The 115,343-nt window shown below is 45.7% G+C and carries 92 protein-coding genes (2 of these 92 running past the window's edge); 52 read left to right on the top strand and 40 right to left on the bottom strand.

The window, feature by feature from the left end; translation table 11 throughout:
* From DVG78_RS16040 to DVG78_RS16030, 3 genes are all read left to right on the top strand, one after another.
* A protein-coding gene (locus DVG78_RS16040) for a NifU family protein (RefSeq protein WP_114462075.1) crosses the window boundary here: on the top strand, positions 1-277 show its 3' portion. 311 nt of this gene lie to the left of the window's left edge; 277 of the gene's 588 nt are visible here — the last part of the coding sequence; its start codon lies beyond the left edge, outside the window; it ends in the stop codon at positions 275-277.
* Between the two features lie 236 nt (positions 278-513).
* Positions 514-1,299, top strand: a complete 786-nt coding sequence (locus DVG78_RS16035) for an N-acetylmuramoyl-L-alanine amidase family protein (RefSeq protein WP_114462074.1) — start codon at positions 514-516, stop codon at positions 1,297-1,299.
* 91 nt (positions 1,300-1,390) lie between these two features.
* Positions 1,391-2,353 (top strand): MlaD family protein, encoded by a 963-nt coding sequence (locus tag DVG78_RS16030; protein ID WP_114462073.1) that lies wholly within the window; start codon positions 1,391-1,393, stop codon positions 2,351-2,353.
* A 101-nt stretch (positions 2,354-2,454) separates the two neighbouring features.
* Here DVG78_RS16030 and DVG78_RS16025 read toward each other — a convergent pair whose 3' ends face one another.
* The 4 genes from DVG78_RS16025 to DVG78_RS16010 form a co-directional block, all read right to left on the bottom strand.
* Positions 2,455-3,114, bottom strand: a complete 660-nt coding sequence (locus tag DVG78_RS16025) for a DedA family protein (protein ID WP_114462072.1) — start codon at positions 3,112-3,114, stop codon at positions 2,455-2,457.
* Between the two features lie 47 nt (positions 3,115-3,161).
* A complete protein-coding gene (locus DVG78_RS16020) occupies positions 3,162-3,521 on the bottom strand; it encodes a four helix bundle protein (protein ID WP_114462071.1) in 360 nt (119 codons plus the stop codon).
* A 78-nt stretch (positions 3,522-3,599) separates the two neighbouring features.
* A complete protein-coding gene (locus tag DVG78_RS16015) occupies positions 3,600-4,391 on the bottom strand; it encodes a phosphosulfolactate synthase (RefSeq protein ID WP_114462070.1) in 792 nt (263 codons plus the stop codon).
* A 281-nt stretch (positions 4,392-4,672) separates the two neighbouring features.
* The gene (locus DVG78_RS16010) at positions 4,673-7,081 is read right to left on the bottom strand and encodes a thiamine pyrophosphate-dependent enzyme (protein ID WP_114462069.1); all 2,409 of its coding nucleotides are present in this window, start codon (positions 7,079-7,081) and stop codon (positions 4,673-4,675) included.
* Positions 7,082-7,343: 262 nt separating this feature from the next.
* Between DVG78_RS16010 and DVG78_RS16000 the strand changes: the two genes are divergently transcribed.
* Both DVG78_RS16000 and DVG78_RS15995 read left to right on the top strand, forming a co-directional pair.
* On the top strand, positions 7,344-7,745 hold the full coding sequence (locus DVG78_RS16000) for a DUF1573 domain-containing protein (protein WP_114462067.1): 402 nt from the start codon (positions 7,344-7,346) through the stop codon (positions 7,743-7,745).
* Positions 7,746-7,947: 202 nt separating this feature from the next.
* Entirely contained in the window at positions 7,948-9,153 is a 1,206-nt protein-coding gene (locus DVG78_RS15995; RefSeq protein ID WP_114462066.1) for a serine hydrolase domain-containing protein, read from the top strand.
* 35 nt (positions 9,154-9,188) lie between these two features.
* On the opposite strand, the gene DVG78_RS15990 is transcribed toward DVG78_RS15995, so the two are convergent.
* The 8 genes from DVG78_RS15990 to DVG78_RS15955 form a co-directional block, all read right to left on the bottom strand.
* The gene (locus DVG78_RS15990; RefSeq protein ID WP_114462065.1) at positions 9,189-10,070 is read right to left on the bottom strand and encodes a serine hydrolase; all 882 of its coding nucleotides are present in this window, start codon (positions 10,068-10,070) and stop codon (positions 9,189-9,191) included.
* Between the two features lie 28 nt (positions 10,071-10,098).
* Positions 10,099-12,015 carry an OmpA family protein gene (locus tag DVG78_RS15985; protein ID WP_114462064.1) on the bottom strand — a complete coding sequence of 639 codons (1,917 nt, stop codon included), beginning with the start codon at positions 12,013-12,015 and terminating at the stop codon, positions 10,099-10,101.
* Between the two features lie 124 nt (positions 12,016-12,139).
* A complete protein-coding gene (locus DVG78_RS15980; protein WP_114462063.1) occupies positions 12,140-13,531 on the bottom strand; it encodes an efflux RND transporter periplasmic adaptor subunit in 1,392 nt (463 codons plus the stop codon).
* A 105-nt stretch (positions 13,532-13,636) separates the two neighbouring features.
* Positions 13,637-15,094 (bottom strand): TolC family protein, encoded by a 1,458-nt coding sequence (locus DVG78_RS15975; protein WP_114462062.1) that lies wholly within the window; start codon positions 15,092-15,094, stop codon positions 13,637-13,639.
* Between the two features lie 120 nt (positions 15,095-15,214).
* Positions 15,215-16,735: a serine hydrolase gene (locus DVG78_RS15970; protein ID WP_114462061.1), complete on the bottom strand. Its 1,521-nt coding sequence runs from the start codon at positions 16,733-16,735 to the stop codon at positions 15,215-15,217.
* A 110-nt stretch (positions 16,736-16,845) separates the two neighbouring features.
* On the bottom strand, positions 16,846-18,195 hold the full coding sequence (locus DVG78_RS15965; protein WP_114462060.1) for an MATE family efflux transporter: 1,350 nt from the start codon (positions 18,193-18,195) through the stop codon (positions 16,846-16,848).
* Positions 18,196-18,426: 231 nt separating this feature from the next.
* Positions 18,427-19,581 carry a molecular chaperone DnaJ gene (gene dnaJ / locus DVG78_RS15960; RefSeq protein WP_114462059.1) on the bottom strand — a complete coding sequence of 385 codons (1,155 nt, stop codon included), beginning with the start codon at positions 19,579-19,581 and terminating at the stop codon, positions 18,427-18,429.
* Positions 19,582-19,673: 92 nt separating this feature from the next.
* Positions 19,674-20,222: a nucleotide exchange factor GrpE gene (locus DVG78_RS15955; protein WP_114462058.1), complete on the bottom strand. Its 549-nt coding sequence runs from the start codon at positions 20,220-20,222 to the stop codon at positions 19,674-19,676.
* A 539-nt stretch (positions 20,223-20,761) separates the two neighbouring features.
* Between DVG78_RS15955 and DVG78_RS15950 the strand changes: the two genes are divergently transcribed.
* Both DVG78_RS15950 and DVG78_RS15945 read left to right on the top strand, forming a co-directional pair.
* Positions 20,762-21,931: a T9SS type A sorting domain-containing protein gene (locus DVG78_RS15950; RefSeq protein WP_114462057.1), complete on the top strand. Its 1,170-nt coding sequence runs from the start codon at positions 20,762-20,764 to the stop codon at positions 21,929-21,931.
* A gap of 31 nt (positions 21,932-21,962) precedes the next feature.
* Positions 21,963-23,936, top strand: a complete 1,974-nt coding sequence (locus DVG78_RS15945) for an asparagine synthase-related protein (protein ID WP_114462056.1) — start codon at positions 21,963-21,965, stop codon at positions 23,934-23,936.
* On the opposite strand, the gene DVG78_RS15940 is transcribed toward DVG78_RS15945, so the two are convergent.
* Positions 23,933-26,695: a putative LPS assembly protein LptD gene (locus DVG78_RS15940; RefSeq protein ID WP_229598243.1), complete on the bottom strand. Its 2,763-nt coding sequence runs from the start codon at positions 26,693-26,695 to the stop codon at positions 23,933-23,935. The two genes, DVG78_RS15945 and DVG78_RS15940, sit on opposite strands and share 4 nt — an antisense overlap.
* 203 nt (positions 26,696-26,898) lie before the next feature.
* Here DVG78_RS15940 and DVG78_RS15935 point away from each other — a divergent pair, with 203 nt between their 5' ends.
* The 10 genes from DVG78_RS15935 (at position 26,899) to dapA (ending at position 39,788) form a co-directional block, all read left to right on the top strand.
* A complete protein-coding gene (locus tag DVG78_RS15935; protein ID WP_114462054.1) occupies positions 26,899-28,548 on the top strand; it encodes a sulfatase-like hydrolase/transferase in 1,650 nt (549 codons plus the stop codon).
* Positions 28,549-28,621: 73 nt separating this feature from the next.
* Positions 28,622-29,767, top strand: a complete 1,146-nt coding sequence (locus DVG78_RS15930) for a Gfo/Idh/MocA family protein (RefSeq protein ID WP_114462053.1) — start codon at positions 28,622-28,624, stop codon at positions 29,765-29,767.
* 189 nt (positions 29,768-29,956) lie between these two features.
* Positions 29,957-30,790, top strand: a complete 834-nt coding sequence (locus DVG78_RS15925; RefSeq protein ID WP_114462089.1) for a type 1 glutamine amidotransferase — start codon at positions 29,957-29,959, stop codon at positions 30,788-30,790.
* Between the two features lie 61 nt (positions 30,791-30,851).
* Positions 30,852-31,061: a type II toxin-antitoxin system HicB family antitoxin gene (locus DVG78_RS15920; RefSeq protein WP_114462052.1), complete on the top strand. Its 210-nt coding sequence runs from the start codon at positions 30,852-30,854 to the stop codon at positions 31,059-31,061.
* A complete protein-coding gene (locus DVG78_RS15915; protein ID WP_114462051.1) occupies positions 31,062-31,304 on the top strand; it encodes a type II toxin-antitoxin system HicA family toxin in 243 nt (80 codons plus the stop codon).
* A 16-nt stretch (positions 31,305-31,320) separates the two neighbouring features.
* Positions 31,321-32,517: a hypothetical protein gene (locus tag DVG78_RS15910; RefSeq protein ID WP_114462050.1), complete on the top strand. Its 1,197-nt coding sequence runs from the start codon at positions 31,321-31,323 to the stop codon at positions 32,515-32,517.
* Between the two features lie 454 nt (positions 32,518-32,971).
* On the top strand, positions 32,972-36,067 hold the full coding sequence (locus tag DVG78_RS15905; protein WP_114462049.1) for a SusC/RagA family TonB-linked outer membrane protein: 3,096 nt from the start codon (positions 32,972-32,974) through the stop codon (positions 36,065-36,067).
* Between the two features lie 26 nt (positions 36,068-36,093).
* The gene (locus DVG78_RS15900; protein ID WP_114462048.1) at positions 36,094-37,464 is read left to right on the top strand and encodes a RagB/SusD family nutrient uptake outer membrane protein; all 1,371 of its coding nucleotides are present in this window, start codon (positions 36,094-36,096) and stop codon (positions 37,462-37,464) included.
* Between the two features lie 98 nt (positions 37,465-37,562).
* Entirely contained in the window at positions 37,563-38,816 is a 1,254-nt protein-coding gene (locus tag DVG78_RS15895) for an aspartate aminotransferase family protein (RefSeq protein WP_114462047.1), read from the top strand.
* 87 nt (positions 38,817-38,903) lie between these two features.
* The gene (gene dapA / locus DVG78_RS15890; protein ID WP_114462046.1) at positions 38,904-39,788 is read left to right on the top strand and encodes a 4-hydroxy-tetrahydrodipicolinate synthase; all 885 of its coding nucleotides are present in this window, start codon (positions 38,904-38,906) and stop codon (positions 39,786-39,788) included.
* Between the two features lie 143 nt (positions 39,789-39,931).
* On the opposite strand, the gene DVG78_RS15885 is transcribed toward dapA, so the two are convergent.
* Positions 39,932-42,466, bottom strand: a complete 2,535-nt coding sequence (locus tag DVG78_RS15885; RefSeq protein ID WP_114462088.1) for a M14 metallopeptidase family protein — start codon at positions 42,464-42,466, stop codon at positions 39,932-39,934.
* A gap of 149 nt (positions 42,467-42,615) precedes the next feature.
* On the opposite strand from DVG78_RS15885, the gene DVG78_RS15880 reads away from it, so the two are divergent.
* A complete protein-coding gene (locus DVG78_RS15880; RefSeq protein ID WP_114070234.1) occupies positions 42,616-43,731 on the top strand; it encodes a Gfo/Idh/MocA family protein in 1,116 nt (371 codons plus the stop codon).
* A 77-nt stretch (positions 43,732-43,808) separates the two neighbouring features.
* Here DVG78_RS15880 and DVG78_RS15875 read toward each other — a convergent pair whose 3' ends face one another.
* The gene (locus tag DVG78_RS15875) at positions 43,809-44,069 is read right to left on the bottom strand and encodes a hypothetical protein (protein WP_147277097.1); all 261 of its coding nucleotides are present in this window, start codon (positions 44,067-44,069) and stop codon (positions 43,809-43,811) included.
* A 234-nt stretch (positions 44,070-44,303) separates the two neighbouring features.
* Here DVG78_RS15875 and DVG78_RS15870 point away from each other — a divergent pair, with 234 nt between their 5' ends.
* The 6 genes from DVG78_RS15870 to DVG78_RS15845 all read left to right on the top strand — a co-directional run bounded on the left by DVG78_RS15870 (position 44,304) and on the right by DVG78_RS15845 (position 54,668).
* Positions 44,304-44,774: a hypothetical protein gene (locus DVG78_RS15870; RefSeq protein ID WP_114462044.1), complete on the top strand. Its 471-nt coding sequence runs from the start codon at positions 44,304-44,306 to the stop codon at positions 44,772-44,774.
* Positions 44,775-44,948: 174 nt separating this feature from the next.
* Positions 44,949-45,650, top strand: coding sequence for a ferritin-like domain-containing protein (locus tag DVG78_RS15865; protein WP_114462043.1), 702 nt, complete (start codon positions 44,949-44,951; stop codon positions 45,648-45,650).
* A gap of 13 nt (positions 45,651-45,663) precedes the next feature.
* Complete coding sequence (locus tag DVG78_RS15860) at positions 45,664-46,497, top strand: ferritin-like domain-containing protein (protein ID WP_114462042.1); 834 nt, start codon at positions 45,664-45,666, stop codon at positions 46,495-46,497.
* A 333-nt stretch (positions 46,498-46,830) separates the two neighbouring features.
* A complete protein-coding gene (locus DVG78_RS15855) occupies positions 46,831-50,058 on the top strand; it encodes a SusC/RagA family TonB-linked outer membrane protein (protein ID WP_114462087.1) in 3,228 nt (1,075 codons plus the stop codon).
* A gap of 51 nt (positions 50,059-50,109) precedes the next feature.
* Positions 50,110-51,573 carry a SusD/RagB family nutrient-binding outer membrane lipoprotein gene (locus DVG78_RS15850; RefSeq protein WP_114462041.1) on the top strand — a complete coding sequence of 488 codons (1,464 nt, stop codon included), beginning with the start codon at positions 50,110-50,112 and terminating at the stop codon, positions 51,571-51,573.
* Positions 51,574-51,686: 113 nt separating this feature from the next.
* On the top strand, positions 51,687-54,668 hold the full coding sequence (locus DVG78_RS15845; RefSeq protein ID WP_147277096.1) for an amidohydrolase family protein: 2,982 nt from the start codon (positions 51,687-51,689) through the stop codon (positions 54,666-54,668).
* Positions 54,669-54,737: 69 nt separating this feature from the next.
* On the opposite strand, the gene DVG78_RS15840 is transcribed toward DVG78_RS15845, so the two are convergent.
* From DVG78_RS15840 to DVG78_RS15830, 3 genes are read right to left on the bottom strand one after another with little or no spacing between them, the layout of a single operon-like run.
* On the bottom strand, positions 54,738-55,193 hold the full coding sequence (locus DVG78_RS15840; RefSeq protein WP_114462039.1) for a GNAT family N-acetyltransferase: 456 nt from the start codon (positions 55,191-55,193) through the stop codon (positions 54,738-54,740).
* Positions 55,194-55,204: 11 nt separating this feature from the next.
* On the bottom strand, positions 55,205-55,504 hold the full coding sequence (locus DVG78_RS15835) for a DUF202 domain-containing protein (RefSeq protein ID WP_114462038.1): 300 nt from the start codon (positions 55,502-55,504) through the stop codon (positions 55,205-55,207).
* Positions 55,505-55,522: 18 nt separating this feature from the next.
* Positions 55,523-57,940 carry an alpha-L-rhamnosidase-related protein gene (locus tag DVG78_RS15830; protein ID WP_114462037.1) on the bottom strand — a complete coding sequence of 806 codons (2,418 nt, stop codon included), beginning with the start codon at positions 57,938-57,940 and terminating at the stop codon, positions 55,523-55,525.
* 298 nt (positions 57,941-58,238) lie between these two features.
* Between DVG78_RS15830 and DVG78_RS15825 the strand changes: the two genes are divergently transcribed.
* Complete coding sequence (locus DVG78_RS15825) at positions 58,239-58,883, top strand: NAD(P)-dependent oxidoreductase (protein WP_114462036.1); 645 nt, start codon at positions 58,239-58,241, stop codon at positions 58,881-58,883.
* A gap of 46 nt (positions 58,884-58,929) precedes the next feature.
* Here DVG78_RS15825 and arr read toward each other — a convergent pair whose 3' ends face one another.
* The 8 genes from arr to DVG78_RS15785 form a co-directional block, all read right to left on the bottom strand.
* Positions 58,930-59,361, bottom strand: coding sequence for an NAD(+)--rifampin ADP-ribosyltransferase (gene arr, locus DVG78_RS15820; protein ID WP_114462035.1), 432 nt, complete (start codon positions 59,359-59,361; stop codon positions 58,930-58,932).
* A gap of 129 nt (positions 59,362-59,490) precedes the next feature.
* Positions 59,491-60,111, bottom strand: a complete 621-nt coding sequence (locus tag DVG78_RS15815) for an HD domain-containing protein (protein ID WP_114462034.1) — start codon at positions 60,109-60,111, stop codon at positions 59,491-59,493.
* A gap of 195 nt (positions 60,112-60,306) precedes the next feature.
* Positions 60,307-60,984 carry a hypothetical protein gene (locus DVG78_RS15810; RefSeq protein WP_114462033.1) on the bottom strand — a complete coding sequence of 226 codons (678 nt, stop codon included), beginning with the start codon at positions 60,982-60,984 and terminating at the stop codon, positions 60,307-60,309.
* A 2-nt stretch (positions 60,985-60,986) separates the two neighbouring features.
* Positions 60,987-61,871: a CorA family divalent cation transporter gene (locus tag DVG78_RS15805; RefSeq protein ID WP_114462032.1), complete on the bottom strand. Its 885-nt coding sequence runs from the start codon at positions 61,869-61,871 to the stop codon at positions 60,987-60,989.
* Positions 61,872-62,067: 196 nt separating this feature from the next.
* Positions 62,068-65,772 (bottom strand): DNA polymerase III subunit alpha, encoded by a 3,705-nt coding sequence (dnaE, locus tag DVG78_RS15800; protein ID WP_114462031.1) that lies wholly within the window; start codon positions 65,770-65,772, stop codon positions 62,068-62,070.
* 158 nt (positions 65,773-65,930) lie between these two features.
* Entirely contained in the window at positions 65,931-66,401 is a 471-nt protein-coding gene (locus DVG78_RS15795) for a hypothetical protein (protein ID WP_114462030.1), read from the bottom strand.
* Entirely contained in the window at positions 66,398-67,726 is a 1,329-nt protein-coding gene (locus DVG78_RS15790; RefSeq protein WP_114462029.1) for an AAA family ATPase, read from the bottom strand. Before DVG78_RS15790 ends, DVG78_RS15795 begins: the two co-directional genes overlap by 4 nt.
* A gap of 105 nt (positions 67,727-67,831) precedes the next feature.
* Positions 67,832-69,994 (bottom strand): sensor histidine kinase, encoded by a 2,163-nt coding sequence (locus DVG78_RS15785; protein ID WP_229598242.1) that lies wholly within the window; start codon positions 69,992-69,994, stop codon positions 67,832-67,834.
* A 324-nt stretch (positions 69,995-70,318) separates the two neighbouring features.
* Between DVG78_RS15785 and DVG78_RS15780 the strand changes: the two genes are divergently transcribed.
* Positions 70,319-72,973 carry a sodium-translocating pyrophosphatase gene (locus tag DVG78_RS15780; protein WP_114462028.1) on the top strand — a complete coding sequence of 885 codons (2,655 nt, stop codon included), beginning with the start codon at positions 70,319-70,321 and terminating at the stop codon, positions 72,971-72,973.
* Positions 72,974-73,154: 181 nt separating this feature from the next.
* Positions 73,155-73,511, top strand: coding sequence for a transmembrane 220 family protein (locus DVG78_RS15775; protein ID WP_114462027.1), 357 nt, complete (start codon positions 73,155-73,157; stop codon positions 73,509-73,511).
* Between the two features lie 10 nt (positions 73,512-73,521).
* Here the strand turns inward: DVG78_RS15775 and DVG78_RS15770 are convergent, their stop codons facing one another.
* A complete protein-coding gene (locus tag DVG78_RS15770) occupies positions 73,522-74,496 on the bottom strand; it encodes a polyprenyl synthetase family protein (protein WP_114462026.1) in 975 nt (324 codons plus the stop codon).
* A 323-nt stretch (positions 74,497-74,819) separates the two neighbouring features.
* Here DVG78_RS15770 and DVG78_RS15760 point away from each other — a divergent pair, with 323 nt between their 5' ends.
* A complete protein-coding gene (locus DVG78_RS15760) occupies positions 74,820-75,764 on the top strand; it encodes a patatin-like phospholipase family protein (RefSeq protein ID WP_114462024.1) in 945 nt (314 codons plus the stop codon).
* A 61-nt stretch (positions 75,765-75,825) separates the two neighbouring features.
* Positions 75,826-76,275 carry a GNAT family N-acetyltransferase gene (locus tag DVG78_RS15755; RefSeq protein WP_114462023.1) on the top strand — a complete coding sequence of 150 codons (450 nt, stop codon included), beginning with the start codon at positions 75,826-75,828 and terminating at the stop codon, positions 76,273-76,275.
* Between the two features lie 20 nt (positions 76,276-76,295).
* On the opposite strand, the gene DVG78_RS15750 is transcribed toward DVG78_RS15755, so the two are convergent.
* Positions 76,296-77,261, bottom strand: a complete 966-nt coding sequence (locus DVG78_RS15750; RefSeq protein WP_114462022.1) for an SGNH/GDSL hydrolase family protein — start codon at positions 77,259-77,261, stop codon at positions 76,296-76,298.
* Positions 77,262-77,691: 430 nt separating this feature from the next.
* On the opposite strand from DVG78_RS15750, the gene DVG78_RS15745 reads away from it, so the two are divergent.
* The 8 genes from DVG78_RS15745 to DVG78_RS15710 all read left to right on the top strand — a co-directional run bounded on the left by DVG78_RS15745 (position 77,692) and on the right by DVG78_RS15710 (position 84,491).
* Entirely contained in the window at positions 77,692-78,042 is a 351-nt protein-coding gene (locus DVG78_RS15745; protein ID WP_114462021.1) for an ANTAR domain-containing protein, read from the top strand.
* A gap of 183 nt (positions 78,043-78,225) precedes the next feature.
* Positions 78,226-79,398 (top strand): FG-GAP repeat domain-containing protein, encoded by a 1,173-nt coding sequence (locus DVG78_RS15740; RefSeq protein WP_114462020.1) that lies wholly within the window; start codon positions 78,226-78,228, stop codon positions 79,396-79,398.
* Positions 79,399-79,475: 77 nt separating this feature from the next.
* The gene (locus DVG78_RS15735) at positions 79,476-80,210 is read left to right on the top strand and encodes a (Fe-S)-binding protein (RefSeq protein WP_114462019.1); all 735 of its coding nucleotides are present in this window, start codon (positions 79,476-79,478) and stop codon (positions 80,208-80,210) included.
* Positions 80,211-80,331: 121 nt separating this feature from the next.
* Entirely contained in the window at positions 80,332-81,690 is a 1,359-nt protein-coding gene (locus tag DVG78_RS15730; RefSeq protein WP_114462018.1) for a lactate utilization protein B, read from the top strand.
* Between the two features lie 163 nt (positions 81,691-81,853).
* Positions 81,854-82,432, top strand: a complete 579-nt coding sequence (locus DVG78_RS15725) for a LutC/YkgG family protein (protein WP_114462017.1) — start codon at positions 81,854-81,856, stop codon at positions 82,430-82,432.
* Between the two features lie 123 nt (positions 82,433-82,555).
* Positions 82,556-83,914 carry a neutral/alkaline non-lysosomal ceramidase N-terminal domain-containing protein gene (locus DVG78_RS15720; RefSeq protein ID WP_114462016.1) on the top strand — a complete coding sequence of 453 codons (1,359 nt, stop codon included), beginning with the start codon at positions 82,556-82,558 and terminating at the stop codon, positions 83,912-83,914.
* Between the two features lie 53 nt (positions 83,915-83,967).
* Positions 83,968-84,186 carry a hypothetical protein gene (locus DVG78_RS15715; RefSeq protein WP_114462015.1) on the top strand — a complete coding sequence of 73 codons (219 nt, stop codon included), beginning with the start codon at positions 83,968-83,970 and terminating at the stop codon, positions 84,184-84,186.
* Complete coding sequence (locus DVG78_RS15710) at positions 84,168-84,491, top strand: type II toxin-antitoxin system VapC family toxin (protein WP_114462014.1); 324 nt, start codon at positions 84,168-84,170, stop codon at positions 84,489-84,491. The genes DVG78_RS15715 and DVG78_RS15710 overlap by 19 nt, the downstream gene beginning before the upstream one ends.
* Positions 84,492-84,543: 52 nt before the next feature.
* On the opposite strand, the gene DVG78_RS15705 is transcribed toward DVG78_RS15710, so the two are convergent.
* Together DVG78_RS15705 and DVG78_RS15700 are read right to left on the bottom strand one after the other, a co-directional pair.
* Positions 84,544-87,858, bottom strand: a complete 3,315-nt coding sequence (locus DVG78_RS15705; RefSeq protein WP_114462013.1) for a S41 family peptidase — start codon at positions 87,856-87,858, stop codon at positions 84,544-84,546.
* Between the two features lie 127 nt (positions 87,859-87,985).
* A complete protein-coding gene (locus DVG78_RS15700) occupies positions 87,986-88,960 on the bottom strand; it encodes an ABC transporter ATP-binding protein (protein ID WP_114462012.1) in 975 nt (324 codons plus the stop codon).
* Positions 88,961-89,162: 202 nt separating this feature from the next.
* On the opposite strand from DVG78_RS15700, the gene DVG78_RS15695 reads away from it, so the two are divergent.
* The 5 genes from DVG78_RS15695 (at position 89,163) to DVG78_RS15675 (ending at position 97,529) form a co-directional block, all read left to right on the top strand.
* A complete protein-coding gene (locus tag DVG78_RS15695) occupies positions 89,163-90,920 on the top strand; it encodes a M14 family metallopeptidase (RefSeq protein WP_114462011.1) in 1,758 nt (585 codons plus the stop codon).
* 45 nt (positions 90,921-90,965) lie between these two features.
* Positions 90,966-92,783, top strand: a complete 1,818-nt coding sequence (locus DVG78_RS15690) for a M14 family metallopeptidase (protein ID WP_114462010.1) — start codon at positions 90,966-90,968, stop codon at positions 92,781-92,783.
* A 217-nt stretch (positions 92,784-93,000) separates the two neighbouring features.
* On the top strand, positions 93,001-94,572 hold the full coding sequence (locus DVG78_RS15685) for an N-acyl-D-amino-acid deacylase family protein (RefSeq protein WP_114462009.1): 1,572 nt from the start codon (positions 93,001-93,003) through the stop codon (positions 94,570-94,572).
* A 227-nt stretch (positions 94,573-94,799) separates the two neighbouring features.
* Positions 94,800-96,665: an ATP-binding protein gene (locus DVG78_RS15680; RefSeq protein ID WP_114462008.1), complete on the top strand. Its 1,866-nt coding sequence runs from the start codon at positions 94,800-94,802 to the stop codon at positions 96,663-96,665.
* Positions 96,666-96,770: 105 nt separating this feature from the next.
* A complete protein-coding gene (locus DVG78_RS15675; RefSeq protein WP_229598241.1) occupies positions 96,771-97,529 on the top strand; it encodes a glycosyltransferase family 2 protein in 759 nt (252 codons plus the stop codon).
* 117 nt (positions 97,530-97,646) lie between these two features.
* Here the strand turns inward: DVG78_RS15675 and DVG78_RS30645 are convergent, their stop codons facing one another.
* The 4 genes from DVG78_RS30645 to DVG78_RS15655 all read right to left on the bottom strand — a co-directional run bounded on the left by DVG78_RS30645 (position 97,647) and on the right by DVG78_RS15655 (position 100,269).
* Entirely contained in the window at positions 97,647-97,946 is a 300-nt protein-coding gene (locus DVG78_RS30645; protein ID WP_114462006.1) for a type II toxin-antitoxin system VapC family toxin, read from the bottom strand.
* A gap of 100 nt (positions 97,947-98,046) precedes the next feature.
* Positions 98,047-98,280, bottom strand: coding sequence for a DUF2281 domain-containing protein (locus tag DVG78_RS15665; RefSeq protein ID WP_114462005.1), 234 nt, complete (start codon positions 98,278-98,280; stop codon positions 98,047-98,049).
* A gap of 140 nt (positions 98,281-98,420) precedes the next feature.
* Positions 98,421-99,488: a branched-chain amino acid aminotransferase gene (locus DVG78_RS15660; protein WP_114462004.1), complete on the bottom strand. Its 1,068-nt coding sequence runs from the start codon at positions 99,486-99,488 to the stop codon at positions 98,421-98,423.
* Positions 99,489-99,714: 226 nt separating this feature from the next.
* Entirely contained in the window at positions 99,715-100,269 is a 555-nt protein-coding gene (locus DVG78_RS15655) for a cob(I)yrinic acid a,c-diamide adenosyltransferase (RefSeq protein WP_114462085.1), read from the bottom strand.
* Positions 100,270-100,417: 148 nt separating this feature from the next.
* Between DVG78_RS15655 and DVG78_RS15650 the strand changes: the two genes are divergently transcribed.
* From DVG78_RS15650 to DVG78_RS15640, 3 genes are all read left to right on the top strand, one after another.
* Positions 100,418-100,843, top strand: a complete 426-nt coding sequence (locus tag DVG78_RS15650) for an ABA4-like family protein (protein WP_199563262.1) — start codon at positions 100,418-100,420, stop codon at positions 100,841-100,843.
* Positions 100,844-101,014: 171 nt separating this feature from the next.
* Complete coding sequence (locus DVG78_RS15645) at positions 101,015-102,730, top strand: IlvD/Edd family dehydratase (RefSeq protein ID WP_114462003.1); 1,716 nt, start codon at positions 101,015-101,017, stop codon at positions 102,728-102,730.
* A 432-nt stretch (positions 102,731-103,162) separates the two neighbouring features.
* The gene (locus DVG78_RS15640) at positions 103,163-104,311 is read left to right on the top strand and encodes an amidohydrolase family protein (protein WP_114462002.1); all 1,149 of its coding nucleotides are present in this window, start codon (positions 103,163-103,165) and stop codon (positions 104,309-104,311) included.
* A gap of 3 nt (positions 104,312-104,314) precedes the next feature.
* On the opposite strand, the gene DVG78_RS15635 is transcribed toward DVG78_RS15640, so the two are convergent.
* Positions 104,315-105,244, bottom strand: coding sequence for a Ppx/GppA phosphatase family protein (locus DVG78_RS15635; protein ID WP_114462001.1), 930 nt, complete (start codon positions 105,242-105,244; stop codon positions 104,315-104,317).
* Positions 105,245-105,372: 128 nt separating this feature from the next.
* On the opposite strand from DVG78_RS15635, the gene rpsU reads away from it, so the two are divergent.
* Positions 105,373-105,567 carry a 30S ribosomal protein S21 gene (gene rpsU, locus DVG78_RS15630; RefSeq protein ID WP_114066818.1) on the top strand — a complete coding sequence of 65 codons (195 nt, stop codon included), beginning with the start codon at positions 105,373-105,375 and terminating at the stop codon, positions 105,565-105,567.
* Positions 105,568-105,632: 65 nt separating this feature from the next.
* Here rpsU and DVG78_RS15625 read toward each other — a convergent pair whose 3' ends face one another.
* The 3 genes from DVG78_RS15625 to rsfS all read right to left on the bottom strand — a co-directional run bounded on the left by DVG78_RS15625 (position 105,633) and on the right by rsfS (position 108,627).
* Positions 105,633-105,920 carry a YciI family protein gene (locus tag DVG78_RS15625; RefSeq protein ID WP_114462000.1) on the bottom strand — a complete coding sequence of 96 codons (288 nt, stop codon included), beginning with the start codon at positions 105,918-105,920 and terminating at the stop codon, positions 105,633-105,635.
* 118 nt (positions 105,921-106,038) lie between these two features.
* On the bottom strand, positions 106,039-108,045 hold the full coding sequence (gene ftsH, locus DVG78_RS15620) for an ATP-dependent zinc metalloprotease FtsH (protein WP_114461999.1): 2,007 nt from the start codon (positions 108,043-108,045) through the stop codon (positions 106,039-106,041).
* Positions 108,046-108,243: 198 nt separating this feature from the next.
* Positions 108,244-108,627 carry a ribosome silencing factor gene (gene rsfS, locus DVG78_RS15615; RefSeq protein WP_114066815.1) on the bottom strand — a complete coding sequence of 128 codons (384 nt, stop codon included), beginning with the start codon at positions 108,625-108,627 and terminating at the stop codon, positions 108,244-108,246.
* A 46-nt stretch (positions 108,628-108,673) separates the two neighbouring features.
* Between rsfS and DVG78_RS15610 the strand changes: the two genes are divergently transcribed.
* Entirely contained in the window at positions 108,674-109,432 is a 759-nt protein-coding gene (locus DVG78_RS15610; RefSeq protein ID WP_114461998.1) for a biotin--[acetyl-CoA-carboxylase] ligase, read from the top strand.
* A gap of 76 nt (positions 109,433-109,508) precedes the next feature.
* The gene (gene gldD / locus DVG78_RS15605) at positions 109,509-110,111 is read left to right on the top strand and encodes a gliding motility lipoprotein GldD (protein ID WP_445508807.1); all 603 of its coding nucleotides are present in this window, start codon (positions 109,509-109,511) and stop codon (positions 110,109-110,111) included.
* Positions 110,112-110,195: 84 nt separating this feature from the next.
* On the opposite strand, the gene DVG78_RS15600 is transcribed toward gldD, so the two are convergent.
* Complete coding sequence (locus DVG78_RS15600; RefSeq protein WP_114461996.1) at positions 110,196-110,897, bottom strand: TapB family protein; 702 nt, start codon at positions 110,895-110,897, stop codon at positions 110,196-110,198.
* 36 nt (positions 110,898-110,933) lie between these two features.
* Complete coding sequence (locus tag DVG78_RS15595; protein ID WP_229598240.1) at positions 110,934-111,809, bottom strand: geranylgeranylglycerol-phosphate geranylgeranyltransferase; 876 nt, start codon at positions 111,807-111,809, stop codon at positions 110,934-110,936.
* A gap of 170 nt (positions 111,810-111,979) precedes the next feature.
* Between DVG78_RS15595 and bshA the strand changes: the two genes are divergently transcribed.
* The 4 genes from bshA to DVG78_RS15575 form a co-directional block, all read left to right on the top strand.
* Positions 111,980-113,140: an N-acetyl-alpha-D-glucosaminyl L-malate synthase BshA gene (gene bshA / locus DVG78_RS15590; protein ID WP_114461994.1), complete on the top strand. Its 1,161-nt coding sequence runs from the start codon at positions 111,980-111,982 to the stop codon at positions 113,138-113,140.
* 49 nt (positions 113,141-113,189) lie between these two features.
* A complete protein-coding gene (locus DVG78_RS15585) occupies positions 113,190-113,948 on the top strand; it encodes a 5'-nucleotidase C-terminal domain-containing protein (protein WP_114461993.1) in 759 nt (252 codons plus the stop codon).
* Between the two features lie 9 nt (positions 113,949-113,957).
* Positions 113,958-114,878, top strand: a complete 921-nt coding sequence (locus DVG78_RS15580; protein WP_114461992.1) for a bifunctional metallophosphatase/5'-nucleotidase — start codon at positions 113,958-113,960, stop codon at positions 114,876-114,878.
* A 214-nt stretch (positions 114,879-115,092) separates the two neighbouring features.
* Positions 115,093-115,343 carry the beginning of an arginine deiminase family protein gene (locus DVG78_RS15575; protein ID WP_114461991.1) on the top strand. 1,195 nt of this gene lie beyond the right edge of the window, so 251 of the gene's 1,446 nt are visible here — the first part of the coding sequence; it begins with the start codon at positions 115,093-115,095; the stop codon falls past the right edge of the window.

The raw sequence follows: 115,343 nt of genomic DNA, 5'->3' as shown, positions 1-115,343 counted from the left end.
GACGGTGGACAAGAACACGGCAATCTTAGATACCGACAGCCCGACCGTCCGTCAAATCAAAACCATTTTGGATGACTACGTTCGCCCAGCGGTAGAGTCTGACGGGGGAGCTATTTCGTTCCATTCGTTTGAAGAGATAACAGGTACCGTAAAAGTATTGTTGCAAGGCTCATGCAGCGGGTGTCCTTCGTCCACATTGACGCTCAAAGCAGGTATCCAAAACTTGCTTACCCAAATGGTGCCTGACGTCAAAGAGGTAGTTGCAGAAGGAGTGTAGGGCTTCTTTGGCGATTTTTACCATAATTTTGAGTTTCTTTGCGTAAAATTCAACAAAAACTTTCCCGTTTTACCATTGGATAAAATCACGGAAAGTTTTTTTGTATAGTTTAATGATTGAAATTCAAAAAGCCGTTATTTCGTATTTAGATAAAATATAGCTGCTAAATTACGCAGACGTTGTATCTAAATACGTTAATACATTAGTTGTATAACTAATCACGATTCATTACTTACATGTCGACGATTCTTAAAACCCTACTGATTTTTAGCTGGATTGCGCTCTGCAGCTTTACGTTAAAATCTGATGCCGAAGGAGGGATAAAGACGGTGGTGATTGATGCAGGGCACGGAGGAAAAGACCCCGGCGCGCGCGGGCGCATCTCGCGTGAGAAAGATATTGTACTGGATATTACCCTTCAATTGGCGCGTAAAATCAAGTCAGAAATGCCCGAAGTGAGGGTGGTTTTGACGCGTGCCAGCGATAAATTTGTGGACTTAGACGAGCGCTCCAACATTGCCAATCGTCGTAAAGCAGATTTATTCATTTCGATTCACTGCAATTCTCTTCCCAAAAATAAAGTAAGCCCCGCCGGAACCGAGACCTTCGTGATGGGATTGCACAAGTCGGACGAAAACCTAGAGGTGGCCAAAAGAGAAAATGCGGTTATTTTATTAGAAAAAGACTACGAAGACAAATACAAGGGTTTTAATCCTAACTCGCCGCTTGCGTATATCATGCTTGCCAACCGCCAAAATGCGTATATAGCGAGCAGTTTGAACTTTGCGGGAAAGATTGAGCGCCAATTTAAAAAACACGCCGACCGCAGCAGTCGCGGGGTAAAACAGGCGGGTTTTATGGTTTTGTGGCAAACTGCCATGCCGAGTGTATTGGTTGAAGCGGGTTTTTTAAGCCATGCCCAGGAAGAAAAATACCTTAATTCGGAAGAAGGTCAGGAGCAAATCGCTGAATCTATCTTCCGAGCTTTTAAGCAATATAAGGAAGAAGTAGAAGAAAACTGATAAATTTGCCATTTCAAACAGATAGTCAAGGGTTAAAAGATAGGCGTTATGAATGCACTTTTAACGCTTCATTTTTAACACATACTCATCCATGAAAATATCAAAAGAAGCAAAAGTTGGTATATTAGCAATTGTCACCATAACAATGCTGTATTTTGGCTTCAATTTCTTAAAAGGTTCGGATTTCTTTTCAACAACCCATAAATACTACGTACTCTACGACAATGTAGGCTCCCTCCAGCCTTCCAACCCTATCAAACTCAACGGGGTTGCTGTGGGGATTGTAAAAGCAACGGAGTTGCTACAAGAGCGGGGGAATGCCGTTTTAGTAACACTCGATATCAATCGGAACATCATTTTAACCAAAGGAACCAAAGCAATGCTTACCTCAGAATTGCTCGGGGGCAGTGCTTTGATGCTCCAGATTCCGTCGGGTGCGCCTCGCCTCAACGAAGGGGATACTTTGTTGGCCGAAACCGAAAAAGGAATTCAGTCGCTGTTGCAAGAAAAAGCGTTGCCTGTGGTCAAAAATGCCGATTCGCTGATTGTTAGCCTCAACAAAATCATTAATCAATTTGACCAGACGGGCTACGCCCTCAACAAACTGTTGACCACGACCGACCAAACGGCCATGGGAATCAACGCATTGGTAGATCAAAATCGTCAAACAATCGCTGCCACAATGGCCAATATCAATGCTTTGTCGGCTTCGTTGATTGAGACTGAAAAAGGAATGAAGCCCATTCTTAGTAATTTACTCACTACCACCGATTCGTTGAAAGCTCTACGATTAGGCCAGACATTGGCGCAGGCAAATGCTGCCGTGGCCACGCTCCAAAAGTCGCTTACAGCACTCGAACAAGGTCAAGGAACGGCGGGTAAATTATTGAAAGATCAAGCCTTGTACGATAACCTGAACCGTACTATTGTGAGTGTCAATAAGTTAATGACCAATTTTCGTCAATACCCCAAGCGATACGTAAACGTGTCGGTATTTAGCAAGAAGGATAAAGGCCCAGCCGATAGCCCTGCCGATACTACTTTAAAGTATTAGTTAAGCTAGAAAATGGGCAGTATTGATATTTGGGAACTGCCCACTAAAAAAGGTCGTGAGAGCTCTCTCGCGACCTTTTTTAGTGAGAATAGACTCGTTTATTAGGCGGTCGTTTTATTGGATGATGCCAATTTTGATTTGGCAAATTGCCACACCATTGGCAAAACGGAAAGACCGATAATCCCGAAGATGACCAATTCGAAGTTCTTCTTTACAAAGTCTAAGTTTCCAAAAAAGTAACCCAACATGGTAAGGGAAGGCACCCAAAGGATAGCTCCGATGATACAAAAAAGAATATATTTAGAATAGGTCATGCTACCAGCACCCGCCACAAAAGGAGCGATGGTCCGGACAATCGGAATAAAACGGGCCATGATGACGGTTTTGCCGCCGTGCTTGGCATAAAACTCTTCCGTTTGCTCTAAATATTCACGTTTGAAAAACAAGATTCGTTCTCGTTTCTTGATGGTACTGCCCAAGAATTTCCCGACAAAGTAATTTACATTATCCCCCATCAATGCCGCAACAATCAGCAAAGGAATAACAATCCAGGGATTCAGTGCACCGGTTGATGCTGCTAAGGCGCCTGTTGCAAATAAAAGTGAATCGCCGGGAAGGAGTGGCATAACTACCAAGCCAGTTTCGGTAAAGACAATCAAAAACAGAATCAAATAGGTAAGTGTACCGTATTCATTGATGATGTCGGCGAGGTGTTTATCAAGGTGTAAAAAAAAGTCTAAAATTTGCGCAAGAATTTCCATTTTTTTTAGTGAGCAGTTTACAGTAGGAAGTTTGCAGTAATGAATTATCACTTGAACTTATCAGGATTGTTTATCATATATGCTAACAATTTTCCTATTTCTAAACTGCGATTGTTTAAGTTTGAGAATTCATTTTCATTAATGTAATTGCAAGCCTTGGCAAATAAAAGCCAAACCTGAGTTTCACTGTTTTCACTATCAGAATCCGAGATTTTTGATACAAAATGTGCTTGATATTGGCGTTTCCGGTATGCCTCGGCAATATTGGCACATACCGAGCGGGATGAACGCCTAATTTGGTCAGTAAGCGAATATTTTTCCTCAGATGGAAAATTTTTAGTAATAGTGTAAATGCTCATTGCTAAATCGAAACCTTTTTGGAACGCCAGTAAACTTTTAAAGTCCATCCTTAATTCAATATTTTTTGAAAATAGTTTTGATTGAGACTCTTACACATAAAAAAGTGCTTACTGCAAACTGCCTACTTACTTTGTTAACTTCCAACGCTTACGCGTTTTATCGTTGAGAAAATGGGCAAAAGTGTCACCGCGAAGGCCCAAACGAATGGTTTCGAGCGGGATAATTTCATTAGGAGCGATATTACCCAGGTTGACATTGGCTCCAAGAAGTTTGACAAACCACACTTGTTGGGCTTTTTGGGGTGCTTCCCAGATGATGTCTTTGTTGGGAACTTGAGTTAAAATTTCTTCCACTAAACCTTGCCGTACTTCACCGCTGGAGCGGAACAAACCCACGTTTCCAGATTCACGGGCTTCGCCAATTACTTTCCAAGCACCTGCTTCAAGTTCGGCTTTCATCAGTTGAATCCACTTGTAGGGAGGAATGATTTTGGTTTCATCTTTTGAACCCACTTCCGAAAGCACTTTTACCTGCTCGGCAAGCACCTTGATAAAATCACATTTGATTTCTTCGGGCATATCTACCGAGCCATCAGAGACTTCGGCGTACTCTAAGCCATATTCGTCAATCAAACGGCGGTAGTCTTCAAATTGATTGCGAACCACAAAGGCTTCAAATAGGGTTCCTCCGAAGTATACTGGGATTCCAGCACTTTTATAGACGGCAATCTTATCTTTTAGATTAGGAGTAACAAACGAAGTGGCCCAGCCCAATTTGACGATGTCGATGTGCGGGGCCGAAATATCAAGCATATCTTCAATTTGACGGATGCTTAGCCCTTTGTCCATGACCATGGTTAACCCAAATTGACGCGGTTTATTGGTACGTTCGGGGACCTGAGATAGTTTAAAATTCATACTTGTTTGTTCGGTATGTCATTGAAAATAATGCACAAAATTAGCGATAACTATTACAACCTACTAAATACGAGTCGAAAATATGCTGATTTTAGTTATTTATTTAATTACTATAAAATCTATAGGTTGAAAACTTTTTTAAATTTGGGCCTATTTAACATATGTGGTAGAACTGTCATTTTCCTGAAATAATCCTACTGGATTTAGAATAATAAAAAACCCGCAACCGAAATTGCGGGTAGGTGAAAAGGGTAGGAAAAGCAAGGTTGGATGCCCTCAAATCAACAAAACTCAGGGTATTGTTCTGGAGCAGCTTCACTGACTAACTGGTATACAGCTTCAAAAATATCTTCCACATTTGGTTTTGAAAAATAATCACCATCGGAGCTGTAAGCAGGGCGGTGGGGTTTGGCTGATACGCACCGTGGCGCCGAATCAAGCCATTTGTAGGCGTTTTGTTCATCCAACACCTGCTGCATCATGTATCCGCTACCTCCGCCCGGCATATCTTCGTCGGCAAAAATAACCCGGTTTGTCTTTTTGATGGAGTTGAGAATTTGATGGTCAAGGTCAAAGGGGAGCAATGTCTGTACGTCAATAACCTCAGCACTAATTCCCGTTTGCGCGAGCTCCTCGGCAGCTTCCAACACAATGCGGCACATGGAGCCGTACGTTACAATGGTTACATCAGTTCCTTCACGCAACACTTCAATCTGACCCAGCGGAACGCAGAATTCTCCGGGATTGGAAGGCATCCGCTCTTTGAGCCGGTAGCCATTAAGCGGCTCTACTACCAGTGCGGGGTCGTCGCCGCGCAGTAAGGTGTTGTACATTCCGGCGGCTTGGGTAAGATTGCGAGGTACGCACACATGAAGGCCACGGAGACTGTGAATAACGGAGGCCATGGGTGAGCCAGAATGCCATATTCCTTCCAGACGGTGGCCGCGTGTCCGGATAATGACGGGGGCTTTTTGGCCGCCTTTGGTTCGGTAGTGCAGCGAAGCCAAGTCGTCGGTGAGGGTAGCTAATGCATAAAATACGTAATCAAAGTACTGAATTTCAACGATGGGTTTTAACCCACGAATGGCTAAGCCGATGCCTTGGCCGATGATGGTGGTTTCGCGAATGCCAGTATCAGTAATTCGCAACTCTCCGAATAGCTCTTGAAGGCCCGCAAATCCTTGGTTAACATCGCCGATTTTGCCCACATCTTCACCCAAAGCTACGATTCGGGGGTCATTGGCAAATAGCGCCCCAAAATTGGCACGTACTACTTCCCGCCCGTCGACAAACGGCGATTCGTCGTTGTAAATAGGAGCAACGGGCACAATTTTTAACGGAGATTCAGGAGACTGACTATAAACGTGTGAGCTGAATCGGTCGTGGTTGATTTCGGTATTTTTTTGGAGCCAATCTGCCAGCGCCTTTTTGGCGGGTATATTTTCAGAACGCAGTGTGCGAAGTGTTTTTCGGACGGCAGTGGTGTTGTATCGGTGAAGGGGCACAAATTCTCGCTGTACTTCGTCAATGAGTTGGAGTAGTTCCTCTTTGAAACGGCTTTCTTGAGCCGCCGTCTGAATGAGCGTCAAGGCTTCTTTCTGCTCTTTTAAAATGGCTTCGTTGTAGGCTTTCCACGCATCATTTCTTTGATGGCGAATGATTTTTTTTGCTTGTTCGTCTATTTCTTCCAACTCATCGTCGTTGGCGTAGCCGTTGGTCAGAATCCATTCTTTAAACTTATGGTTACAATCCCATTTTTTTTCCCATTCAAGCCGCTCTGCTGACTTGTAACGGGTGTGTGTACCCGAAGAGGAGTGTCCTTGTGGCTGAGTCACTTCTTGCACGTGGACGAGTACAGGCACGTGGTCGCGACGGCAAATTTCTTCTGCTTTACGGTAGGTTTCGAGCAAACCCACATAATCCCAGGCTTTGACCGTAAAAATTTCAATTCCCGCCTCATCTTCATGGCGTTGGAGCCCGGCGAGGGCTTTTGAGATACTTCCTTTGGTGGTTTGGTACTCAACAGGGACCGAAATTCCGAAGCCATCATCCCAAACCGACATCAACAGCGGCACTTGCAATACTCCCGCCGCGTTCATGGTTTCCCAAAACATCCCCTGCGAGGTGGAGGCATCGCCAATGGTGCCAAAAGTAATTTCATTGCCTTTCCGCGAAAAATTGGTCATCGACCACAATTCTTCATTTTGTCGGTACAGTTTGGACGCATAAGCCAAACCCACTGAGCGCGGAATTTGCCCTGCGGTAGGGGCAAGGTCGTTGATGTGATTATAGGTATCTACCTGTGATTTCCAGAGGCCGTTCTCGTCCAGAAAACGGGTTGTGTAATGATTGTTCATCGAACGCCCAGCCGTATGCGGGTCAAAGGCGACGTCGGCATGTCCGTACAATTGAGAAAAATATTGCTGCCAGGTGAGATTTCCCAGTGCCGCTACAATGGTTTGGTCACGATAATAACCCGAACGAAAATCTCCTTTACGAAAAACCTTGGACATTGCGACCTGCGCCAACTCTTTCCCATCGCCAAAAATACCAAACTTAGCACGTCCTCCCATCACATCCTTTCGACCCAATAAGCTAGCTTGTCGGCTTTCACATACCAAACGATAATCGTTCAGAATCCCTTGACGCGTAAGGGCAATAAAGTCGGTCGCGAGTTCGTTCTCTATCACGTTTCTTGATGAAAGTTTAGTAGGTTTCCGTTGAAATAAAAAGTAAAATAAATAAACATTTACTAATTATTACAACGAATAATTAATTTCATTGTTTTGGCAAGTAAATATAAGGGAAAACAAATCAGGTTTCAAAATACAAGTTTTTTCTGTTACCTTGCCATAAAAATTTCGTCTAAAAGAACGTTTGGCAAAACTTTTGCTAGTACAATTATTGTTAGATAAGCAACCAACTTTTACAAAACTAAATTTTACAATTAACATGAAAAAGTTTCTTTCATTTTTCGTAGCAATTTTGGTATTCAGCGCAGCAGGCTACGCGCAAAAGGGAGTCGTAAAGTTCGCCAAAATCGATCATGATTTTGCCAAAATCGAACAGGGTAAGCCCGTAAGCCATGTATTTGAGTTTACCAATACTGGCACTGATCCCGTCGTTTTAGGAAACGTAACGGCATCATGCGGTTGCACCACTCCAGAATGGACGCGTGAGCCTGTTATGCCTGGCAAAAAAGGCTCAATCAAAGCTACGTTTAATGCAGGCGTAATGGGACCTTTCAACAAAACGGTAACGGTTCCGAGCAATGCTGAAAATGGCACTTTATACTTAACCCTCAAAGGTGAAGTGGTGGCCAGCAAAGCACCTGAAGCAAAGAAAGGCAAGTAGATTTTAGGGGTTGGTTATGCGGTTCATAACCAACGAATTAATCTTAATAGTCCTGATTTTTAAAAGCATATAAAGGCTTTGGCTTGATGTCAAAGCCTTTTTTGTTATTTTTGTAAACGAAAGAGGGTATGGCCGAGTGTTGCAACGTATTGCGTAACGATCATACTCAATACTCAGTGCCTCGTATTTATAACCTTCAGCGATGTTTAAAACCGGTATCATCCTCGCATTAATTGTTGCGTTTTCCTGTAACAACACGGCCGACCAGCACCATGCCGCTTCCCTTCAAAATGCACTGGCCGATTGTGTCACCGATGCAACCCTGACCCCAGAACAGATTTCTAAAATTCGGACGCGCATCAAGGCTGATCAAAAAACGGCAAGTTTGGATTCGATTTTTCGACGGAAGTACAAATTGGAGCGTTTTAACGGGAATGTTCTGATTGCCCAACAAGGAGTAGTGCTTTATCGAAACTCCTTTGGATATGCACAAATTGAGCAAAAAGATACGATGCGCTCGGAGTCCAAATTCCAATTAGCATCGCTTTCAAAGACCTTTACGGCGGTGGCTATTCTGAAATTGTACGAAGAAGGCAAGCTGAAACTAGAGGATTCCATTCAAAAATTTATTCCGCAATTCCCCTATTCTGGGATTCAGATTAAGTCCCTGTTGTCGCACCGCAGCGGCCTACCAAACTATGCGTATGTACTTACCGACAGCGTACGTAAGCGAAATCCTTATCCTTGCAACGATGACATAGTGCGATGGTATTGTGCCGTCAAGCCCAAATTATACAATACCCCCAATCGGAATTTCAGTTACAGCAATACGAACTATGCTCTCTTGGCCACCATTGTAGAAAAAGTGTCGGGCCAAAAATTTGAAGACTACCTGCGGCAGTCTATCTTCAAACCCCTCGGGATGAAAGACACGTATTTGATTACGAGTCGTAACGATTCCTTAAATTTATATCGTACCACTGGCTATCAATACAATCGACGTTTACCCAAGGATAATTTTGACGATGTAGTGGGAGATAAGGGGGTATATTCCACTATGGATGATGTATTGCGTTGGTATTCAGGTCTTAATGGTGGTTGTGTTTTGCGTCCTGAAACCATGAAAGAGGCATTTACTCCACGGAGTTTTGAGCGTCATGGCATCAAAAATTACGGATATGGCTTCCGGATGCACGTAAACGAAGCTACGCGTGAACCCAAGTACGTCTACCATACCGGTTGGTGGAAAGGCTATAATACGTTGATGTGGTTTAGTCCCAAAAACAAGTTTGTTATCATCATTCTCAGCAACCGCTACAATCGCAGTATCTACCAAATCAAACCTATTTTGGAGGTGCTGGAAGGGAAAAGTAAAGTAGAAGAAGGCGTGGAGGAAGAGCTTTTTTAGGCTTATCCAAAGCCGACTTGATACGGATTGAGTTTCTATTTTACAAAATCGTAAATCATCTCCGAAACATCGGCCAATATTCGAACTCCTGCTTTGGGGTCTTTTAGATTTTTGGAAAGGAGAACAAGCACGTATTTGCGTCCATCGGGCAAAAATACAATTCCAGAATCGTGCTGTACTCCCGTGATAGAGCCCGTTTTATGCGCTACTTTTACTTCTTTGGGTAGTTTGGCGGGGATAATTTCGTTGAATTTTTGGTCAAATAAAATACGCGTCATGCCTTCGGAGGAAGTGGGGTCGATGGCTTTTTTTCTGGCGATTTTCTCAAAAATAACCATCAAATCGTACGCCGTTACGGAGTTGTTCATTCCGAGCTGAAACGCTTTACTATCTTCTACGCCACGCAGTACTTGAATGTCATTTGCGCCAAAGTCGCGCATGGTGGCGTTGGCTTTCTTGGCGTCAACCAAATCAATCAGAATGTTGGTGGCTAAATTACTGCTGACGATAATCATTTGGTACGTCAGGTCGTAAATGGTCATTTTTTTGCCAATCATTTTGTACATTCCGTCGGCACTGTCGTCGCTGATGTCAAGGCTAAAAGCTGAGCCATCCACAATGCTTTTAAACTCGTTTTTGACCAAAATAGAATCGGTAAGTCTGAATTTACCCCCTTTTGCTTGCTTAAAAACCTCAATCATCACGGGGGTTTTCATCGTACTGGCCGCATGAAAGTTTTCCTTTTCGTTGATAAACAACGTTTGATTGGATTGCAAGTCTTTGAAGACTACGGCAAAATTGCCTTCTACACCTGCTAGTTTAGCCTGAATGGCTTCTTTGAGACGTTCAGCAGAAGGCTTTTGGGAAAAGGCGGAGAATGTCCATCCAATAACAATGAAGGCAAAGAAGTATTTCATAAATAGATAATTGATGAAGGTTTGTGTTTTACTTGACCAGAAACTGCACCCGTCGGTTACGGCGTCGATTTTGGTCGGTATCGTTGGGAGCAATAGGCTTGGTTCCGCCTTCACCACGATAGATAAGGCGGGATTCATCAATACCTTCATTGCCAAGAAAGTTTGCGATGACTTTTGCTCGTTGCTCAGAAAGAATTTTGTTCAGGCGGGCATCGCCTACGTTGTCGGTATGGCCTACAATTTCAATGTTAATGTCAGGATTTTTGGTCATGACAGCGGCCAAACGTAGCAATTGACCGTAGGCTTCGGTACGAAGAATATAGCTGCTTTGGTCAAAATAAATGTTGTCTTCAATACTCACGGATTGACCCGCTTTAATGTTGTCAAAAATCTTTTCATTGATGGCCCGATTTATGGGTGCGGCAGTGGTTTTAATGAGGGGAACAAGCGAGATATTGGTCAAAAATTCACCCCGGTTGGCCCATTCTGCTGCTGCCATCTTCATGGTTATTTTTTCGTAGCCTTTAGCTTCAATCTCAATAAGATAAGTTTGGTCCGTTTTCAGTCTGGTTTCTTTGAGTTGTCCCGCTGGTTTGGTCGTAATCACCTTTTGCGTGGTTTCATTGATAATTTTTAATCGTGCGTTGGGTACAGGTTTTTGACTTTGGCCGTCCAAGATGGCAAAACGAAAGGTTTCTAAAGGGGCGTTGGTAGCGGGTTGTTTGGAGGTTGGCACAAGTTTAGCCTCATAATTAAACACTTGCCCAACGCCAATCTCTTCGGCATCTATTTCTCCTTTTAAAGAGGCAAAACCTGGCGCGATGGTTTCGATTTGGTAAATATCTGGTTCTACAATTTTATGTTTGACGGGCAATGCACTCTTTCGCTGGGTTACTTGTCCAGTCAGGGAGGCGGTAATTTTAAAAGTAGCCGCAACTCGTTGGCCAGTAGCCGCATTTATGGCCGATAGGTTTAGGAAAATATCGCCGATCTTCGACAACCGTATGGTTAATGTCGTTGTTTCACTGATCTTTTCTACGGCTTTTTCCAGTTCTTTTCGATATGGCATGTAGCCCTTTGCTTCGGCTTCTATCCAGTAACGCCCGTTAGGGTTAAGTGAAATGGGGATTTGTCCGTTAAAGGAATTTTTTTGGTTCATTAATTCACGGTTATCGCTCTCACTTACTACCCGGAGCGTGGCTGGAATGGTTTTGCCTGTTTGCTCTTCCAAGACTTTGATTCTTAAAACAATGTCCCCCTTGAATAATTTAATGATTTGTACGGGTTGTTTTTCTGGTAAAGGTGCAGAAACGGAGAGTTTAGACGCGTGATTTCGATAACCATTTGCGCTCACGGTGAGGGTATATGGGCGGGGTTGGAGGGATACGCGGGCTGAAAACGTAGCATTCGGCTCGCGGGTTGTGCCCGAATAGCTTTCTTTTAGGTCGTTGGAGAGCATAAACTCCGCCGCGATTGGCTTGCCTGTGAGGGCATCGACAGCCTGAAACGTGAGTTCTTGTTTGGGAGGAGCAGAAACGACGGTAGCGGGAGCAGTTTGGATAGGTTGGGGTGGTTCTTGTTGTTTTTGAGGTATGGGTGCTGCATTTTTTGGGGGCACGAGCGGTTCCAATTCTATGGTCAGGAGGGTTCTATCGTTGGTGGTGCTTTTGGTAAATGTATGGGTTTGGCGGTAGGTCTTGTATTCCTGAAAAGCCACCACTATCAGGTAGTTAATGTCGGGTTTTACGCTTATAATGTAGCGGTCATAATTCATTTGTCCCGCAAGCTCCGTGGGGCTGTTTGGGGCCAAAACCGAGATGATTGGGATAAGAATACGCTTAGTGTATTTATCTTTCACTTCAATGCCTACTTCAAATTCATTTTGGGCAAAGCCTGAAGTAAAACCGATAAAACTGAGCAGTAAAAAGCAAAAGAATCGCTTCATGGGTGCAATAATGGTTAAATGACAAATTTAACGACTTTCCCCTAAAAAGAAAGAATCAGTACCTTAACGGTTCTGCCTAGGCGGAATCCCGTTAAAATACTGATTCGAAGTAAGTCGTTAAGACTTAGTTTACAGACTTATCTTCTTCTTTTGCCTTCTTTATTACCTTTTTGATGACCAACGTACCGTTTTTGAGGCGCTTGGAAACTTCGATAAAAGGCCCTGAAATGATTTCTTCGCCTTCTTTGAGGCCCGATAAGATTTCGATATTTTCAAAATCACTAATGCCCGTGGTCACTTCTCTGGTCACAGCTTTGCCTTTGTCATTCACAAAAACAAGTTCTTTGAGTTTTTCCTCTTTTTTGTTCTTTTGCTCAGGCTCGGCGGGGGCAGGAGGTGCATCGGGGCCTTCTTTTTTGACTTCGTCTTCTTTGCCTCGGGTTGTTACAGCCGCAATCGGAACCGAAAGCACACCCGCTTTACGGTCGGTGATGATTTCAACGGCGGCCGTCATGCCCGGTTTGAAAGGGTATGATTTTTTGGAGCGGTTCACCATCAAATCTCGGTACGATGAGTTCAGGATTTTGATTTTTACTTCAAACTCGGTGACGGCGTCGGTTGAGCCTGAGCTAGCCGAAGTCGTAGCCATTCCATTGGCGGTATTGGCAATTTCGGTGACTATGCCCATAAATTTGCGCTCGGCATAAGAGTCTACTTCAATGTCGACGGTGTCGCCGAGGTGAACCCGCACAATGTCGTTTTCGTTTACATCTACCCGTACTTCCATGTTGTTGAGGTTGGCAATACGCATCATTTCCGTACCCGCCATCTGCGACGTACCTACCACACGGTCTCCAAGTTCGACGTTTAGTTTAGAAATTGTTCCGCTTTGCGGGGCATAAATGGTTGTTTTGCGAAGGTTTTCGGCCGCATCGCGCAGGGCGGCTTCGGAGCTTTGAACGTTGAACTTAGAGGCTGAAATAGCGGCTTTGGCCGCTTCTACGTTTTGCAACGCCACCCCATAGTCAGCCTCACTTCTTTCAAGGTCGGCGTCCGAAACAATTTTATCGGCTTGTAATTTTTTATTACGCTCGTAATCGGCTTTTGCGCGAATCAACTGCGCGTTGGATTGGGCCAGTGAAGCTTTGGAACGTTCTACTTCCGCTTTGCTAGAATTGACCGCCGCCTGCGCACGGGCCAACAACGCATCGTAGTTGTCGGGGCGGATTTTGGCGAGCAATTGCCCTTTTACCACCGAGTCGCCTTCTTCTACGTAGAGACCGATGATTTCACCGGGTACGTCGGGGCTGATTTTTACTTCTACTTCTGGCTGCACCCGACCCGAAGCGCTCACGCGTTCAATAATGTCTATCTTTTTTACTTTGGCAAATTCTACTTCGGTCGGCTTGACTTTTCCAATCCAACCTTGTTGCTTAGCGATTAGCAACCCCGCCCCCAATGCTACCACAACGCCTCCGAGTATCCACCATAAACGAGAAGAAGATTTCTTAGCCATGTTTAATTTTATTGTAAAGTGTAATTTAGTGTATGAGTGAGGAAAAGCATTTTTTTCATTTCTGCTTTTCCTCGTTTTAATGTTAATGAGGAAGGAACCCTGTTGTTATTCTAAAGAGATAGGTTTGCTTTGGTAGAAATCCAGAATTTTGGTTCTGAAGAGATACTCGTATTTGGCTTGAATCAAACTGGCACGTGAACGGTCCAAATTGTTTTTGGCGATGTTGTATTCCGTGGCGTTGATAGCGCCCGCGTTAAAACGTAACTCGGCGGCTTTAAACGACAATTCAAGCGACTCGATTTGTCGGGAAGTGGCCTCGTAGCGTTTGGCGGCGTTGACCATGCTATAATATGCCTGCTCCACCGTTTGACGAATTTGATTCTGGACGATTTGCGCTTGGTATTCCAAGTTTTTTTGCTGAATCATGGCGTTTGCAATGCGGTATTTTACCTGATAACCGTTGAAAATAGGCATCCTTAATGAAAGCGAAAGGGAGGCGTTGCGGTTAAAATTCAGCTGGTCAAAGTACCCGAAATCCTGAATCGCTCCGCTCGGAACGGTCACTTTTTCAATGACGGGAACGGTAAAACCGCCATAAGATACATAGCGCGTAGTAGAAGGAACATCCACAACTCTGGAAGCGCCACCGTCGCCGACAAAACGTTGTTTGGGTGCCGCGCTGGAAAACGAAGAACTAAGCCCGCCGCCCAAGGTGATGGAGGGAAGTTTGGCACCTTTGGCAATTTCAATGCCTGTTTTGGCACTTTCGATGCGCAAGTTGGCCGCGTCCAAATCGGGTAAATACTTGATGGCCGCGTTGTAGACTTGTTCTAGGGTAGCATCGTATGGTGTTGTTGTAGAGGGTGCGGGCAATGCGATTGGGGCAATATCAAATACTTCGCTTGCGGGCAGGTTGAGGAATTGTTTCAACGTCAATTTCGACAATTCGATATTGTTTTGCGCATTGACGATCGACAGTTCGTCGTTGGCTAACTGCGATTGAATATCATACAGGTTGATTTGCGACAAAGACCCCGCCTTGACCAATCTATCCGTGCGGTCTAATTGCAGACGGGTAGTTTCAGCCTGACGACGGGCAAATTCGAGTTGTTCTTGGTTGTTTAAGACAGAAATATAGCTTGAAGCAACATTTAAAATCAGGGTGTTGCGGTTCGACTCGACGTCTTTCTGCGTGGCAAGAACGTTGGTTTGGTTTTGTTTAATGATGTTTTTTTGCTGATAACCATTAAACAAATTGACGCCAGTATTGACCGAAAAGTTGGAGAAATTAACTGTTTGCTCCACAAACTGGTTGGTAAACGGGTCAATGTTACGTCCTGATTGTAAACCTTGGCTTCCGCTGAAGTTGAGGGTAGGATAACGCTGCCATTTTGACTGTTCAAAAACGTTCTGATTCGTTTGAACTTGCAGCATTAATTGCCGCAATTGCAGGTTGTTTTCCAACGCAATCGTAATGCACTGTTGGAGGGTATATTTTTGTTGAGCTTGGACGTGGACTAATACGCTAACACCCAGCGCAAAGGCGAGTAACCATTTTTTCATCGCTGTTTCGGATTTTCGAGGTCAAGGTTACAAAACTAAATTTGCTCCCTCTACTAAATTTGGATAAACGGTGATATAAGTATATCAACGCTTTAAATTCAAAGATTTTGAAAATCAGTTTTATTTTATCACTTTTTGAAAATCAATTTCACCCGCATTGGCCAAGTGGAGAGTCACGCGTTCGATTTCGCCCGTCGGTCCTATTTTAAAATCAAATTTCGCTTGGTCAAAGATGCCAGTACCTTCAAATATATCGTAGTGATAATGGGTGAGCGTGAAGGGAAGTCCATGAAACGCACCTACGTAAGTGCCGTCTGTTTTGGGCTCCAGCACGAAGGTGCCGTAAGCGGGATGCTCAAAAGTTCCAGCGTAAGAATCGGGTACATGGGAGGGGGTAGTATCATTTTTGCGTTTTGAGGCATTGTCTAGTTTTGCCTTTTCCTGCTTTGCTTTTGCCTCGGCTTGGGCGATTTTGAGGCGAGGAGTCCAGTCGATGACGGGTAAACTCAGCCATTTGTCGGAGAAATAATTGCATACTGCATTGACAAAATAATAATCTACGGCCCCTGTATTGGTGAGAATAACGACGCCGATATTATCGTTAGGGAAAAAAGCCATTTGCGAACGGTACCCTTCAATCGAGCCGTTGTGGGCCAGTCGGAGGTGTCCACGGTAAGTATTGATGCTCCACCCCATCCCGTAAGAGGCATAACCCAACTCGCTAAACGTTGCCTCGGCAGGTGATACGATAATTTGCGGGGTATGGTTTTCTTTTAGATTAGCGGCCGAAATGATTTGCTTATCCCCAAACTTCCCTTTATTGAGCTGCATGATGAGCCAATTGGCCATTTCTACCGCGTTGGATTTGATGGAGCCCGCTGGGCCGATAGCATCCACGTTACTGCCAAACCCCTGTTCGGTCCATTGGCCGTTGGAGTCGCGGTACGAAAGTGCATAGTCCTCTTTCTGAAACAGTTCTGGATAGGTAAGCACCGTTTGGTTCATGCTGAGCGGCTGCAGAATTTTTTCCCGCAGAAAGTTTTCCCAACTTTTGCCAGAGAGGCGTTCAATCAAAACGCCAGCGGTCATAAACATCAAATTGTTGTATTGATACTGCGCATACAGGGGCTTCGAAAGCGGCAAGTGTTTCAGGTTTTGGTATAAACTTTGGCGTCCCAGATTGGCATAGAGCCACGTGAGGTCGTGGCGGGCGAGGCCAGTGCGATGAGAGACCAAATCTCGGGCCGCAATGGTTCTCGTGGCAAATTCGTCTTGCAATTGAAAGTCAGGAAGGTACTCTTTGATGGGTTTATTCCAATCCAGTTTTCCCTCATCGGCCAGAATCGCCAACGCCGCCGAGGTAAAAGATTTGGTACAGGAGGCAATCGGGAAAAGGGTTTTTTCTGTAACAGGCAAGTTTTTCTTGATGTCTTTGAACCCATAGCCTTTGGCGTACAGAAGTTTACCGTCTTTCACAATGGCCACCGACGCCCCTGGTACGCGCCATTCCACAAGCATTTGGTTGACAAAGGCATCAAAACCAGTCAGTGGGTCGGTGGGTGGGGGAGGGGTGTTTTTCTTTTGGGCAAAAGTGACAAACGTGAGTAAAAAAAGGAGCACAAAGGAGTAACGTGGATTCATACTGGGTCGATGTTTTTACAAATATTGATAAAACTTAAAGGAAGTGATACTGCTAGGGCGCAGTATTTTTGCTTTAAGTAGACGAATCAACAAAAAAACATTTCCCAAGGCTAGGCAAGGGGTAAATTGGATGGTTTGGGTCGTTTTGAACGCACCAATCGGTAGAATCGAATGGTCAGAAAAACCGCCGAAAACGTAAGTCCCGCCGAGAGGGCAATCCAAATGCCTTCGACATCCATTTGGAAGGTAAAAGCCAACACATAACTCAAGGGGAGGGAAATCCCCCAATAGGCTATCAGTGTGATTATGGTAGGTACATTGACATCTGATACGCCACGCAACGTGCCTAGACCCGTTGCCTGAATGCCGTCGGAGAGTTGAAAAAAGCCCGCGTATATCATGAGCGTTGCCGCAATTTGCGTTACTTCTGGATTGTCTTTCAGGTAAAGTGACACCAGAAAATCACTCGCCGTCAGGAATGTAATGCACCATACACCCATAAATGCTGCAACCAGCATAAAAGCGGCCGTACCTGCTCTGCGCACGTTTTTTGGCTGTTGCTCACCAAAAGCGCGCCCCACGCGGATGGCTCCCGCTGAGGCAATGCCCGTGGCCATCATGTAGGTAGTAGAAGCTAAATTGATGGCGATTTGGTGGGCCGCCAACTGACTTTCACCCAGCCAACCAATCATCACTACTGCCAATGAAAAAGCGGCTACCTCAAAGAAAAATTGGAACCCAACGGAGACGGATAACCGTAAGATTTTGACGATTAGTTCTGTACTTACGCGCCGGGCGGCCACAAGATACCGTGAAAAATGCTTGGTTTTATAGATATAGACCAGAATAGCCACCGCCATGTAGATGCGCGATAGCAGCGTACCTGCGGCGGCTCCGTTGAGGCCCATTTTGGGAAAAATCCAGATGCCATTAATCAGCACCCAGTTGACCAATGCATTGAAACACAAGGCCGAAACGGTTACAATCATGGCCACCCGAGTATAGGAAAGCCCGTCGGCTAACTGTCGGGCCGCCACAAAAATCAATAAGGGCAAGGTAGAAATGCTTAAATAGTACATGAATGGCTCGGCCAAGCGGGCTACTTCGGGGGTTTGGCCTAAAGCGTCCATATTCATTCCAATGGCCGCTCCTACGAGTCCTAAGACAATACTCATCAAAATGGCCACGTAAAGCCCCGCCCGAAACAAACGCCCGATTTCGGCCGAATCATTTTGTCCCTTGGCTTGAGAAATCAGCACCGCAATGACGCCTAAGCCACCAAAACCAATGCTCGTAACCAGAAATGACAGCGAAGTAGCCAAGCCAGCTGCGCCCAACGGCACCGCACCCAGAAACCGCCCCACCATCAGATTGTCGGTAACGCCCATGAGAATAACGCCGAGTTGGGCAATGATGATGGGAATACTTAACTTAATTGTTTCAAGAATTTCGCGCTGCATGACTGATTTGGAATAATTCGAATTGTACTTAGGTATTTACTTTTCAACCCAAGATTTTAAAAAATAGTTTGGCCGTCAGTGGGTATGTTGCAGAGTAGAAAAAATGAAATGGCCCTAAAGACAGCAATTCAAAGAAGAACATTTTAGCTTTAGAGGCCAATTCATAGGAGGGGGAACAACAAAAAAACGGATGGTTTTGGGCCACCCGTTTTCTTTATGTTTAATCAACGACTAATGAAAGAAATCTTTCATTTTCTCAAAGAATCCTTTCTCATTTTTTCCCGGTTTGGGTTGAAAGTTGGGAGAAGATTTTAGTTTTTCGAGAATACTGCGTTCTTCGGCGCTGAGTTGCTTAGGTGTCCAGATATTGACGTGAATCAATTGGTCGCCGCGACCGTAGCCGTTGAGTTCTTTGATGCCTTTTCCTTTGAGGCGTAGGATTTTTCCACCCTGTACTCCCGCTTCAATCGGTACGCGGGCTTTTCCGTCGAGGGTAGGCACTTCGGCCGTGGTGCCTAAGGCGGCATCTACGAAGTTGAGGTGCAGGTCATAGACGAGGTTATTGCCGTCACGTTTTAGTTGTTCGTCTTCTTCCTCTTCTACCACGATGAGCAAATCGCCAGCAACGCCGCCCCGGGGTGGTACGTTTCCTTTGCCGCTCATCGAAAGCTGCATTCCGTCGGCTACGCCGCCAGGGATTTTGATGCTGATTACGTCCTCTTCCAATACGCGGCCTTCGCCAGCGCAGATTTCGCAACGGTCGGTTACGATTTTACCTTCGCCGTTGCAGGTAGGGCAGGTGCTGGTCGAAACCATTTGTCCGAGCATCGTGCTTACCACTTTCCGCACCTGACCGTTGCCGTTACAGGTGGTACAGGTTTTGAGGGATGCTCCGTTTTTTGAGCCGTTACCGCCGCAAGTGTTACAGCCAACGTAGCGTTTTACTTTGATTTTCTTTTCAGCTCCTTCGGCTACTTCGCGCAAATCGAGTTTTAACTTGATACGCAGGTCGGTACCGCGCCGTACGCGGCGTCCGCCGCCCCCGCCACCATTGCCGAAAATATCACCGAATGGGGATGCATCACCGAAAATGTCGCCGAATTGTGAAAATATGTCATTGATATCAAAGCCCTGACCGCCGCCAAAACCGCCATTGCCCCCCATTCCGGCATGGCCAAACTGGTCGTAGCGTTTGCGTTTTTCGGCATCACTCAAGACTCCGTATGCCTCGGCTGCTTCTTTAAACTTCTCTTCGGCAGAAGGGTCGTCGGGGTTTTTGTCGGGGTGATACTTGATCGCCAGCTTACGGTAGGCTTTCTTTATTTCATCATCTGCCGCCGTTTTGCCAACGCCAAGAATTTCGTAATAATCTCTTTTTTGTGCCATTGCTTGAAAACTGTTAATCGCTATCCGCCGTTGACTGTTATTCGTGTATCAGCATTTACTTCTAACGATTAACAATTTAACGGTTATTTATTTTAACTTCCTACGACCACTTTAGCGTATCTAATTACTTTTTCATTTAGAAAATATCCCTTCTCAACTTCATCAATCACTTTGCCTTTCAAGTCGTCGCTTGGGGCGGGGAACTGCGTGATGGATTCGTGCAAATCAGCGTCGAATGTCTCTCCTTTAGAAACCATTGGTTTAAGGCCTCGGTTTTCCAGTGTCTTCGAGAACTTTGCATAAATTAACCCAACTCCTTCTTTTAATGGCACAATGTCGGTTGTTGTTTCAAAAGAAGACATGGCACGTTCAAAGTCGTCGACGACGGGCAACACCGCCTTCATCAATTCTTCGTTGGCGGTTGAAATCAATTCCAATTTTTCTTTAGCGGTGCGGCGACGGAAGTTCTCAAAATCAGCATATAGGCGCAGGTATTTGTCTTTCAGTTCCGTAATTTCAGCCTGTAATTTTTCGGTTTCCGTGGTTTCGGTTTCCTGAGCGATTTCTACGGGAGTTTCTGTGCCCTCTACGGGTGCTGTCGTTTCGTCCGTAGTTATGTCATTTCCGTTGTCTGTTGTCATAATAAATAGGTGTACGCTACTGTTCAATATTTTTTACAAATGTCGGCAATTTCTTTGCCACTACCTTAAAAGCTGACAGATTGGCAGGATAAATCATGTCTTAATAAATGAACGCCTGACTTTGTTAGCGTTTATTTATTGAAAAAAATAATATCCCTATCAAGTTTTTTTCATTGGAGGAATCCTTCCCAAGAGATCAAGTTTCGTAGATTCTCTATTTTGATTGGTATGTTTTAGTGTGCACTTAAGGAGGTTTTTGTATCGTCATGTGTTTATAGTCAGCAAGTTAGGTGTATGGGGTTAGGTGACCTTCAAAAAGGTTTTTCGTCTGATTATAAAAGCCTACAAGGATGAAACAAACGTTACTCATTAAAAAAGAACACGCCTCATCACCCAGAAGAAGCTATACATCTCCGAGGCTTTGTACGATAGGTCAGGTAAAAAAAATGACTGCTAAAATAGGGAGTCAATTTGATGCGCTAACAGGCACAAGTGCACTCACTCCTTAGTGTATTATTAACCTTTTTATTCCCGATTTTATGAAGAAAATCTACCTTAGTCTATTCTTGGTACTTACTTGGTTGAAGGGTTTTTCAGCGGGCGAAATCGCCTTTGTGGCCTTCCAATCAGATGACCCAGATTCTTTTTCGTGGGTGGCGTTGGTGCCTATTCCCGCAGGAACAACAATTTTTTTTACCGACAATGGCTGGAACGGTACGGCTTTTCGGACCAGTGAAGGCGTTTTGACTTGGACTGCGCCCGCAGGTGGCGTTCCTGCGGGGACTGTGGTGACAATCACTGGAACATCAACTGCCTCCACGGGAACTGTGGTAGCTTCTTTGGGGTCGTTTTCATTAGCTGCCGCAGGCGACCAAATATTTGCTTTCAAAGGAACGTTAGCTTCTCCTACCTTTATCGCTGCTATAAATTTCGGAAGTACGGGGTGGGTCGACGATAATATGCCCGCTAGTACAAATACAACTGCTTTACCTGCAGCATTAACGAATGGTTCCAACGCAGTTGCGGTAGGTAATCAGGACAATGGACGCTTTAATTGTAGTGACGGAAGTGAAATGGGGAACATCGCCACTATCGGGGCAAATATTAACACGACTACCAATTGGACTACAAGTGCGACTCCCTTAAGCCCAGCGGTAAGTGCCTGTACTTACACAAGTTCTAGCCTTCCAGTGCGCCTTATATCTTTCAAATCAGAGGCACATTCTGCTGCCATTGAACTCACTTGGCAAACGGGAGAGGAGATAGATAATAGTCATTTTGAAATTGAACGAAGCAGTAATGCCCAAAACTTTGAAGCGATTGGACGCGTGATTGGTCAAGGCAATAGCACCGCAAAGCTGGTGTATTCTTACGTGGATGTTTCTCCGAAAACAGGGCTTAATTATTACCGTTTAAAACAAGTCGATTTAGACGGACAATTTGAATACAGTCGCATTGTTTCTGCCCGACTGACTGGTCTTGGGCTTTTTAAGGCTTATCCTAACCCCGTTGTGGGGATTTTGACGATTGAACTCCCTTCCGAGTCAACGATTGAGTCGGCTTGCTTGATAGATTTAACCGGTCGTAAAGTAAGGGAGTTTTTCGATAGTAATGTATCAGTGGAAGGTGTTGAAAACGGGATGTATACGCTTCAAGTTAAAACAAAAGATGGACGGACTTTTCAGCAACGGGTTTTGAAAATAAACTGATATTTTTTGTCTGGTTATTGCATCAACAGTTATGTCTGGTATTTGCGGAATTGTCTATTTTGATGGTAGAGTTGTGCAGGAAGAACCTCAGACAATGGCCTGCGTCATACAGCACCGAGGACGTGACGGAATTCAAATTAGAAAAAACGAAAATGTAGGCTTTGTACATTTACAACAGAATGTTGCGGCAAACGTACCAACAGATTCCTCGCCTATTGTTGATGAAAATGGGCTTTGGTGCGTGGCTGACGCTCGAATAGATAATCGCGCAGAATTATTATCTCAATTATTCCCTTCCTTACCCAGCTGTGAAGCAGAGAGGTTGAGTAATACTTCACTCCTTTTGGCGGCTTACACGCATTGGGGAGAAGAAATGCTTTTTCATCTAATAGGAGACTTTGCATTCGTGATTTGGGATTCGCCGCGTCAAAAACTCATTGCTGGACGAGACCATTGTGCGGCACGACCGTTGTATTACTGCTACAAACCTGGTGGTTTTGTTGCTTTTGCTTCGGAAATCAAGTCCTTGTTTACCCTGCCAGGGGTTTCTAAAGAATTTAATTTTGATAAAATTCACCGTTACTTGGAATGGGCCTCGTCTCTGAGACCCTACCGAGCGGAGACTTTTTATAAAGGTATTCATTCGTTGCCACCTGCCCACCTGCTGACCGTGGAGGCACACGCCTTGCAATCCCGTTTTTGCTGGGATTTGAAATTGGAGCGTTTCGCTCACCTCGGTACCGATGAAGAATTCATTGAAGCATTCAAAACAACGTTTTTAGAAGCAGTACGGTGTCGGCTTCAAACGTCATATCCTGTAAGTGCGCATTTGAGCGGTGGGCTGGATTCCTCTTCCGTTTGTGCCACCGCACATCACTTGCTCGGACAAGAACTGCACACACTCCACTTCGACATGGGGGATTCCAAACAAGCAGAGGAAAAACGATTTGCCGAACGTATACTTCAATGGGGGATTTATCAACATCAGTACATTACTCCAATGACTGATTTGATGGCTGCTGTACAGACGCTGTCCACTCTTTTTGACCGTCCCGACCATTTTACGCTTTTGCCCACCTATCATTTGGCGGCGGCAGAGGCTATAACAAAGCAAGGAAGCCGTATCCTCTTGACAGGGCATGACGGCGATAGTGTGGTGGGGTATGGAAAGGCGTATCCTATGCGGTTGCTTCAAAGCCAAAGGTGGGGAGAGTTTAAAGAATTGATGAAACAATACGCTCAAATTTCGGATTTTAGCCATCGTTTTGAACAATGGCCTGAATGGCCCTTATCAAAAAGGTACACATTTATCGTGCGGAGTTATGCTCAAAGATATTTTGTGAAAATAGCAAAAAATAATGAATGGAAACGCTTAATAAAGGAAGGATGGAAAAGTGTCAAAGCGCTGAAAATGTTGCCTTTTGGAGTGAATGTGGTGCCGTTTGGTTGGGTGGTAAATTGGATTAGAAAATATAAGAAAAAACAAAAGTTTATGGTCGAAACAGACTATGGTTTTTTGCCAGAACAGATACATTTAGTGGCCGATATTCTCCACGAAGGGATGTTGGAAAGTACGGAAGAGTTTGAACAGATTGCCGCGCATTATGGTTACGAAGCGGCGCATCCTTTTTATGATAAACGGCTCATTGAATTGTGTTTGGTTATCCCCGACCGCCTGAAATTTGACTGTGGCTATGGACGAGGACCACTTAGGGCTATGATGAAAGAAGTATTGCCCGAAGAGGTTCGATTACGAACCAGCAAAGCCCTGATGAATCAGCCTGTTAAAACGCAGATTAGTCAGCATCAGCGCGAAATCACTGGTCTGTTTGGACAGGCGCGACCACTGCTACCATTGTTTTTTACCGAAGCGCAGTCCCTTATATTGGATGGCTATTTTAAACAAGCCTTGAAAGAAATGCCTAAGAAATCTTCAGACAGTGTACACCTTTACATGCGGGAAATTCATTTGGCTCAGTGGCTGCTGAATCAAAATCGGTCTTAGAAACTGCCACGGTCGTAGAACGAGCGGCGACGAGAGAGTTTTAAGTCACGTAGCAGTGCCGATTTGGCCCGGATTTCAAACGAATAGTTGTTGGCCCTAATGCCCGAACCCGCAAATGGTGTCCAGTTAAACGACATTTCCCAGCAGTGGAGGTCGCGGGTGATGCCGATATTGGTGATGGAAGGGGCTTTGGCAACGACATCGACGCCCGTATCAAACACAAATTTCCAGTTGGGCGTAAGGCTGAAATCACCGTTGACGCGCAAAGCCTGAATGGTGGTTCCTTTAGACAGCCCTTGGCGTGAGTACCCAAAGTTATAACTTAAATTGAGCGTCCAAGGAATGTTGAAGTCTACGTAGGCGTCTGGGTTGGCATTGATGAGGCGCTGTTGCTCTTCGGTATTGGGAGTGTTGGCTTTTTTTGGCTTATCGGAGCCTTTGGGTGCAAAACGAGTACTTAGGGCTACATTGACGTTGTTGAGCCGGGCCAATCCTTGTTTTTCGGTAAACGACCAGCGGTTGATTTTTCTCCCTACGGCACCGTATAGTTCGTCTTTGACGTAGGCATACGGGTCAAAATTGGCCGAAAAGTTAAAGTTCAAATTCTTAAAAAGTTGGGCATTGGCGTTGAGGCTAATGTCCGACATTTTCAACGAATCGGCCAATAGGTTATACGAGCCGTTTAGGCTGAGGTTGTCCAGAATGGATTTTTTTTCAAATTGCTTGCCCGTTGAATCTGATTTGGGACGCATTTTGGCTTCAAATAAGTTATTCAAACTCCACGAAATACCCGCCGCCGAAGTGCCCGAAGTGGTGAGGTTACCCCCAATGGTGCGATAGCGATTGAGGTACCTTACGTCGCCGCGTTGGTTGACGACGGTTTTCTCAAAAAGATTGGATTGGTCGGGTACATAGCTGAAACTGGCCGAAGGAATCAGAGTGTGTCGAATGGCTTCCAACCGTTTGCCGTGAAAAAAGAAAGTACCGTACACCCGGGTGTTCATGCTGGCGCTAAACGAGACGTTGTTGGCAAAATAAAAGCCCTGAAGGGTATCGACCTTCACTTTGTTGTTGCCCATGTACTCGTATTTGAACTTCTTGGTAAAGGTTTCTCCCGACAGTGAAATGCCAGGCGTAATGTTGATGTAGCGGAATAACTTGATATTGGGTAACGAAATCGGGACCGAGAAGCGCCCAGTAAGTTGGCCGTTTTTAATAAACTCTGGTAAACTCTGGGAGTTTAAGGCGTAGGTAGTAGGCGCTCCCGACTCGGGGGTACCGACCGCCGGTGGGTTAAAGAGCGAAAATCCCAGCCGGGCCGTAGAAGTATCAGCGTAAACCTTGGTATTGTTGGCACTGATACCGCCGCTAAAATCCATTCCCAATCGGAAGCTTTCGTACCAAGCGCCTGTTCCGCCTTTTAGCGCAAAAGGAGCAATTTGGTTAACTCCAAAGTTGAAGTCTATCCCTGCATCTAGCGCGCCGGGGTCGGTATTGGTCACGCGCCCCAACGAATCTCGGGTTTCTTTGGAACGGTCGGGGAATCGCTGATTGACGCGAATGCTGCTTCCCATCCGGGCAAATTGCCCAAATTGCTTGTTGTACTGGACCGACGAACTCGCCACGTTTTGGATGTACCGCGTGGTGCTAAATTCATTGAATTGGTTAAAGCTGTTGCTTCCGATGTTGACCGAAGCACCAAAACTTGAGGTTCCTCGCGGCACGGGTGCATGACTCCACGTAAGGCTGAAATCATTGCGTGGTCTGTTCAGGGCTTTTACCTCATTTCCTTGCAAATTGCGGTTGAAGCGAGCGTTGAAACTTCCGCTGTAACGGTATTTTTGGGCATAAGTTGAGGCAACTCCTAACCCCCAACTTCCTTTAGAGTAAATTTGCCCCGTAAAATTCATGTTGATTTTTTCGCTGATGGCCCAGTAATAGCCGCCATCGCGCAGATAATATCCCCGGCCGTTGGGTTCTTCGCCGTATTGAGGCATGATGATGCCCGAAGTACCAATTTCTTTTTTCTTCGGAACGGGGAAAAATCCAAATGGCAAGCCCACGGGCAAAGGCACATCGGCAATGACCAAGTGAAATGGTCCAGAAATGACCTGTTTTTCGGGAATCACCTTGATTTTTCGGGCCGCAATGTGAAAGTGAGGCTGGGCTAAGTTGCAGGTGGTATAAATTGAGCCCCTCACGTACATATTGTTTTCTTCGTCTTTCTTGACGGTAGTACCCCGGATATTACCGTCGCCTTGTTGGGTTACAATGCCTTTGATAAACCCTTTTTTACTTTTAAAATTATACCGGAGCTCTTTGGTATCGTATTTTTCGCCGTTGTCCTGAAAAATGGGCTGCCCAATCCATTTTTTAGCGGTTGAATCGTAATTCCCCCGCGCAAATACCTCGTTGGTTTTCCAGTTGAGACGGATATAATCGGCATCCAAAATGATGGCACCGTACGTGACGTTTGCTTTTCCGTACAAATGAACTTCCTGCTGCCCTGGGTCCATCACGGTTGAGTCCTGGGCGCTGTATTTTACAGTGCTTTTTAAATCACTGTCGGTTTGGAGTGAATCGGTTTGGGTGCTGTCGGCATTGATACCCACGGCAGAAATGACCTTCGGAACCACTGGAGTGGCCCTTTTCATAGAATCCAGAAAAACGGGAGTGGATAGTCTTTTGGGGGCTAATACCTGTGAAAAAGCCTCAAAGCCAACCCCCAGAAAGGTCAGCCAGAGAAGGCTTATAGCCACACGCGCACTGATTTTACGATTGGAAGAGAACAATTTTACACATGCTTTATTTGCAAAAGTACGTCTTTACAGGTTTGAAAAGGCCGAAACATTGTTAAAAGTTATTAAACGAATTAAAATTTTATCAATGAGATGAAAACAGGCATCAGTAAAAATCGGCGGTAAACGCCTTAAAAAGAGACATCTTCTAACCGTTCTTTTGAATGAAACTTACCTATTTTCTGCCGGTGGTTGTATGTGCTGCATTTTTTGCTTTTCGCCTTCCGCAGTCTGCACCTGCTTCTGTTCCGTTACAAACGAAAGCCCGTCCCAATATCTTATGGATTACTTGCGAAGACATGAGTTTTCAATTGGGGGCTTACGGAAATAAACTGGTAAAAACGCCAAATATTGACCGTTTGGCGGTAGAAGGGGTTCGATTTACCAATGCCTTTGCCACCGCAGGGGTATGCGCTCCGAGCCGTTCGGCCATTATTACGGGCATGTATCAGCAGTCTATTGGCACCCAAAATATGCGTACGCTGGCAGCTTCAGCGGCGGCGCTTGATGCTTATCCCCCTGGTTTTAAAGGCTATTCGGCGGTTCTGCCCGAGGAAGTCAAATGTTTTCCAGAATACTTACGGGCGGCGGGGTACTATTGCACCAACAATTCTAAAGAGGATTATCAGTTTCAAGCGCCCCCCACCGTTTGGGATGAAAGCAGCAACAAAGCCCACTGGCGCAACAGAACGGATAAAAATCAGCCTTTCTTTGCCATTTTTAACCTTACCGTGACGCATGAGTCGCAAGTTTGGGCGCGGGCCAAAGAGCCTTTGTTGGTAAAACCCGAAGACGTAGTGTTGCCGCCGTATTATCCTGATGTACCAGAAGTGCGTTTGGACGTGGCGCGGCATTTGTCCAATGCCATGGTGATGGACGAGCAGGCGGGTAAAATTCTGGAGCAACTTCGAGAGGACGGGCTTGAGCAAAATACCATCGTTTTCTTTTATTCCGACCACGGTGATGGCCTGCCTTTTGTAAAACGAGAAATCTATGACCGTGGCCTGCGGGTGCCGTTTATTGTGAAAAATCCTTTTGAAAAGGGAAGAAAAGGCGTTGTCGACCAGCGATTCATCAGTTTTGTAGACTTGGCCCCTACCGTTTTGTCGTTGACTGATTTACCCATTCCTGCGCATTTGCAGGGGCAGGCGTTTCTTGGAAAACAGCAGGCCTCCAAACCTCGTCAGTATACCTTTGCCGCCCGCGACCGGATGGATTCAGAATACGACCGTGTACGAACCGTGCGCGACAGCCGCTACCGCTATGTACGAAACTATATGCCCGAAAAGCCTTACTATCAAAATATTCAGTACCGCTTGCAACAGCCTTCCATGCGGGCAATACTAGCGCTGAAAGAGCAAGGAAAGCTCAATGCTGCTCAATCTTTGTGGTTTAGGCCGACCAAACCCAAAGAAGAATTGTATGATTGCCAAAAAGACCCTTACGAATTTAATAACCTTGCAGAGCTACCTCAATACGAGTCTAAACTGAAAGAATTGAGAGAAGTGTACGAAGCGTGGATTCAGAAAGTCGGTGATACCGCCGCCGAACCCGAAATGGAGATGGTGCGCCGTTGGTGGAACGGTAAAGAGCAGGCACCTGTCACGGAAACGCCCAAAATACAGTCTGAATTTTCTAAAATTACTTTATCTTGCGCCACCAAAGGAGCCTCGATTGGCTACAAACAACGCTGGAAAGAACCAAGCTGGAAAGTATATACGCAACCCATCAATGCCTCCGCAGGTGATTCGTTGTATGTGGTGGCGCATCGCATTGGTTATCAGAAAAGCCCCGTTGTTGCTCTGAAACCGTAGTGCAACTCAATTAATAATTCACCGATAAAGAATAAATTCAAATTCAAACCCACGTTCAAAACCCAAAAATACTATGTCAAAAACCCAAGTAGCCGTTGTAGGGCTCGGCTTTATTGGCCCCGCGCACATCGAAGCACTTCGTCGCTTGCCAGATGTTGAAGTTGTAGGTATTGCTGATTTTTCGGCTGAGATTGCACAGGCGCGCGCTAAGTCGCTAGGGATTCCCAAAGCCTACGATTCATTTGATGATTTGCTGAAAGACGATTCCATTGAGTGTGTTCACATCTGTACGCCCAACTTCCTGCACTACGAGCAATCGAAAAAAGCATTGTTGGCGGGCAAAAATGTGGTGTGTGAAAAACCCTTGGCCACCAACACCGAAGAAGCCGAAGAACTGGTAGAATTGGCGGATAAACTGGGATTGGTGAATGCTGTTCACTTCAATTTGCGCTACTATCCCCTCATTCGTCAGATGAAAACCATGCGTGAAAAAGGCGAATTAGGCGAGGTGTATTCAGTTCAGGGAAGCTACCTTCAGGATTGGTTGTTTTTACCTACCGACTACAACTGGCGTTTGGAGCCGTCGCAGTCGGGTGATTCACGGGCCGTAGCCGATATTGGCTCTCACTTGTTTGACTTGATTGAATACATCACGGGCTTGCACATCACAGAAGTAATGGCGGATTTTAATACCGTACACAAAACCCGGATGAAGCCTAAAAAAGCCATTGCTACTTATTCGGGCAAGTTGTTGCAGGCCGAAGACTACGAAGAAGTACCCATCACGACCGAAGATTACGCCTCTATTTTGTACCGTTTCGAAAACGGAAACAAGGGCGTTGCAACGGTCAGTCAGGTAGCGGCTGGACGTAAAAACCGCGCCACGCTCGAAATCAGTGGCTCGAACCAAACCTTTAATTGGTGCTCAGAAGCCCCCAACGAAATGTGGATTGGTCGCCGCGATGGGTACAATCAATCCTTGATTCGTGACCCAGCCTTGGTTCACGAAGAGGTGCGTCCTTTATTGACGTTTCCTGGTGGCCACAACGAAGGGTTCCCCGATACGTCGAAGCAATTATTTAAGGAAGTTTACGCGGCCATTCGCAACGGTCGCCCCGAAAAACCGACCTATCCGACCTTTGCCGATGGGCTTCGCGAACTTAAATTGTGCGACAAAATCGTCCAAAGTAGCCGCGAGCAGCGTTGGGTTCAAGTATAGATTCTGAGGAATAGTTGAACCGTTCTTGATACATAATCGTTAAACGATGATAATATTTCCGTAATTTTGCGGAACGTTTTAACGAACTAAGTCCCATACCGCCACAGCCTTTAAACTCTTTTTTAAGATTTTAAGTGATGTGGCGGTATGTTTTTTACTAATTTTAGCAACACAATTAACGAAAAGCTCATGGAGCGCATTAAGATTGCCGTTTTAGACATGTACGACGGTCATGCCAACGAGGGTATGCGTTGTATTAAAACATTGGTGGAGAATTTTCTAGCACAGGAGGAAATCGAAGGCAGTTATGAAGTGTTTGATGTTCGTCAAAAATGCGAAGTCCCTGATTTAAGCTACGATATTTATATTTCATCGGGCGGCCCCGGAAACCCTGTACCCGTAGGTGAGCCTTGGGAGAAGCCGTTTTTTATGTTGCTTGACCAAATTTGGCAACACAATCGCCAGCCGCACCATCCGCAAAAAAAGCACCTGATGCTGATTTGTCATTCGTATCAAATGGCCTGTCTGCATTGGAATGTGGGCCTGGTATGTAAGCGGCGGTCAACTTCTTTCGGTATTTTCCCGATGCATAAAACCCAATTTGGGTTGAAAGAACCCGTTTTTGAGCAATTGTTAGATCCATTCTTCGCCGTTGATTCGCGCGACTATCAAGTCATTGAGCCAAACTATCATGAGTTAGAACGCATGGGTGCCAAAGTGCTTTGCATCGAAAAAGAACGCCCCCACGTGGCGCATTTGGAGCGGGCCGTGATGGCGGTGCGATTTTCACGGGAGATTTTCGGTACGCAGTTTCACCCCGAAGCCGATGGTGAAGGGATGTTGCGCCATTTTCAAAAAGAAGAGAAACGAAGCTTGATTATCAAAAACCACGGTGAAGCCAAGTACAACGACATGGTCAATTCATTGCAAGACCCCGACAAAATCCGGCGCACCGAATCGGCCATTATTCCTACTTTTCTTCAACGGGCGGCGGAGCAGTTGGTAGGGGCGCAGTTGGTGTAGTGCTAAATTTGGTATTATCAATTTCTTCTTTATTTTTGATATAAATATTTCAGCATTAACGATGAATGAACTCATTTTTGTAGTAGAAGAAGACCCCGAAGGAGGATATACCGCGCGTGCTTTAGGAGAAAATATCTTCACTCAAGGAGAAACAATGCAGGAGTTGAAAGAAATGATAAGAGATGCTATTGCGTGCCATTTTGATTCACCCGATTTGGCACCTAAAGTAATTCGCCTGCATTTTGTGAAAGAAGAAATTTTTGCGCTCTAAATGAAAATTCCGAGAGACATAACAGGGGTAGAACTTGTCAGATTGTTGAAAAAATTAGATTATGAGGTAGTTCGACAAACAGATAGTCACATCCGAATTCGTACCGAAGTGAAAGGCCAACATCAAGAGACGATTCCTAATCATATTCCCATAAAAATTGGAACGCTTAACGCTATATTGAATAACATTTCTTCTCATTTTGGATTAACAAAAGAACAACTTATTGCAATTTTGTTTGGGTAAACGCCCTTTATAACCTATGATTTCTTCCCTACGACAAGCTTACAACGCTGCTTTTAGCGATGAAAAATACAATGAATTCATCAAAGGTATTCAGGCCGATTGGCCGGGTCAATTGGAGTTTCGAGTGGCAGAAACCCCCGTTTTTGTGCCAGCAGGCCTTAAAAACAAATTGATTGAGGCGGGAGAATCTTTTATTGATGTGATTGTTGGACCCCATTATAAAGCCAAGACCCAGCACTCCATTCCGCCCGGGCAATCTGTCCCCCACGAAAATGACCATGCTTCGTTTTTAGCCATCGACTTTGCGGTTTGTAAAGATGAAAACGGCGAGTTGATGCCTCAATTGATTGAGTTGCAGGGGTTCCCGTCTATTTTTGGGTTTCAGACCTACGTGACCGAGAAGTTCCGTGATTATTTTCCTGTTCCGGCCGAGTTCAGCAACTATTTCAGTGGTATTTTCAATCAGGCAGAATACATTGCTAAGTTGAAAGCGGTGATTTTGGGGAATGAAAACCCCGAAAATGTGATTTTATTGGAAATTTATCCAGAGCAGCAAAAGACCCGTATTGACTTTGCCGTGACCGAGGCTCTGTTGGGCGTAAAAGCCATTTGCTATACTAAAATAAAGAAAATAGGGCGTCAGCTTTTTTACGAGAAAGACGGCCAGAATATCGAAATCAAGCGCATCTACAATCGACTTATCTTTGATGATTTAACCAATTTTCCTGACCTTCAAACCGAGTTTGACCTTACGGATGATGTCGACGTGACGTGGGTAGGGCATCCCAATTGGTTTTTCAGAATCAGTAAATATACGCTTCCGTATTTGAAAAGCCCCTATGTGCCAGATACCCATTTTCTGAGTGAATACAGCGATGATTTTCCCGAAGATTTAGAAAACTACGTGCTGAAACCCCTCTTTTCCTTTGCAGGGAGTGGCGTAAAAATCCACGTTACACGTCAGGATATTGAAGAAGTAACCGACCCTGAAAATTGGATTTTACAACGAAAAGTAACGTACGAGCCCGTCATTGAAGCGCCCGATGGGTTGGTAAAATGTGAAATCAGAATGCTCTATGTTTGGGAAGACAATGCCCCACGTCCACAGTTATTGACGAGCCTAAGTAGGCTGAGCAGGGGTGAAATGATTGGTGTAAGATTCAACAAAGATTTTACTTGGGTAGGCGGAAGTACGTGTTTTTATCAACCTTAATGGGGGAGTGAAGTCAACACAATATCCCCTTTTTCAGGGGATTGAATCTGGCTGATGTTTTGACTTTTTAAGTATCAATCAGTACCTTTGTGTAGGTATTTGAAGTTATCTGCACTAATAGCCGATGGAACGTTTAGCCAATTAAAATTCAGAAAGAAAAAATATCCCTTAAAAAGGGTGATTTGCGAAATTATTCCAATGCGCAAATTTGTACTTTCTGTTGTTGAGCCATTATTCATATATTCTGCCCGAATCGGCTCAGTAGCTTAACCTAAACAATCAATCCCTTGCTTTTTTGTAGATACTACTAACAAAAATCTAGTTTAGTGGTTTTTTGATTGAATAACCGCAATCACCTTTTTAGCTTTTTGCTTAGAAGGAGCTGATTGCTTTTAGATGCATTACCCTAGTTTACCATTTTTATCATTTTATCAACTCTAACAAATCAAATTGCATGAGACACATTTTACGTATTAGCTTGTGGATGCTGGTATGCTTGTCGTTTGTTGCCGTAAGGGCGCAAGACAAGGTTGTGACTGGAAAAGTCACCTCATCCGAAGACGGTGCCGGGCTTCCGGGCGTTTCGATTACGGTAAAAGGCACTACGCGCGGTGCCAACTCTGACGTTGAAGGGAATTATCGTATTTCTATTCCTGACAATGCCACACTGGTATTCAGCTTTGTTGGATTTTCTCCTTTGGAGGAAAAAGTAAACGGACGTTCGGTGATTAATGTTCAACTGATACAGGATACCAAAACACTGAGCGAAATTGTAGTAACGGGTTTTGGTTCACAAATCAAGCGCGAATTGACGGGTAACATCGCTCAGGTAAAAGGAAAAGACATTGAAAATATGCCTACCCCAACCGTAGATGCAGCTTTGCAGGGAAAAGCCGCTGGGGTGTTTATCAACTCAGGCTCGGGTAAATTAGGCCAAGCCGTAACAGTGCGCGTTCGCGGAAACTCATCTATCAGTGCCAGCAGTCAGCCGTTGTATGTAGTAGACGGAACGCCCATCACCACGGGTGACTTTGGTAACTACGGCGGTGAAACCAACGCCTTGGCTGATATAAATCCAAACGATATTGAGTCTATCGAAGTATTGAAAGATGCCTCTGCGGGGGCAATCTACGGTGCCCGCGCCGCCAATGGTGTGGTGTTGATTACCACCAAACGTGGAAAATCAGGTAAAACCAATATTTCTTTCAACTACCAAACGGGAACGGCCGAAGCCGCCCGTCGTTTGCCTTTCCTCAATTCTGAAGAATTTATTTCGTTCTACAAGCAAGCGGCTGGATACCGTGACCGTTTGGCCAATATTGATCCAAATGACCCAGATTCTTTTACTCAGTACATTTTTGGTGCCGGTGGTTTTCTGGAGTATTATAGCTACGGCACTTACGGAACTCCCCAACAAGCAGATGTAAACTGGCAGGAACAGGCTTTTCAAAAAGCGCCGATGCACCAAGCTGATTTGCAATTGAGCGGCGGTAATGACAAAACAAGGTTCTTTATTTCAGGTCAGTACTTAGATCAGACCGGAACGATTATTGGCAACCGATTGAAGCGTATGTCGGGGCGTCTAAACCTTGACCACCAAGCTAACAATTGGCTTTCTATTGGTTTGACAATGAACTTGGCCCGTACCGAAAACCAACGTTTGCCGGATGATAACGCATTCTCTAACCCGTTGCAGATGTCGGCATTGACGCCACTTACACCGTTTCTGGATCCCACCACGGGCCTTCCTGCGGGTACGCCTCCTGGGGATATTAACATTCCTTTGTACTACAACCCAATTATTTCAATCAACTACGCCAAATTTGTGGCAACGTCCATCCGTAACCTAACGAATGGCTACTTGCAGGCCAACATTTTTAAAGGGTTGAAGTTCCGTAGTGAAATAGGGGTTGACTTATTAAACCAGCAGGAAGAAGGATATTTTCAGAGCCAGACTGTACGTAATCAAACCCGTGCCACCAACGGTATTGGTTCAAACTACGGTACGTTTGTGACCAATTATAATACCAACAATTTCTTTGCGTACGACAACAGTTTCGGCAGACACGGAATCAGTGCTACGCTGGGGATGTCATATCAGCAATCTCAGACCAAGACCAACTTCATCGAAGGTACGCAGTTTCCTTCGGACTCTTACCAGCGGATTGCCAGTGCTGCGACCAAATCTGACGGTAACAGTACCGAAACTAATTTCCGGTTCTTGTCTTATTTTGCCCGCGCCAACTATAAATTTGCCGACAAATACTTACTCTCGGCCAGTGCGCGTATCGACGGTTCTTCACGTTTCGGGGCCAACTCACGCTACAGTTTCTTCCCTGCGGTGTCGTTGGGATGGGTGTTGTCGGAAGAGAATTTCCTAAAGAATAATACGGTCATCAGCTTCTTGAAAGCCCGTGCCAGCTACGGCGGAACTGGTAACTCAGAAATCGGGAATTTTCCTCAACTGGGTCTCTTTACGGGTGATGCAGGATACGCAGGGTCGGCGGGTCAGCGTCCGTCACAAATCGGAAACCCTGATTTGAGATGGGAAACAACCTATCAAACTGATTTCGGTATTGACTTTGGCTTCCTTAACAACCGTATCAATGGTGAAATTGATTACTATTTGAAAAATACCTCTGGTTTGTTGTTAAACGTAAACATTCCTGCCACTACTGGTTTCTTGAGCCAAGTGCGTAACGTAGGTAAGTTGGAAAATAAGGGCTTTGAGTTTGTGGTAAATACCCAAAACTTTGTGGGTAAATTTAAGTGGAATACGTCATTCAACTGGGCCAACAATAAGAATAAAGTAACTGATATTCAGGGACAAATCATCGAAGGTGGAATTCGCAACATGAACCGCGTAGTAGAAGGCCAGCCTATCGGGGTGTTTTACACAGTTGAATATGCGGGCGTAAATCCTGACAACGGCGATGCGTTGTTTTACAAGAATACCACAGGTACCGATGGTTCTGTTGACAGAACAACCGTAACCAACGCGGGATATAACTCTGCGCAGCGGGTAGTGGTAGGAAATCCCAACCCGAAATTTATCGGAGGTATTACCAACTCATTCTCTTACAAGGGCATTGATTTAAGCGTATTCTTCAACGGAGTGTATGGCAACCAAGTAAACTTCTACGGGGTAGGTCAATATTCGTCGGCCAACGGTATATATGAAGATAACCAAACCAAAGACCAGTTGAACGCGTGGACTCCCGAAAACCGCAACACCGACGTTCCAGAGGCGCGTTATCTGCGTGGCAACGGAAATCAGGCTTCTAGTCGTTATATTTTCGATGGTTCGTATCTCCGCTTACGTACGGCTACATTGAGCTATACGCTGCCGACGAGCCTCGTTAATCGTGTGAAATTAGACAAAGTTAAATTGTACGTTTCGGGGATGAACTTAGCCACTTTTACCAATTATAAAGGTTGGGATCCTGAAGTAAGCGCCGATAGCTTTACCAGCAATTTTGCCATTGGTAACGACTTCTATACGCCGCCTCAGCCGCGTACCATTTTGTTTGGTATCAATATTGGTTTGTAAATCCTCTTTAAAACGACTTTCAGAAAATGAATAGACTATTCAAATATAGCTTTTTAACCGCTGCCGCGTTGACGCTGTTGAGCGGTTGCGACCAAAAACTCAATGTAGCACCCACCCAAAGTATTGATGATGTGGCCGCTTTGAGTACTTCCAAAGACGTTGAAGTGACCCTGATTGGTTGTTACGACGGTATTCAGGATGATGATGTGTACGGAGGTGCTTTTCAGTACGTATCCGATCTATACGGTGATGCGGGTGAAATTCGCTTTGGCGGTACGTTTGCCAACTTACTCGAAATTTTTGATAAGCAATTAACCACCGCTAATTCAACCGCTAGTGTGACTTGGAGCGATACTTATCGGGCCATCAACCGTTGTAACAATGTTTTGTCAGCTTTGGATAAGGTAGAAGAGGCCAAAAAGGCGCGTATCGAAGGTGAAGCACGTTTTATCCGTGGTTCGTTGTACTTTGAATTGGTACGTCTTTATGCCAAAACATGGGGCGACGGCGACAATGCCGCCAATGCAGGGGTGCCGCTTGTGCTTGAGCCTACGCGCAGCGTAACCGATGCTGACTACAGAAAACGCAACAGCGTAGCCGAAGTGTACGCGCAGGTATTGGACGATTTGACCAAAGCCGAGAATTTATTGCCCGCTTCCAACACTATTTATGCTACCAAAAATGCCGCCGCTGGTATGTTGGCCCGGGTGTATTTGCAGCAGGGAAATTATGCCTCTGCCCGAGACGCAGCCAATCGCGTCATCACTTCTGGTCGTCAGCGTTTGGTGACTCCATTTAGTTCTTTGTTTTACACGTTTTTGAGAAATGGTGGTGCAAATCCCGCCGAATACATTTTCTCAACCACTGTAACCGCCCAAGATGGTTCCAATAGCCTCAATACTTATTTTGGCGCAACGGTAAGTACGATTCCAGGTACCGCAGGTCGCGGTGATTTTCGTATTTTGCCAGCCCACCGTGCCCTATACGGAGCGGGTGATACGCGGGGTGAGTTCTTCCAAGTAGCTGCTAATAATACCTTTACTCAAAAGCACTTAGACCGTTTTGGAAATGTTCCTATCATGCGTTTGGCGGAGATGCATTTGATTCGTGCCGAAGCTAATTTTCGCCTTGGCACGACTGTGGGAGCGGCTCCTTTGGCAGATATCAATGCGATTCGTGCCAGAGCGGGTGCAACGGCTTTAACTGAGGTGACCATTGCTGATATTTTGAAAGAACGCAAGTTGGAACTGGCCTTTGAAGGGCACACCTTGCACGATATTAAGCGTTTGAAAGGAAAAGTGGGCGCGTTGGATTACAACAGCCCCCGTTTGATTTTCCCCATTCCGCAGCGTGAAATAGATGCCAATAAGCAATTGACGCAAAACGTGGGTTACTAGAAACCGCTCCACGGTTTTGTTATTCTTAAAAACAAAAAACCTTCGGCCTTGGTCGAAGGTTTTTTGTTGATATTTGCAGCTGAAAAATGGAATTCTCAATGACCAACACACTCTCTCACCGACAACAGCTTTTTTATAACCACCTCGCCCAAACCTCCGATTTTCCGTTGGCACTGGACATTGAACGGGCCGAGGGAATCTATTTATACGGTCAAAACGGCCAACGCTACATCGACATGATTTCGGGGATTGCCGTCAGCAACGTGGGGCATCGGCACCCAAAAGTGCTGGAAGCTATTCATGATCAGTTGGATAAATACATGCATTTGATGGTGTATGGCGAATACATCGAAACCCCGCAGGTCAAACTTGCCGAAGCGTTGGTTAAAACGATAAACTTGGAAAGTCTTCAAGACTTCCCAAGTTTGGACAATGTCTATTTCACCAACTCTGGCACCGAAGCCGTGGAAGGAGCCATGAAGTTGGCCAAGCGTTTTACGGGGCGTTCCGAAATTATTTCCTGTTTTAATGCCTACCACGGCTCTACGCAGGGCGCGTTGAGTCTGGCGGGGGCGGAGTTTTTTAAGCGGAGTTTTCGGCCTTTATTGCCTGATGTTCGTCATATTCGGCACGGAGTGCTGGAAGATTTAGATAAAATTACGACCCGCACGGCGGCGGTGATTATTGAGGTGATTTCGGGAGAAGCGGGCGTGCGCGTACCCACCGAAGCCTATCACCAAGCCCTCCGAAAACGCTGCGACGAGACAGGCACGCTCCTGATTTTTGATGAAATTCAAACGGGCTTTGGCCGAACGGGTAGCTTCTGGGCGTTTGAACATTACAACGTGGTGCCAGATGTGCTTTTGTGCGCCAAAGGCATGGGCGGTGGTATGCCCATCGGAGCCTTTATTGCGTCCAAAGAAATCATGTCTGTTTTTAAAAATAATCCAATTTTGGGTCATATAACCACTTTTGGCGGCCATCCAGTGAGTTGTGCGGCTTCGTTGGCCACGTTGGAAGTGGTACAGGATATTTTGTATGGAACACGGGGGAACGGAGAAACGGAGGAATTGAGCGTTGGTGAGAAAGGGGATTTGATAAAAAGATTGTTGATTCATCCAAAAATAAAAGAGATACGCGGCAGGGGGCTGATGTTGGCGGTAGAGTTTGTCTCTTTTGACGTGTTGAAACCCATCATCGACCGGGCCATTCAAAACAGTCAAAGCGGCGGTGGCGTTATCACGGATTGGTTCTTATTTTGTGATAATTCCATGAGGTTGGCGCCGCCTTTGGTTATTTCTGAAGCGCAGATTCGCGAGGCCTGCGCGATAATTTTGGAAGCGATTGATTAACAAATTTTGATACCTTTGCAGCGAAAGTCGTGACCCGATTTTTAACCTCCACCAATCTCAATTAATAACTAACGGAAAAAGTACCCAATGGACACCAGATTTTTAGGCGTAGGCGTTGCGCTTGTGACCCCTTTTGACGCTAACCACGACATTGATTTTCCTGCTCTCCAAAAACTCCTTCACTTTGTAAGCGATAGTGGCGTTAACTACCTTGTGGTACAGGGTACTACGGGAGAAACATCGACCACCACTGCACAGGAAAAACTCGATTTGCTGAAGTTTGTGCAGGAAAACAACCCTAAAAAGCTTCCCATTGTGTATGGGCTGGGAGGAAACAATACCCGCGCGGTGCTGGAAACATTCAAACAAACGGATTTGACGGGCGTGGATGCGGTGTTATCGGTATGTCCTTACTATAATAAACCTTCGCAAAAAGGCTTGATTGCGCATTTTACGGCCATTGCTGACGCAAGCCCAGTGCCCGTTTTTCTGTACAATGTACCTGGACGAACTGTGGTCAACATGAAGGTAGAAACCATCGCCGAATTGGCAAAACACCCAAACATCATCGGTATCAAAGATGCGTGTGGAAATTTTGACCAGTACATGGAACTCGCCAGCGAATGCCCGAGTGATTTTCTCTTGATTTCGGGAGATGATAACCACGTGACACCGATGGTAAGTGTGGGTTGGAGGGGTGTTATTTCGGTGATTGCCAATGCATTTCCGAAAGAATTTACTGAAATGACCTGGCACGCCATCGAAGGCCGCATGGACGAAGCCGCCGCTATTCAGTACCGTTTTCTGGACATGGATGCGCCGTTGTACGCCGAGTCTAACCCCGTAGGAATCAAAAAGTGCCTTGAAATCAAAGGTATTTGCAGCAGTGAGGTTCGTTTGCCGTTGGTCAAAGCGTCAGATGAATTGGGCGTTACGCTGAAAGCCATTATGGAAAAAGAAGGGCTGATGTAAGCTCTGCGACATTGATATACAAAGCAAAAGCGCGGGACCCAGTCTCGCGCTTTTGCTTTGTGGTGGTGCAGGTTTTGAGAAACCTGCACCACGTTCTACGAAAACCTGCACTACGTTCTACGAAAACCTGCACCATGTTCTCGTTAAGGAACCATAAATACGGCGTTGGAAAACAGCAGTTTGCCATTGTACCAGAACCCACGGAAAAGCGGGTCGTTGGCCATGTAAATCACCTTGCCGCGTCCCATTTCTTCTACGCCGTAAAACAGCGCATTTTGTAGTTTTTCTTTGGCGTTTTTGCCCGTAAAGCCAGCCACGTAGCTTTCTTTTTCTTTCTTCAAATACCCCACGTTCCAACCATCTTTCAGGAAGTCGTAGTTGTAAGTGTTGTTGACCAACGCAAAGAAATGGTCAGGAAAACCAAAAGCTAACGGGTGAGAATTGTCAAGTTTGATGCGGTAAATACTGCCCGGGGTATCGTCAGAAACTGCTTCGCGCTCACGGTTGCCGTATACTTTGAGCGAGTCGGCCGATGTTTTTTTGTCCATTTTCTTGCCGTCCTCTTTTTTGTTTTTGAGGCCAAATCCTTCTTTGTCGGCCAATAACGAGGTAGCGTTTTCTAACAAAATCAATTTGCCACCTCCGCGCAACCACTCACGCAATGCAGGAAATTGGCTTTCGCGCAGGATATTTGCACCAAACGAAGTAGGAATAATCAACACGTCCAGTTTCGCAAACGGCAAGCTGCTCGTAAAACGGGTGTTGGGGTCAATCAGCGTGATGGGGTATTTGAGTTCTTGATCGAAGAAATGCCACACCTCGCCCACGGCGGTCATTGAGGTACCTTCGCCTGCAATCAGGCCGATGCGCGGAGCTGCTTTTAGGTTAAAGACATAATCAGAACCAAAATCAGAGCCTTTGGTAGCGCCGCCGCCCTCGGTGGCGTTGAGGGTTATGCCAAGTTTGGTGGCTTCTGCACGAATGATTTTGTCGAAGGCATCACCTAGCTGCTCATTGCCTGCGCGGGTAATGACAAGCGTTCCCTGAGCGTACGCTTTGCCGCCAATTTCAAACGGCTTTTCGGCCGCCCGAACGCGAATTTTTTGTTTCAGAACCGCCGCCAAAAACTTTGCATCTTCGGCTGATTTCCAATTGACAAGGTACGCGTAAGGCTTGTTTACCATGGCCGTTGCGGGTTGCGCAGTGGCGGCTGGTTGCGTGCCGGGCATAAGTTTCTCTTTAACACCGTAAGTTTTGGCTCCAAATGCCAACGGAACGCACCACGACGTAATGTCATACGTCACTGAATCTTCCAGTTTAGGTTTGGTTTCAAATAATATTTTCAACAAGTTGGATTTGGGCTGATAGGCGCTGATGACCAAATCGCCCGCGTCGGTCTTGAAGGCTTCGTCTTTTTGATTTAAGTAATTATAACCGGTCAATGATTTGGAGTCGGTGGCGTATCCGTAGCGAATCTGGTTTTTGTCCAACAACTCTTTCAATGCTTTGATACGGCCTTCTTCACCCGCGGTTTTTATCACGTACGACTTATAGTTTCCAAGCGGGTTGTTTTGGTTACGGTCATAAAATTTAATGAATTCGTCCACTACTTTAGCAGAGCGGTCGGCAATGGCTTCCATGGTGGCAATACTGGCCGCTGCCACGTGGGCTACGCGGTCGGTAAGGCGCAGGGTGTCGCCTTCTTCGGTGCGCTCGTAGGCCAATCCAGCAATTCCGCCGCCGCCTTGTTCGTAGGTCATCGCGATGGCACCGTTGTAGGTAGGCCAAGTGTCGCCGTAGCTGGGGTAAAACAAATCGAAGCGCTCGCGGGTGTAGTACAACCAGTTGTTACGGTCAAAATAACGTTTGTTATAAGTTCCGACCACATCCTGCATTTCGCGTTGCCAAGGGGTAATATCTTCGTGGTAGGGCTTGGCAGAGGGTGCAAAATAATACGGACTGTTGGGGCCCATTTCGTGAAAATCGCCGTGAACGTGCGGCATCCATTGGTGATATACGGCAACCAACTGTTGCATGATTTCCTGCGTTTGCCAAGCCCAATCGCGGTTGGGGTCAAACAAATAGTGGTTGTAGCGACCGCCCGGCCACGGCTCGCCGTGTTCCCAGGCGGAGGTATTGGCGTTGGGCGAAGTGCCTATTTTTTGGTTGTACCAGTTTACGTATCGGTCGTGGCCGTCGGGGTTGAGACAAGGCGCGAGAATGATAACGGCATTTTTGAGGATTTTGTCCGACACGGTTCCACCCGCCAACAGTTCGTGCAGTACTTTGGGGAAAGCGGCGGAGTTGGTGGCTTCGTTGCCGTGTACGTTGTAGCTCATCCAAATCACGGCTGGGCGGGTTTTGCTCGTGGGCTGACCGGCCAACATTCCAATGCTTTTGAGGTGGTCGGTGCGAATTTGCTCCAAGTTTTTCATGTTTTCTTCGGAACTCACCACGACCATCATCAACGGGCGTTTTTCAAATGTTTGGCCATACGACATTACCTTCACCTTGGCGGGAACCTGAGAGGCAGCATGGTCGGCGTATTGGTACAACCGATGCGTAGGAACCATTTGTTCGCCAGGTGCAAAACCGAAAAATTGTTGGGGAGATTGGAGTTGAGCAAAGGACTGAAGTGTCAGGAGTAATCCTGCTAAAATGAACGTAAATTTTCTCATTGGGTTTTGTTTGAAGATAAATGGCATTCTAAGGACTTTTGTAACAAAGATAGACAAACTTCTTTTGAATGTATTTGACAAATTTAGCCGTAGTAACCATAGAAAACGACGTATTGGTGCTTTTTAGAGAAACTAACTGTAACAACTTCATGAAATCTCGTCGTGATTTTCTTCTCAAGATTGGTGGCTCGGCGCTCACCCTGCCTTTGGTATCTGCACTGACCCCAGCGGAGGCCGCCGTACTTCCTGAAACTAGCCCTGTGGCCGACAAACAACTTCGGGTGGTCTTGGTAGGCCTTGGAAGTTATGCAGAGCGGGTGGCTACTGCCATGAAAGACTGCAAAATAGCCAAGTTGGTGGGGGGAGTAACGGGAACACCCGAAAAAGTCGGAAAATGGTCGGATAAATTTGGTTTGGACAAAGCCAATTTTTACGATTATAAAGACTTTGAAAAAATCAAAGATAATCCCAACATCGACGCGGTCTACATTACGCTGCCCAATTCAATGCACCACGAATATACCCTTCGGGCCGCTAAAATGGGTAAACACGTCATTTGTGAAAAACCCATGAGCGTCAGCGTAAAACAGGCCCAAGAGATGATTGCCGCCTGTAAAAAAGCAAATGTGAAGCTATATATTGGTTACCGACTGCACTTTGAACCCTACACCCGCGAATTGATACGGATGCGAGAATCGGGTGAATTGGGCAAAATTATGCATGTAAACACCTACGACGGCTTCAAAAGCGGTAACCCTAATCAATGGAGACTCAAAAAAGCCCTCGCGGGAGGAGGCGCCCTGATGGATGTCGGTATTTACTGTATCAATGGTGCTCGCTACGCCACAGGTGAAGAGCCTATTTGGGTTTCGGCAGAAGAAGCCAAAACTGACCCCGTAAAATTTAAGGAAGTAGACGAGACCGTGACCTGGCAAATGGGCTTTCCTAGTGGGGTAATAGCTTCCTGTTCAACTACTTATAATTTTAATAATTTTGAACGCCTCTATGTAATTGGTGAAAAAGGCTTTGTCGAACTCGGTCCTGCTTTTGGCTACGGCCCCATGAAAGGCCGCACCCATAAAGGCGAAATGAGCTGGGACACGACCAAAATGCACCAAACTTGGCAAATGGACGGCATGGCCGATTGTATTCTGAACGGAAAACCAGAACCCAACATATCGGGCGAAGAAGGTTTGAAAGATATGAAAGTGATAGAAGCGATTTACAAATCCATTGCGGCGGGAGGTAAAAAAGTGCCCGTTTAGCTACTTTAGCTACCTCATTTATCAAAAAAGGCTTGCCATCGGCAAGCCTTTTTTGATGAGTAATTGTCCTGTTTTTTTTATGCTTCATCAATAAAACTTCGGCCCGAAGGCGTCAAAAATTCTTCGTGGGCCTCGTCGGGTTGGCCGTCATCGTGGGTGTTTTGAATGATGGACCATTCTGGAAACTCCTTGGTTTCTTGCGCCACATTTCTTGGATTTTTTGGCTCATCATACGCTTTATTGGCGGCCTCGTTGGGCTGCTCGGCATCCTGAATCCACAAGTCTGATGCGGAATTCCCGATGGATGCATTTGAATTGTTATTTGAGGGTGTCTGCATGTCTTTTATCGGTTTATGGAGGAATACACTGTTCTATTTATATTAAAAAAATGGACCACCCACACTATGCCTGATTTGGCTATTCCTGTTTTTGGTGTCGGGTAGTTTATTGCCCTTTTTGTAGAAAGTTGGGGTTGAATTTTACCCTCTTTTAGCTGATTTACTGCTTGGTACAAAGTTTTTACCCTATCAAAACATATCAATAATTATCGTTAAAAATCTAAGTTGAAAATTATGAAAAAGTACATAATAATAGTTGCGCTATTGGTTGGTGGATTGACCTTTGCGGGTTGTGAAAGCAAGCAGGAAAATGCCAAGGAAGAATTGACCGAGGCCCAAAAAGAAGCCAAAGAAGCAAGCGCCGAAGTAACCGAAGATTTGACGGAAGCCAAAGAGGAGGCCACCGCCAAACAAAAAGAAATTGTGGCCGAACTCAAGCAGGAAGAGCGGGAGTTTTTGGTGACGATGGAGGAAAGAAGAATGGAAATTAAAACCCGTATTGAGAAGTTGGACCGCGATATAGACAAAGCCAATAGCTCCGAAAAGATTCGTTTGCGGGCGCAAAGAGACCGATTGGATGCCCGACTGAAGGATGTAGACAACGATATTGCCGAGCTTAAAGGGGGATTGAAACGCGATTGGAAAGAATTTAAATCGGATTTTCAGAAAAATATCGACGAACTCAAGCGAGACTTGAAAGACTAGTTGAAGCCTTGGAATGTTGCTGATCAGAAAAATCAAAAACGTTCTAAATCTATTTGCCCAAAGAATGCCGTACGTTAAAAAGTAAAGCAATAACGGTTGCGGAAAGACGATAAACGAGTACCCCTTGCTTTTGCCTTTATTAGTTTCAATACTATTTTTTAACAAACCAATTGTATGAACATTTTAAAAAACACACCATCATCCCTTGAAAGCAACAGTGGTTTGCTTGTAAAGGGTGTGCATCGGCGCTCATTTCTCAAATGGGCCGGAGGAACGGCAGCGGCTACGTCGCTGATTTTGACGGGATGTAAAGAGGACGACCCAGTGATTGTGGCGGGAGAGGTGAATTTTGGTACTGGCGACAACGCGGTGTTGAATTATGCGTATGCATTGGAACAACTCGAAGCGGCTTTTTATCAGCGAGTTATCGAGTCTCAATTCTCAGGAATTACCGCTGATGAAAGGTCTTTATTGACTGACATCAGAGACCATGAAATGGCACACCGCGAATTTTTCAAGGCGGCTCTTGGTGCCAATGCCATTGGTGGATTGGAAGTGGATTTTAGTTCTATTGACTTCTCAAAACGTGAAAGTGTACTGAATGCCGCAAAAACCTTCGAAGATTTGGGAGTGGCGGCCTACAACGGAGCGGGACGCTTCCTGACTTCGCCCGATTTGCTGGCCATTGCTGGGAAAATCGTGTCGGTAGAGGCACGTCATGCGGCTTATATCCGTGATTTAATCAGCAACGGAACGTTTGCCGATAGCACCGTCATTGATTCCAACGGCTTGGAAATGTCCAAAGAGCCGTCGGCAGTGTTAACGGCTGCGGCTCCATTTATTAAAACAAAAATCAACGCCGGTACATTGGCATAACCAAGGGAACATCATGGATTTTTTGAAAATATTAAATATGATTGAGGAGCGTGACCCTGAAATGAGTGACCGCCTCAACAGCCGCCGCAAGGCACTGCGCGACTTTGCCGATTTAGGTAAAAAACTCACCATGGCGGCGGTGCCGCTGGCGGTAGGTAGTATGTTTCAGAAGGCTTATGGCCAATCAACCACCAATGTGGTGGATGTGCTCAACTACGCGCTTACGCTCGAATACCTTGAGTATCGTTTTTACGAAAAAGCGCTGGCAAGTGCGGGATTGATTCCTGCGGGAGCGCCCACTGCGGCCATTACGACCATCATGAACCACGAAAAAGCGCACGTGGATTTTCTAAAAACGGCCATCACTGGAGCAGGTGGAACGCCAGTTGTAGAGCCAACGTTTGACTTTTCAGGGGGACAAGGTAGCGGTACAGGGCCTTTTGCCACGGCTTTTACCAACTACCAATTGTTTTTGGCCGTTGCCCAATCGCTAGAAGATACGGGTGTTCGTGCTTACAAAGGACAAGCACCCAATTTGGTACAGCAAAATGCCGTGCTTACCGCCGCGCTCAATATTCACTCGGTCGAAGCCCGCCACGCGGCACATATTCGTATGATGCGGAAAGCCAATGGTGCTTCGGTTAAGCCGTGGATTACTGGCAACGACAGTGGCATTGATAACGTCGTTGTTCAGCCCATTTATAATGGTGAAGAAAATACAACCCAAGCCGGGGTAGACGTCAAAACGCTCGGTGGCTTCTCGGCCAATGCCGTCACCGAAGCATTTGACGAGCCATTGACCAAAGAGCAAGTACTGGCCGTTGCTACGTTGTTCATTGCATCGTAGGTCTGTGTCGGTTGAAAAAAAAAGGGGGAGGCTTACGAGTCTCCCTTTTTTTTATACTTAAAAAATGAAATATGGGGCGGCTTTTAAAAGTTAAGTACAAATACGTATGTTATTTTAGAATATTGAGTAGTGGCTATGTGTAGATAAATAATGACTTTTTGTCGATAAAATTATATTTTTTGTAGAATGTAAATATTCAACCTGTATAGTTTTTTAATTATCTAAACAACTATTTTAAATTTTCTCATAAAAGCCGAATTAAATTTTGAGTTAATGCTTTTGGTCAGTAAGTTATGTTGACAATTAACCTAAACAACAAACTAAATGCCCATTATGAAGTGTTCTCTACTCATTCTTTTGCTTGGTTTTATTGGTATATCTACCTACGGACAAACCCGCAAGATTACCGGTAAAATTACCGATGCCGAAAATGGCTCCGTACTGCCCGGGGTCAACGTTTTGCTCAAAGGCACCAACACGGGTGCCAACTCTGATTCTGAGGGAAATTTTGCCCTCAGTGTGCCTTCTGGAGGAGGGATACTGGTGGTTTCTTTCATTGGAATGTCTACCCAAGAATTGCCCATCGGCGACCAAAGCAATTTTTTGATTAAGCTTAAAACCGATACCAAACAGCTCATGGAAGTGACCGTGACTGCGTTGGGTTTTGAGCAAAACAAAGACATTCAGGGCGCGACCTCCTCCAAAGTAACGGGCGTGGCGATTGCCCGAACGGGCGAAACGGGTGTTATTAACGGTCTCGCGGGTCGAGCCGCGGGTGTTCAAATCTCCCGCTCATCAGGCGACCCGGGCGCAGGTTCGTACATCCAAATACGCGGGCAAAGCACCATCACTGGCGATAATCAACCTTTGGTGATTATTGACGGGATTCCGATGAGCAATAGCAGCATCGGTGAATCGGCTGGTGGGGTACGCCAACAGTCGCGGCTTAATGACCTGAATCCCAATGATATTGCGGATGTGCAGATTCTGAAAGGAGCCGCCGCTGCCTCTCTGTGGGGCTCGCGTGCGGCCAATGGGGTGATGGTGATTACGACCAAAAAAGGTCGCAACAGCAACAAAGTTGATATTTCGTTCAGCTCGTCGGTTTCCATTGATAAAGTGAATCTTTTGCACCCCATGCAAGATAAATATGGGCAGGGGGTCAATGGGGTTTTTAGTCCTACGGCCTCCAATTCTTGGGGGGATAAAATCGAAAACCGTTCGGGTGCCGCCGATGAATTCAACACCACGGGACAGTATTTTGAAGCTTTGGATGGCACGAAGCATTATCCGATTACGAAAAAAAACTCCAAAGAAACCTACAACGACCAACGAATCAATCAGGTGTTCAGGACGGGGTATTTTGTGGATAACAACGTAAGCCTCAGCGGTGGCAATGAGCAGGGAACCTATTATTTGAGCGTGGGTGACCTGAACCAAAAAGGAATTATTCGCGGGCAAAGCGACTATCGCCGGACTACCTTCCGCCTCAATGCCGACCGTAAGTTTGGGGATATGCTTTCGCTTTCTACCAAGACTTCTTACGTTAAATCTAAATCGAATCGAATCCAGACAGGGTCAAACGTCAATGGACTTTACTTGGGGATGGTGCGCACGCCGCCTGATTTTGACGATACAGATTACAAAGGCTATTACTATTCTTCCCCAACGGCCGCCCCGATTTTGCGTCAGCGGTCTTATCGCCGCTATTTGGGCAACGATAATCCTATTTATGATTCGCCGTTGTGGGTGATCAATGAGTTGCAAAACCCTACGCTCGTCGACCGTTTTATCACCGCCACCGAAATCAGTTTCAAGCCGCAGAAATGGTTTGAGTTGAAAGCACGCGGAGGGGTAGATTCCTATACCGATACGCGCAAAAGTTATTATCCAGTAGGCTCGGCAGGGAGTGCATTCACGGGAAGTTATACCGAAGAGATGTTTAAAGAAACCGAGCTTAACTTTGACGTGATAGCCCGCGCCGTGAAAGACATTACGCCCAATATTTCGGGGACGTATATTTTGGGCTGGAACGTCAACAATCGTGATTTTCTAAATCTGGGCTATTCAATGGTTAACTTTTTGATTCCGAATGGCCCGATGGATGCCAGCAACTCCACGGCAGCCAACCGCACTCCTTTTGACGAAGAGCGTCGGATTCGTACCACACGACTTTACAGCACTGCCAATTTTGGATTTTACGATCAAGTTTATCTGAACCTCGGTGCGGCAGCGGAGTCGGGCTCACCGTTTGGTGAAAAAACCGACCGAACCTTTCTGTATCCTTCGGTAGATGTGGCGTGGCAGTTTACCAAACTAGATCCGCTGCGAGAAATCGGTTGGTTGAGTTTTGGCAAACTTCGCGGGTCTTACGGCGTCGTGGGAGTGCAGCCGCAACCGTACAGAAGTACGACCGATTTTGTGACGGCGGAGTTTTCTGGGGGCTGGGGTGGTACTGCCAGCGGAGTGGCGTATGGCAACGGTGCTTTTGTGCAGTCGTCACAACAGGGAGATGCTTTTTTGCGCCCCGAACGTAAAACGGAGTGGGAAATCGGAAGCGATATGCGCTTTTTTAGAGACCGTCTTTCGTTGGGATTTACGTATTACCGCAATACCATCAAAGACCTGCTGCTGGAAGTGGCCGCCGCGCCGAGTACGGGTTTTACGAGTCGTTACACCAATGCTGGAACCATGTCTAACAAAGGCTGGGAAGGCGAAGTGTCGGCCGAGGTATTTCGCCAAGGAGCGCTTGATATTCAACTCATTGGAAACATCAGCCAGAACATAAACCGGGTGGAAGATTTGGCGGGAACCGACCAGATTGTTTTGGGAGGATTTAGCACGCTTACTAGCTCAGTAGCTAAAGTTGGCTATTCATTATCAGCGCTTTATGGCGGTACGTATCTCCGTAAGGCCGACGGGTCATTAGATTTGAACGCCAACGGCTTTCCGCAATTGGCACCTACCTACGGCGTGATTGGTGATCCTAACCCCAAATACCGCGCAGGTTTCGGAACCAATGTCAATTACAAAAACTTCTCTCTCAATGTGCTTTTTGAAACCTTCCAAGGCTCAACATTCGCGCCCAATACCCAATCTGTACTCTATAATTTCGGTACACACGCCGACGTAGGAAATGAAGTGACGATTCCCGCCGGCGGCCTCAAAAACTACGACGGAAAAATGTTTGAAGCGGGTAGTGCCGTACGCGGCAATATTCAGGATTTCGGCGCAGGGCCTGTATTGCTGGATCAAGCTTGGTACACCACTTTGGGGCAGGGATTCAGTGCTTTACAGGAACAATTCATGGTAGATGGCAGTTGGACCCGACTCCGAGAGGCTACCCTTGCCTACAACTGGCGCAGCCCTTGGTTGAAAGAAAAACTCAAATTGGGTTCGATTAGCGTGTCGGCTACGGGGCGTAATTTATTGCTTTGGACGGATGTAGTAGGTATTGATCCCGAAACGTCGCTCAATGGTACTGGCAACGGTCGTGGTCAAGATTATTTCAACAACCCAGGCTCTAAATCGGTCGTTTTTTCGGTCAGAATCAATTACTGATAAATACAGATACCTGCCTTTCGGATTTTTAATCTCCAAAATGACAAAAAAATGAAAAAATATATTTCCACCGCCGCACTTGCCATCACGTTATCCCTGACGGCCTGCGACTCCCTTGTGAGTAACCTGAACGATGATTTGAACAACCCGACCGATGCGCCCGCCGAGTTGATGTTTACGGGCATTGAGTTGGCCGCGGCCTCGGTACACGAAGGCTACAACTCGCTTTTGTCGAGTATTTGGAGCGGCTATTATTTCGGTTACGACCGTCAATGGGCCGATTTTCACGTTTACAATGTGGCGGGTTCTTATTTTGACGGCATGTGGAGCAGCAGCTACTACGGTATTCACCGCAATGCACGCCTGTTGTTGGCCAAAATTGAACCGCAGGGCGTCAAGGTATTGGCGGGAATGACCAAAGTACTGATGGCCCACAACATGGGAACCATGACTTCGCTCTACGGAGATATTCCTTTTTCGCAGGCGGCTCAATTGGAAGAATTTCCGAATGCAAAATATGACACCCAAACCGAAGTCTACGCTGGTGTGCAAAAACTGCTGGACGAAGCCATCAAAGACCTCGAAACGGGCGTGGGCGTACCGCGTGCTGGCACGGATGTGCTGCTGGGTGGGGACCCAAAAAAGTGGATTGAAGTGGCCTACACGCTCAAAGCCCGGTTTTATACCGATACCAAAGAGTACCCATTGGCGGCGGCCGCGGCGGCAAAAGGCGTAAGCAAAGCCACCAATTCCATGTACATGCCGCACGGGGCTATTCAGGGGCAAAATCAAAATTTTATTTATAACTTCTTAGCAGTGAGTAGGATTGGCGATGGGGCGGCCGTTACTAAAGCCAATGCTCCTTGTCATTTGTTAAAACTGATTGACCCAACGCTCACCACCACCTACCGGGGCAATGCCAAAACCGACGAAACGGCCCGTTTTAATTTTTATTATTTGCGTCAGGGGGTCAACGTGCCCAATCGCGTGGAGCCGAATACCCAAAAACGGGCTACGCAGGTAGGTTTTATGAGCGTAGATGCGGCGTTTCCGTTGGTGACGTTTCAGGAAAATAAACTAACTCAGGCCGAAATGGCCCTACGGGCGGGCAGTTTTGCGGATGCACTCGCGTATCTGAACGAATACCGGGCGTTTATGAACACGGGTGGCGGCTACATAAATAGCGTGACAGCGGCCAATTTTTCGTATAAATACCTGCCTTATGCAGAAGCTGATTTTGTAAAAGGAGGCATGGAAAATACCGACGGAATTGCCCAAAATGATGCGCTCATGCGGGAAATTTTGGAAGAACGCTACGTGGCTTTTTATTGTCAAACCATCGGTTGGAACGATGAACGCCGCAATCGCACCAGCCCAACAGGGATAAAGTTGACTCCCAACGCGGGGGATAAATTGCCGATGCGTTTTATCTATTCGCAAAACGAAATCAACGGAAATCCGCTTTCACCCAAACCCGTACCGGGGGTTTTTGACGCAATGGCAATTTATAAATAAGCTTTTTTATTCGTAGTTTAGGAACGTTTGCCCCTTTGCTGATTCAGCCCAGTAAATGGGCAAACGTGTTTCCACCCAAACCTTTTTATTCTCCGTATCTTAACCTGCTGCAAATGAAATTTTATACCATCGCATTTTTATTTTTTTCGATGCACGTCGCGGCCCAGCGTCTTGATTCCAAACAAATTACGGTCAATGAAGGAACCAATATGGCGATGGCGCTCTCGCCCGACGGCCAAACCATTGCCATTGATTTGCAGGGAACCATTTACACGCTTTCCGCCAAAGGCGGAGTGGCTAAATCACTGACCGACGGCATGGGCGACGACCGCCAACCTTGCTGGAGTCCCGATGGGCAACGGGTTGCTTTTCAGTCGTATCGGGGAGGCACGTACCATATTTGGAGTGTAAATAAAGAAGGAAAAGACCTCAAACAACATACCTCTGGCCCCTACGACCACCGCGAACCTTTCTGGGCACCCGATAGCAAAAGCATTGTTTGTTCTTCGGACCGAAAGGGAAATTATGACATCTGGAAAATTGACCTTTCAACGGGTACCGCTACCGCCCTCACCACTCATTTGGAGCACGATTATACCCCTGCTTATTCGCCCGATGGCAAGACATTGACTTTTGCGTCAAGTCGGGCCAATGGCGCGGGTATTTATCTGCTGTTGGAGGATGGTACTGAAAAATTGCTGGCTCCAGCGGGAAAAGGCACGCCGAGTGCGCCAGCATGGAGCAGAGATGGTAAATGGATTAGTTACCAATTATTGACTGTTGCCGAAACTTCGCTGTTGTCGGTCGAAGTGGCAACGGGCAAAATTGTTCCGTTGAGCAAAACAGGCGATGATGTGTTTCCTTTTCGGGCGGCGTGGGAGGCCAACGGGAGTATTTTGTACACCACTGACGGAAAAATCAAGCGGCGTGGTGCCGAAGATGGCGGCAGCGTAGAAGTGCCGTTTCAGGTGACGATGACGGTCAGTACGCCCGTGTATCAACGAAAAACTTATGATTTTGATGGCCCTTCTTTAAAAACAGTAAAAGGCATTCGTAGCCCAGTGGTATCGCCTGATGGCAAGCAGGTGGCTTTTATTGCGCTCGGTGATGTGTGGCTGCTGACGATTGGCCTACCTAAACCGGTAAAGCTGACTGACGATGTGTATTATGAAACCGACTTAGCGTGGTCGCCAGATGGAAAAAAGCTACTCTTTTCCGCCGACCGAACGGGCAACATGGATTTGTACACGTTAGAGCTTTCGACCCGAAAAATCACTCAATTGACCCAAACCGCCGACGATGAATTTCAGGGTTCGTGGTTGGCCGACGGTAAAAAGATTGCGTTTATGAAACAGGGCCTGCGTAATACGCTGGCCGTAGGAACGGTGCTACAAATCATGGATTTGACCACCAATGTGACCAAAGCGGTCTACAAACCTATGTTTCAGCCAGGGCAACCTTCGTGGTCGCCGAATGGGAAATACGTGTTGCTGGCGGCGTTGGAAGCGTATTCTTCCAAGTTTCGCGAAGGGGTAAGTAAGTTTTTATTGGTCAATTCCGAAAGCGGACAAGCGGTTAGTTTCGATACGCCCATACCCTACCAAACCCCCGCGATGCGCTACCGCAACGGCCCGATTTGGTCGCCCGATGGCACCAAACTGGCCTACGTCAAAGACGCTTTGCTGTGGGTCATTGATGTCAACGAAGATGGTCAATTTAAGGGTCAACCCCGCGCCGTTACGTCGGAGTTGGCCGAAGCACCTACGTGGACGGGTGATTCAAAATCGTTGGTGTACGTGGCCACCGACCACCTGCGGAAAGTAGCCCTCGCCGACACAAGCAAGCAGGATATTCCGCTCGACTTGACGTGGACCAATGCCAAGCCCAAAGGCACCGTCGTGATTCATGCGGGGCGGTTGTTTGACGGAAAAAATGAAAAATTACTTACCAACGTCGACTTGGTGGTGGAAGATAGTCGCATCAAAGCGATTCAACCGCACCGCACTAATTACCCCGCCAATTACCGCAAAGTGGATGCGTCCAACCTGACTGTGATGCCCGGGTTGTTTGAAACACATTCTCACCTCGATGCGCAGTTTGGCGAAAAAACGGGACGGATTTGGCTGGCTTATGGCATTACGACGGTGCGCGAGCCGGGTTCTGACCCTTATGATGCCGTAGAGCAGCGCGAAGCATGGCACAGCGGCAGACGCCCCGGGCCGTTTCACTTTTTGACGGGGGCCCTCACCGACGGCGGTCGCATTTATTACAACATGGCCACGGCCATCGGCTCGGAAGCACAGCTTAAACTCGAACTCAACCGCGCCAACCGATTGGGCTACGACCTTATCAAAACCTACGTGCGGATGCCCGATGAATGGCAGCAAAAAATCACCGAATACGCCCACCAAAACGGCATGACTATATCGTCGCACGAGATTTTTCCTGCCGCTCGGTACGGCGTGGATGCGGTGGAGCACCTCGGCGCTACGAGTCGCCGGGGGTATTCGCCCAAGCTGACCTCAACGGCCCATAGCTATGAAGATGTAGTGCAAATCATCAGTCAGTCAAAAATGGTGATTACGCCTACATTGGCGCTTTCGGGCGGGTATTGGAGCACCATTACGAGAGATACGAGCCTGTTTGATACGCCGCAGTTTCGGCAATTGTATCCTGCTTACTACCGCACTGGGATGCTGGAAACGGCCCAACAGATGAAAAGCCAACCTTCGGCCATTGTGCTGAATTATGCCAATTCGGGCAAAGTTGCCAAGCGACTTCTGGACAGCGGGGCGCGCATCACGAGCGGCACGGATTCGCCTATTATGCCCTACGGCACGAGCTTGCACGTAGAGCTTTGGAGTTATGTAGAAAGTGGATTTACGCCCTTTCAAGCCTTACAAACCTCGATGATTAATGCCGCAAAAAGCCTCAATGTTGATAAAGATTTGGGAACGTTGGAAGTAGGAAAAATTGCCAATATCAGCATCGTAGAGGGCAACCCACTCCAAAATATTCGTGACGCGCAGCGCGTACGCTACGTGCTTGTCAATGGAAAAATATATACGTTGGAAGAGTTGTTGAAACGGCCTTAAGCCGCATTTTTTCACGCAAAGTCGCCGAGACGCAAAGAGTCTGTTCTCGGCGACTTTGCATGAGTAAGTTTAGGGTTGGGTCGTTGCTAAATCACATTCCATGCGGTACATATCGAAGCCTTCGGCCCAAAAATCTTCCACAATTTCTTTGAGTTCGAGACCGAATTTTTGATAAAAAGGATACACCAGTTGCGATGTTCGGACCGAAATGGTTTTTATCCCTTCCATTTCCTTGATTCGTTCGATTCGGTACTTTGTCAAAGCGCTGCCAATGCCTTTTCCTTGATAGTCAGGATGTACAATATCCCAAGAGATTTTGGCCGTGATGCCGTCGTCGGCGAGATTGATGCCGCCGCAACCAACCACTACGCCGTCTTTTTCCACCACGTAATAATATTCGACGTGGTGCGCTAAATAATACACTAAATCATCTTCCTCGTCGGGCGAAAAGTATTCTGGGGTGTTGAGCCGTAAGAGTTGGATAATCTGTTCTTGATCAGCACTGTTGTATTGTCTTATCTCCATTGGATTGGTATTTATTCGAGATGCTCTTTTTTGTAATTGCCAATGTGGATTTCACTTTCCTTTATTTTTTTGCTTTGCCTGAAATAGTTAATGGTACCCACGGTGAGAAGGATGAAAGAACACCCAAAGAAGAGGATTTGAATGGACAAAGCGCTTTCTATTTTCAACAGACTTTTCATGCTCAGTCCAGCCACCAGAAAATACATGGACGTGCGCAAAAATGACAAAAAAGTGGATTGATTGGCCAAAATTGTTCGTTGGATGGCCAGTTTTTCCCGTAAAATCAGGTCCTTGTTTTGAGCGTTGTCCATTTTCTAGTGGCTGTGTTTTTATTTAAAAAGCTCAAAACGAACAGTGTTCCCCGAAACTGAAACCTGCTCTGTGTCACCAAAGGTGTCAGGTTGCACTGGTTTGCCATTCAAAATCCATCGGGTGTATTTGCCTTTGGGCTGGGCCAAAACAATATTCCAGTCGGCTGATTTTTGGTTGATATTAAACGTATCGCTGCCCGTCGTTTGTTTGAACACCACCGAAATTTCATTTGTTCCGACGGCCACATTTTCAACTTTTCCTTCCGTCAATGCCGCAGGGAGCAGCGGCGAAAGCCTGATTTTTTTTTGGTGGGCGAGGGGTTTGATGCCAAAAAACTGCTTGATGATGGGCTCCCCAAAAGCGTACATGTTCCAAGCTTGGGTCATCATACCGTAGTCGGGTGAAACCTCATAAATGGAGCCGGGAAACGCGTAACTGAACGATTTGGTCATCTTTTTGAGCAAATTATAGGCCTCATTGGGACGCCCGTAGTTGTTTTCTGCCACGGCTTGTACCCCCGTGGGTAGCGTCATGACGGCGCCCGTGTAGGTAAATATTTTTTTGTCGGATACGGCGGCAAAAGAGCCTTCGTCGGTTCCAGCGGTTTCGTCGCGGTCGATTCCCGTCACAAACATTCCGAAGGGATTGGTGAATTTTTTAGCGGTTTCCAACGCTGCAATGGCCTTTTCTTTATCGGCAATGCCCATTTCCATCGGGGTATTTACGACCCAGTTGTGGTGCATCACAAATCCCTTTTTTAGTCCTGCTTCGTAAGTCTCAATTTTGGTTTTTGTGTCTTTTAATTCTTTGACGGCCCAAGGTTTTTTGAGGGTGTCGGCGCGCACGATGGCGTCTTGAACCAAGTGTAATGCTTGTTCTTTGGTGCCGATAAAATCAGCATATGAGCCAAATTCCTCCACCCAAAAGTCTTTATTGATTTTTGCTTTGATGAGGTCTGCTTTGTCTTGGTAGCTTTTTGCCAACGCATTCTTTCCCAAAATCGCCGCCATTTGGGCCGCATCGGCAAAACCTTTTTGGGAGTAGGCCGCTACGTCAATCATCTCGGAATTCATGCCGTGAATCTCCATCATTCCAAATCCATCGGGCAGCGAATTGCCGTCTTTGTCGTTTTCTTTGATGAGCCAATCTAGCCCTTTTTCAATGCCCAGAAAGTATTTGTTTAGAAATGCGCGGTCGCCCGTCCAGCAAAACACCTCCCAAATCAGGGACACAAATTGCGGGGTTTCGTTGACGTTGCCCGGGTTAAAAACCGCGCCATTAGTAGATACTTCATGGACGATTCGGCCGTTGCCGTTGGTCTTTTCGGAGATGCGCTGGATGAGGTCAATCGTGCTGTAAGTCAGCGACTTTTGCCCAGTAGCAATCAGTCCTTTGAGGGTGTAGACCATGTCGCCACCAAACCACCACGGATAATCGGGCAGGCCCGCACTTACGCCACGACCTTGGTCCGCCACGTCGACGATGAGCCAGTCGGTGTTGTATTTGACCCAACGAAACGCCGTTTCAAGTTCTTTGTCGTTGAGCGTAATGCGGGATTTTTGATTGATTTGCTCAAATCTTGCTTTCTTTTTTGAAATCAAGGCAAAGGCATTTTCGCGCACTTCCTTAAACGCCTGTATGGCCTCGGCTTCGCTTTTTGAAGACCCCGCAATAATCAACGGAAAGCTAAAAACGCCATTGGGCGCGATTTCAAAGGTGTATTGGGTGCGGCTCGTTGAGACATTGGGCTTGGTGAGATTGACTTCTGAAGTACTTGAGGGTGTGCCGTTTATGCTAGAACCATACACCGCATACCACGGATTGAGGGCGTCTTTGGCCACCCAAAAATTGTCCACCGAACGAAAGGTCGCGGCATCTTTTCCGTCCACCATTCCGGTGCGCTCACCCAGCCAAACGGGCATGAGGTTGGAAATAGCTTTGAGGTCTAGCGTCACGTTGAGTTTATTGTTGGTCTTGTTTTTGACCAAAAACTCGACGTAGACCGCACTTTTTCCATCGGCTACAAATTGAAGGCGTTCGACGGTTATTTTTTCTGAAAAAGTATTGAAAATATGTTTGTTGCCAAATGGGTAATTGACAAACGTATCGGCCTTGGTGAGTGCTACGGTGGCATCGTCGACGGTGACGCTCGCCTCAAAACCATCCATGAGTTTGATGGGATGATGCCAAATGCCGCCCATTTCGCCTTTGACGTGCCAGCCCAAATCGGGAAACGTACCGTTTTGGTGTCCTACCATGTAAAGCCTGTCGCCAGCGGTGTTGAAAGGACTATCGAGATAGTTTGGTCGGCCAGTGATGCTTTCAGCATTGGCAAAAACGGGGGCAATGCTTTGCGGAATAACCTTTTGCGCAGGAAGGTGAAAGCCGATTCCTGAGGCGAAAAAGAGTCCAAGGAAGTGTTTATGTTTCATCATAGGTTTGAATAATTATCGCCCCTAAATTAACAGAATTACAGAAACACCACGCAATGGGGTTCAATTTCGAACTGGAATAGCGCCGTTGAATTCCCTTCTTATTTGCGTTACCCATGATTTGGAAATAGACCATTGGCTTGTGTAATGTCCTATTTTTTGTACTTTTGACCTATTCAAATCTCTTTATAAAATATTGACGCTTCTTATTACGAAAGCCAAAAAGGCTTTCGCGCATTCGTCTTGTCCATTTGGTCAAGCACGGATATAATTGTTGGCTGAAATTTTATAAAGTACAAAAATGAAAAATAATATAAAAATCGCAGTAATTGGCGGTACGGGTAAATCGGGAAAATACCTTGTAAAGCAACTGATAAATCAAGGGTTTCAACTCAAAATTCTTCTTAGGAATCCCGATAATTTTCCTCTCAATAGCCCACTTGTCGAAGTTGTTAAGGGTGATGTAGCCATTTATAGTACTGTCGATACCTTAGTTAAAGGTTGTCACGCCGTGATTAGCACACTAGGTTTGGGAATTCCTCCAAGCGAACCTACTATCTTTGGCCAATCAACTGCCAATGTTATTCAGGCGATGAATAAGTATAATGTTCATCGTTATATCGTAACCACTGGGCTGAATGTGGATACTCCTTTGGATAATAAAAGCCCCAAAACCGCTTTCGCAACAGACTGGATGAGAAAAAATTATCCAATTTCAACGGCTAATAAGCAGTCTGAGTTTGATATTTTGACAAATAGCAATGTTGATTGGACCTTAGTGAGACTTCCTTTAATTGAACAAACCGGCGACCATGGTCAGATTCATGTCAGTTTGGAAGATTGTCTTGGGGACAAAATAAGCGCGACTGATTTGGCTCATTTTCTTATTCAACAGCTGTTTACCCAGACGTTTGTTAGAAAAGCGCCATTTATCGCCAGTGTCTAAATGTGTCAATAGTGAGTCTGAAAATGGCTCACTATTTTTATTTCACTCAATCCTCGATTGCCTCAATCCCCAGTTGTTTTAGCCGTTCAAGATGCTCCTTCATGGCATTTAGCTGTTCTGGAGCGTGTCCCTGCCATTCGGTGACCTCGCCCGAGACCCGAAGCGGGCTCTTTGTACGGTAAGACTTGGTTGGGTTGCCCGGGTATTTTTTGTCCGTCAAATTGGGGTCGTCTTCTATCGGGCCGGTTGGCTCTACGATGTAAATTCGGCCAGGGGCGTCGCCCAAAGCAAGTTCCGCTCCCCAAATGGCCGCATCCAAGGTGGCGGTTAGATAGACATAAGACGCTTTCTTGCTTTTGCCGTAGTTTGAATTAAAGCCGGGCTCAATCAGGTCTCCCTGTTTCAAATTGGCCTTCGTGCCATGATAGAACTTCGGTAAACTCAGGTCTGGCGTGTCTTCACTGCTGTTTGTTGGCATTGGTGTTCTAGGTTTGTGAAAGACTTTTTGTAGGCTAAAGTTTTGGTTCTTTGCATTCGGGTACGAAATGGAAGCGCGGAGGCTGCGTGTTGAATTTTGCACGTCAGCCCGACCGATGCACAACCCGTGTTAGCGAAGTTTTTCTTCTCGGTCAGTCAACCTTTTTTTGAGGATTCCTTTTTCCACACTTTCGTTGATTAAGTTCTCTGCATAACTCCAAATGGATACCGAACCGTTTTTAATTGCTTTTTTCTTGTCAAAAACTTTTTGATAGGGGACATTAAATTCTGTCCAAGTACCGCCATTATTTGACGTATTTTGTAGCAATGGTTCAAATCGGTCCATTGCTTTGGCAAATTTTGCTTCGTCGGTCACACCTTCTTCAAATTCTTTCCAAATGGCAATAAACTCTTCTGCTTGGTCGGCGGGTAAAAGCCCAAATATTCGTTTTGCGGCAATAAGTTCTTCGTCGGTATTTGTATGGTTTTTTTGAGCGTCGTAAATAAAAGTGTCGCCAGCATCAATTTCTACGATGTCGTGAATTAAAACCATTTTTACAACTTTCAGCACATCAATAGGTTTGTCCGAATGTTCGGCCAATACAATTGTCATCATTGCTAAATGCCAACTATGTTCAGCGTCATTTTCGTGCCTATCGCTGTTGAATAATTTAGTTTTACGTTGAATGTATTTCAACTTGTCTATCTCTTTGATGAAGCTTACCTGTTTTAATAAATTATCGGTCTGCATTGTTCTATAGATCTTGGGAGAATTTTATTGTTGGTGTAATATTCGTTAAAATGGCTATTGATGGGATGGTTCTGAGCGAAGTGTAGGAAGTTTTAGTACAATCACTTAATAGAATTTATGCTGTTTAAATAATTTTTATTTGCTCATATTTTGATAAAACCATGTGAGCAATAGGTATTTTGTCATGTGTACTTATCAATTCAAATTAAGTCCTAACATAAGTCCGAACCAAGGTTTATTTTCATAAATCCACAAATTTTTATTGTTGTCTAAAAGATTATCATAGCCAAGGCCTAAACCTATGGTAAGTTTATTTACTGCAATAATACCTGCTATTCCTTTTTGTAAAATTAGTCCGTCATATTCAGTCGAGATGCCGTTAATGGTTGTTGAAGGCGTCATTGGGGTATTCCCAAGTCCAACAAAAAAACCACCACTAAATCCAAAATGGTTTATTTGTCTTTGATATTTATTTAATGGGTTCTTTTTGTAGCGTATCTGATAGACATCTGTTCTATGCCCCACATAAATATTTCCATTAAAGTTGGCATTGAGTTGAGTGGGCAAACTGTTTATAATATTTGGTCGTATTTTGAACAATGCTGTTAAAATGTCAATATCTAAAGACGGTTTTATAAGGCGTTGCTGTGTAGGTAGATAAGTCTCCATTTTCTGGGGAAGGATGGTCGATATTTTTGTGGTAAGATTATAAATTGTTATACTGTCGGTATTGTTTTCAACATAACAATTATAGGCTTTTCTATCAATTTTTAACTTATATTTTGCATTTGCCAAGTCATATTTTGCATTGTTTTGTAAAGTTGCACAACTACTAAAAATCAAAAGCAGTATTGCTACATAAATTTTTGCCATTTTTAAATTATTTTTTTACGTTTAAACCAATAGAAGATTATAATCGCAATAACAATCATAATGCCTAATGTAAAAAAATAGCCATAATCCCATTTAAGTTCAGGCATGTTTTCAAAGTTCATACCATAAATTCCTGCTATAAAAGTTAGTGGTAAGAAAAAAGCAGAAAAGATAGTTAGCAATTTCATTACATCATTGCTTTTTTGAGCATTTACAGATAAGTATGTGTTTAATAGGTTGTTAGAGTTTTCTAAGACTTCGTCATACCCCAAAATAAGGCTTAGTAATTTATCCTTAATATCTTGCAAAGCCGTTTTAGATTGTTCGGATACTTCAATTTGATTGATTACATTTTGGGTGATTTGTAAAAGTTTTTTTGTGATTCGGGTTCGTGTTTTTTGATAGTAAAGGTCTTCTAATGATATTTTTGAATAATCTTTTAAAAAAACTGTTTTTTCAATTTCATCATTTTGGTCGCTCAAAAATTTAAGAGGATTGTTATACGTATCTAACATTTTATGGATAAAAAATAGCAATAAATCTTCGGATTTTATGTAGTTGTTTGATACATTTTGTAAAAACTCAAATTCAGCCCGATGAATTGTGATTACCTTTTCCTCGCTATAAAAAAAAGCTATTTTGTTGGAAAGGTCAGTGACATTGGTGGTCCTGTCGTCAATGTTGGATGTATATGCTCTTAAGATTAAGAAATTATACGTTTCTTGCTTTTCAAATTTAGGTAAATGTCCAGTTTCTAAACTGTCTTTTATTTGAAAATAGTCCAAGTTGTATTGCTTAGCAATACCGTCAAGATTAATTTTTTCGGGGTTACAAATATCTATCCAAATAAAATCATCAAATTGAATTTCTTTGCTTTTGCTCTCCATTACTTTTGTCAATTGTCTATTTTTCTACAAAGTTATAAAAATTGTGTAATGTTTTAGGGCTTAGATTGGCTTGCTGCTAATTCCTTAATTGTCGCATAATTTAAGTGATTTAAAAGAAATGCGCACTTTGTATTTGTGCTTTTAAAGAGCAACCATACAAAATGCGCATCTATATGATGGCTCGAAAACGAGACCCTTAATTCACCGAAAACTTCACGCCGCCCATGCTTTCCAGCAGCTTGAAAAAAGCGTTGGTGGGGGCTACGCGGTGGAGGCGGGATTGGAGTTTTATCTCGGTGCGGGTGAGGTTGTCTAATACCGAAACCGACAGCGAGCAGTTGCCGGGATGCGCCTGCACGGCTTCGTTGAGTTTTGCCACCAATACCCCGTCGAGCAGGTCCAAATCCAACTGCAACCGAATCTCTTTGGTAAGTTTTTCGCGCACTTCGCTCAGTAGCTGCATCGAGCTGATTTTAAATTCGTATTGGTCTTCTGATTTCCAGCGGTTTTGGATTTTGCCTTTCACAAACAGGAAGTGACCCGTTTGGATGTAGGCCGAAAACTTCACAAAATCTTCGCCAAAAAGCGCCATTTCCATCGAGCCGGCGTAGTCTTCCAGTTTGAAGATACAAAACGGATTGCCCGTTTTGGTGGTCCGAATCTGAAAACTGCTCACGATGCCCGCCACGGTTACATCCTTGCCAAACAGCAGCGGCTTCCCGCCGATTTCGACATTGACGGGCCCAACGGTTTCGGGGCTTTCATCGTCGGAGGCTTCGATGAGTTCCGAGGTTGCCATGACGCGGTCGAGCGTACAGGTACAGAAGTTGTCGAGTTCAAGCCTGAACATATCGAGCGGGTGGCCAGAGATGTAGAAGCCTACCACGTCTTTCTCAAAACGCAGTCGCTCAATATCGCCCCATGGCTCCACGTTGGGCGCTTTGGGCCGCGCAATGTCGGACCGACCGCCGCCAAATCCGCCAAACAGCGAAGCTTGGGCGTTGGATTTTTCGGCCTGTACGGCGTTGGCGTAGCGGATGAGCTTTTCGATGAGGTTTTGTTGCTCACCGTCTATCGTCGTAAAATATTGCGCGCGGTGGAAGTCCTCAAACAAATCAAACGCCCCCGCGTAAGCCAACGATTCGATGGTTTTCTTGTTGACCGTCCGCAAGTTGACGCGGGTCATAAAATCATAAATATCTTTGTAAGGGCCGTTTTTGTCGCGCTCTTCGATGATGCTTTCCACGGCGGCGTCGCCCGTGCCTTTGATACCTCCCAGCCCAAAGCGAATCTCGCCGCGTTTGTTGACGCCAAAGCGCCGCTCCGATTCGTTGACGTCAGGGCCGAGTACCGACAGGCCGATGGCCTTACATTCCTCCAAAAAGAAAGTGAGTTTTTCGATGTTGCCCAACGAACTCGTCATCACCGCCGCCATGTATTCTGACGGATAGTGCGATTTGAGGTAGGCCGTTTGGTAGGCCACAAACGCGTAGCAGGTCGAGTGCGATTTGTTGAAGGCATACGACGCAAAGGCTTCCCAGTCGGTCCAAACTTTGTCGAGTTTTTTTTCATCAAGGCCATTTTTTTTGCCGCCTTCCAAAAACTTACTCTTCATTTTGTTCAAGACCTCAATTTGCTTTTTCCCCATCGCTTTCCGCAACACGTCGGCATCGCCTTTGGTGAAGCCTGCGAGCTTCTGAGAAAGCAACATAATTTGTTCTTGATACGTCGATATTCCGTAAGTATCTGCCAAATATTCTTCCATTTCGGGCAAATCATACTCTACCTTTTCACGTCCATGCTTACGGTTAATGTAGTTGGGTATATAGGCAATCGGGCCAGGACGGTAAAGGGCGTTCATGGCGATGAGGTCTTCAAAACGGTCTGGTTTCAGCTCGCGCATGTATTTTTTCATCCCGTCGGATTCAAACTGAAACACAGCGTTGGTATCACCGCGTTGGAAGAGTTCAAAGACCTTGTAGTCGTCGAGCGGAATATAGTCAATTTCGATTTTGACGCCGTGGTTGGCCTCAATCATCCGCAGGGCTTCTTTGATGATGGTGAGGTTTCGCAACCCCAAAAAGTCCATTTTGATAACGCCCGCATCTTCAATAATTTTTCCTTCATACTGCGTAATGAGCAATTCTGATTCTTTGGACGTACTGACGGGAATCAGATTGGTCAAATCCTCGGGCGCAATGATAATCCCCGCCGCGTGAATACCCACGTTGCGGACGGTACCTTCCAGTTTCTGCGCCTCCTTCAATACTCTGGCAGTGAGGTCGTTGCCTTTGAGCATTTCGCGCAGTTTTTTTAGGTTTTCAACCTCATCGGGCGAAATGACTTCTGCCATTTTTTCGATGGGTACGTTGAAAACCTTGTTTAGGTTCATGTTGTAAGTAGGCTTATCGGGCACCAACTTCACCACGGCGTTGGCTTCGGCCAGTGGCAGGTCCATGACCCGCGCCACGTCTTTGATGGACGATTTGGCGGCCATAGTGCCATAGGTAATAATCTGCGCTACCTGATTTTTGCCGTATTTCTGCACCACATAATCAATCACTTTTTGGCGGCCTTCGTCGTCGAAGTCCGTATCAATATCGGGCATGGAGATACGGTCAGGATTCAGAAAACGCTCAAACAGCAGGTCGTACTTAATGGGGTCGATGTTGGTGATTCCAATCGCGTAGGCCACCGCACTGCCCGCCGCTGAGCCGCGCCCGGGGCCGATGAGTACGCCCATGTCGCGGCCCGCTTGAATGAAGTCGGCCACGATGAGGAAGTAGCCAGGAAAACCCATGTTTTTGATGGTGTTCAACTCAAAGTTGAGGCGTTCTTCAATCTCTGGCGTAATCTCTTTGTATTTCTTCAACGCGCCCTCAAATGTCCAGTGTTTGAGGTATTCCCACTGATTGAGTACGTCGGCGGTGAGTTCTTTCATCTTACCGTTGAAGTCAATCATTTGAGAAATACTGTGCTTTTTGAATTCTTCTGGAATGGGGAAGTTGGGCAGCAGAATATCCCGGTTGAGCTTCAGCAGCTCTACTTTATCGACGATTTCCTGCGTGTTGTCCAGCGACTCGGGTAGGTCGCTGAACGTCTTGAGCATTTCGGCTTTGGTTTTGAAATAAAATTCATCGTTGAAAAACGCAAAGCGGGTACCTTTGGGCATCGGGCTAGCGTCGTCAAAATCCTTATTGGTGGGGGTGGCTTGTTTATCGCCGGTGTTTACACAAAGTAAAATATCGTGCGCGTTGGCATCGTCTTGTTCTACATAGTGGCTGTCGTTGGAACATATCACCTTGACGTTGAACTCTTTGGCGTATTTTAGCAGGGCGTCGTTGGCAATGATTTGGTCGCGGATGCCGTGGCGCTGGATTTCTACGTAGTAGTCGTCGCCAAACAAATCCAACCACCATTTAAACTCTTGCCGTCCAGCTTCTTCTCCTTTTTTGATGATGGCCTGCGGCACACTTGCCCCAATGCAGCAGGTAGTGGCGATAAGTCCTTTGTGGTATTTTACCAACAGTTCTTTGTCGATACGCGGGTACTTGCCATACATGCCTTCGATGAACCCCAGCGAGCAAAGTTTGGCTAGGTTGCGATAACCTTCGGCGTTTTTGGCCAGTAGCAGTTGGTGGCGGCGTACGTCTTTTTGTTCTTTGGTAAACTGTTTTTTGTGGCGGTCTTCCACCAAATAAAACTCACAGCCCACAATGGGCTTGATGCCCGTTTTGTGGCCTTCGGCCACGAATTCAAACACACCGAACATATTGCCGTGGTCGGTGATGGCGATGGCGGGCATCTCGTCGGCTTTGGCTTTTTTAAACAGCTTTTTTATATCGGCCGCGCCGTCGAGCAGGGAGTATTGGGTATGGCAGTGGAGGTGGGAGAATTGCATGGTTGGGGTATCAGTCAATGTTTTTATAATCAAATAAAAGTCCTAAACTATCAGTCGTGCCGTCGAGCAGGGAGTATTGGGTTCGGACAGCAGCGGCTGACCGTCGACGCTTCGGTGGCAGTGGAGGTGGGAGAATTGTATAGGTTTGTAAGCGTATCTTATATTTTATGTTCATATCGTATACCGGTGCTGTGTTTGAGTTCCTTACCGATATCTCTTTTAAATCTTTCTTTTAAACGACTCATGTTTTGGGTGTCTTTACCACCAACAATAAAACCCCAAATTTGGTGTTTAGGGATAACCCCAAATCGGCTTTTAATATAATTAACGGCTTGTTGGATTTGCTCAAAAGCCCCTTCTGCATCACAACCGCTTCCCTTCAGTTCAACAAAATAATAACTGTAATCAGTAGGGCTATTATTCCTGTCACTCATAAATAAATAGTCACATTGTTTCTGGTTGGAAATTGCAGTTATCAGACATTTGTCCAGTTTTACACAACAAATATTAATGTTTTTATCGCTGCAATTGATGGAAAATGTTTTACCGTGTTCATTTACACTGCGCTTGGTTGAACAACATTTTTCTTCCTTTTTAATTTTGTGGTAAATGCTTTCGCCCTCTTTCACGGATACTGGATATTTAGCAATTCATCAAATTCATTACTGATTTGTTGGGTAACGTCGTCAAACAGACGGGCATCTACTCCTTTAAATTCTTGGTTAAGGGCATCCTCTATTTCTCCGTTTACTAAGTTGTAGGCAGCAAATTCATCGAAGTTCAGCCATGCTGCCCGGTCAATGATTCGTTCTGCATCACTGTCATTAATTTGAAATGCTTTCAGCAAATTATCAAGTACCCGAAGAATAAATGTGCTGTGAGTAGTGATGAGTAGTTGGCTTTCAGGGTTTTTGTTGGCTAATATGGCTAAGGATTCGATTAACTCTTTTTGGGCAGCAGCAAATAGATGTGATTCAGGCTCTTCAATGACCCGAAATACGGGATCGCCATAGAGCACATGCAAGAAAATATCTTGAAAAGTCCGGATGCTTTCTTGCTGACCAGAAGAAGCATTTTGGAGAAAAACGAATTGATTGTCATTTAGCGTCAGTTTTTCGCCCTCACTGTCATTTAGATAGTGTCCTTTTAAAACAGCTTCAATGCGCGTGAGTATTTTTTCTGAATCTGTACAATCAAGTTCTGGGTTTAGTTCTTTCTCGTCCTCAATGAAGGTTTGAAAATTGCCTGATTGGAGAAACTTGTTTCTTAAAAAACGGTTGTATTGAATAAATTTCAATAATATAATATCATTCTCAGACATATATCTGTGAGCTTCTTTGTCATTAGATGCTGATAAATTGTTGTCTAATTTAGAGTAAATTTCTAATAAATGATTGCCTAGTGAAATCACAGCGTTTCTACTTGCGGGTAAATAAAGATTCAATTGAGTACTTCCGAAAAAATTATTGACTATCTTAACGATACCATTAACAAACCTATCTCTTTCTCTTCTTTCCAAATCGCCAAAAGCATTATCTAAACGCTTTAATTCACGATTAAGTCCAATAGCTTTGTTCAACTTCGAGAGCCAGTGCTCAAACTCAATCTTCAATTCTCCTGTTTCAGTTTGGCTGATCCTAATAAATTCGTCATTGGCGTAAGTATAAATGATTTCAAAATTTGTAAGACGCCTGGAAGAGCCAAACAGTGTAATAAAATAGCTGTAGATTTGTCCTTCTATAACTTGCTTTAAGTTATCTTCAGTTACCAAAAAATTGCCGATGAAAGGAGTGAGTATTTCCTCCCGGATTGTCTTAAAGAAATAAACCAACTTTGCTACCGTACTCTTACCGCTGCCCTGTTCCCCCATCAATACTGTCATTTTTTTGACATTAATAGGCCGTTCTTCTTTATTAACAATCGCTTTGAAGCTTTTTATGAGTATTTGTTCCATGGCTTTGGGAAGTCATTTGATGCTGGTATCTCCTTTTATCTATTGCTTAACAAAAACCAAAGTTAGGCATTTTTACACTTTATTCAGATTGGTTTTACTCATGGCTTATTTGACAGGCAGCGTGATGACAAACTCCGTCCCTTCGCCTTCGGTACTCGTCACCTCCATCGTTCCCTGATGTCCCTTTGTGACAACATCGTACGACAACGACAGCCCAAGTCCAGTGCCCTCGCCCGTAGGTTTGGTGGTAAAAAACGGTTGAAAAACCTTTTGAATAATGGCCTGTGGAATGCCCAGCCCATTGTCGCGGATGCAAATTTCTACGGCTTTGTCTTCTTTTAAAGCGGTACTTACCCAAATGGTTGGCTCGTAGGCTTCGGCAATAAGTTGCTGCTTTTGATGAAGGGCATAAAAGGCATTGCCAAACAGGTTGAGCAATACGCGTCCTATGTCCTGTGCGGCAAGGGTGAGCATTGGAATTTCGGCGCTTAAATCAGTGATTAATTGGCAGTTAAACGTTGGGTGGGTTGCTCGTTGGCCGTGGTAGGCGAGCCGCAGGTATTCGTCGGCCAAGGCGTTGAGGTTGGTTGGCTCCATTTGGCCTGACGATGTGCGTGAGTGCGCGAGCATACTGCGCACAATCGAACTGGCCCGCTGCCCGTGATGGGTGATTTTTTGGAGGTTTTGTTGTAAGTCGGCCAGTATTTCCTTTTCTAGTTCAGGGTCTTGTTGTTCGGGAGATTTTTCCCTTTCTTCCTGTAGCTCGTCCAACAAATCCACGGAGACTTCTGAGAAGTTATTGACAAAATTGAGCGGATTCTGTATTTCATGGGCCACGCCAGCGGTCAATTCCCCCAATGAGGCCATTTTTTCCTTTTGGATGAGTTGGGCTTGGGTAGCTTTCAAGGTTTCGAGCGACTGATTCAACTCGGCGGTTCGCTCCATTACCTGACGCTCAAGGGTTTCGTTCTGGGTAGCCAGAATATGTTGTTTTTCTTGTTCATGCGCAAGGTTTTTGGCCGAAAGTTTTTGGACTTCTTCCAAATGCAGCCGCATGGACTTATACGTGTGGGTATAATCTTGCACCAGTGAGAGCGATAGGCCAATAGGAATGCTTAGCACGACTGAAAAAACAAAAATAAGCAGCACAAAAGCTAAGATAAACGCACTGTCTCCCAGCCCGGTGAGGCTTTGCACAATTCCCATGATGATTCCCGTAAGAATCAACAGCAGTAAAGCAAAAAAGGAGAAACGGAGCGAATTCCAAGGTAATTTATTATCAGAACCACCCTGCCGTTTTCCCAGCCAACTCACCCTGATATAATCGATCAGCACCAGAAAAAAAGGAATGAAAAATTGACCGTCTTGTAAGGGGCCAATAAAGCATTGATAGCCAAAACTTACTGCCAACAAAACAATAATAACGTAAAAGAACCAACCGTGTCGGCGTTTTAAAAAAGTGTAAACGGCAGTCAACAACAAGCCAAAAGCCAGATGAATGCTTAACGTCTGCCCTACATCCAGCAATGATTTTTGGGTAAGCGTTCCCGTAAAGCCATCAATAATACTGAGCGCAAACATGACAGTAAAGCAAAAAGTGGCAAAGGCTAAAATCAGGTGTACCTTTTGATTAGAATTGGCGCGAAAAAAAAGAAAATGAAGTAGGGAGAGTATCCCGAACAATCCCGTCAGCATACCGCCGACGCCCGCATTCCAAGCAGTATTGACCAGTTGGTTGAGCATGGACTGATGCGACGGTTCAAGCCAGAGCTTGAAAGCGTCCTCATCGGTTGAGGCATAATAGAGCGTGGACGAAAGAAATGAGTATCGCAGGGCTATAACGTGGGTATTGGTGTCTTTGATGGTAAACGGGATTTGCATGAGCCTGAGCTGCGATGCTGAATCCTGTGGATCAGAGGTGTTGGTTGTTGCCACCAATTTTCCATCTAAATACAGTTCAGAGTGGCCAAATTGTTTTATAATGAGGGAATAGTCTGTTTTTAAGGACTTTTTAGAAAGGTTGAATTTTAGCCTAAACCAGCCTTTTTTTGCTTTCCAAAGAGCCTTATTGTCTCGTAATGAGCTGTTTGATTTTTTCCAATGACGATCATCGTAGCTTGGATTCGCCCATTCTGACGAATCTCCGGCCATAAATTTCCAGCGGTCATCCTTGAAAAATAGCTGCCCCGTTTGAATAGTAATTCCGGTTTTTTGGCATTGTCCGAAATACGGAAGTAAAAAAAAGCAGAGGAAAAGCAGTCTTTTCATAGATCAGGGGCTGTTTGCAGTTCAAAGGGGGACGGTGGCTGCTTTGACAAATTTAGACAACAATCATTATATTTTAATAAGACATACACTGGTTTGCTAAGACGGACACACCAAAAGACCCTATTTGCGTTGAAATGAGAAACAGCATTTTGCCCACTGCAGCCGAAAATAGGGTATTCATAAAGCCTCGATTCTCGTAAAAATAGTACAAAAGCGATATAAAATAAGTAAATTCCTACCTTAGGCATTGGGTAAATGGGTTAGGTTCTGCTATATTTGCCCGAATTTTTTTAAACCTTAAATCAAATTTCCTAACTACTACGCATGAATAATATCGTTTATCTCGTTCCTGCTTTTGGTGTCTTGGGGCTATTGTACACGGCCTGGCGTTTCAGCTGGGTGTCGAACCAACCAGCCGGTGACGCAAACATGCAAAAACTCTCTGGCTACATCGCCGACGGAGCCATTGCTTTTCTTAAAGCCGAGTGGAAAATTCTGGCTTATTTCGCCATTCCCACGGCCCTTATTTTAGGTTATTTGGGTACACAGGAAGGTACACCCGAAAACCCCATTCATTCTTCGCCTCTCATTGCCGTTGCCTTTTTGATTGGCGCTTTTCTTTCTGCTTTAGCAGGATACATCGGAATGAAAGTCGCTACCAAAGCCAACGTACGTACTGCACAGGCGGCTCGTACGTCGCTGTCCAAAGCCCTCGAAGTCTCTTTTACGGGTGGTTCCGTGATGGGAATGGGCGTAGCAGGATTGGCTGTTTTGGGCTTAGGTGGCCTGTTTATCTTCTTTTATAATTATTTTGCCGCTGGCAAACCCTTGACGTCCGATGAAATGAAGACTGCCATCGAAGTATTGGCTGGGTTTTCGTTGGGTGCTGAATCTATCGCGCTTTTTGCACGCGTGGGTGGCGGTATTTATACAAAAGCAGCCGACGTGGGTGCTGACCTTGTGGGTAAAGTGGAAGCGGGTATTCCAGAAGACGACGTTCGTAACCCCGCCACCATCGCCGACAATGTGGGCGATAACGTAGGTGACGTAGCGGGCATGGGTGCTGACTTGTTTGGCTCGTACGTGGCCACTATTTTGGCAACGATGGTATTGGGCCAAGAAATCGAGGTAACAGATAATTACGGAGGTTTCTCTCCTGTATTGCTTCCAATGCTGATTGCGGGCGTAGGTCTGTTGGCGTCTTTGGTTTCTACTTTCTTTGTGCGCATCAAAGGTGAAAAATCGTCGGTGCAAAATGCGTTAAACATCGGTAACTGGGCTTCTATCGGTATAACATTGGTAGCTTGCTATTTTCTTGTAACTTACTTATTGCCTGAAAATATGGTACTCCGTGGCGGTCAGCCTTTTGGGGCCATGGATGTATTTTACGCGATTCTTGTAGGATTGGCTGTGGGTACACTTATGTCAATGATAACTGAATATTACACCGCTATGGGCAAGCGTCCTGTATTGTCAATTATCGAAAAGTCAGGAACGGGTCACGCCACCAACATCATCGGTGGTTTGGCCGTCGGTATGGAGTCAACGGTGTTGCCGATTTTAACGTTGGCGGCGGGTATTATTCTTTCGTACAAATTTGCGGGTCTTTACGGTGTGTCTATCGCGGCGGCGGGAATGATGGCTACAACGGCCATGCAATTGGCGATTGACGCTTTCGGGCCGATTGCCGACAACGCGGGTGGTATCGCTGAAATGTCACAATTGCCTCCGGAAGTTCGTGAGCGTACCGACAATTTGGATGCCGTTGGTAACACCACTGCTGCCACTGGAAAAGGTTTTGCAATTGCTTCGGCAGCCTTGACTTCGTTGGCATTGTTTGCAGCCTTCGTTGGAATTGCGGGCATTACCCAAATTGACATTTACAAAGCCGACGTATTGGCTGGTTTGTTTGTTGGCGGTATGATTCCGTTTATTTTCAGTGCGTTGTGTATCTCAGCGGTAGGTAAAGCGGCCATGGAAATGGTAAACGAAGTTCGTCGTCAGTTCCGCGAGATTCCGGGTATCATGGAATACAAAACCGAACCTGAATACGAAAAATGCGTCGCTATCTCTACCGAGGCTTCTATCAAGCAAATGATTTTGCCAGGCGCGATTGCCTTGATTACGCCGGTACTTGTTGGGTTCACCATGGGGCCTGAAGTATTGGGTGGTTTGCTGGCAGGGGTGACCGTATCAGGTGTGTTGATGGGGATTTTCCAATCAAATGCAGGTGGCGCGTGGGACAACGCTAAGAAGTCATTCGAAAAAGGGGTAATGATTGACGGTCAGATGTACTTCAAAAAATCGGAGCCACACAAGGCTTCCGTAACGGGAGATACCGTAGGGGATCCATTCAAAGATACTTCGGGGCCTTCCATGAACATTTTGATTAAGTTGATGTCTATCGTGTCGTTGGTAATTGCTCCTTATATCGCCGTAAAAGGTGGCCATGACCATGCTGCCATGAAAGAAACAATGGAGGTAAACGTAACCAAAAACAACGAAAACGGTACCATCACTAGCGCCGCAACCTTGAAACTTGACAACGGCTTAGAACTCAACATTGCCGCTAATGGCAACCCCATTGAAGTAGGCTTAATTGACTTTATTCGTTCTGACAAACCCGTTGATAAAACGACTTGGTTTGATTTTGACCGTTTATTGTTTGAAACAGGTAAAGCAACGTTGAAGCCGGAGTCGCAGGAGCAATTGAAGAATGTTTCCGAAATTATGAAAGCATTTCCAGCGGTAAACATCAAATTGGGCGGTTATACCGACAACACAGGCGATGCTAATGCCAATCTCAAACTGTCGAGCGACCGCGCGGCTGCCGTTGAGGCTGAATTGGTAGCGATGGGCATTGACAACAGCCGGATTGACTCAGAAGGCTACGGCGACCAATATCCAGTAGCGTCCAACGACACCGAAGAAGGGCGTGCTCAAAACCGCCGTATCTCAGTTCGGGTAACGAAAAAATAGGAACTATTCCTGATTTATATCATAAAAAGCCTTGCTCTGACCGTTTTTGGAGCAAGGCTTTTGCTTGTGAGAGGGTGAACATATAAATTTGCCAAAAACGTTTCGCACACCCAATAACTGTTTTTTAGTAATCGTATTTCGGAAATCATACTTTGAATATCCGCTAATTTTTCTTCTGACTATGAACCTAACTAAGATTGTTTCCCTGCTGTTTGCCCTTTTGTTTGTCTATTTTGTGGTTGTTCAATACAACGACCCCGACCCTCAGGTATGGATGCCTATCTACGGTATTGCCGTGGCCGCTTGCTTGAGTATCTACTTCGAAAAAGCGCCGCGTTCTTACGTTTTTGTGGTAATGGCACTGGCCTATTTTTTTGCTTCCTATCAGCAATGGCCGCCGCAGTATGAAGGCGTATTCTGGGGGGAAATGAAAATGCGTAGCATCAACATCGAGCTCGCCCGCGAATCGCTCGGATTAGCGGTGAGCGGAGTGGGTATGCTGGTGATGGCTTACTTGCGCACCAGATTGGGGAAATAAAAGACGCTCGTTACTTGCTCCTTTCGATGGTATACTGAACCAAGCCTTCTAGTGAATTGCGGTAGTTAGACTCAGGGAAGGAGTGCAAAATAGCCTTGGCTTCCTCGACCAGTTTTTGCATGGCCTGCGTAGCATACTGAATCCCGCCGGAGTCACGAACAAACTGGATGACTTCGGCTACTTTTTGGGGTTTGTCGCTGTGGTTTTTGATGATATTGATGATCTGCCGTTTTTTGGTCCACGTAGTTTGACGCAAGGCGTAAATCAACGGCAGGGTCATTTTTTTCTCTTTGATGTCAATACCGAGGGGTTTTCCTACTTCGGCATCTCCAAAATCAAACAGGTCATCTTTGATTTGAAAGGCAAGCCCTACCTTCTCGCCAAATTGGCGCATTTTGTCAACCAATTCTTCGGATGCACCCGCAGAGCGTGCCCCTACGCCGCAGCAGGAAGAAATAAGCGAGGCGGTTTTTTGGCGAATAATTTCAAAATAGACATCTTCCGTGATGTCCAAGCGCCGCGCTTTTGAGAGTTGAAGTAACTCGCCTTCACTCATTTCTCGAACGGCGTTTGAGACAATTTGCAGGAGACTAAAATCTTGATTATCAACCGAAAGTAATAGTCCGCGTGATAAAAGATAATCGCCCACCAAAACCGCAATTTTGTTTTTCCAGAGGGCATTGACCGAGAAAAAACCGCGTCGGTAGTTAGAGTCGTCAACCACGTCGTCGTGAACAAGCGTGGCAGTGTGGAGTAATTCAATAAGGGCCGCTCCCCGATACGTAGCCTCGGTGATGGAGCCACTGATACCAGCCGTCAAGAAGACAAACATCGGGCGGAGTTGTTTTCCTTTTCGACGCACTATATAATTCATGATTTGGTCAAGAAGCATGACCTCACTTTTCATAAATTGCCGAAATTTTCGCTCAAAGGCGTCCATTTCGGAGGAGATGGGGGCTTGAATATCTTTAATGGAAAGAGACATAATTTCTTGGGAAAGTGTACGGACAACCCCGAGTAATGGGTGGGCAGGTTAGCCGTATACTAATGACAAATTCAGTCTATCGGTATCTTTACTTGTTTTGTTATGGGACAAACGCCAAATTTGGGACAAAATCTGTTAACATTACACGAAAGTTCTATAATTTGTTTCAACCGAGCGACAATAACTGTGATGGCATTCCCCTTTTTTTGGATGAGAAAATATTTTTGAGGGTAAAAAACAAAAACGGCATTGTTTATGAATACAAAACAAAGGATAGAAAAGGGCGATATTGGCCACTTTTTGACAAATAATAATAACATACTATGAAGGCATTGGTACTTGGAGGAGGCTCCCTGAAGGGCGCTTTTCAGGTGGGGGTAATTCAGGCGATATTGGAAAGTGGATTTGAACCCGAAATGATATACGGGATTTCTGTCGGTAGTCTTAACGCCGGCTTTTTGGTAAACGCTGCTGGCAAGCAACACATTGAGGAAAAGACAATTGACTGGCCGGGTATCAGCCGTCAATTGATTGAGTTCTGGATAAAAAACATTACCCACCCCGAGGATATCGCCCTCGTGCGGTCGCGCCTTACCTTGGGGATAGATACCCTGATGAGTCGTTTTGATGGATTGCTAGACACGACTCCTCTGCATACGCTTATCCGAAAAAATCTTGATGAGTTTATTCTTAAAAACAGTCCCGTTAAACTCAAAGTAGGGGCAGTAGACGTTGTAAGCGGTAAAATGGTGTATGCCACGCCCGAAGATGAAAGCTTTTTGGAATACATTATGGCCAGCAGTTCGTTGCCTACGCTGATGCCGGCTATCCACATCAAAGGTCAACGGAAAGCGGCGTATTTAGACGGAGGGCTTCGGGTAGTTGCTCCGCTCAAAGCAGCACTGGAAGATGGAGCCACCGAAATTGTGTGCATAGCCTGCCATGCTGAGCATATTTATGATGAGCCAGTAAACTATCGTAATCTGCTGAAACTGCTGGACCGAGTCAAGGATATTAACGTAAACCAGATTGTTAATAGCGACATTGCTTGGGGGCAAAACTACGTTGAAAAAGAAGGGCTGAAAGGCCGGGTGCTGAAATTATCGGTGGTGCGCCCGCATGAACCCTTGCACCTTGATATGTTGAAGTTTAATTCGGACGACATCGTGCGGTTGATTGTTCAAGGTTACAAAACGGGGTTTGAATACATTCAGGAAAATGGGTTGCCCATTTTGAATACGCCCAGTGCGTCGGCCCAAAATGCATAGATGCATTTCGGCGGTCAAATGGAGGAATTAAAATTTACTATACTATACTTTTATTTTAAGAATGAATATTACGATTCGCAGAGGTACCGCTGAAGATGTACCCCAGGCATTTGAGTTGGTACAGGAACTTGCTTTGTACGAAAAAGCCCCCGAACAAGTCACCAATACCCCCGAAATGATGCTCAAAGATGGATTTGGCCCTGAGCCGATTTTTGGCCTATTTGTGGCGGAGGTCGACGGTAAAGTGGTGGGGATTTCGTTGTATTACTATCGTTATTCTACGTGGAAAGGCAAACGCCTCTATTTGGAAGACATCGTGGTGACGGAGTCGATGCGCGGGTATGGCCTGGGCAAAAAACTTTTTGACGTGACGGTAGAAGAAGCAAAAAATACCCAATGTACTGGTATGATGTGGCAGGTGCTGGATTGGAACGAACCAGCCATTCAGTTTTATAAAAAATACGGCACCCGCTTTGACGAGGGCTGGATTAATTGTCACTTGGATTTTTAGCGATTTTACAATCTGCTTCTTTATTTCTTTTTGAGCAACCCCCGGAGTTGTTTCTCTATCATTTCTGCTTTTTTTCGGGCATCCTCCATTGGTAGACCCACCTTCATTTCGGGGCGGGTGTGGCCAGTGGAGGTCAGCCAAGCGTCTTTCATGAGTTGTTGCCGCTCGGCGACCAGTTTCAAAATCTCCTCTCCTTGTGGGTGAATGGTCAAAGTCGTTTGGACGTTCTCCGCCGCTTCCAGCCCTTTTTCTCCCAAATTCATCAATACCTGCTTGGCCATCAGCCAATGTCCCAAAGCGTCGGGATGAACGCCGTCTTTGGCCAATGCAAAGTCGGGATTGTTTTGGCGGTGTTGTTCTAAATAAGTTTTCATTGGAAAATGCAGGTCGGCTACTTCCCATTTTTGGGCCTTGCGTTGGCTCAATAACCATTCAGAGTAGGTGTCGAGTACGGCGGCATAGCCCACTGCTTTGCCCTTGAACTCGTCATAAATAGGCGGTGTGAGGTGGACAATCGGTACGCCTATGTCCGCAATTCGGGTGTGTAACCACGTGATACCTTCGCGGAATTTTCGGAACCGTTCTTCGTCTAAAGGCAGATAAATGCCATCGTTCATGCCATAACAGGCAAAAACAAAGTCAGGTTTGGTTTGGGTAAGTACCCGTTCGAGACGCTCATGCAAATCGGGTCGGGGAAATCTCCCGCCCGCGTGGTTGGGCTCCGAAAGCCCCGAAACGGTTTCGCTGGGCAATCCTACATTGATGAATTCAAAACGCCTGTTGGGGTAGTGCGTCAGGAGATAGGCCTCGATGTCGGTGATAAATTGCCCCGCATAGGTGATACTGTTGCCGATAAAGACAATTCGGTGGATTTTTTTTGGGAAGGGTTTGGAGCCGCTTGCTACGGTTGTTGAAAGAGAAAAAAAATAAAAAATAATATACCAAAACGTCTTGTATTGATTGCGTTTTTTGAATCTTGTATTCATACGTAAAATAGTCAATTGGGAATCTAATAAATAAAGTGATTATGGATGAAAACTAACCCTGCAACTCAGCAATAATTTCCGAATCTGTGGTATGAACTACTCAAATGTAATAAGAGGGCGTTTATGCTTTTTTTTTAAAATGTAACTCTTTAAAATCCAAAGAGATTTAGTTCTCGTATATATACTTTACTGGTTAGGATAAAAAAGAGGATTCAGGATAGTTTTTGGAATTTTGAACTTTACTTTCCTTCCTGAAAAGTAAAGTTAAATCAAAGAAGTGAAGAGTGAATTAAATTCGTTTAATAAAATCTCAATATATTGATATATACCTTTCTGTATTGAAGAATTTAGGTATAAAAATATACCATTTGTTAAGTTTATATATACTATTTCATATTTTTACAGCTTAATACTTTACCCTAACTCATTCATGACAAACATTAAAGCACTCCTTCTTCAGGACAACACGGCCTGTATCCATCCGATTGAAAAAATGATAGAAGAGCCTGGATTCGAAGTACTTCGTGTGTTGGCTTCAGCTTCTGACGAGCTCCTCAAATGCATTTTTACGCTTCAGCCTGATTTGATTATCTGCGAAGACTCTTACAGTAAGCTCATTTTGAGCACCGAGCGGAGAATTAAAAAAAATATCCCAATCGTATTTGTAGGAGCTAATGAAGGCGGTTTTACGGAGATGCCTATTCCTAACCGACCGACGGCGTATCTAAAATGGCCTTTTACGGGTGGTGTTTTACGGGCCATGATTCATCTGCTTATTTGAGATTTCTTGTCCTTTACCTCATTTTTGGGAAAAACGAATGCCTCCGAATTTTGGAGGCATTTTGTTTTGTGAGCAAGCCATAAAGACGTTAAATAGCCGTAAATTGATAAAAGTAAAGGCAGAATTAAGTAGATAGCTAATGATTGACCATTTTATGTTTCAGCACCTAATTCAAACCGATACATGAAAAATTACAAAATAATATTGATTGCCCTCATGGCTCTTTTTGCAGGAATAACGACCGTTTGTGCGCAGAAAGGCAGAGAAGTAAGTTTTAAAAAACAGGTATTGACCAAGATGTTCTTTTCGGAAGGCGTGGCGGTGGGAGATGTGAATCATGACGGAAAAAAGGACGTCATGGCGGGGGCATTTTGGTTTCAGGCCCCAAACTGGGAGCGCCACGAAATCGCCAAAGGAGATACTTTTACCGTTAATGGTGGCTATAGTAATTCGTTCTTGAATTTTAGCATGGATGTCAATCAGGATGGCTGGATTGATTTGATACGGGTAGATTATCCTGGGATTCCGGTGGTGTGGCATGAAAACCCGCAGAATAAACCGGGCCACTGGAAAGTACATGTAATCAGCAAATCGCTGGGCAATGAATCTCCGTATTTTGGCGATATCGACGGCGATGGTCGCCCCGATATTGTGGGTAATGATTCTGAATCAAAACAGATTATCTGGTTGAAATCTCCCACCAAAAAAGGCGATACGCAATGGGAAAAAACGGTGATTGCAGAAGGGAATATTCCCGGAACGCACCGATTTACCCACGGTCTTGGCTTGGTAGACATGAACGATGATGGCCGATTGGATGTGCTCATCAAAGAGGGGTGGTGGGAAGCACCTTCCGACCGTAAACAGCCCAATTGGGCATTTCATAAGGCAAATTTGGGCGAAGATTGCTCGCAAATGTACCTGCTTGATGTGAATCAGGATGGCTTTAAAGACGTTATCAGCACTTCAGCGCACGCCTATGGCATGTGGTGGCATGAGCAGGGCAAAGACGGACAAGGTAATCCAACTTGGACGAAGCATGAAATATATAAAGCGTTTTCGCAGACACACGGACTAAGTTTAGTTGACATCAACGGCGATGGACAAAAAGATTTGGTGACGGGGAAACGTTATTTTGCGCACAATGGCAACGACCCTGGAGAGTTTCAGCCAGCGGTATTGTACTGGTTTGAATTCAAGCCTGGCCCAACGCCCACTTGGGCCCCGCACGAAATTGACAACAACTCTGGCGTAGGCTTGCACGTTGTGACGGAAGACATGAACAACGACCGCCTTCCTGATGTTGTGGTGGCGAATAAAAAAGGGGTGCACGTGTTTTTGCAGCAAAAAAAGTAACCCTTTCGGGGCATTAAAATTCTTTTACAGGTGTCCACAGGACAGCATTTTAGCGGGGAATAATGTAAGTTTGTGTTATGAAAGTCGGCTTATTTATTCCCTGCTATGTAGACCAGTTTTACCCGCAAGTGGGTATTGCTACGCTTCAATTATTAGAGAGGTTTGGATGTCAGGTTTTGTATCCTGCCAAACAAACGTGTTGCGGTCAGCCCATGGCCAATTCTGGCTATGAACACCTGACGCATGATTGTAATCGTTTGTTTATCAATAACTTCTCGGAGTTTGATTATATCGTTTCCCCGTCGGGAAGTTGTGTGCTGCACATCAAAGACCACCTGCATGATGACAAACGCGAGGGTGAAGCAACGCACGTGCGGACGCACATTTATGAACTCACAGAGTTTTTGACTGATATCCTAAAGGTTGAAAATTTAACGGCTCATTTCCCGCACCGCGTAGGAGTGCATCAGAGTTGCCACGGGCAGCGCGGGCTGCACGTAGCCCAGATGTCGGAGTTGGTGGCACCGCCATTTTCGAAACCCGAAAAACTATTGAACATGGTTACTGGTTTAGAGTTAGTAAAGCTCGACCGGGTGGATGAATGCTGCGGATTTGGTGGTACATTTTGCGTAGCCGAAGAAGCCGTTTCGGTACGGATGGGCATCGACCGCGTAGATGACCACGTCAAAAACGGCACCGAAGTTCTGACCGGAGGCGATATGTCGTGTTTGATGCACTTGGAGGGCGTTATTCGCCGTCGTCAATTGCCCATCAAAGTAATGCACATCGCGGAGATTCTAAATGCGAAATGATTTCGAATGTGGTGGTAGATTCTCAAATCTGCTACGTGATTGTTGAATGTGGTGGTAGATTCTCAAATCTGCCACGTGATTGTCGTATCGGGTTGTGAGCAACCTTTAATACCTGAAAAAAATGAACCACGCTGACGCCGCCGAAAAGTTTAATAAGGATTTTGACCGTACTACTTGGCACGACGAAACGCTCTGGTGGGTGCGCCAAAAGCGCGACCGCGCGGCCTTTGCCATCCCCGAATGGGAACAACTCCGCGAAACCGCATCTCAAATCAAGCACAATGTGTTGTCTAACTTAGATAATTATTTGATTGAATTTGAGAAAAATGCGCAGAAAAACGGCATTACAGTGCATTGGGCAGCCGATGCCCACGAGCATAACCAAATTGTCCTTTCGATTCTGAAAAGCCAAGGCGTAACGGAAATCGTGAAGAGCAAGTCGATGCTCACCGAAGAATGTCACCTTAATCCATACCTGACCGAAAACGGTGTGGAGGTGATTGATACCGACTTGGGTGAGCGCATTGTGCAGCTGGCCGACGAGCCACCGAGCCACATCGTGTTGCCGTGTATTCACTGGAAAAAAGAAGAAATCGGCGTATTATTTCATAAACATTTAGGAACACCCGAAGGCTGTGCCGATCCCGTTTTATTGACGCATGCGGCCCGCGAAAACCTCCGCGAGAAGTTTTTGACGCGTCGCGTGGCCATCACAGGCGTGAACTTTGCCGTGGCCGAAACGGGCGAGTTTGTGGTGTGCACCAACGAAGGCAACGCCGACATGGGCGCGCACTTAGCTGATGTACACATTGCGTGTATGGGCATTGAAAAAATCATTCCCAAACGCGAACATTTGGGCGTTTTTCTACGCCTCTTGACGCGCTCGGCTACTGGGCAGCCGATTACGACTTATTCGAGTCATTTTGGTAAACCACGCGAAGGGCAGCAAATGCACATTGTCTTGGTCGACAACGGCCGTACGGTGCAATTGGGCCGCGAGCAGTTCCGCAATTCGCTCAAATGTATTCGTTGTGGGGCGTGTATGAATACCTGCCCTGTGTATCGTCGTAGTGGCGGGCACAGCTATCACAATGCCGTGGCGGGGCCGATTGGAGCCATTTTAGCGCCCAATTTGGACATGACCAAAAATGCCGATTTGCCTTTTGCCAGTACCCTTTGCGGCAGTTGTTCGAATGTGTGCCCCGTCAAAATCAATATCCACGAGCAGCTGTACGAATGGCGTCAGGTGTTGACGAAAAGCGGACATTCTCCTACCGCCAAAACGTTGAGCATGAAGGTGATGTCGGCAGTATTGTCTAATCCGACCGTGTATCATTTGTCGGGGAAAATCGGTCGATTTACCATGGCCAATGCCCCGTTTGTGGTCAATAATTCATTCAATCCTTGGTTCAAACAACGCGAAATGCCCGAGCCACCGAAAGAATCGTTTGGCGAATGGTACAAGAAAAACAGGAGCTAATTTGTCGTCCTGTAAGGACTTAATGGTATCGTAAATTGTCTGTTCTACGGTCTGACTATCGTCTGACCTTTGTTTAGAGTTAGAAAGAGCCAAACCTTGACCTAAATTTATCGGCTGCTTCAGTTGCATTTAGATGCTTCGGGCATGAAAAAAATATATTAAAATGAGTCGTGAAAAAATACTGGCTGCCGTAGCCAAAAATAAACCAGATTTGACGCCGTTGCCCGAAATTCAAAATTTTGGCAATCCTTACGCGAATTTGGTAGAACAGTTTAAGACCGTTCTGACCGCAATTGGCGGTGAGGTGGTGTACGTCAAAGATTGGGAAGAAATCAGGGCGTATATCCAAACGCATTTTGGTGGGCGTCGCATTGTGACAAACATTGACCCGTTGGCCGATGTAGCGCAGGAAAGTTGGCTAAAATCAGACCCGCATTCTTTGGAAGATGTGGGCTTGGCCATTTTGAAAGGCCAATTTGGGGTGGCCGAAAATGGCTCTATTTGGGTCACGGAGACCGAAATGGGGCAGCGTGTAACGCCTTTTATTGCCGAAACGCTCGCCTTAGTAATTCAAAAATCAGAACTCGTCCCCAAGATGCATGATGCTTACGTCCGTATTGGAGGAGAGCGTTATGGGTTTGGGGCCTTCATCGCGGGCCCTTCCAAAACCGCTGACATTGAGCAATCTTTGGTCTTGGGAGCACATGGCCCCAAGTCTATGTTGGCGTTTTTGATGGAGTAAACAAAAATCCTATAAAAAGTACTGGGGCGCAAAGAGATTATATTTCTTTGCGCCTTTTTATGTACAGTCGTTATTTCTCTCTTAGTTTGTGCATCATAAATCAAACTTCTGCTCCTTCCTAAAATGCGTTTTCTCAAAATCCTTCTCAAAATTCTCGGCGGGCTGGTCGCGCTGATTGCGGTTGTATTGGTGTGTATGTTGACTACCATCGACGATACGCCCTACCAAGAAATGCCCTATTATCAACAATGGAAGAACCAAATGAAGGAGCTGCCAGTTAGAAAACCGTCATCGGGCGTTAACCAACTGAAAGCGGGTTGGGCAAAAGTGAATTTTACGCCTAAATCACCCACGCCCACGGCTGGATATGGCGTAAGGCGGGGGGCTTTGTACACCTCCGTGCATGATTCTATTTATGTTCGGGCGGTGGTCATCGAAAATGGTGACACCAAAGCTGCTATCGTTGCGGCTGATTTATTGATTATTCCGCCCGCCGTTACCGAACAACTCAAAGAGAAACTCAAAGCAACGGGAATTCCGTTTGAGCAGGTTTATTTTGGCGCAACGCACTCGCACAACAGCATGGGTGGTTGGAGCGAAGGGATTGTCGGGAAGTTGTTTGGGGGAGAATTTAACGAAGCAAACGTAACGTGGATTGCCGATGCGATGGTTAAAGCAGTGACTTTGGCGCAAAAAGACCTCCAACCTGCAACAGTGGCGTACAATCAATTGGCTGATACCGCTCGTGTTAGAAATCGAGCGTTTGACGAAGGGACTATTGACCCGTTTGTGCGTACCATGCAGTTTGTAAGAAACGACGGCCAAAAAGCCTTGCTGTGCTCCTACGCGGCCCATTCAACGATTATGAGTTCCGACAACATCGTGCTCTCGCGCGACTACCCAGGGGTGTTGGTAGATTCGTTGGAAAAAGGAGAAGCCAATTTTGCGCTGTTTATGTCGGGGGCGGTGGGGAGCATGGGGCCTAAAATTGGGATAGAATCCGATTCTGACTTTGTTAAAGTGGGGACCGAAGCCGACAGTTTAGAAAGCGATGTACAAAAGCAACTTACTCAAATCCAACCTTTCCCAAATCCAGCTTTTCAAATGGTAACGCTCCCATTGCCGCTGCGCCAGCCGGTTCCGAGAGTTACCACGGGTTTGAGCATGAGGCCTTGGGTGTTTCATTGGGCTTTTGGCGATTATCCCAATTATGTCAAGGTGATGCGCATCGGTAATGTTTTGATGGTGGGTTTTCCGTGTGATTTTTCGGGAGAATTGGTGGCCGAAATGAGCGCCTATGCTGAAAAGAAAGGATTGAAATTGATGGTTACGAGCTTCAACGGAGGGTATATTGGCTACATTACCCCCGATAAATACTACGGAAGAGACACCTACGAAACCCTCACCATGAACTGGTTTGGGCCTTACAATGGTGCCTATTTTCAGGAAATTGTGCGCGATTTGGTAGATAAGATGTCGTGAGGCTAGGAATAAAAGCGCTGGTTTTCTGTTATATTTGTTAAAAATCAACCAACATGGAAACATTACTCATTGAAATCCGTAACCCTAAAGGAATGAACTTGATTTGGAACCTTGAAGAAATGGATATTATTAAGATTTTGAAACGGGAAGAAGCCCCTAAACCTAAAGAAAAATTATCAGAGCGGTTTCGAGGCTGTATTAGTCCAGAAGAAGGCGAAAAGTTGAATGAATATATCAAACAAAGCCGAGAAGAATGGGAGAGGGATTTTTGATGGATACCAACGTAACCTCAGATTATTTGAGCCTAAGACTACCAATCAAGGGGTTGGATTTCATGGATACAGTAGTTAATAAAGCCCCCAATATGTCGGTAATCAGCCGAATAGAACTGCTTGGTTATATCTCACCACTCAAAGAAAAAATTCGAGAATTTGTTGAAGTCTCTAATATCTATGATTTAGATGAAGCCATCATCGCTGCTACGGCGTTAGTGCATGATTTGACTCTAATTACGCACAATCTTTCTGATTTTGAGGGGATTTCAGGTTTAAAAATAATAGATGCCCATTTGCTTTAAGCAAAAAATAACCTTGGAAAGGTTGGGAAACCTTTCCAAGGCTTGATGTTACCTACTTCTGCGGTCTTTTATAACGAATAGGTGCTTCGGGCTCGGGTTTGAGCGTTACGCCTTGCGTTTTCAACAATTCCAACGCTACCTGTACCGATTTTTCCAGTTGCGGGTCTTCGCCTTTGGCTACTTTGGCGGGGTCTTGATGAACCTCCACATCGGGCGCAATGCCTTCACCTTCTACCGACCATTTTCCGTCAATATCATAAAAACCACCGCGTGGCGCTACCATGCGACCACCGTCAATGAACGGAGGTGTGTCCCATGTTCCGACCAATCCTCCCCACGTGCGGGTGCCTACCAACGGGCCGACTTTGGCTTGGCGAAACAAGAACGGCATCAAATCACCCCCAGAGCCAGCGCGCTCATTGATAATCATCACTTTAGGGCCCCAAAGCCCCGCCATTGGCGTTGTGAATGGCTTATGGTCGTTGGCGCGACTGTTGAAATATCCTTGTAATTTTCGGGCCAAAACGTCCACAATATAGTCAGCGGCCGAACCGCCGCCGTTGTTGCGCTCGTCAATAATCGCTCCCTTTTTATCCTGTTGGGCAAAATAATAACGGTTAAAAAACTCGTAGCCACCATTGCCCGTATTGGGAATCCATACGTAGGCCAACTGGCCCTTGGAAAGTTCGGATACCTTGCGGCGATTGCCTTCCACCCACGCGCGAGTGCGGAGCTGTGCTTCGTTGGCAATGGGTACGACCGTAATCAGCTTAGCGGTTTTTAAGTCGGTAGTAGCACCTACGCGAATTTTGATTTGGCGGTTGGCCGTTCCTTCCAATAAACCATAAATATCCATCTCTGCCGTAAGGGGCACGCCATTGATTTCCAGCAGATAATCACCTTCTTTGACGTCGATGCCCGGGCCAGAGAGCGGAGCGCGCAATTCAGGATTCCAGTTTTCGCCCGTAAAAATGGTTTTGATGCGATAAAAACCGTTTTCAATGCGAAAATCTGCGCCCAAAAGTCCCGCAGGATTGTTATTATCCAAGGTTGGAAAATCGCCACCTGAGGTGTATGAGTGCCCTACGGCAATTTCTCCGCCCAAAATATCGACCACGTAATTGAGGTCGGTGCGGTGGCGAACGTGGTCAATCCAAGGCGAGTACCATTGATAAACATCGTTCCAAGGAGCGCCGTGGGTATTGTTTACATACAGAAAGTCCCGCTGGTAGCGCCAGCCTTCGCGGAAGATTTGCTTATACTCGGCTTTGGGGTCAATCTGAATTTTCATGCCTGCCATGTTCAGCTTTCCGTCGCCCGGTTTTGGTGGATTGGCGGTGGCTACAATACCCCATGAACCTTCGCTGCGGTACAGCAGATTCTTGCGGTCGTGAGCGGTAACGGCGTATTGAATACCCTTCAAAAAATCTTCGTTTTTCTGGTCTTTGAGGGTGTATTTATGGAGAATAAAACCAGGCTGGTCGGGGATATTTTCGGTAAAAAACAGAGAACCTTCGAGGCCTTCAATGATCTGGTCATAATCTTTTACCGCTACTTTGGGCAACGCCAGAATGCGTTGGTCAAGCCCGTCCAGATCTATTTTTACCACAACTCCCTTTTTAGGTTCTGGTTTTTCGTCCTTTTTGGGCGCTTCTTTCCCTTTCTTGTCCGTTTTCTTAGCTTTGTCGTCGGTGGGTGGCTCTTCTTTCTTTTCAGTTTTTTCTACGGTTTCTTCGTCACTTTTGGGCAGGAAAGGAGATGGCTCGCCTTTGGCCAAAACAACCATGTATACACCACGGGTAACGGGCATTTGGTACGAGCTCATGTCAAGCCAGCCTGTATTCAGCGCAAAATTAGTACTTGCTAAAAAATACAAATACTTACCGTTGGCGTCCCATACGGGTGAAATCGCGTCTGACAGGCCGTCGGTCAATTGATGCGTTTGGCCCGTTTCAAGGTTGTAGACTTTGATGGCTTTGTGCTGATTGTCCAAAATACGGGCGTAGGCAATCCATTTGCTGTCGGGCGACCAAACGGGGTTCAGACTGCGATTTGGGTGCGCGAAACGCTCGGTATCAATCTTTTTGGGTTGCCCACCCTCAACTTCAATAACCCATAAATTATAGTCTGTATCGGTGTATGAAATGTATTTGCTGTCGGGCGACCATTGAGGTTTAAAGTAAAATGTGGGAGTGGGCAAGGCCACGGCGCGCGGTTTTTCGAGTCCTTCTTGGTCCGAAATCATCAATTGGTATTCACCGCTGGCGTCCGAAAACCAAGCAATCTTCTGACCACTTGGCGACCACACGGGCGAGCGGTCGGCCACGCCTGAACTGTGGCTAATGTTACGCCAATCGCCGTTTTCTTTGGGAACGGTAAAAATATCTCCTCGATATTCAAACAAAGCCCGTTTGCCCGTGGGAGAAAGCGACGCATTCAATAGGGCCGACGGACGCACATCTTGCCAGCGGGGCAATGCCCAGGTAAAATCTCCCTGTACGTTGATTGTCAGTTGCTTGGCTTGCCCCGTTTGCGGGTCGAGCAGGTGGAGGTAGCCTCCTTGTTCATACACGATGCGGTCATTGGAAGCGTCCAGACTTTTTACGTCAAAATCTTTGTGAAAGGTGACCTGCTTCAGTTCATTGGTTTTGGGGTTGAACGACCAGATATTGTTGGCATAATCGCGTTCAGAGAGAAAGTAGACCATGTCTTTGTACCAAACGGGGTCGGTATGACGCTCACGGTCGGTTTGGGGAGTAGTTTTGAGCGTAAGGGTTTTTAAATCAACAATCCAGATGGGCTGGGCCTGTCCACCGCGATAATTACGCCATTCGGGGTCCCAAAAGCCGATGGTTTGGTAGGCCGCCATTTGGCCATCGGCCGAAATCTCTCCCGCGTGGGCTTGTGGAATGGGCAGTTCTTCCTGAAATCCGCCCTTAATATTGACTTTGAAAAACCTAGCAATGGCGGTTGGATAGCCACTGCGCCCCGAACGAAAAACGACACTTTGCCCGTCGGGAGTCCAACCCTGTACGGCGTCCTCGCCTGGATGCCACGTGAGGCGTTTGGGTTCGCCGCCTGTAGCGGGAATAACATACACGTCGGTGTTGCCCGCGTACTGAGCCGAAAATGCAATTAGGCTACCGTCGGGCGAAAAATGAGGGAGAGATTCGGTGCCTTCGTGGGTGGTGAGGCGTTGAGCGTTGCCGCCGTCGCGGTCAACGAGCCAGAGGTCGTCGGCATATACAAAGACAATGGCGCGGTCGCTGACGGTGGGTTGACGCAGCAGACGAGTACCTTGCGCGGAGGCGTGGCTACCGTTGCCCCAAAAACCAGCTAACAACGCTAGAAAGGGTAGAAATCGCATGATGAAGGGTTATTTAGTTGTGCTGAAAATTACGCATATTTGCAATGCGCCCCAAATCTATTTCCCCGTTGTACGCTGGTAATTTATCCTTGCGGTTTTTTGTGTTATACCTTATCAATCTTCGATTTTATAAAGCGCGTAAATCAACAAATACTGATTTTTCCAAAGGTACCACTTCATGGTGATTGACTTTGAGCAGTTGCGGCCCCGCTTGAAGGTATATTTTGTAGTGACTGCCTTCAAACACCACCCGTTTTACCACACTTTCTACCCCGTAAATGGTGGGCGAAAGGGAGAGTGTGAGTTTTTCGGGCCGAATGGCAATGCGACCATCGGGGAGGTGAGAATGGACATGGTTTTTCAAAAAATCCGCATCCAACAGATTTATTTCCCCCGTCAGTTCGGCCACGTAGGCATCGGCGGGCGAATGATAAATAATCTCTGGTGTACCGAGCTGAATCAAATTTCCATGTTGTAAAATACCCATGCGCGTGGAGAGGCTGAGGGCATCATTGGCGTCGTGCGTGACAAAAATGCAGGCAATGCCCGTTTGTTCGGCTAGCTCTCGAATGGTTTCGGTGAGGCGGCGGCGGTTGGGTAAGTCCAAATGGGCAAAAGGCTCATCCAACAGCAAAACTTTGGCTTCTTCGGCCAAAGCACGGGCAATGGCGGTGCGCTGTTTTTCGCCACCAGAAAGCGATTTGGCGGTATGTTCGGCCACGGATTCCAGTTGACAAAGCTGGAGTAACTCGTCCACCCGTTCGTCGCGGTAGGCTTTTTCGTAGTACCGTAACGCGTAATTTATGTTCTCCCGGACCGTCAACGGTGCCGAAAGGTTATAATCTTGATGAACAATTTTGATGTCGGGATGGCCGGGGATGAGCTGGTCGCTGGCAAGGCGCAATTTTTGTCCCTGAAGCCAAATGTCCCCTTCGTCGGGGTCCAATAATCCCGCCGCAATGCGGAGTAAAGTGCTTTTCCCAGAGCCACTTTCGCCCAGTAAACCAAAGATTTCACCTTCAAAAAGCGCAAAGCTAACTTCTTTGACGACCCATTGTTGTTGATATATTTTTGAAACGGAATTGAGTTTAAAAAAAGACATTGTTCGCAAAACTATCGGTTACCTCTCTGAAATTTCGGTTTTTATCGCTCAAAAGTACAACAAACTATTGGGTATAAAGTTTCTTAGCTAACTTGCCTTGTCAATGGTGTGTAAGGGGAAGGATAAAAAGCACAGAGATTACTCCCTGTGACTTTGAACTTCTGTTTTTCTGCACCAGACTAAACACTAAAAACCAAACTTTATGATTCGTCAATTACTCTATGGAGGAGTACTGGTATTGGCGTGTGTTGCGCAGACTTTGGAAGCGCAAACGACGTACAATAGCCACGCACAACTCTCCGGCAGACTTAAAAACCTCTCGACAAAGTTCAACGCATTGGCTTCTGTGAGTTCTATCGGTAAAAGCGCCGGTGGTCGAGACCTGTGGCTTCTTACCTTAGGAAAAGGAGATGCCACCAAAAAACCAGCCATTCTTATCGTTGCTGGGCTAGACGGCACTCACTTGGCAGGTAGCGAATTGGCCATCCAAACGGCCGAAAAAATGCTCGGAGCGGCCAATGCTGATAGCGTTGCTAAGCTGTTGGAAACCAAGACTTTCTATTTCCTGCCCAGCATGAACCCCGATGCGCAGGAGCAGTTTTCGGCCAAACTAAAGTACGAACGTACAACCAATGACTCCAAAACCGACGACGATCGCGATGGCCGCGTAGATGAAGACCCGTTTGAGGATCTCAACGGCGATGGCGTTGTATCTTGGATTCGCGTAGAAGATGCAGCGGGAACCTACGTAGCGAGCAAAGAAGACCCACGTATACTGGTCAAAGCTGACCCTTCCAAGGGTGAAAGCGGTAAATATTTGGTTTATACCGAAGGCATTGATAACGACAAAGATGGGGTATACAACGAAGATGGTGCGGGTGGTGTAAACCCAGAGAAAAACTTTACGTTTGATTATCAGATATTTACAACTGGTTCGGGCGAACACGCCGCTTCGGAGCCAGAAGTACGCGCTTTACTGGATTTCCTGTATCGTGCCCCCAATATTTTTGCGGTTCTTACCTTTGGCCCCAACAACAACCTGAGCGAAGCTCCGCGTTTTGACGCGGCAAAAGTGGCGCGTCGGATTTTGACTGGGCCACTCGCCAAAGATGCCAAAGCGATGGAGCAGGTGTCAAAATTATACAATGGTCGTACGGCTTTGAAAGACGCACCGACCATGCCGCAAACACGCGGAAATTTCTCCCAAACGGCTTATTACCACGCGGGTCGTTATAGCTTTACGACCCCAGGCTGGTGGACTCCCAAAGTAGAGGCCCCCAGAGATACGACCAAAAGAGCCGCCGCAACGGCCCCAACCACCCCTTCTCCAACTGCACCTGCTGCCACAGGCGGCCCTGCTGGTGGTGGTGGACGCATGGGCGGTGGTGGTGCTGCCGTAGCAACAAGCACGGCTAATGCAAGTGAAGATGATGCCCGTTTTCTGAAGTGGGCCGACAAAGAAAAATTGACGGGTGTGTACGTCGATTGGAAAACCATTCAACACCCTGATTTCCCCGGCCAAAAAGTGGAAGTGGGCGGAATTGTTCCTTTCTCTAAATTGAACCCGCCGGTCTCTTATTTGACCGCTGCTGCCGATAAGCATGTAAAGTTCCTGACAGGATTGGGCGCTCAGATGCCTGAGATTCAACTGGTAAATGTAAAAACGGAATCTTTGGGCAACGGCCTGACGCGTATTACGGCAACCGTTATCAATAAAGGATTGATGCCAACCTATGCCGAAATTGGCGACCGTGTTCGCTTTGTTCAGAAAGTAAAAACCGAACTGAAATTGGGAGCTGGACAGGCCATTGTGTCGGGTAAACGCCTGAACCTGCGCGCCGCACTTGCTTCTGATGAGTCGGAAGAATACACGTGGTTGGTGTCGGGAACTGGTAAATTGACCATTGAAACGGGATGTCCTACAGCAGGCGTAAAATCAGCAGATGTGACGTTGAAGTAGGCCTTTCTGTTAATCGTTATTTGTTATCCGTTAATTGTAAAAACAATGAAAAAATACATTCACTCATTTATATATGCACTCGTTTGCTGCACTTTAGCGGTCAACGCTTTTGCACAAACTGCACCCCAAACCGACCCCGACCTGAACGGTATGCGGGCGATTGGAACCCCCGCCAATCCTAAAGTAAAATGGGGTTGGAATTATTACATGGACTACGCTGGGTTCAACAAACTGATGCAAGAATTGGCCAAAGCGTATCCAGATTTGGTCAAATACGAATCCATCGGAAAATCGTTTCAGGGGCGTGACATGTACGTCATTACCGTTACAGATTTTAAAAGCGGAAAACCCGAAAGTAAGCCTGCTTTTTGGATTGATGGAAACATCCACGCCAATGAGTTGCAGGGAACGCAGTTTGCCATGTACACGGCTTGGTACTTGGCCGAGAGTTTTGGAAAAATGGATTTTGTAACCGATATGTTGAAAGGACGTACATTCTACATATTGCCTTCACTTAACCCTGATGCGCACGAAAATTTTATCTATAAATCAAACACCACCAGCTCGTCGCGCTCAGGCATGATGCCCCTCGACGACGACGGTGATGGTTTGGTGGATGAAGATACCTACGATGATTTGGATGGTGATGGCAACATCGTGACCATGCGTCGCAAATCTCCAACGGGGCGGTATAAAGTAGACCCTGATTTTCCGGGGCGCATGATTTTGGCTAAGCCAGATGAGCAAGGAGAATACGAAATGCTTGGTTTTGAGGGGATTGACAATGACGGTGATGGTCGCGTAAACGAAGACAATCCAGGCGCATACGACCCCAACCGCGACTGGGGTTGGGGCTGGCAGCCTGATTATATTCAGGGTGGGGCGCTTTTTTATCCGGGAACATTGCCCGAAACAAAAAACGTGAAGAAATTCTTCTACTCACATCCCAACATTGCAGGTGCCCAAAGTTATCACAATTTCGGCGGGATGTTTTTGCGTCCTCCTGGAGCGGAAGAAGATGCCATGTACGTGCCACAATCTGACATTGCCGTGTACGATGTCATCGGAAAAACGGGAGAGAAAATGATTCCGGGGTATAAATATTATGTGCTTTGGAAAGACCTTTATACCGTGTATGGTGGCGAAATTGACTGGATTGGACTGGGGCGCGGCGTGTTTATGTTCTCCAACGAAATCAATACGTCTTGGCGGATGTTCAACAAAAACTCTACCGAAAACCGCAACCAAAACAGCGAGTTTGAAGAGTTTGATAAGTTCTTGTTGTTGGGTGACGGTTACGTAAAATGGAAGTCCATCAAACACCCACAATACGGCGATATTGAAATCGGTGGAACCAAACGCAACTATATTCGTAACACGCCGGGCTTTTTGTTGGAAGAAGAAGGACACCGTAACATGGCCTTTACCATGCTTCATGCCTACCACATGCCTAAGTTGGAAATCATTGATATTAAAACCAAAGCCTTAGCCAACGGCCTGACGGAAGTAACGGCGGTGGTACAAAACCAACGGGCTATTCCGACCCACTCCGCGCATGATTTACGATTCAAAATCGAACGACCTGATTACATCACGCTCAAAAATGCGCAAGTGTTGGCGGGAATGATTGTAGAAAATGAAGATTTAGGAATCACGAGAGAACAAAAATACAATCCGCAAACGATTGAAGTAGCCAACATTGCTGGTACCGTATCTGGTGGCGGCGGCGGCGGCGGCTTTTTTGGCGGCGGCGGTGGTGGCGGAAATTCCGTGAAAGTACGCTGGATTGTCAAAGGCAAAGCCGACAAATGGACCGTTGAGGTAGACAGCCGCAAAGGAGGCATTGTTTCCAAAACCCTGTAAAGCACTGTATATTTTACATTTATTATTTTTCGCGGGGCTGCCCGAGCAGTTCTTCGGTTTTGCGGTTTTTATAAATCAGGCAGACGTAAAGCCTGCCCCTACTGGTTTTTTTATTTTGCATTACTACAAATGATAAATTGGTTGGTCGAAAGGCCGACCAATTTTTTTTGCGCCGTTTTTTTACGTTCTTCGTTTAACCTAATATTAACCCCACTTCATGAAACAACTCTGCGCCCTCATCACGTTTGTTTTCTTCACTGCAATCGCAACTTTTGCCCAAGAATATGATGTACTTATACGCGGCGGTAAAATTGTAGACGGTACCGGAAATGCTTGGTTTTACGGCGATGTAGCCATCAAAAATGGCAAGATTGCGCGCGTTGGCCAATGGCCGAATGCCACCGCCAAGAAAATATTGGATGCCAAAGGGCTGATTGTGAGTCCGGGGTTTATTGATGTACATACCCACATTGAAGAAGACGAATTCCGACTTCCTACGGCCGACAATTTCATTTATGATGGCGTCACCACCGTGGTAACGGGCAATTGCGGTTTGTCAAACGTAGACTTAGGGCTGTATTTTAAGCAACTAGACAGTGTCAAAACATCGGTCAACGTCGCGTCGTTGATTGGGCACAATGACGTCCGCAAAGCCGTGATGGGTACAGCCAATCGGTTTGCAACCACCGAAGAGCAACAGCGTATGGAAGCCATCGTCGAAAAAGCCATGAAAGACGGTGCCTATGGTCTGGCTACGGGGCTGATTTACGTACCTGGTACCTATTCCAATACCGAAGAAGTCGTGGGGTTGGCCAAAGTGGCGGCTCGCTACGGCGGCGTGTATGCCTCGCACATTCGTTATGAAGGCGATGAAGTCCTGACCGCCATCGAAGAGGCCGTCAATATCGGGCGGCAGGCCGCCATTCCTGTTCAGATTTCGCACTTCAAAGTAAGCGGACAAAACAACTGGGGGCGCTCCAAAGAGACCATTGCGGCTGTCGAAAACGCCCGCCGTGAAGGCATTGATGTAACCATTGATCAATACCCCTATACCGCCAGCAGCACTGGGCTAAATACATTATTGCCAAGTTGGGCGTTGGCGGGCGGATTGGATTCCATCAAAGCACGCGTCAATGACCCCGCTACGCGTCAGCGTATGGTGAAAGAAATGGTGGCAACGCTCAAACGTCGTAAGCAAAATCACTTTACCTACGCCGTAGTGGCTTATTATGACGCTGATACCACGCTCAACGGTAAAAATATTGAAGAGATAAATCTCCTGAAAGGGCGTAAACACAAAGCAACCGTAGAAGCCGAGACCATCATGGAAATGGCCGTCAAAGGTGGGGCTAGTATGGTATTTCACGGCATGGGCGATTGGGACGTCGAAAATATCATGCGGTATCCGCAAAATATGTTTGCCTCCGATGCCTCCATTCGGGTGTATAACTTTGGCGTGCCTCACCCGCGCGGCTACGGCACCAACGCCCGCGTGTTGGGTTACTACGTACGTCAAAAGAAAATCATCGCTTTGGAAGAAGCCATTCGCCGGATGACTTCGTTGCCCGCCCAAAAATTCAAGTTGGCAGAGCGCGGCCTGCTTCAATCTGGTCGCGTGGCCGATGTACTCATATTTGACGAAAACACCATCATCGACGTTTCTACCTACGACCGCCCCCATCAATATTCTCGCGGGATGAAGTACGTCCTCGTCAACGGGGAATTGGTCGTAGAAAATGAAAAACACACGGGACTGCGGGCGGGAAAGGTATTGCGGAAAGGGGAGTAAGTGTCTGCCCAATTTTCTTTATCAAACCTTGCGTTTTTCCATAATGGCGAGGTTTTAATTGCTTCTCACACAGGCTAGAGGTGCGAATCTGGCACGTATTCGGTATTTTGCTAGTAAGTCAGATAAATGCTGTATCTTGATACAATTACCATTAACTAAATTGGTGTAGGTAAGATATAAGAAAATTAGCAAATTCGTTTTATAATTATGGCTTCCCGTTATCGCTTATGAAAATTAGATTGGCTTTTATTGCTTTGTTTTACGCGGTAAGCATTGGATTGACGGCCCAAAACCGGATAGTCGACAGTCTGCGGCATTGGCTGGCTACACATCCCGTCCAAGATAGCGCGCGCGTTGTGACACTCCATCGGTTGGCTTATCGCCTTTCCGAAATTGACCAAACTACCGCGTGGCGTTACGCCAATGAAGCCAACCAGCTCGCCAAAAAACTCAATAACAACACCAATATCGGCCAAAGTTTTATCAATTACGCCATTTTGGAGTCTTTGGAAGGGAATTATGCCAAAGGGCAGGAATATTATCTTACGGCGTTGAAGCTTTTTGAACAGACGGGGTGGGAGCGAGGCAAAGCGATTTGCCTGAACAATATTGCCGAAAATTACAAGAGCATGAACCAACTTGATAAGGCGCTAGATTATACTTTTCGCGCCTTGGAGTTGAATAAAAAAAAGAATGAAATACGGGGAATGGCGGTCAATCACGAGCAAATCGGGGACTTATATCGTCGTATGGGCCGCTATGAAGAATCGTTGAAGTACTTAGAACAAGGCCTGAAATTGGCAGAGCAAGCCGACCAAAATTACCAGATATTACCGCAGGTTTTATTGGGTATTGCCCGAAATTACAACGACCGTCGGGAGTTTTCAACGGCACTTTGGTACATGGGGAAAGCCACGCGACAAAGTCAACAATACGGTGAAAAACTACTCCAAATTCAGTGTTATCAAGAATCAGCGAAGACGTTCCGGCTTCAACAGAAACTCGATAGCGCCAAAGTATACTTCCAAAAAGCCCTCGAAACGGCTACGGAGTTTGGGTCCATTGTAGAAATCGCGCATATCAACCGGGAAATGGCGGAGTTGGAGGAAATAAAAGGCGACTATAAAGAAGCGTTGGGCTATTTTCAGGCATACAAAACACTGAGCGATTCGATTGAACGTAAAAAGAATGTGGTTCGTGCCGAGCTGGTTGAATTGAAATATACCGCCTTCGAGAAAGACAAAGAAAACCATCGTCTTAAACAAATTAAGGTTTCGCAGGAAGCAGAATTGAGGAGCCAAACCTATTGGATTATTTCGTTGGCGTCAGTTATTGTAATGTTGATGGGGGTTTTGAGTTATGCATTTTATAGAAACCGGTTGAAACAAATTCGCGATGCCCAAAAAGCACAAGCCGAAACCATTCGTCAAATGCAGTTATCGGACCGAATTAGGAGTCAGATTGCGCGCGATTTGCACGATGATTTGGGCGCAACGCTGAGCGGAGTAGCGATGCTAAGCCAAGCGGCCAAACGCCAACTGAAGGACAAAGACGAACAGCTAAAAGAACTATTGGACTTGATAAGCATTAACTCGCAACGAACCGTGAGTACAATTCGGGATATTATCTGGACCACTCGCCCCATGAATGATAGCCTGGAGAGTATCACGACCAAGATGAAGATTTTTGCGTCAGAAATGCTTGAACCAAAGCACATTCACTACGATTTTTGTATTTCTGAAGAATTGAAAGGCTATAAACTGCCCTCCAATCAACAGTATAATTTTTACCTTATTTTTAAAGAAGCCATCAACAATGCCGCCAAATATGCGCAGGCACGGAATGTTTGGATAAAGATTTGTAGAAAAAACCAGCAACTTCATCTTGAGATTAAAGATGATGGAATAGGTTTTGACAAAGAAGCCGTGAAAGGCAGCGGCAACGGACTTTTTAACATGGAAAAACGGGTGGAAGAACTTGACGGTAGTATGACGGTGCAATCAGCACCCAATCAGGGCACAATCATCGAACTCACTTTGCCCCTTGCTACGCCTTTGGTTTTTACTGAAAGAGCGTTTGTTGAAGTGGGATAAGCCTCCCAAAAAGCAGTTGAGTGTATATCTTCCCCTAAATAACCATTGCCTTAGAGGGTTATTATTTGTTGCATTGGGGAGAAAACAGTAGGTTGCGCTTTAGAAATGTATAAAAAATACGCCATGACCTCGCTTTCGGCCGTTATTATTACCGTAAACCAAGAAAAGAAAATCGCTAAAACGATTGAAGCCCTTAAAGCTCTCACCAATGATATTGTAGTTGTGGATTCTGGCAGCACCGACCTTACCCGGAAAGTAGCCCGGGCAGCGGGAGCCAACGTGCTCGAACGACCTTGGACGGGGTATTCCGAGCAGAAAAATTTTGGTAATCAGTGGGCAAAATACGATTGGATTTTATCAGTTGACGATGACGAAGTAGTAAGCCCGGAGTTAATTGAAAGTATAAAACAGGCCTTCACTCCCGCCCCAGAGGCTGATGCCTATGATTTGCCTTTCAGAACGGTTTTTGCGGGGAAGTTGATTCGCTTTGGGGGTTGGAATCCAGAATCCCACGTCCGAATTTTTAATAAAAAAAAGATTCAGTGGAATACTGACGCGGTCCATGAAGGGTTGACGCTCAAACCAGAACATATTGTAAAAAAACTGACGGGGTACGTACACCATTATACCGTTGATACACCCGAACAATTTATCGATAAAACCGACCGATATAGTACACTTTTTGCCGAAAAAGGGCGAAAAATAGGTAAAAAAGCTTCTTTTATTAAAGTCTACCTCAGTCCAGCATTTCGGTTTTTGGTAGAATATATCTTCAAATTTGGCTTCTTAGATGGGTATTATGGTTGGTTTATTGCCAAAGAAAATGCCCGTTATACGTATTTAAAGTACAAAAAACTACGGTAGGGGCGGGGCTTGCTTACACCCATTCAAGGGAAAGTCATCGCTCGTCTCCGCCCATCCAAGGGAGGGCTCGCCTTGGCCTTGCGCGAAACAAAATGAGGGAGGTGTTGCAGAAGAATGTCAGGCTTCAATAAGGGTAATGAACTCCTTATACAACTTAAATTTCTCATCAGCTGAAATGACTGGTAAACTTTCAGCCATTGCCGTTGCAATGATAAGTCGGTCGAATGGGTCTTTATGAGTTTCTAATAAGGGAACAGAATGATATAAATTGATATGTCTGTTTTTAAGAGACAATATTTCAAAACCATCATTTTGAATTATTTCAATTAAGTCTTCTATGGGGGTTTCTAGTTCTGGTAATTTTCCGATTCTCTGCTTGATAGCAATTTCAAATAAGCTGATTTGGCTGACAAATATGGAGTTTTTCCGTCAGCAAGTAAGTCGTAAAGGGACGTTTTTAATTTATCGTCGAATAACTGAAACCAAATTATAATTTGAGTATCAACAAGATAGTCCATTACATATACTCTTTTAAGTCGTCAAGCGGTTCGTTAAAGTCATCTGGAATACTATAACGCTTTCCTTGGAGTTCACCTAGGCGTTTCAAACTGCCTGGTATTCTTTTTTTTGTTTTAGTAGGCTTTTCTTCGTTCAGAAACATGACCAAAACTTCCGATTTTTCAAGATTTGGTACAGGTTCCAGAAATGTCAGCACTCCATTCTCGTAAATTCCTTTGATTGCGGTGTACATAAGCTTGTCATTTTTACAAATCTAACATTTCAAAGTCTCAAAACATTCGAAAAGGAAAAACAAAACGTTGACAGCATAAAAAAAGCGTCAGACGGTTCCAAACCGTCCGACGCTTAGATAAGCTAGGAAATATGATGAATTTATGCCTTCACAACCCATCCAAAAGGGTCTTCTGTTTTTCCAGTACGGATATCGGTTAAAAAATCTTTAACGCGAGAAGCAAATGAACCTTCGGTTACGGCAGGAAGTTCGTAATCGGTTCCTTCAAAACCAATAACCCCAAAAGGTGACACAACTACGGCTGTACCTGCCCCAAACGCCGCTTCTAAACGACCCTCTTTTAAGGCATCAATCACTTCTTTGACCGAAACTTTACGCTCTTCAACGGGCATATTCCAGTGATGGGCAATGTCTACGATGCTGTTGCGCGTTATTCCGTTCAAAATGGTATCGGAAGTAGCTGGTGTGATGAGTTTACCGTCAATCACAAACATGACGTTCATCGTACCTGATTCTTCCACAAAGGCATGGTCACGGGCGTCGGTCCAGATGATTTGGTCGTAGCCTTGTTGTTGTGCCAAGCGTGCGGGATAGAGTGAGCCACCGTAATTACCAGCGCATTTGGCGGCACCAACGCCACCTTCGGCAGCGCGGATATAATGTTGTTCAACTTTTACGCGGGGAGGTTTTGAATAATACTTACCTACAGGCCCCGTAAAGATGATAAACTTATAAGTGTCGGAAGGTTTTACGCCGATGTATGCGTCGGTAGAAAACATATACGGACGGATATACAACGAGGAGTCGGGCGTGGTAGGAATCCAAGCCGCATCTGTACGGAGCAATTCAGTGAGGCCGCCCATGAAAATTTCTTCGGGGACTTCTGGCATACACATACGCGCGGCCGACTTGTTAAAACGCGCCCAGTTGTCTAGCGGACGGAACATCAGTGGCTCGCCTGCTTCGTTTTTGTAGGCTTTCATTCCTTCAAAAATCGCTTGTCCGTAATGGAGAGCGGCGGTGGCGGGGCTGAGGCTGAGGTTGGCATAGGGGACAATTTGAAGGTTGGTCCATTCGCCGTTGATATAGTCGGCGACAAACATGTGGTCTGAATAATGGCGACCAAATACCAAATTGTCGAAATCTACTTCATGGATACGCGAAGCTTCTACGCGTTTGATTTCCATGGCCAATGTGTCCGTTGTCATCGTGTTGGTGGTTTACTGTATGTAAGCAATTATTGTATCTGATTTCTAAGTATCAACTGTTCTGTATCAGCACTTAGTGTGTTGAAAGACCAAAATTAGTTGTCAATGCAAATATTTTTATTTTTCGGCGAAAAGACAAGAAAATATCAGTTTAGTTATCAAAAAAATGAATTGAACCCGTAGGGGCAGGCCTTGCGTCAGCCCTTTTGTAGCGTTGCGTCTGTCCCTATGATGATTTACGGCCAGCCCATTTTATTTCTTCTATTCCCAATTCCTGTGCCATTTTTCGCGAAAGCACAAATAAATAATCAGAAAGACGGTTTAAGTACCGAATCACCTCGGCTTCAACGGGTTCAGATTCATTGAGTGCAATGACCAAACGCTCGGCCCGCCGGCACACCGTCCGGGCCACGTGCCCAAACGAGACCGAAGGATGCCCCCCCGGCAGAATGAACGAACGCATGGGCTCAAGTACGGTGTTCATTTCGTCCATGGCAAGCTCCAAAGCGACGATGTCTTCTTCGTGGAGGTCAGGGATAAAGTGTTTTTTGTTGTCAGGCTCGGAGGCCAAAATGGAGCCAATCGTAAAGAGGCGGTCCTGAATGTATTTTAAAAAATCGCGGCGTACTTCATTCACTGGTTGGTCGCGGACTAAGCCGATGTAGGAATTGAGCTCATCTACCGTGCCGTAAGTATCGATTCGTAAATCTGCCTTACTGACGCGTGTCCCGCCCACGAGCGAAGTGGTGCCTTTGTCACCCGTTTTTGTATAAATTTTCATGTATTGTTGGTCTGGCTGGTCAATCATTCTTTGTTCGACTTGCCTGTTTTTAGTGTTCCAACAAACTAATGGGTAAAACGGTTTAATTCTGCTTAAAACATGTAAATTGAAGATTGAAATAAAGAGGCTTACCCCAATCCAAAATACAATGATAGAAACTGCTTTTCAAATTGCAAATGCCCTCGTGTTGCCCCAATGGCTTCTGATGATTGTTGCGCCGCGTTGGCGCTTTACAGAGTGGCTGGTGCGCTCGTACCTGATTCCCGTTTTGCTGGCGTGCTTATATGCGTATTTTATTTTCAGCGGTGGGCCGTTGAATTTCAATGACTTCAGTACGTTTGAGGGGGTCAAAAGTTTATTTTCTAAAGGCGGAGACGGCGCGGTGTTGGCTGGGTGGATTCACTATTTAGCGTTTGATTTGGTAGCAGGAAGTTTTGTGTTGAAAGATTCCCAAGAGAAAAATATCCCGCAAGGGTGGATTGTACTACCGCTTTTTTTCTGCTTTATGTTGGGGCCGATTGGGTTGTTGGCGTATTGGCTTATTCGGACATTCTACCTACGAAAAATAGCCTAAGTGTCCCTAATAATGTATCTTCTCTTGATTCTTTTTGAAGTCTTTTTAGTAGATAGTGCGCTTTTATTAAAAAATCCCTCGCGCCCTTCGCTAAATAAATATTAGATTTTGATGATTTTGGTCTTCCTATGGTAAATCAACAATAGCATTCAGTAATCCGAAATTATACACATGGAAAATGAACTCCGCAGCCAGGACTGGTTTGGCAAAGAAGGTAAAGACGGTTTTATTTACCGCAGTTGGATGAAAAACCAAGGCCATGCGCCGCACCAATTTAAGGGGAAACCCGTGATTGGTATTTGTAATACGTGGTCGGAAGTAACACCTTGCAACGGCCACTTTCGTGACTTGGCCCAGAGTGTTAAAAACGGTATTTACGAAGCGGGTGGTTTTCCCTTGGAATTTCCAGTGATGTCTTTGGGGGAAACCCTTATTCGTCCTACGGCCATGCTATATCGCAATCTGGCGAGTATGTCGGTCGAGGAAAGTATTCGTGCCAATCCTTTCGATGGGATTGTCTTATTGACGGGTTGCGACAAAACTACCCCTTCGCTCATCATGGGTGCAGCGAGTGTCGATTTACCCACGATTGTATTGCCCGGCGGGCCGATGTTGGCGGGTCGTTTTCAAGGCAAAGCCATCGGTTCGGGCACAGACGTGTGGCGTTTTGCCGATGACCTCAAAACGGGCAAAATGACCCCCGAAGAATTTGAAGAAGCGGAGAGTTGTATGAGTCGCAGTATTGGTCACTGCTCTACGATGGGTACGGCCTCTACCATGGCGACCATGGCAGAAGCTTTGGGGCTTACGCTGCCGGGGCTGTCGGCGATTCCTGCCGCTGATTCTCGCAAGAAAATGAATGCCCACATGACGGGAATGCGTATTGTAGAAATGGTCAAAGAAAACCTGACACTTTCAAAAATATTGACCCGAGAAGCCTTCGAAAACGCTATTATGCTCAATGCGGGCGTGGGAGGTTCTACCAATTTTGTGTTGCACTTGCTGGCTATCGCGGGTCGGGTTGGTGTAGACTTGACGTTGGACGACTTTGACCGGGTAGGTTCACGGATGCCGTTTTTATTGAATGTGATGCCTTCTGGTAAATACCTCATGGAAGATTATTTCTACGCGGGCGGATTGCAGGTGGTCATCAATGAAATGAAGGAGCATTTACACAAAAACGTAATAACCGTAAATGGTAAATCATTGATTGATAATTCATTAAATGCCAAAAACTGGAACCCTGACGTGATTGCATCGGGAGAATCGCCGATTTTGGAAGAAGGAGGAATTGCAGTTATTAAAGGCAATTTGTGCGAAAATGGTGCTGTTATTAAACCTTCGGCGGCTTCGGCGCATTTGATGAAGCACAAAGGCCGTGCTGTGGTGTTTGAGTCAATTGAAGATTATCATGCTCGTATCGAAGACCCCGCGCTGGACATTGACGAGACCTGCGTAATGGTCCTTAAAAATGTAGGGCCAAAAGGCTATCCGGGAATGCCTGAAGTTGGTAACATGGCGTTGCCTAAAAAACTGTTGGAAAAAGGAGTGACGGACATGGTGCGTATTTCTGATGCCCGTATGAGCGGAACGGCCTACGGAACGGTTTTGTTACACGCTTCTCCCGAGAGTGCCATCGGCGGTAATCTGGGATTGGTGGAAAACGGCGACATCATCGAAGTTGACATTCACGAACGCTATATTCACTGGCACGTTTCAGACGATGAAATCGCGCGTCGTCGGGCGGCTTGGACGCCGATTGATTTGGGCTACAACCGAGGCCACAACAAACTTTACATTGAGCACGTGACCCAATCGCACGAGGGTTGTGATTTTGACTTTTTGATTGGCAAATCAGGGCACAAAGTGAGTAGAGAGTCACACTAAAAAAAGAGGCTCAGAAAATAGTCATAGGTTAGGCGTCTGACAGTTTTAAACTGTCGGACGCTTTTTTGTTCCCTGCCCAAGCCCGTTCCTTATCCAGTGGGTGTAGTTCGGGCCGCAGCGGGTAAAAAAAGTTTGCAATATATTGATTTTCAATAGGCTTTGTTGAAAAATGTGTTCGTATTGCACCACCATGACATGCAACGCCAGCAGAGTTAAGTGAGTGCCTTTTTGTTGGTAGAAATCTTTTAATTCTCTCTGAAAAATTTTTAGACAAGTTGTATCTTTCTGATGGGCCTTCCTGTATTCGTCAAATAGAACTAACTCCTGCCGCTATATAGTACCGTCAAGGTAGCATGGTGAGTAGATTTGAAGGATAGAAAGGTTTGATTCTAAGCAGTTTAGTAAGTAGCAACCTTAAATCAAAACAGTATTATGTTTAACTACCGCAGTACGCTTTTGTCCGTCATTTTGGGGGCAGTAGAGTGTGTTACCTTCGGTCAGGAAGCACCGTCAGCCAAATTGAAAGATTTTCGTCTGAATTTCCTGCAACGTACCGAACTGTCAGAGGATGTCCAACAAGTCAAATTAAAAGATTATCGCCCAGTCTCAATTTACAAAACGCCCCAATCGAAAATTCAGAAAGCCAAATATCCAGCTGTAGACCTTCACACACACGATAATCCCAAAACCGATGCTGATGTGGATAGGTGGGTGCAGCTCATGGATGAAGTAGGCATTGATAAGTCAGTCATTTTATCGTACAGTACGGGAACCGCTTTTGATGCCATGGTGCATAAATACGCCCGTTATCCCAATCGTTTTGAGGTATGGTGTGGGTTTGACTATACTGGAATGGACCAGCCCGATTGGTCGCAGCGGGCGGTGGCAGAATTGGTACGCTGCTACCAATCGGGTGCGCGCGGGGTGGGGGAGTTGGGCGACAAAGGTTTGGGTGAATTGTACTCTAAACCAACTCCGGGACGTGGTATGCACATCAATGACCCCCGTATGAAACCTCTATTGATGAAGTGTGGGGAACTGGGAATGCCCATCAGTATTCACGTAGCGGAGGATGCCTGGATGTACTTGCCGTCAGACTCTACCAATGACGGTTTGATGAACGCTGCCAAATGGCGGGTGGATATGACCAAAGAGGGTATTTTGAACCATGACCAGTTGATTACAACGCTTGAAGAGGCTGTACGCGACAATCCCCGCACGAGTTTTATCGCTTGTCACTTGGCTAACTGCAACGCTGACTTGAGTCAATTGGCGAGGCTACTGGATGCGTATCCCAATTTGTACGCTGATATATCAGCCCGGTTTGCCGAATTTGCCCCGATTCCACGCTTCGCCAAGGCATTCATGGAAAAATACAGCAATCGGTTGGTCTATGGTACCGACATGGGTTTCTCACGCGACATGTATCTTACCACGTTCAGAATCCTTGAGTCGGCAGATGAGCACTTTTACGAACACAATCGGTTTGGGTACCATTGGCCTTTGTATGGGTTGTCGTTAAGTCCCAGAACGCTAAAAAAAATATACCAAACCAACGCTCGAAAAATATTAAGGAGATAGTAATTATACTGACACAACCCAAGCCATAATTCCTTCTTTCAATGCATAGGTCGAAGAGCGAATCTGTTGAATATGCAAACTCCGTAAAACATGGTCAATCAGCACCACACCCGGTACAATCATATCTACCCGTAACTCTATCATGCCAGGAATGGTCATGCGCTCATCGTGGCTCTGGGTGGTAAGGAGATGGTAAGCGCGGTAGAATTCTTCCGTTGCAATCTCAAAACCTGTTTGTGATGGATTCGGCAAATGGCCAAGTCGGTGCATAAAATCCATGTCAATCAACGTATCGAATGAGCCAGAAGAGCCGACCAGCACTTGGGGGGCGTATTGGTGGGCGGCATTGACCAGCGGTAAAAGCTGTTCCTGAAAATAATCATTCATTCGCCGAATTGCCGACGGCGATATGGGGTCAGTAAGCACAAATTGCTCCAGCAACCGCTGCCCGCCTATTTCAAAACTTTGTTTCCAAAAGATGCGCGAAGCATTGCAAATGATAAACTCAACGCTGCCTCCGCCGATGTCCATGATGACAGATATTCTCTCTCCTAACGCAATTCCTTGTCGGACGCCGTGGTAGATTAATTCCGCTTCACGGTCGCCCGAAATGATGTCAATCGTGATTTCTGTTTCTTTTTTGACCGTTGCGCAAAATTCTTTCGCATTTTTTGCGTTTCGAATCGCACTGGTGCCAATGGCCTTGGTGTTGGAAAGCTCAACGCCAAATTCATCTATTCTTTGACGAAACTGACTTAGTACATTCAATGCGCGTTGGGTAGCTTCTTCGGTGATAATGCCCTGATTAATACCTGCTTTGCCTATCTTGGCGGGGATTTGAGCCTTAAAGAGGGGGATAATCCCGTCAGGGTTTTGTTCAATAATCAACAAATGGAAAGTATTGGTTCCAAGGTCAATAATGGCGTATTTCATGGGTTGGGAAGGGATATTCTCTCGGAGAATGTAAATAACTGAAACAAAAACACAAATAAAGTTGATTTTTTAGAAGCAGACTTTTATTTTTGCAATCCGTTTCAAAATAGATATAAACATAAACACATATGCTCGTCGTACAAATCAAAGAAAACGAATCAATTGACAAGGCACTCAAACGTTTCAAAAAGAAATTTGAAAAGACCGGAGTTTTGAAAGAATTGCGTTCACGCTCTGCTTTCGAAAAGAAATCAGTGAAACGCCGTCAGCAAGTGATTCATGCCTCTTACGTGCAGAAAATGCGCGAGGGCGATGAACTATAAGCGATTATAAAGTCATTTCATATATATCAAGGCACTGCGATTCGTCGCAGTGCCTTTTTCGGCTTCTATATGTCAGCTTTTCTGAAGGGTTTTACATCTATTTTCTCCCATACCTTGCCAGTTACGTAGGGGTCGTTTTGAAGCCAATGGTTGAGCCCTGTTTCATCTTCAAAGTCAACCACCATCATTGACCCAATCATCTTTCCATCAGGGTCTAATAAGGCTCCGCCTAAGACAAAATTTCCAGTAGATTTCAACTGTTTTGCGCCATCAAAGTGATTGGGCCTGACGGCCATGCGGCGTTCAAGGGCTTGTTCATCGGTAAAATCGTAGGCATGAATTACGTAAAGCATACATCAAAAGGGGTTTATTTGTGAAGGTTTATTTGTGGTCAGAATAGAATTGAAAAAGGGTTAGAAATCAGGGAAAACCCATCTATTTCTAACCCTTTACGGTATGATAATGAAATGCTTATTTTGCTTCGGTTTCGCTGGTCGCTTCTTCCTCTTTCTCTTCTTTGACCTGATCGTTGCTGTTTTCAGTGTTCATGTAGGCTTGATATACCGTCTCTCTTTCGAAAGGACGCTTGCCAATCAAACGCTCCAAGTCACTCTGGAACAGAATTTCTTTTTCCAACAATTCTTTGGCAATCACCTCCAGTGCTTCGCGGTGCTCCGAGAGCAAGGCGTGACAACGGTCGTAGGCCTGCGCAATAATTTTCCGCATTTCTTCGTCAATCATGCGCGCGGTTTCTTCCGAATAAGGCTTGTTGAAAGAGTACTCAGACTGCTTGGAATCGTAGTAAGACATGTTCCCGATTTTGTCGTTCAGACCGTATACGGTTACCATGCTGTGTGCCAATTTGGTTACGCGTTCCAAGTCGCTGAGGGCGCCCGTAGACACTTTGCCAAACACTACATCTTCGGCCGCGCGGCCTCCCAACGTCATACACATTTCGTCCATGAGTTGTTCGGTACGGTACAGATACTGCTCACGCGGCAAGTATTGCGCATATCCTAAAGCCGCTACACCACGCGGAACAATCGTTACTTTAACCAATGGGTCGGCGTGCTCCAAGAACCAGCCTGCTACCGCGTGGCCTGCTTCGTGGTAGGCTACGATTTTCTTTTCGTCGGGCGAGATAAGTTTGTTCTTTTTCTCCAAACCACCGATTACTCGGTCCATTGCGTCCTGAAAATCCTGCATGGTCACTTCTTCACGGTCACGACGGGCCGCGATTAGGGCTGCTTCGTTACAGACGTTGGCGATTTCAGCTCCTGCAAAACCGGGCGTTTGAGCGGCCAATTTTTTAGGGTCTACATCTGGCGAAAGTTTGATAGGCTTCAAGTGAACTTTGAAAATAGCCTCACGACCTACAATGTCGGGTTTATCAACCGAAATCTGGCGGTCAAAACGACCAGGACGCAACAACGCTGGGTCAAGTACATCTGGACGGTTGGTGGCCGCCATGATGATAATTCCTGAATCGGTCGCAAAACCGTCCATTTCTACCAACAGAGAGTTCAAGGTATTTTCGCGCTCATCATTGGCCCCGGGCATCGCACCCCGACCACGTGAACGGCCCACGGCGTCAATCTCATCAATAAAGATGATACAGGGCGCTTTTTCTTTGGCTTGCTTAAACAAATCACGCACACGAGCGGCACCCACACCGACAAACATTTCCACAAAATCAGAACCTGAAAGGGAGAAGAAAGGGACACCGGCTTCACCCGCTACCGCTTTTGCGATGAGGGTTTTACCCGTACCGGGAGGGCCTACCAACAAAGCACCTTTCGGGATTTTTGCCCCAAGTTTGGTGAATTTGCCTGGACTTTTTAGGTAATCAACAATCTCTTTGATTTCCTCTTTGGCTTCTTCCAGACCAGCAACGTCATTAAAGGTTATTTTAACTTTGTTTTCGGCGTCAAAAAGAGTGGCACGTGACCGACCGATGTTGAATATCTGACCACCGGGACCACCGCCGCCTGTCATGCGGCCAAGCAAAAAATACATGGCCAAAATCATGATAATCAGGAAGCCCCAAGTGCTGAGGAAGCCTGTCCAGTCGCTGCGGCGATCAAAATCATAGTCGATTGAATCGCTATCAGGTTTTAGTTTTTGGAAGTCATCCAAAAATTTATCGGCCGAGGTAACTTCAAACTGAAATTGGGGACCTCCATTGCCAAAATAAGGCTTGTCAGCAAACAAAGCGCGGTACTTGGGGTCTTCCATCGCTTTGGGCGTAAGCGTTACTTCTACAAATTCGCTATTGACAATGACGATATTTTGCACTTCGTGTGCTTGAACCATCTTCTCAAATTTCTTTTGGGTAATCGGCCTTACCGCAGTATTTTTACTGAAGAAGGTAATCCCCAAAATTGCTAACACCAATGCCGCAATAATCCACCCCTGATACCCGGAACGGCGCGGATTGCGGTTATTGGAGTTGAGCGGATTTCCATTGTTTTCGGACATAATAATTGAAACGTTAACGGTTAATGGTTAATAATTAATCGTTGAGCCGGTCAAAAACCAATGAAAAAGGGTTGATGCTGCGGGGACGAAAAACAATTAACAAATGGATTATTGTAAACAGGTATGGTTGATTGCACGTGCAAGAGTTGAGTTTTTCACGTACAATGAGAAAACACTATTTTTATCTCTAATGTTCAATTAGGCAAATTCCTCCTCGACGTGGGTAACTTTGGCATCACCCCAGAGTTGTTCCAATCCGTAGAATTCACGACGTTCTTTCTTGAAAACATGGACCACAACATCCACATAATCAATCAATATCCATTCTTTTGCTTCACGCCCTTCACGCTGCCAAGGCAATGAGTTCGTGATTTTTTGTACTTCATCTTCGACGGAATCGGCGATGGCGTCTACTTGGGTATCGGAGTTACCGGTACAAATAACAAAGAAGTCTGTAATGGAGTTTTTTATTTCGCGCAGGTCCATCACTACGATGTCTACTGCTTTCTTTTCCTGCATTCCCTTCACAACCAGCTGGCACAGTTCTTCTGAAGATATAATGTTTGATTTGCGTTGTTTCATGCGTAAGTTTTAAATTGCATCAATTCAATTCTAAAATTAAAAAATTTTGTACAAAAGTAAGCCCAAAACCCTGTTTATTGGAAAAAAAATCCTTTATCTGCCATCTTGTCAGTCGACTAACGACGAAGCGGCTGATTTGTTGCGCCAAGGCCAAGGCTTGGAAGGGACCGTTGTCATAACCGATTACCAGACGGCAGGGCGCGGCCAACGCGGCAATCAGTGGCTCGCTAAGCCAGGCGAAAATTTTACGCTATCCGTGATTTTACGCCCCCATTTTTTGATGGCAAATGAACAGTTTCGGTTAAACATTGCGGTGTCGTTGGGAGTTTTTGATTTTTTACTTCCTTACATGGGGCCTCCCCTAAAAATAAAATGGCCCAACGACATCTACGTAAACAATCAAAAACTAGGCGGAATCTTGATTGAAAATACATTACAGGGAAATCGTCTGGAAAGTTCAGTCGTAGGAATTGGCCTGAATATCAATCAGCTTGATTTTGAAGAAGGCCGCGCCACATCGCTGCGGTTGATGCTCGGAAAGGAGTTTTCGTTGGAATCACTTCTCCCAGATTTGATGGCTTCCATTGAAAAAAACTATCTTTTATTGCGTAATCGAAAGTATGACCTCCTGAAAACACGTTATTTGCAGCATCTTTTTCGTTATCAGGAGCCGCACTTATTTCAACGGGCTGGTGAAGAGATAGAAGGGGTGATTGTGGGAGTAGCCGAAACGGGGCATTTGGCGGTTCAAATCAATAATAAACTTGAATATTTTGATTTTAAGGAAATCAGTTATGTATTTTAATCAAATGGGGTTTGCCATTGACAACGGAAAACGGAAAATGGAAAATGGGAACAGGGGAGCAGGGAAGGGTAAGGAAATGGGCAAAGGCCTCATTGGGTCTTTGACTCTTTGCCTTTTGCCGCTATACTTTTTGCTGAGTTCCTGTAGTTCGTCCACGCCCGATTATGTTCCTAAGCCCAAAGGCTACCCGCGCATGGATTTGCCCCCCCAAACCTACCAAACCCTGAAGGAAGATCATCCTTACACGTTTGAATACTCCAAAAGCGCAGTGATTTTGCCCGATACCTTCCGCATGGCGGAGCCGCACTGGATTTTTGTGGCGTATCCTTCCTTAAATGCGAGTATTCAGTTGACGTACAAGTCGGTACAAAACAATCCGCAGCGCTTGTCGGGATTTATCAATGATGCATATCGACTAGCGGGAAAACATCAGGTAAGGGCTACTGGGATTCGGGAACAGGTAATCAAAACAAAATCGGGTCAAACGGCGGTGGTGTTTGATTTGGCGGGGGATGTGCCGAGTTATACCCAGTTTTTTACGACAGATTCTTCCAAGCATTACCTGCGGGGGGCGCTATATTTTACCGTTGCCGACAAGCAAGATTCCCTAAAGCCCGCCATTGATTTTCTCAGAAAAGATGTCATGCACCTGCTTAATACCCTGAAATGGAAAAAATAAGGGTTGCCGTTGGGCAACCCGAAGTGGAGTAAAACTGGTGGTTTGTTGATAAACTGTATTCAACAAAACGTCCCCATCTGATTTCTAAAATACTTTGGTCAAGACGCTATAGCCCATGAGTTTGTCTTTGCGATACGTTTCGGAGCGTATATCCCACAACACATTTGGGGCGCGAAAACTGACCACTTGAAAATCAAAAGATATATTCATGATGGTTTTGGTACTTACGGTCATGTCGGAAGTCACCTTATAGGCATTGAATGTACCCGCAGGGACGGTGATATTTTCCTGAGCCACGACTTTCCGATTCTTCATCGACATGGAGTAGTTAAGCATCATTCCTCCGCCCATTTCGCCTTGCCCTTTCAGTTCGGCATCTTTCAGGGTGGCACCAACCGTGTAATTATCGCTGTACGTCAGGTCGGTAGAAGTAAAGGTCATTTTGGCATCTTTCAACATGGGGTTTTCTTGGCCCGCCATCATTGCCGTCATATCTACCATCAATTCATTGCCTTTGCAAGCACACTTATAATTGTTGGTCGCTTGAAGTTTGTCTTTTGCATCGAAGTTTTGCATTTCCATAGACATAAGTGTGGCGCCGTTATCGGTGCTTACGGTTTTGACGGTATACACTATTTTTCCAGTGGGTTTGTCTTTGGCGCTATAAGAAACCATTTCGTAGCCCATTCCCGCTTTCATGTTTACGCCCATGCACGTTTGGGCCTGAATGCGCGTACTGATTACCGTTGCGATTAAGATGAGACTGAGCAATGCGTATTTTTTCATTTGAAAATTGGGGAAAAGATGAATAATGACCCAAATTTAAAAAACTATCCATATCATACTAACCATTCCGACCAACGTAATGATTTTACATAAACTGCTCAACGCTCCGAACTCCCGTTTGGTATCGGCATAAACCAAGCGATATACCAACCAACTGATTAACAATGCCAAGCCCACAAACATCCATCCCAGACGCGGATTATTGAGCCAATGTGCCGCCGCAAAAAGACTAGGAATGAATAAACCAATGAGAAGATAGAGGAAGAGTTTGGTGCGCGGAATCCCCCAAATAATGGGCAACGTGCGGCAGCCGTGCGATACATCACCCCGTACATCTTCCATGTCTTTGATGATTTCGCGAATCATCGTAATTCCAAAGGCAAAAAGGGCGTACAGAAGGACTAGATTACGATTTTGAGGATAGTAAACGGCCAAAATTAAAAGCGAAAGGGCGGTCAATAAAGAAACGATAAGATTGCCGATAAAAGGGCGTTTCTTAAAATACGAGGCGTAAAACCAAAGCAGTGTTACGGATAAGACACTGATTAAAAAAATCCATTTCCCCACCCATAACCCCAATAAACAGCCCACAAAACTCAGTACCTGATGGGCACCCATGGCCACGCGACGCTTGAGGTAGCGGCCGATAATCACCCGGTCGGGTTTATTGATGAGGTCTATTTTTATGTCAAAATAGTCGTTTATGATATAGCCCGCCGCTGCAATAAGTACGGTAGAAAGACTAATAAAAAAAATAGTAGACTCGCCCAAAATCGACCGCCAATCTTGGGTTGGGCCAACCAGAAAAATCCGCGCCATGTACTGAGTTACTGCGATAATCAGGAGGTTGGGCCAGCGGATAAGCCGCAGAAAACCAAGCACTACGTCTTTTATGGTTAGTCGTTTTTTCAATGAAAAATTGAGTATGGAGGATGATGGATTTGGGTTTCAACTCTGTACGAAACACCAAAAAAATTTGAAGCGTTTCGCGAGTTCACAAAATCTTTACATGCACTAAGGAGAAAAAGTTGGATTTTTTTTGTTGTAATTCTAAATCAGTCCATCTAACGCTCCGTTTACGAATGAAAATAGGAATAGTTTGTTATCCCACCTTTGGGGGTAGTGGTGTAGTAGCCACCGAGTTAGGCAAAGCCCTGGCTGCGGTTGGCCATGAAATCCACTTTATCACATATTCGCAACCTACCCGCCTCGATTTTTTTGGCGAAAATATCTTTTACCACGAAGTTCATATCCCCAATTATCCGCTTTTTCAATACGCTCCTTATGAATCTGCGCTTTCGAGCGCCATGGTTAATGTAGTAAACGATGAAAAACTGGATGTGTTGCACGTGCATTACGCTATTCCGCACGCATCGTCGGCGTATTTGGCAAAACAGATATTGAAATCACAAGGAATTCATATTCCGTTTATCACAACCCTGCACGGAACCGACATTACGTTGGTGGGTCGCGATGCCGCTTTTGGGCCGGTAATTACGTTCAGTATCAATGCTTCCGACGGCGTAACGGCAGTGTCGGAGTTTCTCAAAAACGCAACCAACGATTCCTTTCCGATTACCAAAGAAATTGAAGTTATTCCCAACTTTATTGATTTAGATCGGTTTAAAAAGCAGAAAAAAGACCACTTCAAGCTGGCAATTTGTCCTAATAACGAAAAATTGCTCGTTCACACTTCTAACTTCCGTAAGGTAAAACGCATCGAAGACATTGTGTTGATGTTTGATAAACTGCGTCACATTGTTCCTTCCAAGTTGTTGCTCGTCGGCGATGGCCCCGAGCGAAGCCGAATCGAATACATGTGTAAAGAGTTGAAATTGATGCACGATGTTCGTTTTCTGGGCAACTTAGACGCCATCGAGGAGGTGTTGTCGGTGGCTGATTTGTTTGTGATGCCTTCCGAAACCGAAAGTTTTGGTTTGGCCGCGCTCGAAGCCATGGCCTGTGAAGTGCCACTGATTACGTCAAATGCAGGCGGTTTGCCCGAACTTAATATTCAGGGCGTGACTGGGTTTATGAGTAATGTGGGCGACATCGAAGACATGGTCAAAAACGCCGCGTATATTTTACAGGAAGAAAATCTCCCCCGTTTTAAAGAAAATGCGTTGGCAAGGGCCAAAGAATTTGATTTGGCCAATATCTTGCCGCAATACGAAGCCTATTACGAACGCATCGTGGCCGAAAGTCGGGAGGCCTTGGAAAAAGAGTTAAAGGTCGTAGGCTAAGGAGAATTTCTTAACTTTCGGCCATCAACATTCTTGACCTAACCAAAAAATGAAAAAAAATATCCTGCTGATTGCGCTGTTTGCATCTTCGTTGACGGCCTGTACGCGTTATTTTATTGCAAAACCCGCACAACTGCGCCCCATCGCGGTCAGTGATACCGCTTCAGCCCCCTCGGGAGCGCTTTCGCAACAGATTGCTGCGTATTTACAGCCTTACCGCGACAGTTTGGAAACAAACATGAATACAGTATTGGTAAAATCGCCGCGTCGACTTTCCAAAGGAGTACCCGAATCTGAATTAGGGAATTTAATGGCGGATATTTTGCGCGAAATGGGACAGGAACGCTTGGGTAAACCTGTAGACTTGGCCATTACCAACAACGGAGGAATCAGAACTGATTTTCCCGCGGGAAATATTACTCTCGGCAATGTGTACGAAGTTATGCCGTTTGATAATGAATTGGTGGCCATTACGCTCACTGGCGAAACCATGCAGAAGGTGATTGAGTATTTGGCGCAACGCAAAGAACCCCAATCGGGCGTGAAATTGGTCATCGACAAAGCGACCAATAAACCGCTGGAGGCAACAATCGGCGGCAAACCGCTGGATTTAAAACAAACCTACACGCTCATCACGAGCGACTACATGGCCGTGAGTAGCGACATGGCGGCTATCGTTAAAAACAATCAGGGTTTTCAGATTCTTCGTTACCTGATGCGGGATGCCATCGCTGATTATTTACGACGGAAAGGGCAACAAAATCAAGAGCTTAACCCAACAAAAGACGGACGGACCACCGTAAAATAATATCAAGAAATGGAAAGAAGATTATTCCTTAGAAACATAGCAGGTATCGGTGGTGCGGTAGCATTGGGACAATGGCCTTTTGAAACCTGGGCGGGCACCAACGCGGAGTCATTGAAAATCACCATTTTGCACACCAACGACCAGCACAGCCGTTTGGAACCTTTTCCTAAAACAGACCGCTTGGCTGGACGTGGTGGGGTGGTCAACCGGGCGCGTATTTTAAGCAAAATCAGGTCAGAAGAGGCCAACGTGCTACTTTTTGACGCGGGAGATATTTTTCAGGGAACGCCTTATTTCAATTTCTACAAAGGCCGTCCCGAGATTGAATTGATGAGTCAAATGGGCTACGACGCGGTTACGATGGGAAACCATGATTTTGACGGTGGTCTGGAGTTGTACGTAAAGCAAATCAAAGAATACGCTAAATTCCCCGTTTTGGTGGCCAACTACGATTTTAAAGGGACGGTCATGGAGGGCTTGGCGCAACCCTACAAAATATTTACGGTAAAGGGCGTTAAAATTGGCGTTTTTGGCTTGGGAATTGACCCCAAAGGGCTCATTCCTGAAAAACTGTTTGGCGGGACCAAATACCTCGACCCTATCAAAACAGCGAATGAAACTGCCACGTTTTTGCGCCAAGAGAAAAAATGTAGTTTGGTGGTGTGCCTTTCGCATTTGGGCTATAAAATGAGTGACGGCGAGATGTCAGATTTGGTGATGGCACCGCAAACAAAAGACATTGATTTAATCATCGGTGGGCATACACACACGTTTCTGAATGAACCTACCGCCTTGAAAAATCTGGTCGGCAAGCCCGTGCTAGTGAATCAGGCAGGTTGGGGGGGCGCGAGTTTGGGACGGCTTGATTTTACCTTCGACCGCGTGTCAAAGCAGGTCTTTTTTACCAGTCATAGTGTATCAATCCAATAAACTGTGATTGTTAAATTGCCTTCAAAAGTCCCATTTTTGATTTAATGTATATCCCAAAATCGCTATTTTAAGCTATTTTGATTTGATAGATATTTGTTTTGCGTCAAAATTGTATTTTGCGAAAAAACAACTTTTTAGGTTCGTCTCAAAATTATTCGGGATAGATTTTATCCCCAATAATTTTACCAAAACGAATCACTACTAACTTATTCTCATGAATTCAACTCATCAACTTAAGGTTTCTTCTGAAGTTGGCACGCTGCGCAAACTCCTCATTCACAGTCCTGACCGTGGGTTAGGAAAAGTGGTTCCTTCCAAAGCCCAAGATTGGCTTTTTGAAGACATCGTCCACCTCGATACGATGCGGCGTGAGGAGTACGATTATTACGTCAAGATTTTGTTGTATTTCCTTGACCCTGAAAAAGTAAAAGGGAAGTTGAAAGAAATAGATGCCGATACCTCGCG

Origin of the sequence: Runella aurantiaca, assembly GCF_003339505.1 — a bacterium.
Lineage (GTDB): Bacteria > Bacteroidota > Bacteroidia > Cytophagales > Spirosomataceae > Runella > Runella aurantiaca.
The sequence above is the reverse complement of the archived record's forward strand: the minus strand, read 5'-3'. Positions and strand labels throughout refer to the sequence as shown.

Bases quoted from the DNA above. Each gene is read 5' to 3' on its own strand.
- DVG78_RS15810 (WP_114462033.1), bottom strand. From the start codon at position 60,984: ATGGCAAAAATTTATGTAGCAATACTGCTTTTGATTTTTAGTAGTTGT.
- DVG78_RS15980 (WP_114462063.1), bottom strand. From the start codon at position 13,531: ATGGCTAAGAAATCTTCTTCTCGTTTATGGTGGATACTCGGAGGCGTT.
- DVG78_RS15640 (WP_114462002.1), top strand. From the start codon at position 103,163: ATGTTTAACTACCGCAGTACGCTTTTGTCCGTCATTTTGGGGGCAGTA.
- DVG78_RS15665 (WP_114462005.1), bottom strand. From the start codon at position 98,280: ATGTACACCGCAATCAAAGGAATTTACGAGAATGGAGTGCTGACATTT.
- DVG78_RS15875 (WP_147277097.1), bottom strand. From the start codon at position 44,069: ATGCAGACACCCTCAAATAACAATTCAAATGCATCCATCGGGAATTCC.
- DVG78_RS15715 (WP_114462015.1), top strand. From the start codon at position 83,968: ATGGAAACATTACTCATTGAAATCCGTAACCCTAAAGGAATGAACTTG.
- DVG78_RS15710 (WP_114462014.1), top strand. From the start codon at position 84,168: ATGGGAGAGGGATTTTTGATGGATACCAACGTAACCTCAGATTATTTG.
- DVG78_RS15990 (WP_114462065.1), bottom strand. From the start codon at position 10,070: ATGAAATACTTCTTTGCCTTCATTGTTATTGGATGGACATTCTCCGCC.
- DVG78_RS15805 (WP_114462032.1), bottom strand. From the start codon at position 61,871: ATGGAGAGCAAAAGCAAAGAAATTCAATTTGATGATTTTATTTGGATA.
- DVG78_RS15885 (WP_114462088.1), bottom strand. From the start codon at position 42,466: ATGAGAAAATTTACGTTCATTTTAGCAGGATTACTCCTGACACTTCAG.
- dnaJ (WP_114462059.1), bottom strand. From the start codon at position 19,581: ATGGCACAAAAAAGAGATTATTACGAAATTCTTGGCGTTGGCAAAACG.
- DVG78_RS15835 (WP_114462038.1), bottom strand. From the start codon at position 55,504: ATGGACAACGCTCAAAACAAGGACCTGATTTTACGGGAAAAACTGGCC.
- DVG78_RS15955 (WP_114462058.1), bottom strand. From the start codon at position 20,222: ATGACAACAGACAACGGAAATGACATAACTACGGACGAAACGACAGCA.
- DVG78_RS15655 (WP_114462085.1), bottom strand. From the start codon at position 100,269: ATGAAAATTTATACAAAAACGGGTGACAAAGGCACCACTTCGCTCGTG.
- DVG78_RS15725 (WP_114462017.1), top strand. From the start codon at position 81,854: ATGAGTCGTGAAAAAATACTGGCTGCCGTAGCCAAAAATAAACCAGAT.
- DVG78_RS15585 (WP_114461993.1), top strand. From the start codon at position 113,190: ATGAAAAAAAATATCCTGCTGATTGCGCTGTTTGCATCTTCGTTGACG.
- DVG78_RS16015 (WP_114462070.1), bottom strand. From the start codon at position 4,391: ATGAATTTTAAACTATCTCAGGTCCCCGAACGTACCAATAAACCGCGT.
- DVG78_RS15815 (WP_114462034.1), bottom strand. From the start codon at position 60,111: ATGCAGACCGATAATTTATTAAAACAGGTAAGCTTCATCAAAGAGATA.
- DVG78_RS15895 (WP_114462047.1), top strand. From the start codon at position 37,563: ATGACCAACACACTCTCTCACCGACAACAGCTTTTTTATAACCACCTC.
- DVG78_RS15740 (WP_114462020.1), top strand. From the start codon at position 78,226: ATGAAAAATTACAAAATAATATTGATTGCCCTCATGGCTCTTTTTGCA.
- DVG78_RS15970 (WP_114462061.1), bottom strand. From the start codon at position 16,735: ATGAATCCACGTTACTCCTTTGTGCTCCTTTTTTTACTCACGTTTGTC.
- DVG78_RS15930 (WP_114462053.1), top strand. From the start codon at position 28,622: ATGTCAAAAACCCAAGTAGCCGTTGTAGGGCTCGGCTTTATTGGCCCC.
- DVG78_RS16035 (WP_114462074.1), top strand. From the start codon at position 514: ATGTCGACGATTCTTAAAACCCTACTGATTTTTAGCTGGATTGCGCTC.
- DVG78_RS15770 (WP_114462026.1), bottom strand. From the start codon at position 74,496: ATGTCTCTTTCCATTAAAGATATTCAAGCCCCCATCTCCTCCGAAATG.
- DVG78_RS15975 (WP_114462062.1), bottom strand. From the start codon at position 15,094: ATGAAAAAATGGTTACTCGCCTTTGCGCTGGGTGTTAGCGTATTAGTC.
- ftsH (WP_114461999.1), bottom strand. From the start codon at position 108,045: ATGTCCGAAAACAATGGAAATCCGCTCAACTCCAATAACCGCAATCCG.
- DVG78_RS15700 (WP_114462012.1), bottom strand. From the start codon at position 88,960: ATGTCTTTTTTTAAACTCAATTCCGTTTCAAAAATATATCAACAACAA.
- rpsU (WP_114066818.1), top strand. From the start codon at position 105,373: ATGCTCGTCGTACAAATCAAAGAAAACGAATCAATTGACAAGGCACTC.
- DVG78_RS15675 (WP_229598241.1), top strand. From the start codon at position 96,771: ATGTATAAAAAATACGCCATGACCTCGCTTTCGGCCGTTATTATTACC.
- DVG78_RS15850 (WP_114462041.1), top strand. From the start codon at position 50,110: ATGAAAAAATATATTTCCACCGCCGCACTTGCCATCACGTTATCCCTG.
- DVG78_RS15995 (WP_114462066.1), top strand. From the start codon at position 7,948: ATGTTTAAAACCGGTATCATCCTCGCATTAATTGTTGCGTTTTCCTGT.
- DVG78_RS15855 (WP_114462087.1), top strand. From the start codon at position 46,831: ATGAAGTGTTCTCTACTCATTCTTTTGCTTGGTTTTATTGGTATATCT.
- DVG78_RS15775 (WP_114462027.1), top strand. From the start codon at position 73,155: ATGAACCTAACTAAGATTGTTTCCCTGCTGTTTGCCCTTTTGTTTGTC.
- DVG78_RS15680 (WP_114462008.1), top strand. From the start codon at position 94,800: ATGAAAATTAGATTGGCTTTTATTGCTTTGTTTTACGCGGTAAGCATT.
- DVG78_RS15745 (WP_114462021.1), top strand. From the start codon at position 77,692: ATGACAAACATTAAAGCACTCCTTCTTCAGGACAACACGGCCTGTATC.
- dapA (WP_114462046.1), top strand. From the start codon at position 38,904: ATGGACACCAGATTTTTAGGCGTAGGCGTTGCGCTTGTGACCCCTTTT.
- DVG78_RS15825 (WP_114462036.1), top strand. From the start codon at position 58,239: ATGAAAAATAATATAAAAATCGCAGTAATTGGCGGTACGGGTAAATCG.
- DVG78_RS15790 (WP_114462029.1), bottom strand. From the start codon at position 67,726: ATGGAACAAATACTCATAAAAAGCTTCAAAGCGATTGTTAATAAAGAA.
- DVG78_RS16025 (WP_114462072.1), bottom strand. From the start codon at position 3,114: ATGGAAATTCTTGCGCAAATTTTAGACTTTTTTTTACACCTTGATAAA.
- DVG78_RS15720 (WP_114462016.1), top strand. From the start codon at position 82,556: ATGCGTTTTCTCAAAATCCTTCTCAAAATTCTCGGCGGGCTGGTCGCG.
- DVG78_RS15660 (WP_114462004.1), bottom strand. From the start codon at position 99,488: ATGACAACGGACACATTGGCCATGGAAATCAAACGCGTAGAAGCTTCG.
- DVG78_RS16000 (WP_114462067.1), top strand. From the start codon at position 7,344: ATGAAAAAGTTTCTTTCATTTTTCGTAGCAATTTTGGTATTCAGCGCA.
- DVG78_RS15905 (WP_114462049.1), top strand. From the start codon at position 32,972: ATGAGACACATTTTACGTATTAGCTTGTGGATGCTGGTATGCTTGTCG.
- DVG78_RS15870 (WP_114462044.1), top strand. From the start codon at position 44,304: ATGAAAAAGTACATAATAATAGTTGCGCTATTGGTTGGTGGATTGACC.
- DVG78_RS15945 (WP_114462056.1), top strand. From the start codon at position 21,963: ATGTCTGGTATTTGCGGAATTGTCTATTTTGATGGTAGAGTTGTGCAG.
- DVG78_RS15900 (WP_114462048.1), top strand. From the start codon at position 36,094: ATGAATAGACTATTCAAATATAGCTTTTTAACCGCTGCCGCGTTGACG.
- DVG78_RS15845 (WP_147277096.1), top strand. From the start codon at position 51,687: ATGAAATTTTATACCATCGCATTTTTATTTTTTTCGATGCACGTCGCG.
- DVG78_RS15690 (WP_114462010.1), top strand. From the start codon at position 90,966: ATGAAAAAATACATTCACTCATTTATATATGCACTCGTTTGCTGCACT.
- DVG78_RS15635 (WP_114462001.1), bottom strand. From the start codon at position 105,244: ATGAAATACGCCATTATTGACCTTGGAACCAATACTTTCCATTTGTTG.
- DVG78_RS15920 (WP_114462052.1), top strand. From the start codon at position 30,852: ATGAATGAACTCATTTTTGTAGTAGAAGAAGACCCCGAAGGAGGATAT.
- DVG78_RS15925 (WP_114462089.1), top strand. From the start codon at position 29,957: ATGGAGCGCATTAAGATTGCCGTTTTAGACATGTACGACGGTCATGCC.
- DVG78_RS15760 (WP_114462024.1), top strand. From the start codon at position 74,820: ATGAAGGCATTGGTACTTGGAGGAGGCTCCCTGAAGGGCGCTTTTCAG.
- DVG78_RS15785 (WP_229598242.1), bottom strand. From the start codon at position 69,994: ATGAAAAGACTGCTTTTCCTCTGCTTTTTTTTACTTCCGTATTTCGGA.
- DVG78_RS15730 (WP_114462018.1), top strand. From the start codon at position 80,332: ATGAACCACGCTGACGCCGCCGAAAAGTTTAATAAGGATTTTGACCGT.
- DVG78_RS15830 (WP_114462037.1), bottom strand. From the start codon at position 57,940: ATGATGAAACATAAACACTTCCTTGGACTCTTTTTCGCCTCAGGAATC.
- DVG78_RS15750 (WP_114462022.1), bottom strand. From the start codon at position 77,261: ATGAATACAAGATTCAAAAAACGCAATCAATACAAGACGTTTTGGTAT.
- DVG78_RS15735 (WP_114462019.1), top strand. From the start codon at position 79,476: ATGAAAGTCGGCTTATTTATTCCCTGCTATGTAGACCAGTTTTACCCG.
- DVG78_RS15625 (WP_114462000.1), bottom strand. From the start codon at position 105,920: ATGCTTTACGTAATTCATGCCTACGATTTTACCGATGAACAAGCCCTT.
- DVG78_RS16020 (WP_114462071.1), bottom strand. From the start codon at position 3,521: ATGGACTTTAAAAGTTTACTGGCGTTCCAAAAAGGTTTCGATTTAGCA.
- DVG78_RS15685 (WP_114462009.1), top strand. From the start codon at position 93,001: ATGAAACAACTCTGCGCCCTCATCACGTTTGTTTTCTTCACTGCAATC.
- DVG78_RS15965 (WP_114462060.1), bottom strand. From the start codon at position 18,195: ATGCAGCGCGAAATTCTTGAAACAATTAAGTTAAGTATTCCCATCATC.
- DVG78_RS15880 (WP_114070234.1), top strand. From the start codon at position 42,616: ATGAAATCTCGTCGTGATTTTCTTCTCAAGATTGGTGGCTCGGCGCTC.
- DVG78_RS15985 (WP_114462064.1), bottom strand. From the start codon at position 12,015: ATGAAGCGATTCTTTTGCTTTTTACTGCTCAGTTTTATCGGTTTTACT.
- gldD (WP_445508807.1), top strand. From the start codon at position 109,509: ATGGGCAAAGGCCTCATTGGGTCTTTGACTCTTTGCCTTTTGCCGCTA.
- DVG78_RS15755 (WP_114462023.1), top strand. From the start codon at position 75,826: ATGAATATTACGATTCGCAGAGGTACCGCTGAAGATGTACCCCAGGCA.
- DVG78_RS15705 (WP_114462013.1), bottom strand. From the start codon at position 87,858: ATGCGATTTCTACCCTTTCTAGCGTTGTTAGCTGGTTTTTGGGGCAAC.
- DVG78_RS15650 (WP_199563262.1), top strand. From the start codon at position 100,418: ATGATAGAAACTGCTTTTCAAATTGCAAATGCCCTCGTGTTGCCCCAA.
- DVG78_RS15935 (WP_114462054.1), top strand. From the start codon at position 26,899: ATGAAACTTACCTATTTTCTGCCGGTGGTTGTATGTGCTGCATTTTTT.
- DVG78_RS15780 (WP_114462028.1), top strand. From the start codon at position 70,319: ATGAATAATATCGTTTATCTCGTTCCTGCTTTTGGTGTCTTGGGGCTA.
- DVG78_RS15580 (WP_114461992.1), top strand. From the start codon at position 113,958: ATGGAAAGAAGATTATTCCTTAGAAACATAGCAGGTATCGGTGGTGCG.
- DVG78_RS15695 (WP_114462011.1), top strand. From the start codon at position 89,163: ATGATTCGTCAATTACTCTATGGAGGAGTACTGGTATTGGCGTGTGTT.
- DVG78_RS15600 (WP_114461996.1), bottom strand. From the start codon at position 110,897: ATGAAAAAATACGCATTGCTCAGTCTCATCTTAATCGCAACGGTAATC.
- DVG78_RS15915 (WP_114462051.1), top strand. From the start codon at position 31,062: ATGAAAATTCCGAGAGACATAACAGGGGTAGAACTTGTCAGATTGTTG.
- rsfS (WP_114066815.1), bottom strand. From the start codon at position 108,627: ATGAAACAACGCAAATCAAACATTATATCTTCAGAAGAACTGTGCCAG.
- bshA (WP_114461994.1), top strand. From the start codon at position 111,980: ATGAAAATAGGAATAGTTTGTTATCCCACCTTTGGGGGTAGTGGTGTA.
- DVG78_RS15840 (WP_114462039.1), bottom strand. From the start codon at position 55,193: ATGGAGATAAGACAATACAACAGTGCTGATCAAGAACAGATTATCCAA.
- DVG78_RS16030 (WP_114462073.1), top strand. From the start codon at position 1,391: ATGAAAATATCAAAAGAAGCAAAAGTTGGTATATTAGCAATTGTCACC.
- arr (WP_114462035.1), bottom strand. From the start codon at position 59,361: ATGCCAACAAACAGCAGTGAAGACACGCCAGACCTGAGTTTACCGAAG.
- DVG78_RS15645 (WP_114462003.1), top strand. From the start codon at position 101,015: ATGGAAAATGAACTCCGCAGCCAGGACTGGTTTGGCAAAGAAGGTAAA.
- DVG78_RS15910 (WP_114462050.1), top strand. From the start codon at position 31,321: ATGATTTCTTCCCTACGACAAGCTTACAACGCTGCTTTTAGCGATGAA.
- dnaE (WP_114462031.1), bottom strand. From the start codon at position 65,772: ATGCAATTCTCCCACCTCCACTGCCATACCCAATACTCCCTGCTCGAC.
- DVG78_RS15860 (WP_114462042.1), top strand. From the start codon at position 45,664: ATGGATTTTTTGAAAATATTAAATATGATTGAGGAGCGTGACCCTGAA.
- DVG78_RS15950 (WP_114462057.1), top strand. From the start codon at position 20,762: ATGAAGAAAATCTACCTTAGTCTATTCTTGGTACTTACTTGGTTGAAG.
- DVG78_RS15865 (WP_114462043.1), top strand. From the start codon at position 44,949: ATGAACATTTTAAAAAACACACCATCATCCCTTGAAAGCAACAGTGGT.